At 45.7% G+C, this 87,255-nt stretch carries 80 protein-coding genes, 15 tRNA genes and 1 riboswitch; of the genes, 41 read left to right on the top strand and 54 right to left on the bottom strand.

Going from position 1 to position 87,255, the window contains the following annotated elements; translation table 11 throughout:
* Nucleotides 1–61: 61 nt before the first annotated feature.
* From EJ063_RS17550 to lolB, 18 genes are all read right to left on the bottom strand, one after another.
* Nucleotides 62–136 (bottom strand) — tRNA-Gln (locus tag EJ063_RS17550).
* 30 nt (nucleotides 137–166) lie between these two features.
* Nucleotides 167–251: transfer RNA gene (locus tag EJ063_RS17555), tRNA-Leu, on the bottom strand.
* A gap of 50 nt (nucleotides 252–301) precedes the next feature.
* A tRNA-Gln gene (locus EJ063_RS17560) sits at nucleotides 302–376 on the bottom strand.
* A gap of 30 nt (nucleotides 377–406) precedes the next feature.
* Nucleotides 407–489, bottom strand: a tRNA-Leu gene (locus tag EJ063_RS17565).
* 68 nt (nucleotides 490–557) lie between these two features.
* Nucleotides 558–634, bottom strand: a tRNA-Met gene (locus tag EJ063_RS17570).
* 2 nt (nucleotides 635–636) lie between these two features.
* Nucleotides 637–721: transfer RNA gene (locus tag EJ063_RS17575), tRNA-Leu, on the bottom strand.
* A gap of 128 nt (nucleotides 722–849) precedes the next feature.
* Nucleotides 850–924 (bottom strand) — tRNA-Gln (locus EJ063_RS17580).
* Nucleotides 925–954: 30 nt separating this feature from the next.
* Nucleotides 955–1,039 (bottom strand) — tRNA-Leu (locus tag EJ063_RS17585).
* A gap of 29 nt (nucleotides 1,040–1,068) precedes the next feature.
* Nucleotides 1,069–1,153: transfer RNA gene (locus EJ063_RS17590), tRNA-Leu, on the bottom strand.
* Between the two features lie 72 nt (nucleotides 1,154–1,225).
* A tRNA-Met gene (locus EJ063_RS17595) sits at nucleotides 1,226–1,302 on the bottom strand.
* Between the two features lie 78 nt (nucleotides 1,303–1,380).
* Nucleotides 1,381–1,455: transfer RNA gene (locus EJ063_RS17600), tRNA-Gln, on the bottom strand.
* A 29-nt stretch (nucleotides 1,456–1,484) separates the two neighbouring features.
* Nucleotides 1,485–1,569 (bottom strand) — tRNA-Leu (locus tag EJ063_RS17605).
* Nucleotides 1,570–1,607: 38 nt separating this feature from the next.
* Nucleotides 1,608–1,684, bottom strand: a tRNA-Met gene (locus tag EJ063_RS17610).
* Between the two features lie 269 nt (nucleotides 1,685–1,953).
* Nucleotides 1,954–3,045 carry a redox-regulated ATPase YchF gene (ychF, locus tag EJ063_RS17615; protein WP_126575622.1) on the bottom strand — a complete coding sequence of 364 codons (1,092 nt, stop codon included), beginning with the start codon at nucleotides 3,043–3,045 and terminating at the stop codon, nucleotides 1,954–1,956.
* A 10-nt stretch (nucleotides 3,046–3,055) separates the two neighbouring features.
* Nucleotides 3,056–3,646: an aminoacyl-tRNA hydrolase gene (gene pth / locus EJ063_RS17620; RefSeq protein ID WP_126575623.1), complete on the bottom strand. Its 591-nt coding sequence runs from the start codon at nucleotides 3,644–3,646 to the stop codon at nucleotides 3,056–3,058.
* Between the two features lie 151 nt (nucleotides 3,647–3,797).
* The gene (locus EJ063_RS17625; RefSeq protein WP_126575624.1) at nucleotides 3,798–4,742 is read right to left on the bottom strand and encodes a ribose-phosphate pyrophosphokinase; all 945 of its coding nucleotides are present in this window, start codon (nucleotides 4,740–4,742) and stop codon (nucleotides 3,798–3,800) included.
* A 28-nt stretch (nucleotides 4,743–4,770) separates the two neighbouring features.
* Nucleotides 4,771–5,643, bottom strand: a complete 873-nt coding sequence (ispE, locus tag EJ063_RS17630) for a 4-(cytidine 5'-diphospho)-2-C-methyl-D-erythritol kinase (protein ID WP_126575625.1) — start codon at nucleotides 5,641–5,643, stop codon at nucleotides 4,771–4,773.
* On the bottom strand, nucleotides 5,640–6,254 hold the full coding sequence (gene lolB / locus EJ063_RS17635) for a lipoprotein insertase outer membrane protein LolB (protein ID WP_126575626.1): 615 nt from the start codon (nucleotides 6,252–6,254) through the stop codon (nucleotides 5,640–5,642). Before lolB ends, ispE begins: the two co-directional genes overlap by 4 nt.
* Nucleotides 6,255–6,414: 160 nt before the next feature.
* Between lolB and hemA the strand changes: the two genes are divergently transcribed.
* From hemA to ybaK, 8 genes are all read left to right on the top strand, one after another.
* Complete coding sequence (gene hemA / locus EJ063_RS17640) at nucleotides 6,415–7,671, top strand: glutamyl-tRNA reductase (RefSeq protein ID WP_126575627.1); 1,257 nt, start codon at nucleotides 6,415–6,417, stop codon at nucleotides 7,669–7,671.
* Nucleotides 7,672–7,717: 46 nt separating this feature from the next.
* A complete protein-coding gene (gene prfA, locus EJ063_RS17645) occupies nucleotides 7,718–8,806 on the top strand; it encodes a peptide chain release factor 1 (protein WP_126575628.1) in 1,089 nt (362 codons plus the stop codon).
* A 4-nt stretch (nucleotides 8,807–8,810) separates the two neighbouring features.
* Nucleotides 8,811–9,671: a peptide chain release factor N(5)-glutamine methyltransferase gene (gene prmC / locus EJ063_RS17650; RefSeq protein WP_126575629.1), complete on the top strand. Its 861-nt coding sequence runs from the start codon at nucleotides 8,811–8,813 to the stop codon at nucleotides 9,669–9,671.
* A gap of 28 nt (nucleotides 9,672–9,699) precedes the next feature.
* On the top strand, nucleotides 9,700–10,083 hold the full coding sequence (locus EJ063_RS17655; RefSeq protein ID WP_126575630.1) for a SirB2 family protein: 384 nt from the start codon (nucleotides 9,700–9,702) through the stop codon (nucleotides 10,081–10,083).
* A gap of 18 nt (nucleotides 10,084–10,101) precedes the next feature.
* Complete coding sequence (locus tag EJ063_RS17660; RefSeq protein ID WP_126575631.1) at nucleotides 10,102–10,911, top strand: SirB1 family protein; 810 nt, start codon at nucleotides 10,102–10,104, stop codon at nucleotides 10,909–10,911.
* A 44-nt stretch (nucleotides 10,912–10,955) separates the two neighbouring features.
* Nucleotides 10,956–11,807: a 3-deoxy-8-phosphooctulonate synthase gene (kdsA, locus tag EJ063_RS17665; protein WP_126575632.1), complete on the top strand. Its 852-nt coding sequence runs from the start codon at nucleotides 10,956–10,958 to the stop codon at nucleotides 11,805–11,807.
* 451 nt (nucleotides 11,808–12,258) lie between these two features.
* Nucleotides 12,259–13,920: a bifunctional UDP-sugar hydrolase/5'-nucleotidase UshA gene (gene ushA, locus EJ063_RS17670; RefSeq protein ID WP_126575633.1), complete on the top strand. Its 1,662-nt coding sequence runs from the start codon at nucleotides 12,259–12,261 to the stop codon at nucleotides 13,918–13,920.
* Nucleotides 13,921–14,015: 95 nt separating this feature from the next.
* Entirely contained in the window at nucleotides 14,016–14,489 is a 474-nt protein-coding gene (gene ybaK / locus EJ063_RS17675) for a Cys-tRNA(Pro) deacylase (RefSeq protein ID WP_126575634.1), read from the top strand.
* A gap of 156 nt (nucleotides 14,490–14,645) precedes the next feature.
* Here the strand turns inward: ybaK and EJ063_RS17680 are convergent, their stop codons facing one another.
* Nucleotides 14,646–15,890, bottom strand: a complete 1,245-nt coding sequence (locus EJ063_RS17680; protein WP_126575635.1) for a uracil-xanthine permease family protein — start codon at nucleotides 15,888–15,890, stop codon at nucleotides 14,646–14,648.
* Between the two features lie 264 nt (nucleotides 15,891–16,154).
* On the opposite strand from EJ063_RS17680, the gene EJ063_RS17685 reads away from it, so the two are divergent.
* A complete protein-coding gene (locus EJ063_RS17685) occupies nucleotides 16,155–17,438 on the top strand; it encodes a DUF2066 domain-containing protein (RefSeq protein ID WP_126575636.1) in 1,284 nt (427 codons plus the stop codon).
* A gap of 101 nt (nucleotides 17,439–17,539) precedes the next feature.
* Here EJ063_RS17685 and EJ063_RS17690 read toward each other — a convergent pair whose 3' ends face one another.
* The 4 genes from EJ063_RS17690 to bepA are packed head-to-tail and all read right to left on the bottom strand — an operon-like array spanning nucleotide 17,540 to nucleotide 20,351.
* Nucleotides 17,540–17,965, bottom strand: coding sequence for a DUF2069 domain-containing protein (locus EJ063_RS17690; protein WP_126575637.1), 426 nt, complete (start codon nucleotides 17,963–17,965; stop codon nucleotides 17,540–17,542).
* Between the two features lie 3 nt (nucleotides 17,966–17,968).
* Nucleotides 17,969–18,538 (bottom strand): NAD(P)H:quinone oxidoreductase, encoded by a 570-nt coding sequence (gene wrbA, locus EJ063_RS17695; RefSeq protein ID WP_126575638.1) that lies wholly within the window; start codon nucleotides 18,536–18,538, stop codon nucleotides 17,969–17,971.
* Nucleotides 18,535–18,879, bottom strand: a complete 345-nt coding sequence (arsC, locus tag EJ063_RS17700; RefSeq protein WP_126575639.1) for an arsenate reductase (glutaredoxin) — start codon at nucleotides 18,877–18,879, stop codon at nucleotides 18,535–18,537. The genes wrbA and arsC overlap by 4 nt, the downstream gene beginning before the upstream one ends.
* A gap of 17 nt (nucleotides 18,880–18,896) precedes the next feature.
* On the bottom strand, nucleotides 18,897–20,351 hold the full coding sequence (bepA, locus tag EJ063_RS17705; RefSeq protein WP_126575640.1) for a beta-barrel assembly-enhancing protease: 1,455 nt from the start codon (nucleotides 20,349–20,351) through the stop codon (nucleotides 18,897–18,899).
* A 217-nt stretch (nucleotides 20,352–20,568) separates the two neighbouring features.
* On the opposite strand from bepA, the gene EJ063_RS17710 reads away from it, so the two are divergent.
* From EJ063_RS17710 to EJ063_RS17720, 3 genes are all read left to right on the top strand, one after another.
* Nucleotides 20,569–20,796, top strand: a complete 228-nt coding sequence (locus EJ063_RS17710) for a sulfurtransferase TusA family protein (protein WP_126575641.1) — start codon at nucleotides 20,569–20,571, stop codon at nucleotides 20,794–20,796.
* On the top strand, nucleotides 20,797–21,867 hold the full coding sequence (locus EJ063_RS17715; protein WP_126575642.1) for an AI-2E family transporter: 1,071 nt from the start codon (nucleotides 20,797–20,799) through the stop codon (nucleotides 21,865–21,867). It begins immediately after the preceding gene.
* A gap of 193 nt (nucleotides 21,868–22,060) precedes the next feature.
* On the top strand, nucleotides 22,061–23,932 hold the full coding sequence (locus EJ063_RS17720) for a methyl-accepting chemotaxis protein (RefSeq protein ID WP_126575643.1): 1,872 nt from the start codon (nucleotides 22,061–22,063) through the stop codon (nucleotides 23,930–23,932).
* 76 nt (nucleotides 23,933–24,008) lie between these two features.
* On the opposite strand, the gene bcp is transcribed toward EJ063_RS17720, so the two are convergent.
* Both bcp and EJ063_RS17730 read right to left on the bottom strand, forming a co-directional pair.
* The gene (gene bcp, locus EJ063_RS17725) at nucleotides 24,009–24,479 is read right to left on the bottom strand and encodes a thioredoxin-dependent thiol peroxidase (protein ID WP_126575644.1); all 471 of its coding nucleotides are present in this window, start codon (nucleotides 24,477–24,479) and stop codon (nucleotides 24,009–24,011) included.
* Nucleotides 24,480–24,491: 12 nt separating this feature from the next.
* Nucleotides 24,492–25,034, bottom strand: coding sequence for a glycine cleavage system transcriptional repressor (locus EJ063_RS17730; protein WP_126575645.1), 543 nt, complete (start codon nucleotides 25,032–25,034; stop codon nucleotides 24,492–24,494).
* A 297-nt stretch (nucleotides 25,035–25,331) separates the two neighbouring features.
* On the opposite strand from EJ063_RS17730, the gene dapA reads away from it, so the two are divergent.
* Nucleotides 25,332–26,210, top strand: a complete 879-nt coding sequence (dapA, locus tag EJ063_RS17735; protein ID WP_126575646.1) for a 4-hydroxy-tetrahydrodipicolinate synthase — start codon at nucleotides 25,332–25,334, stop codon at nucleotides 26,208–26,210.
* Between the two features lie 61 nt (nucleotides 26,211–26,271).
* Nucleotides 26,272–27,297, top strand: a complete 1,026-nt coding sequence (bamC, locus tag EJ063_RS17740) for an outer membrane protein assembly factor BamC (protein WP_126575647.1) — start codon at nucleotides 26,272–26,274, stop codon at nucleotides 27,295–27,297.
* Between the two features lie 114 nt (nucleotides 27,298–27,411).
* On the opposite strand, the gene EJ063_RS17745 is transcribed toward bamC, so the two are convergent.
* Entirely contained in the window at nucleotides 27,412–28,737 is a 1,326-nt protein-coding gene (locus tag EJ063_RS17745; RefSeq protein ID WP_126575648.1) for a Na+/H+ antiporter family protein, read from the bottom strand.
* Between the two features lie 31 nt (nucleotides 28,738–28,768).
* Complete coding sequence (rnt, locus tag EJ063_RS17750; protein WP_126575649.1) at nucleotides 28,769–29,425, bottom strand: ribonuclease T; 657 nt, start codon at nucleotides 29,423–29,425, stop codon at nucleotides 28,769–28,771.
* A 198-nt stretch (nucleotides 29,426–29,623) separates the two neighbouring features.
* On the opposite strand from rnt, the gene motY reads away from it, so the two are divergent.
* Nucleotides 29,624–30,505, top strand: a complete 882-nt coding sequence (motY, locus tag EJ063_RS17755) for a flagellar protein MotY (protein ID WP_126575650.1) — start codon at nucleotides 29,624–29,626, stop codon at nucleotides 30,503–30,505.
* 68 nt (nucleotides 30,506–30,573) lie between these two features.
* On the opposite strand, the gene EJ063_RS17760 is transcribed toward motY, so the two are convergent.
* From EJ063_RS17760 to EJ063_RS17805, 10 genes are all read right to left on the bottom strand, one after another.
* Entirely contained in the window at nucleotides 30,574–31,011 is a 438-nt protein-coding gene (locus EJ063_RS17760; protein ID WP_126575651.1) for a DUF2753 domain-containing protein, read from the bottom strand.
* Between the two features lie 114 nt (nucleotides 31,012–31,125).
* Complete coding sequence (gene gloA, locus EJ063_RS17765; protein WP_126575652.1) at nucleotides 31,126–31,542, bottom strand: lactoylglutathione lyase; 417 nt, start codon at nucleotides 31,540–31,542, stop codon at nucleotides 31,126–31,128.
* Nucleotides 31,543–31,553: 11 nt separating this feature from the next.
* The gene (gene nth / locus EJ063_RS17770) at nucleotides 31,554–32,195 is read right to left on the bottom strand and encodes an endonuclease III (RefSeq protein WP_126575653.1); all 642 of its coding nucleotides are present in this window, start codon (nucleotides 32,193–32,195) and stop codon (nucleotides 31,554–31,556) included.
* A gap of 43 nt (nucleotides 32,196–32,238) precedes the next feature.
* Nucleotides 32,239–32,931 carry an electron transport complex subunit E gene (locus EJ063_RS17775; RefSeq protein WP_126575654.1) on the bottom strand — a complete coding sequence of 231 codons (693 nt, stop codon included), beginning with the start codon at nucleotides 32,929–32,931 and terminating at the stop codon, nucleotides 32,239–32,241.
* On the bottom strand, nucleotides 32,924–33,559 hold the full coding sequence (gene rsxG / locus EJ063_RS17780) for an electron transport complex subunit RsxG (protein WP_126575655.1): 636 nt from the start codon (nucleotides 33,557–33,559) through the stop codon (nucleotides 32,924–32,926). Before rsxG ends, EJ063_RS17775 begins: the two co-directional genes overlap by 8 nt.
* 9 nt (nucleotides 33,560–33,568) lie before the next feature.
* Nucleotides 33,569–34,615, bottom strand: coding sequence for an electron transport complex subunit RsxD (rsxD, locus tag EJ063_RS17785; RefSeq protein WP_126575656.1), 1,047 nt, complete (start codon nucleotides 34,613–34,615; stop codon nucleotides 33,569–33,571).
* The gene (gene rsxC, locus EJ063_RS17790) at nucleotides 34,615–37,347 is read right to left on the bottom strand and encodes an electron transport complex subunit RsxC (RefSeq protein ID WP_126575657.1); all 2,733 of its coding nucleotides are present in this window, start codon (nucleotides 37,345–37,347) and stop codon (nucleotides 34,615–34,617) included. The genes rsxD and rsxC overlap by 1 nt, the downstream gene beginning before the upstream one ends.
* Before the next feature lie 8 nt (nucleotides 37,348–37,355).
* A complete protein-coding gene (gene rsxB, locus EJ063_RS17795; RefSeq protein WP_126575658.1) occupies nucleotides 37,356–37,940 on the bottom strand; it encodes an electron transport complex subunit RsxB in 585 nt (194 codons plus the stop codon).
* Nucleotides 37,940–38,521 carry an electron transport complex subunit RsxA gene (gene rsxA / locus EJ063_RS17800; RefSeq protein ID WP_126575659.1) on the bottom strand — a complete coding sequence of 194 codons (582 nt, stop codon included), beginning with the start codon at nucleotides 38,519–38,521 and terminating at the stop codon, nucleotides 37,940–37,942. Before rsxA ends, rsxB begins: the two co-directional genes overlap by 1 nt.
* 238 nt (nucleotides 38,522–38,759) lie before the next feature.
* A tRNA-Asn gene (locus EJ063_RS17805) sits at nucleotides 38,760–38,835 on the bottom strand.
* A 549-nt stretch (nucleotides 38,836–39,384) separates the two neighbouring features.
* Between EJ063_RS17805 and uvrB the strand changes: the two genes are divergently transcribed.
* From uvrB to luxU, 3 genes are all read left to right on the top strand, one after another.
* The gene (gene uvrB / locus EJ063_RS17810; RefSeq protein ID WP_126575660.1) at nucleotides 39,385–41,415 is read left to right on the top strand and encodes an excinuclease ABC subunit UvrB; all 2,031 of its coding nucleotides are present in this window, start codon (nucleotides 39,385–39,387) and stop codon (nucleotides 41,413–41,415) included.
* 272 nt (nucleotides 41,416–41,687) lie between these two features.
* Nucleotides 41,688–43,082 carry a quorum-sensing sigma-54 dependent transcriptional regulator LuxO gene (gene luxO / locus EJ063_RS17815; protein WP_126575661.1) on the top strand — a complete coding sequence of 465 codons (1,395 nt, stop codon included), beginning with the start codon at nucleotides 41,688–41,690 and terminating at the stop codon, nucleotides 43,080–43,082.
* The gene (gene luxU, locus EJ063_RS17820) at nucleotides 43,082–43,417 is read left to right on the top strand and encodes a quorum-sensing phosphorelay protein LuxU (protein WP_126575662.1); all 336 of its coding nucleotides are present in this window, start codon (nucleotides 43,082–43,084) and stop codon (nucleotides 43,415–43,417) included. Before luxO ends, luxU begins: the two co-directional genes overlap by 1 nt.
* 5 nt (nucleotides 43,418–43,422) lie before the next feature.
* Here luxU and yvcK read toward each other — a convergent pair whose 3' ends face one another.
* Nucleotides 43,423–44,310, bottom strand: a complete 888-nt coding sequence (gene yvcK, locus EJ063_RS17825) for a uridine diphosphate-N-acetylglucosamine-binding protein YvcK (protein ID WP_126575663.1) — start codon at nucleotides 44,308–44,310, stop codon at nucleotides 43,423–43,425.
* A gap of 169 nt (nucleotides 44,311–44,479) precedes the next feature.
* Nucleotides 44,480–44,619: riboswitch (molybdenum cofactor riboswitch) on the top strand.
* Between yvcK and moaA the strand changes: the two genes are divergently transcribed.
* The 5 genes from moaA (at nucleotide 44,608) to moaE (ending at nucleotide 47,380) form a co-directional block, all read left to right on the top strand.
* A complete protein-coding gene (gene moaA, locus EJ063_RS17830) occupies nucleotides 44,608–45,597 on the top strand; it encodes a GTP 3',8-cyclase MoaA (protein WP_126575664.1) in 990 nt (329 codons plus the stop codon). (Overlaps the previous riboswitch by 12 nt.)
* Before the next feature lie 75 nt (nucleotides 45,598–45,672).
* Nucleotides 45,673–46,185 carry a molybdenum cofactor biosynthesis protein B gene (gene moaB, locus EJ063_RS17835; RefSeq protein ID WP_126575665.1) on the top strand — a complete coding sequence of 171 codons (513 nt, stop codon included), beginning with the start codon at nucleotides 45,673–45,675 and terminating at the stop codon, nucleotides 46,183–46,185.
* A 15-nt stretch (nucleotides 46,186–46,200) separates the two neighbouring features.
* Nucleotides 46,201–46,680 carry a cyclic pyranopterin monophosphate synthase MoaC gene (gene moaC, locus EJ063_RS17840; protein ID WP_126575666.1) on the top strand — a complete coding sequence of 160 codons (480 nt, stop codon included), beginning with the start codon at nucleotides 46,201–46,203 and terminating at the stop codon, nucleotides 46,678–46,680.
* Nucleotides 46,677–46,922, top strand: a complete 246-nt coding sequence (gene moaD / locus EJ063_RS17845; RefSeq protein ID WP_126575667.1) for a molybdopterin synthase sulfur carrier subunit — start codon at nucleotides 46,677–46,679, stop codon at nucleotides 46,920–46,922. The genes moaC and moaD overlap by 4 nt, the downstream gene beginning before the upstream one ends.
* A 2-nt stretch (nucleotides 46,923–46,924) precedes the next feature.
* Nucleotides 46,925–47,380: a molybdopterin synthase catalytic subunit MoaE gene (moaE, locus tag EJ063_RS17850; protein WP_126575700.1), complete on the top strand. Its 456-nt coding sequence runs from the start codon at nucleotides 46,925–46,927 to the stop codon at nucleotides 47,378–47,380.
* Nucleotides 47,381–47,400: 20 nt separating this feature from the next.
* Here the strand turns inward: moaE and EJ063_RS17855 are convergent, their stop codons facing one another.
* Nucleotides 47,401–48,393: a GGDEF domain-containing protein gene (locus tag EJ063_RS17855; protein WP_167469921.1), complete on the bottom strand. Its 993-nt coding sequence runs from the start codon at nucleotides 48,391–48,393 to the stop codon at nucleotides 47,401–47,403.
* A gap of 373 nt (nucleotides 48,394–48,766) precedes the next feature.
* On the opposite strand from EJ063_RS17855, the gene EJ063_RS17860 reads away from it, so the two are divergent.
* The 4 genes from EJ063_RS17860 (at nucleotide 48,767) to udp (ending at nucleotide 54,107) form a co-directional block, all read left to right on the top strand.
* Complete coding sequence (locus EJ063_RS17860) at nucleotides 48,767–49,183, top strand: CBS domain-containing protein (protein WP_126575668.1); 417 nt, start codon at nucleotides 48,767–48,769, stop codon at nucleotides 49,181–49,183.
* Nucleotides 49,184–49,255: 72 nt separating this feature from the next.
* The gene (locus EJ063_RS17865; RefSeq protein ID WP_126575669.1) at nucleotides 49,256–50,722 is read left to right on the top strand and encodes an MATE family efflux transporter; all 1,467 of its coding nucleotides are present in this window, start codon (nucleotides 49,256–49,258) and stop codon (nucleotides 50,720–50,722) included.
* A 57-nt stretch (nucleotides 50,723–50,779) separates the two neighbouring features.
* Nucleotides 50,780–53,092 (top strand): zinc/cadmium/mercury/lead-transporting ATPase, encoded by a 2,313-nt coding sequence (locus tag EJ063_RS17870; RefSeq protein WP_126575670.1) that lies wholly within the window; start codon nucleotides 50,780–50,782, stop codon nucleotides 53,090–53,092.
* A gap of 256 nt (nucleotides 53,093–53,348) precedes the next feature.
* Nucleotides 53,349–54,107 (top strand): uridine phosphorylase, encoded by a 759-nt coding sequence (gene udp, locus EJ063_RS17875; protein WP_126575671.1) that lies wholly within the window; start codon nucleotides 53,349–53,351, stop codon nucleotides 54,105–54,107.
* Nucleotides 54,108–54,200: 93 nt separating this feature from the next.
* Here udp and EJ063_RS17880 read toward each other — a convergent pair whose 3' ends face one another.
* The 3 genes from EJ063_RS17880 to metG form a co-directional block, all read right to left on the bottom strand.
* Nucleotides 54,201–54,680: a YehS family protein gene (locus EJ063_RS17880; protein ID WP_126575672.1), complete on the bottom strand. Its 480-nt coding sequence runs from the start codon at nucleotides 54,678–54,680 to the stop codon at nucleotides 54,201–54,203.
* A gap of 158 nt (nucleotides 54,681–54,838) precedes the next feature.
* Entirely contained in the window at nucleotides 54,839–55,651 is an 813-nt protein-coding gene (locus EJ063_RS17885; RefSeq protein WP_126575673.1) for a hypothetical protein, read from the bottom strand.
* Between the two features lie 206 nt (nucleotides 55,652–55,857).
* Nucleotides 55,858–57,933, bottom strand: a complete 2,076-nt coding sequence (gene metG / locus EJ063_RS17890) for a methionine--tRNA ligase (RefSeq protein ID WP_126575674.1) — start codon at nucleotides 57,931–57,933, stop codon at nucleotides 55,858–55,860.
* 156 nt (nucleotides 57,934–58,089) lie between these two features.
* On the opposite strand from metG, the gene apbC reads away from it, so the two are divergent.
* The 3 genes from apbC to EJ063_RS17905 all read left to right on the top strand — a co-directional run bounded on the left by apbC (nucleotide 58,090) and on the right by EJ063_RS17905 (nucleotide 62,346).
* The gene (gene apbC / locus EJ063_RS17895; RefSeq protein WP_126575675.1) at nucleotides 58,090–59,163 is read left to right on the top strand and encodes an iron-sulfur cluster carrier protein ApbC; all 1,074 of its coding nucleotides are present in this window, start codon (nucleotides 58,090–58,092) and stop codon (nucleotides 59,161–59,163) included.
* A 246-nt stretch (nucleotides 59,164–59,409) separates the two neighbouring features.
* Nucleotides 59,410–60,051, top strand: a complete 642-nt coding sequence (gene udk, locus EJ063_RS17900; RefSeq protein ID WP_126575676.1) for a uridine kinase — start codon at nucleotides 59,410–59,412, stop codon at nucleotides 60,049–60,051.
* Between the two features lie 156 nt (nucleotides 60,052–60,207).
* Nucleotides 60,208–62,346, top strand: a complete 2,139-nt coding sequence (locus tag EJ063_RS17905) for an AsmA family protein (RefSeq protein WP_126575677.1) — start codon at nucleotides 60,208–60,210, stop codon at nucleotides 62,344–62,346.
* Nucleotides 62,347–62,508: 162 nt separating this feature from the next.
* Here the strand turns inward: EJ063_RS17905 and cobO are convergent, their stop codons facing one another.
* Complete coding sequence (gene cobO / locus EJ063_RS17910) at nucleotides 62,509–63,114, bottom strand: cob(I)yrinic acid a,c-diamide adenosyltransferase (RefSeq protein ID WP_126575678.1); 606 nt, start codon at nucleotides 63,112–63,114, stop codon at nucleotides 62,509–62,511.
* A gap of 109 nt (nucleotides 63,115–63,223) precedes the next feature.
* Between cobO and EJ063_RS17915 the strand changes: the two genes are divergently transcribed.
* A complete protein-coding gene (locus tag EJ063_RS17915; protein WP_126575679.1) occupies nucleotides 63,224–63,673 on the top strand; it encodes a low molecular weight protein-tyrosine-phosphatase in 450 nt (149 codons plus the stop codon).
* 12 nt (nucleotides 63,674–63,685) lie between these two features.
* On the opposite strand, the gene EJ063_RS17920 is transcribed toward EJ063_RS17915, so the two are convergent.
* The 3 genes from EJ063_RS17920 to sodB form a co-directional block, all read right to left on the bottom strand.
* Nucleotides 63,686–64,348, bottom strand: coding sequence for an SDR family oxidoreductase (locus EJ063_RS17920; protein WP_126575680.1), 663 nt, complete (start codon nucleotides 64,346–64,348; stop codon nucleotides 63,686–63,688).
* 203 nt (nucleotides 64,349–64,551) lie between these two features.
* Nucleotides 64,552–65,055: a VC2046/SO_2500 family protein gene (locus tag EJ063_RS17925; RefSeq protein ID WP_126575681.1), complete on the bottom strand. Its 504-nt coding sequence runs from the start codon at nucleotides 65,053–65,055 to the stop codon at nucleotides 64,552–64,554.
* 132 nt (nucleotides 65,056–65,187) lie between these two features.
* Nucleotides 65,188–65,772, bottom strand: a complete 585-nt coding sequence (gene sodB, locus EJ063_RS17930) for a superoxide dismutase [Fe] (RefSeq protein ID WP_126575682.1) — start codon at nucleotides 65,770–65,772, stop codon at nucleotides 65,188–65,190.
* A gap of 272 nt (nucleotides 65,773–66,044) precedes the next feature.
* Between sodB and EJ063_RS17935 the strand changes: the two genes are divergently transcribed.
* Both EJ063_RS17935 and EJ063_RS17940 read left to right on the top strand, forming a co-directional pair.
* The gene (locus tag EJ063_RS17935; protein ID WP_126575683.1) at nucleotides 66,045–66,380 is read left to right on the top strand and encodes a Grx4 family monothiol glutaredoxin; all 336 of its coding nucleotides are present in this window, start codon (nucleotides 66,045–66,047) and stop codon (nucleotides 66,378–66,380) included.
* 96 nt (nucleotides 66,381–66,476) lie between these two features.
* Complete coding sequence (locus EJ063_RS17940) at nucleotides 66,477–68,432, top strand: DNA topoisomerase III (RefSeq protein WP_126575684.1); 1,956 nt, start codon at nucleotides 66,477–66,479, stop codon at nucleotides 68,430–68,432.
* Here the strand turns inward: EJ063_RS17940 and EJ063_RS17945 are convergent.
* Together EJ063_RS17945 and EJ063_RS17950 are read right to left on the bottom strand one after the other, a co-directional pair.
* Nucleotides 68,429–69,412, bottom strand: coding sequence for a DUF3080 domain-containing protein (locus tag EJ063_RS17945; protein ID WP_126575685.1), 984 nt, complete (start codon nucleotides 69,410–69,412; stop codon nucleotides 68,429–68,431). The genes EJ063_RS17940 and EJ063_RS17945 overlap by 4 nt on opposite strands.
* 49 nt (nucleotides 69,413–69,461) lie before the next feature.
* Nucleotides 69,462–70,142 (bottom strand): SDR family oxidoreductase, encoded by a 681-nt coding sequence (locus tag EJ063_RS17950; RefSeq protein ID WP_126575686.1) that lies wholly within the window; start codon nucleotides 70,140–70,142, stop codon nucleotides 69,462–69,464.
* A 315-nt stretch (nucleotides 70,143–70,457) separates the two neighbouring features.
* Between EJ063_RS17950 and EJ063_RS17955 the strand changes: the two genes are divergently transcribed.
* Both EJ063_RS17955 and EJ063_RS17960 read left to right on the top strand, forming a co-directional pair.
* Nucleotides 70,458–71,381: a histone deacetylase family protein gene (locus EJ063_RS17955; protein WP_126575687.1), complete on the top strand. Its 924-nt coding sequence runs from the start codon at nucleotides 70,458–70,460 to the stop codon at nucleotides 71,379–71,381.
* A gap of 11 nt (nucleotides 71,382–71,392) precedes the next feature.
* The gene (locus EJ063_RS17960; protein ID WP_126575688.1) at nucleotides 71,393–71,875 is read left to right on the top strand and encodes an NUDIX domain-containing protein; all 483 of its coding nucleotides are present in this window, start codon (nucleotides 71,393–71,395) and stop codon (nucleotides 71,873–71,875) included.
* A 174-nt stretch (nucleotides 71,876–72,049) separates the two neighbouring features.
* On the opposite strand, the gene EJ063_RS17965 is transcribed toward EJ063_RS17960, so the two are convergent.
* The 3 genes from EJ063_RS17965 to EJ063_RS17975 form a co-directional block, all read right to left on the bottom strand.
* Nucleotides 72,050–72,140, bottom strand: a tRNA-Ser gene (locus EJ063_RS17965).
* Between the two features lie 217 nt (nucleotides 72,141–72,357).
* Nucleotides 72,358–74,160, bottom strand: a complete 1,803-nt coding sequence (locus EJ063_RS17970) for a DUF3413 domain-containing protein (protein WP_126575689.1) — start codon at nucleotides 74,158–74,160, stop codon at nucleotides 72,358–72,360.
* A gap of 28 nt (nucleotides 74,161–74,188) precedes the next feature.
* Nucleotides 74,189–74,413 (bottom strand): YejL family protein, encoded by a 225-nt coding sequence (locus EJ063_RS17975; protein ID WP_126575690.1) that lies wholly within the window; start codon nucleotides 74,411–74,413, stop codon nucleotides 74,189–74,191.
* 84 nt (nucleotides 74,414–74,497) lie between these two features.
* Between EJ063_RS17975 and yejK the strand changes: the two genes are divergently transcribed.
* From yejK to EJ063_RS17990, 3 genes are all read left to right on the top strand, one after another.
* Nucleotides 74,498–75,499 (top strand): nucleoid-associated protein YejK, encoded by a 1,002-nt coding sequence (gene yejK, locus EJ063_RS17980; protein WP_126575691.1) that lies wholly within the window; start codon nucleotides 74,498–74,500, stop codon nucleotides 75,497–75,499.
* A gap of 109 nt (nucleotides 75,500–75,608) precedes the next feature.
* Nucleotides 75,609–76,841: an Hpt domain-containing protein gene (locus EJ063_RS17985; protein ID WP_126575692.1), complete on the top strand. Its 1,233-nt coding sequence runs from the start codon at nucleotides 75,609–75,611 to the stop codon at nucleotides 76,839–76,841.
* Between the two features lie 74 nt (nucleotides 76,842–76,915).
* Entirely contained in the window at nucleotides 76,916–78,067 is a 1,152-nt protein-coding gene (locus EJ063_RS17990) for a chemotaxis protein (protein WP_126575693.1), read from the top strand.
* A 64-nt stretch (nucleotides 78,068–78,131) separates the two neighbouring features.
* Here the strand turns inward: EJ063_RS17990 and nhaC are convergent, their stop codons facing one another.
* A complete protein-coding gene (nhaC, locus tag EJ063_RS17995; RefSeq protein WP_126575694.1) occupies nucleotides 78,132–79,568 on the bottom strand; it encodes a Na+/H+ antiporter NhaC in 1,437 nt (478 codons plus the stop codon).
* Between the two features lie 417 nt (nucleotides 79,569–79,985).
* Between nhaC and asd the strand changes: the two genes are divergently transcribed.
* Nucleotides 79,986–81,104 (top strand): aspartate-semialdehyde dehydrogenase, encoded by a 1,119-nt coding sequence (gene asd / locus EJ063_RS18000; protein ID WP_126575695.1) that lies wholly within the window; start codon nucleotides 79,986–79,988, stop codon nucleotides 81,102–81,104.
* Between the two features lie 110 nt (nucleotides 81,105–81,214).
* The gene (locus EJ063_RS18005) at nucleotides 81,215–81,739 is read left to right on the top strand and encodes a type II secretion system protein (RefSeq protein WP_126575696.1); all 525 of its coding nucleotides are present in this window, start codon (nucleotides 81,215–81,217) and stop codon (nucleotides 81,737–81,739) included.
* A gap of 54 nt (nucleotides 81,740–81,793) precedes the next feature.
* On the opposite strand, the gene EJ063_RS18010 is transcribed toward EJ063_RS18005, so the two are convergent.
* Together EJ063_RS18010 and EJ063_RS18015 are read right to left on the bottom strand one after the other, a co-directional pair.
* Nucleotides 81,794–82,648 (bottom strand): ion transporter, encoded by an 855-nt coding sequence (locus EJ063_RS18010; protein ID WP_126575697.1) that lies wholly within the window; start codon nucleotides 82,646–82,648, stop codon nucleotides 81,794–81,796.
* Between the two features lie 50 nt (nucleotides 82,649–82,698).
* The gene (locus EJ063_RS18015; RefSeq protein ID WP_126575698.1) at nucleotides 82,699–83,337 is read right to left on the bottom strand and encodes a YchE family NAAT transporter; all 639 of its coding nucleotides are present in this window, start codon (nucleotides 83,335–83,337) and stop codon (nucleotides 82,699–82,701) included.
* Nucleotides 83,338–83,945: 608 nt separating this feature from the next.
* Here EJ063_RS18015 and adhE point away from each other — a divergent pair.
* Nucleotides 83,946–86,645 (top strand): bifunctional acetaldehyde-CoA/alcohol dehydrogenase, encoded by a 2,700-nt coding sequence (gene adhE / locus EJ063_RS18020; RefSeq protein WP_126575699.1) that lies wholly within the window; start codon nucleotides 83,946–83,948, stop codon nucleotides 86,643–86,645.
* The last annotated feature ends 610 nt before the right edge of the window (nucleotides 86,646–87,255 follow it).

Here is an 87,255-nt window from a genome sequence, read left to right on the forward strand (position 1 = left end):
GCCGAACCAGGGACAATAGATGAGGCATCAAAAGATGTWTATCCACTGAACCTWTAAATAGTGGCAGGTCTACCTGGATTCGAACCAGGGAATGGCGGCATCAAAAGCCGCTGCCTTACCGCTTGGCGATAGACCTGCAGTGCTCTAAYTAAAGAGACTTAAAGAATGGTGCGGAAGGAGAGACTTGAACTCTCACACCTTGCGGCGCCAGAACCTAAATCTGGTGCGTCTACCAATTCCGCCACTTCCGCATCAATTTGTAGTCATAGCTGATAATTGGAGAATCAACTCGACGTTGTAGTGGCAGGTCTACCTGGATTCGAACCAGGGAATGGCGGCATCAAAAGCCGCTGCCTTACCGCTTGGCGATAGACCTGCAGTGCTCTAACTAAAGAGACTTAAAGAATGGTGCGGAAGGAGAGACTTGAACTCTCACACCTTGCGGCCAGAACCTAAATCTGGTGCGTCTACCAATTCCGCCACTTCCGCATCAATTTTGTAGTCACTACCGACAATTGGATAATCGATAAGACGTTGTATGTATTCCAAGAAAGGAATGGTGGCTACGACGGGATTCGAACCTGTGACCCCATCATTATGAGTGATGTGCTCTAACCAGCTGAGCTACGTAGCCAATGGTGCGGAAGGAGAGACTTGAACTCTCACACCTTGCGGCGCCAGAACCTAAATCTGGTGCGTCTACCAATTCCGCCACTTCCGCATCAATTTGTAGTCATTACTGATAATTGGAAAATCAATAAGACGTTGTATATGGCAGGCTACTTAGAGCCGAACCAGGGACAATAGACGAGGCATCAAAAGATGTTTATCCACTGAACCTTTAAATAGTGGCAGGTCTACCTGGATTCGAACCAGGGAATGGCGGCATCAAAAGCCGCTGCCTTACCGCTTGGCGATAGACCTGCAGTGCTCTAATTAAAGAGACTTCAATAATGGTGCGGAAGGAGAGACTTGAACTCTCACACCTTGCGGCGCCAGAACCTAAATCTGGTGCGTCTACCAATTCCGCCACTTCCGCAAATTATTTTTATGTAGATTGAGTCAAGATGGTGCGGAAGGAGAGACTTGAACTCTCACACCTTGCGGCGCCAGAACCTAAATCTGGTGCGTCTACCAATTCCGCCACTTCCGCATCTTGAATCTACATGGTTACTAGTTAATTGGTAAAAACTAATAACTTTATGTCTGTTTCCTAAAAAAGGAATGGTGGCTACGACGGGATTCGAACCTGTGACCCCATCATTATGAGTGATGTGCTCTAACCAGCTGAGCTACGTAGCCACTCGTGAGCGAGACAATATAAACTGTTGCGCTCTTAGTGACAAGCCATTTTTTAATTAGGCTCAACACTATAAATAGTGGCAGGTCTACCTGGATTCGAACCAGGGAATGGCGGCATCAAAAGCCGCTGCCTTACCGCTTGGCGATAGACCTGCAGGCATAGCTAAAATAGCTATAAAACATGGTGCGGAAGGAGAGACTTGAACTCTCACACCTTGCGGCGCCAGAACCTAAATCTGGTGCGTCTACCAATTCCGCCACTTCCGCATCAATTCCTAATCACTTTCAATGAAAGTATTTAGGAATGGTGGCTACGACGGGATTCGAACCTGTGACCCCATCATTATGAGTGATGTGCTCTAACCAGCTGAGCTACGTAGCCATACCATGTTTTTGTTCTCAACAATTCGTTGTCGTCTTGTTGGGAACGGGGCGCATTATGCGTAGTTGAAATAAAACCGTCAATAGTTTTTTTGAATAAATCGAGATAAACGGACTGTTCGATTTCTTTTTAAACAAAGAGGCGTGTTAATGATCGAAAACTGATAACAAAATGACGCAACTTAATGGAGTTTAGTGAAAACTAAAACGGGACATAACAAAAAGGCCAGCATTACTGCTGACCTTTTAAGTCAAAGACTTGTATAGAAATTATACGTTGAAGCGGAAGTGAACCACGTCACCATCTTTTACGATGTAGTCTTTACCTTCTAGACGCCATTTACCTGCGTCTTTCGCACCGCTTTCACCGTTGAATTCGATGAAGTCATCGTAGCCAACAACTTCTGCACGGATGAAGCCTTTTTCAAAGTCAGTGTGGATCTTGCCTGCTGCTTGTGGCGCAGTTGCACCGACAGGAATAGTCCAAGCGCGAACTTCTTTAACACCTGCTGTGAAGTAAGTGTGCAGAGTTAGTAGTTCATAACCTGAACGGATTACACGGTTTAGGCCTGGTTCTTCGATACCCATGTCCGCAAGGAACTCTTCGCGATCTTCGTCATCTAGCTCTGAAAGCTCAGATTCGATTGCTGCACATACCGCAACAACGACGTTGTTTTCTTTTTCAGCGTACTCACGCACTGCGTCAAGGTACGGGTTGTTCTCGAAACCATCTTCATTAACGTTAGCAATGTACATGGTTGGCTTTAGCGTCAAGAAGTTTAGGTAACCAACAGCGATTAGCTCTTCTTTAGACAGTTCAACAGTGCGCGCCATGCCACCTTCAGTTAGTACTGGAAGCAGTTTTTCTAGAACGGTTAGTTCAAATTTAGCATCTTTATCGCCGCCTTTCGCTTTCTTAGCGTTACGCTGGATTGCACGCTCACAAGCATCAAGGTCAGCCATTGCTAGCTCTAGGTTGATCACTTCGATGTCTTCGATTGGTGATACTTTACCTGCTACGTGTACAATGTTTTCATTTTCAAAACAGCGCACAACGTGACCGATCGCATCAGTTTCACGGATGTTTGCTAGGAATTTGTTACCTAGACCTTCACCACGAGATGCGCCAGCAACGAGACCTGCGATGTCGACGAATTCCATCGTAGTTGGCAGTACTTTCTGTGGGTTCACGATTTTCGCCAGTGCGTCTAGACGAAGATCTGGCACAGGGACTACGCCTGTGTTTGGTTCGATAGTACAGAAAGGGAAGTTTGCTGCTTCGATGCCTGCTTTAGTAAGTGCGTTAAACAGAGTTGATTTACCTACGTTTGGTAGACCAACGATGCCACATTTAAAACCCATGATAGTAACCTTATTCAGCTTTGAACGTGTGTAGACGGTTTTGTGCTTTTGATAGACCATCCTTAATCAGGATATCTAAACAACGAACAGATTCATCTGCCGCTGCATCAAGAAGCTCTTGCTCTTTTGCCGGCGCTTTGCCTAAAACAAAACCGGCTACTTTATCTTTGTGTCCCGGATGGCCAATGCCGATTCGAAGACGATAGAAATCTTTGCAATTTCCAAGTTTGCTTATGGTATCGCGAAGGCCGTTGTGACCGCCATGGCCACCACCTTTCTTAAATTTAGCAACACCCGGTGGCAAATCTAACTCATCGTGCGCAACCATGATCTCTTCTGGCTTGATTTGGTAAAACTTTGCTAAAGCAGCAATCGCTTTACCTGAAAGATTCATGAACGTTGTTGGGATAAGCAGACGAAGATCCTGACCATTGACCATGATGCGTCCAGTCAAACCAAAAAACTTCGCTTCGTTTTTCAGTGTGATGTTGTGTACACGGGCGAGTTCTTCAACAACCCAAGCACCAGCATTATGGCGAGTTCTCGCGTATTCAGGCCCTGGATTAGCTAGACCGACAAGCAATTTAATTTGTTGACTCAAGGTTAGGATCTCTCTTGGAATCTCAAAAAGCGCAGTATGATAGCACACAAATCTCACATCGGGCGAGATGCGGTTTATTTAGCAAAACTGCAGGAATAAAAAAACACCCCAAAGTGGGGTGTTTTCTAAACTCTTGCTAAAATATGTTCGATTAGCTGAACATTGCAGAGATTGATTCTTCGTTGCTAATACGACGAATTGCTTCTGCTAGCATGCGAGATAGGCTCAGAGTGGTGACCTTGCCAGTATCTGCCATTTCTTTAGACATTGTGATCGAGTCAGTCACGATAACTTGGTCTAGTACCGAGTTACCAATGTTCTGAGCAGCATTACCTGAGAATACAGCGTGAGTTGCGTAAGCGAATACACGCTTAGCACCGCGCTCTTTTAGCGCTTCAGCTGCTTTACATAGAGTGCCACCTGTATCGATCATGTCATCAACGATCACACAGTCACGACCTTCAACATCACCGATTAGGTTCATTACTTCAGACACGTTAGCGCGTGGACGACGCTTATCAACGATAGCGATATCTACGTCACCCAGTGCTTTAGCGGTTGCACGAGCACGAACAACGCCGCCTAGGTCAGGAGAAACAACAACAGGGTTCTCTAGGCCACGGTTAGCCATGTCTTCAAGAAGAACTGGTGTACCGAAGATGTTATCAACTGGTACATCGAAGAAGCCTTGAATCTGCTCTGCGTGTAGGTCGATAGTCAGAACGCGGTCAACACCAACGTTAGAAAGGAAGTCAGCAACAACTTTTGCAGTGATTGGCACACGAGCAGAACGTACACGACGGTCTTGGCGAGCGTAACCAAAGTAAGGGATAACTGCTGTAATACGGCCCGCTGAAGCGCGGCGCATTGCGTCAATCATCACTACAAGTTCCATTAGGTTGTCGTTAGTTGGTGCACAAGTAGATTGAATGATGAAAACATCACTACCACGTACGTTTTCGTTGATTTGAACAGCGACTTCGCCATCAGAAAAACGAGAAACAGTAGCATCACCAAGAGAGATGTATAGACGATCAGCAATACGTTGGGCTAGTTCAGGTGTAGCGTTACCAGCAAATAGCTTCATATCAGGCACGGTGGAAACCTCAGGGTTGCGTCCAGTTTTAAATAGATTGTGTGTGGGCTAAGCGATACTTAGCCAGTCTCTCGTACAAAGGCGAAATGTTTTTGCCTTGTGCAACAAAAGCGGAGACTGTGTCAGGCAGCTCGGCCAGCGTTGATTCGGCGTTACTTTTGCTCGAAAATTCAGCAAAAACGCACGATCCAGTGCCAGTCAATCGCGACGGCGCGTATTGTAGCAGCCAAGAAAGTTGCTTATCAACCTCTTGGTACAGCATTCGAACAATTTTTTCGCAATCGTTTCCGTAATCGCCCTCTAGAAGTGTGGCTAGCGGGCGTTTTGGCGTGTTTCTAGTCAGCTCAGGGTGAGTGAATATGTCTACGGTAGCAATTGATACATCTGGTCTGACGACGAGATACCATTTTTCTTCTGGTTCGGCTTGGGTCAGTTCTTCACCAACGCCTTCCGCAAAGGCGGAAAAACCACGGGTAAAGACAGGAACATCCGCGCCAAGAGCTAAGCCGATTTCAGCCAGTTCCTCTTCGTTTAAGTCGGTTTCCCATAAGTGGTTCAATGCAACCAGTGTTGTAGCGGCATTCGATGAGCCCCCTCCAATGCCGCCACCCATAGGCAGAATCTTATTAAGATCGATATGAGCGCCGTACTTACATTGGGACTTTTCTTGAAGCGCAGTGGCTGCTTTCCAGATCAGGTTATCTTTTAACGGAACACCAGGAATTTCCGGAGATAGGGTAATCTCACCGCTTGTATTGGCAGTAATCGTTAAATCATCACCATGATCTAAAAACTGAAATAGGGTTTGCAGTTCATGGTAGCCATTATCTCGACGGCCCGTGATGTAAAGGAATAGGTTGAGTTTGGCGGGAGAAGGCCAGTTTGTGGTTTCAGAGATCATTCGTTGAACGTCCACTTTGAAATAACAATGTTGATGGAGATATCACCCTGGGTGAGCTTGAGTCTTTTGGGTAGCGGTAGGGGCGCTCCTAAAAGTTGGACATCTTGATAGCTTTGATAATCGAGAGTCCATGTTTGGTTATTTAGCTGTTTAGTTAAAGAAGCCAACGTGTTGGTCTGGTTCAGTTGATAGTCATCGGCAAGGGTAGGGCGGCCGAGTAGCCAGTCATTTAGCTGATCTACAGGGATGTTTAATCCAGTCAGCTGTTTAATCAGCGCAGCAGCATTTGGGGCACTGAACGATTTTCCATCATAGGTTTCAACGGTAGCGATGCTTGGAGTCGCATTTAAGTTAAGTACCGTTTGGCCCAGGAAAGTACTCATTCTTAGCTGAGTCTCTTGAGGGGAATGCTGCCATTGAAAGTTAAGGGATTGGCGTTCTTGAGGGGCGATATAACCGAGTTTACCTGCGGCCCGGTAATCTTTGATGAGTGCCAATCGCTGTTGATGACTTTGCCATTCTACGTTGGTTGTGCTCTCGATAGACGCACAGCCTTGCAAAAATAGAGCAGTAACAAGGAGTAAAAAGAATGCACGAAAAGTTTTCATCATTGCCGAAGAAGTATCCAATTTTGCCCAAAGTTCGCTGTTACTATATCACTGAAATCACGAACTCTAGAAAACATATCGGGATTCCCCTTTCATTAAACGGGGTCATCAAGTAAAATTCCGTCCTTATTTGTCCATATCTGATTCAGAGAACCATCGATACATGTCTTTGCTTGCTATAGGTATCAACCATAATACGGCCTCAGTCGAACTGCGTGAAAAAGTCGCTTTTGGCCCGGAAAAGTTACCTGAAGCATTGAAACAGCTTGGTGAAAACCCGGTTGTAAATGGCAGTGTTGTCGTCTCGACTTGTAACCGCACCGAGATTTACTGCGATGTAAAAGGTGGCAGCAAAACAAAGATTGTCGAGTGGTTATCCCAATTTCATCAAGTCAGCCCTGAAGATCTCAAACCCAGTTTATACGTCCATGAAGAGCAGGCGGCGATTCGCCATCTTATGCGCGTGTCTTGTGGTTTGGATTCATTGGTGCTCGGTGAACCTCAGATTCTAGGGCAAGTGAAGCAAGCGTATTCGGATTCCCGTGAGCATAAAGCGGTGGACTCTGCGATTGAGAAGCTGTTTCAAAAAGCGTTCTCAGTGGCAAAACGTGTTCGGACTGAAACTGATATCGGTGGAAACGCAGTCTCGGTGGCTTACGCGGCGTGTACGTTAGCGAAACATATATTTGAATCCTTAGAACAATCGACCGTTCTTTTGGTCGGTGCAGGCGAGACGATAGAGCTCGTAGCAAAACACCTAGCGGCCAATGGTTGTACTAAGATGATTGTGGCTAACCGAACCAAAGAACGAGCGTTGCCTTTAGCCGAGCAGTTTGGCGCTGAGATTATTGGTTTGCCAGAGATTCCAGAGCACCTTCCTAGAGCCGATATCGTGATCAGCTCGACGGCAAGCCCGTTACCCATTATCGGTAAAGGCATGGTGGAATCGGCGTTAAAAGCGAGACGCTTCCAACCTATGTTACTGGTCGATATTGCTGTGCCGCGTGATATCGAGTCGCAGGTTGGTGAGCTTAATGACGCTTACTTATACACGGTTGATGATCTTCAATCGATCATTGATAACAACATCGAGCAGCGTAAAGTCGAAGCGATTCAAGCCGAAGCGATTGTGACGGAAGAAAGTGCCGCGTTTATGTCTTGGATGCGCTCGCTTCAAGCCGTGGACAGTATTCGAGAGTACCGTCAGACGGCCAACGACATTCGTGAAGATCTGCTCGCCAAAAGTTTACAGTCTCTTGCCGCTGGTGCTGACGCTGAAAAAGTATTGCTAGAATTGAGTAATAAGCTGACGAATAAGCTTATTCATGCTCCTACTCGTGCGTTGCAGAGCGCCGCTGAGAAGGGTGAGCCAGCCAAGCTAGCGACCATTAGACAAAGTTTAGGTCTGGACAACTCTTAGTGATAAGAGTGACAGACTTCATCAAACCCCTGAGTTAAAGAAAACTATGAAAGCCTCTATTTTAACTAAGCTAGAAACCCTGGTTGAGCGTTACGAAGAAGTTCAACACCTACTTGGCGACCCTGATGTGATTGGTGACCAAGATAAATTCCGTGCGCTATCGAAAGAGTACTCGCAGCTTGAGGAAGTGACTAAGTGTTTCCAAGCTTTCCAACAAGCTCAGGAAGACCTCGTTGCCGCTGAAGAAATGGCAAACGAAGACGATGAAGAAATGCGCGAAATGGCGCAAGAAGAGATCAAAGAAGCAAAAGAGACGATTGAACGTCTAAACGATGAGCTTCAAATTCTTCTTCTTCCTAAAGATCCAAACGATGATCGTAACTGTTTCTTAGAAATTCGTGCGGGTGCGGGTGGTGATGAAGCGGGTATCTTCGCTGGCGACCTCTTCCGTATGTACAGCAAATTCGCAGAGAAGAAAGGCTGGCGTGTTGAAGTGATGTCTTCAAACGAATCCGAGCACGGCGGTTACAAAGAGATGATCGCTAAAGTTTCTGGTGATGGTGCGTATGGTGTGCTTAAGTTTGAATCAGGCGGTCACCGCGTACAGCGTGTTCCTGCGACGGAATCTCAAGGTCGAGTTCACACCTCAGCATGTACTGTGGCGGTAATGGCGGAAATCCCAGAAGCGGAAATTCCAGAGATCAAAGCGGCAGACCTGAAAATTGATACATTCCGTGCATCAGGCGCGGGTGGTCAGCACGTTAACACCACGGATTCTGCAATCCGTATCACTCACTTGCCGACAGGTACCGTAGTAGAGTGTCAGGACGAGCGTTCACAGCACAAGAACAAAGCGAAAGCGATGGCGGTTCTTGCTGCACGTATTATCCAAGCTGAAGAAGCGAAACGTGCGGCTGAAGAGTCAGATACGCGTCGTAACCTATTAGGTTCTGGTGACCGTAGTGACCGTATTCGTACGTACAACTACCCACAAGGTCGTGTTTCTGATCACCGCATCAACTTGACGATTTACCGCCTGAACGACGTGATGGAAGGTGAGGTTTCAAGCTTGGTTGATCCTGTTATCCAAGAGCACCAAGCTGACCAGCTAGCCGCTCTAGCAGAGAACCACTAATCCAATGTCGGCTGAAAACAGTGTTGAATACACACTAAAGCAGGCCGTACAGCAACTTCAAGAGAGCGGCAGCGATTCGCCCTCTCTTGATGCGGCGGTGCTTCTTTGCCACGCACTAGACAAGCCTCGCTCGTTTCTTCTTACCTGGCCTGACAAAATACTCGACGGCGCTCAGCTTGATCAATTTGATGCGCTGTTGCAACGTCGAATTATCGGTGAGCCGGTCGCTTATATTACCGGTGAACGCGAATTTTGGTCTCTTCCGTTAAAAGTCTCTCCTTCAACGTTGATCCCTCGCCCTGATACAGAAAGGCTGGTGGAGATCGCCTTAGATAAAGCGGTTGATATACAAGGCGATATTCTTGATTTAGGCACAGGTACTGGAGCCATTGCTCTGGCACTCGCATCTGAGTTGCCTCACCGCCAAGTCACCGGAATCGATCTCAAAGAAGACGCTCAACAACTGGCTCAATCTAATGCAACATCGCTCAACCTGAACAACACCCAATTTTTAGCTGGGAGCTGGTTTGATCCTTTAGCGAGCGGAACAAAGTTTGCTTTGATTGTTTCCAATCCGCCTTATATCGAGAAAGAAGATCCGCACTTGGTGCAAGGTGATGTGCGCTTTGAACCTTTGAGCGCGTTGGTTGCTGATGAAAAAGGTTTGGCAGATATTCGACATATCGCCACACAAGCGCGAGTTTTCCTCGAAGATAGCGGGTGGTTGATGTTCGAACATGGTTTTGAACAAGGCAAACCGGTAAGAGAATTATTACAGTCACTTGGTTACGAACAAGTGGCAACCTACAAGGACTATGGCGATAACGACCGAGTTACCATCGGTCAATACTTATCATTAAAGTAAATCACCAGTGAAGTAAGAGAGAACAACAATGTACGAAGGTTTAAAGCATTTCCATTTATTGACCATCGCTATTAGTGCGACGCTGCTATCGGTTCGATTTGCAATGATGATGGCAAACTCAAATCTGCTTGAGAAAAAGTTTTTCAAAGTGTTCCCACACATCAATGACACTTTTTTGCTGTTATCGGGTGTCGGCCTTGTGTTTATTACTGGCTTTATTCCTTTTACACCTGCCGCACCTTGGCTAACTGAAAAGCTCACCTGTGTATTGGCGTACATTGCACTGGGCTTCTTTGCTCTTAAGCTAGGTAAAAATAAGCTACTGAGAACGTTTTCATTTTTTGGCGCGCTAGGCTGGCTTGCAATGGCGGGTAAAGTCGCGGTCACTAAAGTTCCGGTGTTGTTTGGTTAATGAGGATTGATAACCCACATGCTTGAGTTATTTGATGAAGACTTTGATGCCATGGAGCTTGCCGAAGGCGCTCTGGCATTGAATAAAGCAGTCAACCCTCACACACAAGTTGACTGGGCACAAGCTGAACTCGATCGTTTGGTGAATGAAGCGGAATTGGCGCTCGCTCATGAAATTAATGAAAAGCAGAGATTTGAGGCTCTGCTTCGCTTGTTCTATTACGACTGGCAGTTCCAGGGCGATAGAGACAGCTATTTCCGTTCGGAAAATGGCTTTATTGATCAAGTCTTAGAGCATCGTAAAGGCATTCCAGTCAGCCTTGGTGCTGTGTTGTTATTCATTGCCCGTAAGCTTGGCTTCCCATTATCAGGTGTTACTTTTCCAACTCAATTTTTACTTAAGCTAGAGTGGTATGGTGAAAAGCCGATCTATATCAACCCGTTTGACGGGGAGCTGGTCTCTGAACATACCTTGCGAGCATGGTTGATTGGTCATAAAGGCCCGCTTGCTAAATTGGAGTCAAAACATCTAGAGCCGACGGATAACCCTACTGTGATAGGACGTTGGTTAGCCCTATTGAAAAGTGCTCTACTGCGTGAAGAGCGCTATACTTTGGCTCTAAAGTGCACCGATCTAGCGTTAACCTTTGTGCCAGATGACCCGTATGAAATTCGCGACCGTGGCTTTATTTACCAGCAGCTCGATTGCCATCAAATTGCACTTAGTGATTATCAGTTCTTTATCGATCAATGCCCAGATGATCCGGCGGCTGAATTGTTAAAGAATCAAGTGAACGCCATGAGTCAGACTCTGGTGACCTTACATTAAGCCCATCTCATTTGAGTTGGGTTAGACAAAATAGAGAGAAGAAAATGGAACAGAAAATTGTTCACGTTGGTGATATTCCAGTAGCGAACGACAAGCCATTCACGCTGTTTGCTGGTATGAACGTACTTGAGTCTCGCGATCTTGCAATGCAGATTTGTGAGCACTACGTAAAAGTAACGGAAAAGCTAGGTATCCCTTACGTATTCAAGGCGTCTTTCGATAAAGCGAACCGCAGCTCTGTTCATTCTTACCGTGGTCCAGGTCTTGAAGAAGGCATGAAAATCTTCCAAGAACTGAAAGACACGTTCGGCGTAAAAATCATTACTGATGTGCACACTGAAGCGCAAGCTCAGCCAGTAGCTGACGTTGTAGACGTTATTCAATTACCAGCATTCCTAGCGCGTCAAACAGACCTTGTTGAAGCAATGGCTAAGACGGGCGCTGTGATCAACGTGAAAAAACCTCAGTTCATGAGCCCAGGCCAAGTGGGCAACATCGTTGATAAATTCAGTGAATGTGGCAACGAAAATATCATTCTTTGTGAGCGCGGCTCATGCCTTGGTTACGATAACCTAGTGGTTGATATGCTTGGTTTCGGCGTGATGAAAAAAGCGTCAAACGGCAGCCCAATCATTTTCGATGTAACGCACTCTCTTCAGATGCGTGACCCATCAGGCGCGGCTTCAGGCGGCCGTCGTGAGCAAACGGTAGAGCTTGCTAAAGCAGGTCTAGCAACAGGTATTGCTGGTCTATTTATTGAAGCGCACCCGAACCCAGATCAAGCTCGTTGTGACGGACCATCGGCACTGCCTCTAGACAAACTAGAGCCGTTCCTTGCACAAATGAAAGCCCTAGATGATCTGATCAAAGGCTTCGACCAGATCGATATCAAATAAGCGTATTTAATGATCTTTAAGCCGGCATTGAGTCGGCTTTTTTTGTGCCTGAATATAATGATTTGGCTAAACGAAATGAATCGAATCGAACTTGATTTGTTATGTTATATCATAACGATAAGACATTGAAATTACGATGAATTTCTCTGTCGTTATCATAATCTGTTGAATGGTTAACCAAACTCACAAATCACTCAAAAGCACATGAAAACGTTTGCCTGTGATCATTTATTAACTCATGTGTAATTTTGATGGTTTGTTACACATTTGGTATGGGATTAAGGTGATCTATCCGACATAAATATGAAATCACCCTGTCAGGTTATTTAGGTTAATTTAAACTAGTTCAAGTTTTACTACTCTCTAACTGCGTTTTTTCTCGCGTATGTCTATTCATAGAGGGTCGTTTTAAAAGCAGTGGAAACCCCCAAAAAGTTCAAAAGGTATGACAATGAAGCAAGGCCTGATCGTAAAAAGCGCAATTAGCGCAGCAATCCTGGCAACTCTAGCTGGTTGTGCAACAGCACCTCAGCAGGAGTGGGAAGCAGATAAAACTTACAAGCTGACAGTTCTTCACACTAACGACCACCACGGTCGCTTCTGGCAGAATAAATATGGCGAGTACGGCATGGCTGCTCGTAAGACGCTAATTGACGAACTGCGTGCTGAAATCGCAGCGGAAGGTGGTAGCTCACTACTTCTTTCTGGTGGTGACATCAACACAGGTGTTCCAGAGTCAGACCTTCAAGATGCTGAACCAGATTTCAAAGGTATGAGCAAAATTGGTTACGATGCTATGGCACTAGGTAACCACGAGTTCGACAACCCTCTTGAAGTGCTAATGAAGCAGAAAGAGTGGGCAAACTTCCCAATGCTATCAGCAAACATCTATGACAAAGAGACTGGCGAGCGTATGTTCCAGGCTTACGAGATGTTTGACCTACAAGGCATCAAAGTTGCGGTTATCGGTCTAACAACAGAAGACACGCAGAAAATCGGTAACCCAGAGTTTATCGGTGGTATCGACTTCCGTGACCCGAAAGAAGAAGCAAAGAAACTGATTGCTGAACTTGAAAAGACTGAAAACCCAGACCTTATCTTCGCGGTAACTCACATGGGTCACTACGAAAATGGTCAGCGTGGTGTAAATGCGCCGGGTGATGTTGCCCTTGCTCGTTACCTAGACGAAGGCTCGCTAGATATGATCGTTGGTGGTCACTCTCAAGAGCCAGTATGTATGGAAGCGCCAAACGTTGTTAAGAAAAACTTCAAGCCTTCTGACGAATGTAAGCCTGACCTGCAAAACGGCACTTACATTGTTCAAGCACACGAATGGGGTAAATACGTAGGTCGTGCAGATTACGAATTCCGTAACGGCGAACTAGAAATGGTAAGCTACGATCTGATCCCAGTAAACTTGAAGAAGAAAGTTAAGATTGACGGTAAGAAACAACGTGTTCTTATTGAAGACGAAATCAAGCAAGATGAAGCGCTACTCGAGTTCCTACGTCCTTACCAAGAGCAAGGTCAAGCGCAACTGGACGTTAAGATCTCTGAGACTAACGGTAAGCTAGAAGGTGATCGTAACGTTGTTCGTTTCCAACAAACGAACCTAGGCCGTCTAATTGCCACGTCTCATATGGAACGCGCGCAAGCAGATTTCGCAGTAATGAACTCTGGTGGTGTTCGTGACTCTATTGAAGCGGGTGATGTCACTTACAAAGATGTACTGACAGTACAACCATTTGCAAACATCCTGACTTACACAGACATGTCTGGTAAAGAAGTTCTGGATTACCTAAACGTTGTTGCAACTAAGCCTGTTGACTCTGGTGCTTACGCTCAGTTTGCTGGTATTTCAATGACGGTAGCAAACGGTGAAGTCTCTAACGTATTCATCGGCGGTAAACAGCTTCGTCTAGACGAGACTTACCGTTTCACTGTACCAAGCTTCAACGCTGCTGGTGGTGACGGTTACCCTAAATTGTCTGGCCACCCTGGTTTCGTTAATACTGGCTTCGTAGATGCAGAAGTACTTAAAGAGTACCTAGAAGCAAACAGCCCAATTGACGTTAACAAATACGCACCATCTGGTGAGATTGTTTACAAGTAAGTTGACTCAAACTTATAAATCTCTTTAAGCTAAAGCGCGACTCTTCGGAGTGGCGCTTTTTTTATTCCCTTTGCTTAAAGAAATCAGGAGGGAGCATGACTCCTGCAATTAATCTCGCTAAGAAGAAAAAAATTTCTCATACCATTCATCAGTATGAACACGACCCGAGGGCTGACAGCTATGGCCTAGAGGCAGCGGAAGTGTTAGGTCAAGATCCGGCCAAAGTATTTAAAACGCTTTTGTTCAGCCTAAATGGTGAGCCAAAGAACCTAGCAGTAGCGATTATCCCTGTTGATCAGAAACTGAACCTCAAGCAAGCTGCTAAAGCTGCCAAGGCGAAGAAAGCAGAAATGGCGAATCCAGATATTGCGCAAAAGACGACGGGGTATGTGGTTGGTGGAATCAGTCCGCTAGGTCAAAAGAAAGCGTTGCCTACTTTTATTCACCGTAGTGCAGAAGACAAGCAAACCATCTGTGTCAGTGCGGGTAAGCGTGGTTTGGAGATTGAGCTGGCGCCACAAGATTTAGCGATGCTGACTCGTGGGCAGTTTGCGGAGCTGTGTCTGTAACATTCTCAGTCATTCCATAGAGTGACGAAGGAGCGAGTAGGGAATCTCATCCAGCGTTCAGCTCACTTAAAGGGTTCCCTGTGTTGAAAATAAAAAGGGTTGGCACAAAGCACCAACCCTCGTAATTTTTCGAAACTCGAAACTCGAAACTCGAAACTACTTTGTTTCTTCTTCCATCTGAGCGTTATCCACGACGTGGTTCTCACCCAAATCTTTTGGTAGAACAAGGTTTAGCAAGATAGCGACAATACCACATAGGCTCACACCTTGTAGGCTGAATTCGCCAACACCGAAAGCCATACCACCGATACCAAATACCAACGTGATTGCAACAATGACAAGGTTGCGTGATTTGTGAAGGTCAACGTTGTTCTTGATTAGCGTATTTAAACCAACCGTTGCAATAGAACCAAACAGAAGAATCATAATGCCGCCCATTACCGGCATAGGGATGGTTTGAAGCACGGCACCGAGCTTACCAACAAGCGCAAGTACAATGGCAGTAACGGCAGCCCAAGTCATAATGACAGGGTTAAAAGCTTTCGTGAGCATCACGGCACCAGTGACTTCTGAGTAAGTCGTATTTGGCGGCGCGCCGACCATAGACGCAGCAATCGTTGCTACACCGTCGCCAGTAATTGTGCGGTGTAGACCTGGTTTCTTGATGTAGTTCTTACCCGTCACATTAGAGATCGCGAGCATGTCACCAACGTGCTCAACAGCAGGGGCAATCGCAACCGGGATCATAAATAGAATCGCGTTGATGTTAAATTCAGGTGCGGTGAAGTTCGGCAGTGCAAACCATGCGGCTTCTTGAACGGGTGTAAAGTCGACAATACCGTAACCCAAGCTTAAGCAGTAGCCTACGACAATACCACCTAAAATCGGCGTCAGTTTCAAAAAGCCTTTCGCAAACACACTTAGGATGATTGTTGTAAGCAAAGAAGCAATCGAAATAATCATAGACGCATCAGCATCGATGACTTGTGCGCCGTCAACTTTGCCTAGAGCCATATTGACCGCAACGGGCGCAAGACCAAGACCAATCACCATAATGACAGGGCCAACTACGACAGGTGGTAGAAGTTTGTGGATGATTTCCACCCCACGAACTTTAATCAATGCGCCCATCGCCATGTAGACAAAACCCGCAGCCATGAGTCCGCCCATCGTGGCAGGAATACCCCATGTTTGAACGCCGTAAAGAATAGGTGCGATAAACGCGAAAGAAGACGCTAAGAAAATGGGAACCGTACGGCGAGTAACAAATTGGAAAAGAAGGGTACCGACACCCGCACCGAACAAAGCAACACTTGGGTCGAGCCCGGTAAGGAGAGGGACCAACACTAGCGCACCGAATGCAACGAACAGCATTTGGGCACCTTGAATGGCGTTTTTCATATTGTTATTCCTTTATATGGCAAGTTAAGGGCAAAGTGCGGTTACTTGCCCTAACAAAATAAAATTCGCAGGATTCTATCATTTAGCCAAACGTTTGCCATTCGAAGTAGATCAAATAAATAGCGAATAACCTATTCAATCTAACGATATGTTGCAGTGCTTTGGGTGAGTTTTCTGACAGGACTGTCGTCCTTTAGTTGCCCCGGTTGCGATAGTTGCTTATCATCAGCGTTTAATCGGTAAGAAATTGATCTTAGGAAGAGTATGCGTCATTTAGCTTTGTTGGTTTTAGGACTGGTTACACTGCCTGCTATGGCATTAACGAACGTTGACCTATACCGCTCGGAAATTGTGTTAGACCAAACGGCTGAAAAAGCGGATGATCAAGCACGTGTGGAAGGTATGAAAGAGGTGATTGTTCGTGCATCTGGCGACCGTAACGCAGTTACAAATGAAGTGGTCAGAAAAGCACTAAGACAAAACACTCAGTACCTTGCTCAGATCAGCTATGGTCAAGTCGGCGGCGAACAAACCTTAAAGATGGGTTTTAGCGCACCTCATATTCGTTCTCTTCTTAGTCAAGCTCAACTGCCAGTGTGGCCTGCTGCTCGCGCAAATTTATTAGTGTGGTTGGTTGAAGAGAAAGCGGACCGCAACATTGTCTGGGAGCACTCTGACTCTCAAGTTTTAAGCCTGCTAAAATCTCAAGCCACGGTCCGCGGCCTTCCGTTGACAATGCCTGTTGGTGACTTCGATGACATCACGGGTGTCGCGGTATCAGACTTGTGGGGCGGTTTTATCCAGCCAGTTGGAGAGGCAAGTCAACGTTATCCTGTCGATGCAGTGCTAGTGGTTAAGGCGCAAGGTAATAGCGTTCGCTGGACCTTATATGATCAAAAACCTGCCACTATCGGGATTACTCGCCAAGCGCCCCTTTCTGGTTCTAACAACGGTGCCGATGCTGCGACAAAGATGATCGATCAAATCAGTGATTACTACGCGAAGAAAAATGCGGTAGTGATTGCTAACGAATCTTCAGAGGCGATCAAAGTTCGTTTTACTGAGCTTGATGATGCTGTTGGTTTCTTTACCCTAGAGAATAACCTGAAAAAACTAAGCTCTGTTGCGTCATTAGATATTCTCAAAATTCAGGGTAACGAGGTGACGTTCAATGTCCACCTGTTGTCATCGCCAGAAGAGTTTAAACAAGAAGTGCTTCGGGTTGGCCCTATCGCTCAGCTTGAAAGTGTGGTCGATCAACCAGCATTACCACAACCAGAGGCGGTTTCTCCTGAAGACGCGGCGTTGGATGTCAATCAAGAAGTGGATGGTGTCGCAAATGATGTTGCTAACAACGACGAACTTACTGAGATTGCCACTGAACCAACAGCACCAGTGATTGAATCTGAAATGATCTTAGTTTACGAATGGCAAGGTCAGCCTTATGTCGCTCCAGTGGCCGAGCAAGAAGAAGCGATAGAAGTTGACGCATCAGGTGACATCGTTGAAGAAAGCGCTCCGGACGTTATTGAAGCCGCTGAACAATAGAAATAGAACGTGATAACAAGATAGAAAAAAGGGTCTGGAATTTCCAGACCCTTTTTGCATTGTACGGTTTTTCGCTAAATTGCTAATCGAAAGCGAAGTGCTTATTCAGACTCGAAGCGTGCTTTCTCTTCTTTTTCTACCTTAGACAGTCGCTTTAGTTTCAAACCTAATTCGCTGCCTCTTGCACGTGCGTAAAGGATATTGCCAAAGAAGGCGATGGTCGTGAGCACGAGTTCTACCGCGGCTAACCAACGTTCACCATCATCCACATACAAAATTGTAAACGCATGCAGGAAGTAGAGCATCAATACGAAATTCGCCCAAGCGTGGGTGTAAGGCTTGCCGGTTAAAATACCCGGTAGCGGCAACAACAAAGGAATAGCCCAAACAATCGCAAGCGTTGTGCTGCTAATGTGCGGGTGAGGCGACAACGACAGTTGCCACAAAGCAACCCAACTCAATAAAGCGAGATTGCCGAATAAAGCCATCAGACGATAGAGCTTTGTCTTAGAGTTCATCTCTTGCATGGGTTAGATTCCCTTCATTTTTAGTGCTGTCATAGCCAGTCGTTTACCCAATTGTTGAGCTAACTCGATTTCATCTTGGGTGAGCTTTCCATTTCCTGCCGCAACTGCACTGGCACCATAGGGAGTTCCTCCCGAGGTGGTTGAGTGGAGTTTGGGTTCAGAATAGGGGATACCAAGAATCATCATGCCGTGGTGCAATAGAGGTAACATCATGGTTTGCAGTGTCGTTTCTTGACCGCCATGTAAACTGGAAGACGAAGTAAAAACACACGCAGGTTTGTCGATCAAGTCACCTGACAGCCATAAAGGCGTTGTCTTATCCCAAAAATGTTTCAGGGGGGCAGCCATGTTACCAAACCACACTGGGCTTCCCATTGCTAATCCATCACATTGCTTAAGTTCTTCAAGCGTCATGATTGGATCTTGGTGATCTGCTCTCGCATCAATTTCATCGACAGTACGCAGCAGCGCTTCACAGTCGGGAATGGACTCAACGCCACGGGCAATTTGGCGAGCGATAGCTAGCGTTGACCCGTGACGGCTGTAATAAAGAACGGCTACTTGGCAACTCATAGAATTTCGAGTACTTGCTCCGGCGGACGACCATGTTTTGCTTGGCCATTATTCACAACGATTGGGCGCTCAATGAGTTTTGGGTTCTCACTCATCGCTTTGAACAGGGTTTCTTCATCAGCTGTTTTTAGCTCTAACTCTTTGTAGATCGCTTCTTTTGTACGCATCATTTGACGAACGTCGGTAAGAGCTAGCTGAGCCATTAGCGTTTTCAGTTCATCAATCGTTGGAGGCGTATCGAGGTATTTTACGATTTCAGGTTGAATGCCTTTCTCTTCAAGAAGAGCAAGTGTTTCGCGGCTTTTTGAACAGCGTGGGTTGTGGTAAATCACGACTGACATGACAGTTTCTCCATTTATTATTGTAAGGCTAAGAAGCGATCGCGCTGAACCATTAATTGGTCAATGCGGGCATCGTATCTTGCTTGTTTTAAGCTTCCCAACTCAGCCAGTTGACTTGCTTGAGTGTAGTATTGGATCGCTTTATTCCAGTTGGCTTTGAGAGCCAGAATTTCTGCGCGAGCAGCTAAGTCTTCGTCACTTGCACCCAGATGAATGTTAGCTTCTGACAGCAAGTGCCAACCATTGACATCATCTGGGTTGTCATGGGTGTAACGTTGCAACACTTTGACGGCTTCTTCATTCTTTTCTTGCTTGAGTAATGCGTTTGCGTAGTTAATGGTGATGACCGCATTGTTGGGTGCTGATTTGAGCGCTTTCTCAAGCATTGATACGGCTTTTTCAGGTTGTTTTTGCGCGATGTACAAATCAGACATGGCGTCTAGATAAAACAAGTTATCAGGGTGCTGTTGAAGCAATTTAGTCAGAATGACGCTCGCTTCATCAAGCTGGTTGTTGTCTAAGTGAACCAGTGCTTTGCCATATTGGAAGGCGGGTTGAATGCCAGGACCTGCTTTGCTTCCTTTACGTTTAAACCAATCTTGCGCAGCCGTTGCTTCAATTCCCGTATAACGAGCAACAATACGAGCTCGAGCTAGGTGATAGTTGAGTGATGGATCGACTCTTCGTGCAGGGTAGTTTTGCGCTCGTGCTCGGCTGTCGGTAATTCGATCTTCTGGTAAAGGGTGCGTCAGCAGCATCGGTGGTGGTTTGCTTGCGTAGCGGTATTCATCGGCCAAGCGGCCAAAGAATCTCGGCATTGCATTCACCTCAAAGCCGGCTTTCGCTAGTGTTGCGATACCAAAGCGATCGGCTTCTTTCTCGTTGCTACGGGTATAGTTGATTCTACCTTGCATGCTACCGGCTGTTGTGGCGGTAATCGCGGCCATCCCCGCTTCTGGAGAGGCAATCGCCAATAATAAAGCACCGGCCAGAGCGGCCATAGTTGCAGGCGAACGTCTTGCTTGCTCTTCCATACTGCGCGCCAAATGTCGCTGAGTGACGTGGGCGATTTCGTGGGCAACAACCGATGCTAATTCACTTTCACTTTGCGCATGCAAAAATAGCCCGGAATGCAGAGCGACATAACCGCCGAAGAAGGCAAAGGCGTTGATATTGCGGTCGCGGATCATAAAGAAAGTGAAGGGAGTCTTCACATCTGAAGCATTGGCAACCAAGCGATGGCCCAAGTTATCAATATAAGCATTCAGAACAGGATCGTTCACCACAGGCTGACTAGCACGCAGCATGCGCATATAGGCATCGCCATATCGAATCTCTTGGTCGATGGTCAATGTGCCGCTTGCCGTTGTTCCGATATCAGGCAGATCAAGCGTATTGGCCAAGATTGGCGCGGGTGTTCCTATTACAGCGGCAACACTCAGGCAAATTAATGAACGAGTTCGTTTGAACATAGGTGAAAAGTGTTACTCCATTAAATGTCACCGTTGGTGAGGTATATACTAACAAGATAGGTAAACGCTTGGACAGCGTAGAGTCAAGATGGTTTCGATCCTTGGGTTGATTCCTGCTGATGGTCAGAGTAGTGAGGTTGCACCGACTATTTCCACTGACGCATGCAAAAAAACACTATACAATATCTAACCGTTATAATATGCATCGAGCGAGAGAATGGAACCGAAAGTTTTGGATTTGCGCCAAGAGCGATGCCCGATGGCGCTGTTACTTGCTAAGCGTCACACTAAAGGGCTAACGTCTGGTGAACAAATCGAGATTTTTGTCTCTGATTCAAACTCCATGCACGATATCACCCGATTTCTACAAAGACATCTGTTCAGCCTAACGTGTAAAGACATGGATGGTTATTATTCTATGCAGGTGATAAAGGAACCTTTTTAAATGTTTGAAATGGTCAGTCGTTGGTATAAACGACGCTTTTCTGATCCACACGCGGTAAGCCTAGTTGCAATCTTGCTTTTTGGTTTTATTACCATCTATTTCTTTGGTGATTTGATTGCGCCTTTACTGGTGGCGATCGTGTTAGCCTATTTGCTTGAGTGGCCAGTTGTTCAGCTTTCTCGTTTTGGGATTCCTCGAACAGTAGCAGTGATGTTAGTCATCCTTGGCTTTATCGGCTTAATGATCGTGGCCATTTTCGGCTTAGTACCGACCATTTGGCAGCAAGTTGGTAACCTTATCAACGACATTCCTACCATGTATGTGGGCTTGCAGGGCTTTATCGCTGAGCTTCCTCACCGTTACCCTGAACTGGAAAACTTCCAAATTGTAGAGTCAGTGGTGACTAATGCCAAAAACCAAGTGATTGGTATGGGTGAAACGGTCGTGAAAGGCTCGCTCGCTTCTTTGGTGAGTTTAGCGACATTAGCTGTTTACTTAATTTTGGTCCCGCTTTTGGTTTTCTTCCTGCTCAAAGACAAGGTAGAGATGATCGAAATGGCGAGTGGTATTCTTCCGCGTAACCGCCGTCTTGCGAATAAAGTTTGGCATGAAATGAATGAACAGATTTCCAACTACATTCGCGGTAAAGTGATGGAAATCCTGATTGTAGGTGGGGTGAGTTACATTACCTTTGCCATTTTGGATTTGCGTTACGCCGTGCTGCTGGCGGTTGCGGTTGGTTTCTCTGTTTTGATCCCATATATCGGTGCGGCTGCGGTGACCGTGCCAGTTGCGATTGTCGGCTTGTTCCAGTGGGGACTGACCCCGCAATTTTATTGGCTGCTCATTGCCTACGGCATTATCCAAGCATTAGATGGTAATGTCTTAGTACCTGTACTCTTCTCTGAAGCGGTGAACCTTCACCCTGTGGCGATTATCGTTGCTGTCTTGGTGTTTGGTGGTTTATGGGGATTCTGGGGCGTATTTTTTGCCATTCCACTTGCGACTTTAGTTAAGGCGGTTTGGAATGCACTACCAAGTCATGATGATGAAATAGTGCCTGATTCCTAGCGCTAAAAGATGATATCGTTTTCATAAAAAGCCTCGTTGCGGCAGCTGCGAGGCTTTTTCTTTGCAGTAAAGCAAGGTTTTGGGCTTTACTTAAGTGAAGAAATGTAAGAAATTTCTTAAGGAAACGTTACGGCTGACGATAACTATATTAATAATAAAAACAACATTGCTTGCTAAACCATCGAGGGAAACTATGAGATTTAGTCAAAAAATTGTAGCAGCTTCTTCAGCGTTACTCTTAGTCACAGTAACTTTGCTGTCTATTCAACAGCTACGTACAGTAAAACAGGAAGTAGAAGCGCTGGTTGACACTAGCCTTACTGAAATGGTGAATGGTGTTAAAAACACCGTCGTTTCAGAGATGGAGAGTAAGAAAGCACTGGCTCAGTCAATGACGGAAGTGATTGAACTTGATCCTCAAAATCGACAGACAGTAAAAGAAATTCTGGAAAAACCTAAGCTAAAAAGCAGCTTTTTAGCCGTAGGTTTTGGTTATGAAGCGGATGGCTTTGTCGTTGAGAATGATGATGGCTGGGAAGCTGGCCCTGATTACGACCCTCGTGTTCGTCCTTGGTATAAAGATGCTAAGGCGCAAGGTCGCCTAGTCGTAACTGACCCTTATGTGGATGTTTCTTCAAAGAAGGTCATTATTTCGATTGGTACTCCAGTGAAAGAAAACGGCCAATTTGTGGCGGGCATGTTCTACGACATGGAACTGGGTGGCCTTGCTGACCTAGTGAACAGCGTTAACCTTCTTGATGCGGGTTACCTTTTCATTGTGACAGCAGACGGGACGACCATCGCTCACCCTAATGCAGCGAATAATGGTGAGAACCTGACCACATATCTTCCAAGTGCAAAGATACAAGAGGGAAGCCAGCGATTTGAGCTAGATGGTCAAAACCTGATGGTGCGTTTTACTAAAGTCCCTTCAGAGAATTGGTATGTGGGTGCGGTCGTGGATGAAGATATTGCGTTTGCCGCGATTTCTGACATGCGCAACAGTTCGATTATTTACGTAATCATTGGTGTGGTTCTGAGTGTTCTAGTGCTTAGCTTCCTAATTAAGGCATTAATGCGCCCACTTGCGACATTGAACGAAGCAATTCAAGATGTTGCATCAGGTCAAGGTGACTTAACCAAACGCTTAGATACCAATACTGATAAAGAGTTTGCGGAGCTTGCAGAAGGTTTCAATACCTTTACTGAGACTCTACAGACGCAAATTCAGCAATCGAAAGCGATTGGGGTAGAGATCCTACGCGGTACTGAAATGACCGTACTGGGTGCCCAGCAATCGGCGGGTGCAATGCGTAGTCAGTTGGAAGAGCTAGAGCAATTAGCGACCGCGATGAACGAAATGGCGGTGACAGCAACGGAAGTTGCAAACAACGCTCAAGGTGCAGCAGGCGCCGCGAAAGAAGCGGATGATGCAACATTGGATGGCTCGTCAGTCGTGAGCGACACCACAGCCTCTATCGACACGCTTTCTGCTCGTATTGATCAGGCGGTAGAAGAAGTTCAAGGGTTAGAGTCGGCGACGGCGAACATTGAAACGATTCTAAAAGTAATCAACGACATTGCTGACCAAACCAACTTGCTTGCATTGAACGCAGCGATTGAAGCTGCTCGTGCAGGGGAATCTGGCCGAGGCTTTGCAGTTGTAGCGGATGAAGTAAGAACGCTGGCTCAACGTACTCAAGAATCAACGACTGAAATTCGCAGTATGATTGAACAGCTTCAAGCCGGGGCAAGCTCGGTATCAGCGGCGATGAATGAAAGTAAGAGCACGGCAGTTGATGCGGTAGACAAAGCGCAAGCCGCAGATGGCGCACTGCAGCGTATCCGTGAGGCGATTCAACGCATCAGTGATATGAATATGCAAATCGCGTCAGCAGCAGAAGAACAAAGCTTGGTAGCGGAAGAGATCAACAGTAACACCGTGAAGATCAAAGACCTCTCAACGCAAGTTGCCGATGCAGCCGAAGAAGCCAATATGGCTATGCAAGTTCAAACAGAGAACGTACGTGAGCAAGATGCCATCTTGAATAAGTTCATCGTGTAGCGGTTTTCTTACGACAAACAAAAACGCCAGCGAAGTCGCTGGCGTTTTTTTATGTCTAGGTCAACAAACCCAAGTATCACTTGTTTTCGTTTAAGTAATCTAGCACGACTTCATGGTGCGTTTTTGTCTTGAACTTGTTAAACACATGCTCAATCACACCTTCTTCATTGATTAGGAAGCTGATGCGGTGCAGGCCATCGTAGATTTTACCCATAAATTTCTTTTCGCCCCAAACGCCGAACTGGTCAGCAACCGCATGGTCTTCATCAGAAAGTAGAGTAAAGTTCAGCTCATCACGTTCGATGAATTTACCAAGACGTTTCACTGGGTCAATACTCACGCCCAGTACTGCAACGTTATGAGCATCTAACTCTGCTTTGATATCACGTAAGCCCTGAGCTTGAACGGTACAACCTGGTGTCATCGCTTTAGGGTAGAAGTAGAATAGAACCTTCTTGCCTTTAAAGTCTTGTAACGAAACGGTTTCGCCATTTTGATCAAGTAGTGAGAACGCTGGAGCTGGAGCACCTGCAGTGAGCGTATTCATGGAGATTCCTTTTTATTGACTGTTTTTAATAAAATTGAGCGAGCCTTGAACGACTAAGTGTTGGCATAATATGTCAAACTCCTCTTGGAGCTGCATTAGATTGCACTCAGAGTCGACAGAAGCAGTAATTGCAATATGGAATTGATTCGCTGCTGAACCGATTTTTTCTTTATCGATAGTTTGTGCACTTAGTGAAGACAGGCCAATGTTCTTTTCAGCGAAGAACTGGGTGAATTTTTCTGTTAGACCGGGTTTATCTTCTGACTCAACAAACACTTCTAAGGTATAGGCGTTATCTATGTGAGCATGAGTAGATGTACGTTTCATGATCGTAATGAGATCATGTTCTTGACCTAAAAGTGGCAGAGTGGTTTCTACGCGAGTGATGGCTGCGTTGTTACCCGATAGGAGCATTATCAACGTAAACTCGTTACCAAATAGTGCAATACGACTGTCAACGATATTACACCCTGACTGAGTGACCAAATGGACAACTTGGTTGCACACACCAGGACGATCCGTTCCTACTGCAGTAATCACTAAATGTTGAGTCATAGTTTCACTTATCATGTTCCGTTAGTTAATGAGATAGCTTAGCACAGAAGAAGCGTATAAAAATCTATCTAGAACGCTTTTTATTGGCCTGTTCGAATGGAAAGTAATCAGACGTTGCTGGTCATTGAAATTCCTTGCTAGGCGCTGACATTGCCAAGAAATAAAGGCGTAATTTGCCAAAGTTCTAACATCTGATAAATATTCATTCAAATAGGTGATTTAAGCGGGTTTAAGCGCTTGTCTTTATCAATCGCCTTACAGTACCATGCGATTAGTATCTAAATTAGGGAGAAAGACATGTTTTCAGGAAGTATTGTAGCGTTAATTACACCGTTTAATCATGATGGCGAAGTAGATTACGTAAGCCTGAAAAAACTAGTGGAGTACCATATTGCAGCAGGAAGCGATGGCATCGTTGCAGTAGGAACCACTGGTGAATCGGCGACGCTGACTATTGAAGAGCATGTCAAGGTGGTAACGAAAGTGGTTGAGTTCGCGGAAGGACGTATCCAAGTCATTGCTGGAACGGGCGCAAATGCAACTCACGAGTCGGTGACATTCAGTCGCTTACTAAACAACTCTGGCATCGCTGGTTGCTTAAGTGTTACCCCTTACTACAACAAACCAACGCAAGAAGGTTTGTACCAACACTACAAAGCGATCGCAGAAGAGAGCGATGTGCCACAGATTCTTTACAATGTACCAGGCCGTACCGCGGTAGACCTTCTTCCTGAAACGGTCGCACGTCTGGCTCAGATTGATAATATTGTTGCATTAAAAGATGCGACAGGTGATTTAGGCAGAATTGCAATTCATCGTGAACTTTGTGGCGAAGATTTTATCTTACTAAGTGGCGATGATTCGACAGGTCTTGAATTTGTTAAGCAAGGCGGCCAAGGCGTTATCTCTGTAACGAACAATATCGCGGCGGAAGACATGGCGAAAATGTTCCGATTGGCGAAAGAGGGCAAGTTTGAAGAAGCAGAAATCATCAACCAGCGATTAATGCCTCTTCACAAAAACCTCTTCGTTGAATCTAGCCCAATTCCAGTGAAGTGGGCCGCTCATAAAATGGGCCTAATTGAGCATGGTGATTTACGTTTGCCGTTAACAGAGTTGTCTGAAAATGCGCGACCAATTGTTGCTCAAGCCATGACCGAAGCGTGTATTTACTAAATTAAACGATGGACTGCCGGGGCGAGAAATTGGCTCCGGCATTAAGGTATCAGGAGTTTCAATGAAATTGTCACATCAGCTAGTCGTCAGTTCACTAGCTGTTTTTGTTTTAAGTGCATGTTCAGGTAGTGCGACTCAACGTCGTCAAGCGAAAGACGATTTCGAATACCTTAATACACCAGCACTAAAAGAGTGGACATTAGCTGGGGATGCAACGCCACAGTTTTACACCAACTACAAAATCCCTCAAGGTGAGTTTGAAGGTGGTATTGGCCGTGAAGTCGATATTCGTCCACCACAGCAAGTGCTAGAACTTATCCCAGGTGCGCGCGCTGAGCGTCAGCAAGGTGAAACAACGCTTTGGTTACTTCGTGAAAATGAAGTCGATAAAGTGTGGCAAACTGCGCTAACTATGCTGAGCGAAAGAAACATTGCGATTCGTGAGCAGACAGCAACCCGCGTTGAAACCGAATGGGTAACTTGGACGTCTGAAGATGAAGATGTCGAAATTGGTGCTCGATACGAGATTGATCGTGTTGTTGCTGGTGGTCGCCATGGGTTTAGAATTTCTCTAATTGATTGGCGTGAAGCGGGCAAAGAGATGCCAGTGACCGCGACCAATAAAGAGCGTTACAATGCACTGATGACGAACCTAGTGACGGCTCGTTACGATCTTGATCTACGTGAAGAAGCGGCACGTAAAGCGGAAGAGTTGGTGAAACAGATCCCAATTACAATGGGTTCTGACCGTAGTGGATTCCCAGTTATCATTGCTCGCACACCTTACAATGTCCTTTGGCAGCGTCTACCAAGACTGTTACCAACAATGGGCTTTACGCTTGAAGAGCGTAACCAGTCGCAAGGTACTGTAAAGGCGAAATACGCGGCTCCTGATGACGAGTTCTGGAATGATATTGGCGTGAAGCCGATTGGCCTTAAATCTGGCACGTACACATTCCTATTTGGTGATTTAGGTAACCGTACTTCGATCAACGTAACGGATGCGTCTGGTAAGCCAGTGGAAGAGCAGCTTCTGCAAGATATGGTGCCAGTACTTGCTGCAGTTGCAGAGCGCCAGTCTAAATAAAGACAGAATGAGCGATATTCGACAAAGGTCGCTCACTCAGAGCTAATAAAAAAGCTGACTTCAAGTCAGCTTTTTTTGTGCCTGTAACTCTTGAGAAAGAGCATTAGCTATATGTTAGAGCGTCATCGCGGCAATCCAACCAAACACAATCAGTGGAATGTTATAGTGGATGAATGTCGGGACAACGGTTTCCCAAATGTGTTCGTGCTGACCGTCAGCATTAAGGCCAGATGTCGGACCTAACGTTGAATCAGAGGCTGGAGAGCCTGCATCACCGAGCGCTGCAGCCGTCCCAACTAGTGCGATGGTTGCCATTGGTGAAAAACCAAATGCTGCGGCTAGAGGAACATAGATAGTCGCCAGGATTGGAATGGTCGAGAACGAAGAACCAATGCCCATAGTCACCAGTAGACCAACAACGAGCATCAGAAGTGCAGCAAGAGGCTTATTGTCACCAATACTTGTTGAAAGCGCTTCAACCAATGATTCTACGCCACCCGTCTGCTTCATAACCGCAGCAAAACCTGCAGCAGCAATCATGATGAAGCCGATCATCGCCATCATGTGAACACCTTTTGTGAACACATCATGCGTCTCTTTCCAAGCGATTACACCGCCAAACGTGAACACCATAAAGCCCGCAAGACCACCAATGATCATTGAGCCTGTCGCAAGCTGAACGCTTAGTGCAGCCACAATACCAACCGCAGCAACAAGAATGTTCTTGTTGTCGATTTCTTTGGTTGCGTTGTCTGTCTTAGTCAGCTCAGTCTCTTTGTACTGACGAGGTTTACGATACGTAAAGAAAATCGCCGTCAATAGACCAAAAATCATACCTGCTGCAGGCAGCAGCATGGCAACAGGGACTTGGCTAGCAACCACATCTTGCAAACCGTTATCGTGCAGGTTTTTCAGCAGAATGTTGTTTAAGAAGATACCGCCAAAACCAATAGGAAGAACCATATATGGAGTCACAAGGCCAAACGTTAGCACACAGGCGATCATGCGACGGTCTAGGTTTAGTTTTGCGAATACGCCCAGTAGAGGTGGAATCAAAATTGGGATAAAGGCGATGTGAACAGGAATCACGTTCTGAGAAGACATGGTGACAAGAACAAGCGCGATTAGCACCGCGTATTTTAGGCCAGTCGATGCCGAAGCATTCTCTTTACCATGAATACGCTTAATCACACTGTTTGCCAGTAGGTCGGTGATGCCAGAGCGAGAGATCGCAACAGCAAAGGTACCTAACATTGCGTAGCTTAGCGCGATAGTTGCTCCGCCACCTAAACCACTTTCAAAAGCAGCAATCGCTTGATTAAGTTCCATACCTGAAACCACACCACCAACAATCGCACTGAATGTCAAAGCAACAACGACATTCACGCGCATCAGTGCTAAGGCAAGCATGATACATACAGAAATAACAACAGGGTTCATAATTTACTCGTGTGTTGTGTTTACGTTTTTATTATTTATCTTCGGTTTCAGGCTCAACGACAGGCCAACCACCAAGGGCTTTCCATTTGTTGACGATACCGCAGAAGAGCTCTGCCGTTTTTTGAGTATCGTATAGAGCAGAGTGGGCTTCTTTATTGTCAAATTCCATCCCTGCTGTTCGACATGCTTTGGCTAAGACAGTCTGGCCATAGGCAAGCCCGCTTAGTGCCGCAGTATCAAACGTGGCGAAAGGATGAAATGGGACTCTTTTTAGCTTGCAGCGCTCGCTTGCTTCCATGACAAAGCTATGATCAAAAGTGGCGTTATGAGCAACCATGATCGCGCGGCTACAATCTGCAGCTTTTTGTTCTTTGCGGACAAGCTTGTAGATTTCCTTTAAAGCTTCCGCTTCTGTCACGGCACCGCGAAGAGGGCTGAATGGGTCGCGAATGCCATTAAATTCGAGTGCTTCTTTTTCTAAGTTCGCACCTTCGAAGGGTTCAACATGAAAATGAATGGTTGAAGCGGGAACCAAGTCGCCGTTTTCATCCATTTTTAAGGTCACTGCGCAGATTTCGAGTAGGGCGTCCGTTTTGGCATTAAAGCCAGCCGTTTCTACGTCAATAACGACAGGAAAGTAGCCACGAAATCGTTTTTTTAGCGTCAATGCTTCGTTTTCTATAGTCATGTGTACTTCATATAATGTGACAGGGCTGGCATTATTGCAGATTCTCAGCCTAAGAAAAACCGTAAATGCTGATTGAAAAAGAAACAGTGGTGATTTGTACTATACAAATATTCTGGCGAGGTTTTTGCATTGTAGAGAGAGAGCATTTATATGCGGCAAGTGTCCAGAGACTTGCCCTGACCAAGAGAAGAAGTTTGTATGAAGAAGTTGTTTGCAACCAGTGTCGCTATGTCTTTGATAACGTTAGCACCATCCGTGTTTGCGTTAGAAAAGCAGTACGTTGCAACTCCTCAACAATCGACATGGCAAATGGTTGCCAACACACCGCTTGAGTGTCGCTTAGTTCACCCTATCCCTAATTTTGGTGATGCGGTTTTCTCGTCTCATGCGAGCAAAAAAATCAATCTTGATTTAGAACTGAAGATGAAACGCCCGATGGGGCAAACTCGTGATGTGAGCCTAATTTCTATGCCACCCGCATGGCGACCAGGAGACAGTGCCGACCGCATTACTAACATTCGTTTCTTCCAACAGTTCGATGGCTATGTTGGTGGTCAAACGGCTTGGAATATATTAAGTGAGCTAGAGAAAGGGCGTTACCCAACCTTTAGCTATCAAGAGTGGCAAAGTCGCGATCAACGTGTAGAAGTTGCGCTCTCTTCAGTCTTGTTCCAGCGTTCTTACAATGTATTTAGCGACTGTATCGCCAATTTATTGCCTTACAGCTTTGAAGATATCGCGTTTACGATTTTGCATTACGATCGCAGCAGCGTAGAGCTTAACAAACAGTCTCAGAAGCGTTTGGCTCAGATTGCAGAGTACATCAAGCATAACCAAGATATCGACCTAGTGTTGGTGTCGACCTATACCGATGCCGAAGACAGTAAGAGTGCCAGTCAGAATTTATCTGAGCGCCGTGCAGAAGTGCTGCAAGACTATTTCAAGTCTTTAGGGTTGCCTGAGAATCGTATTCGAGTTCAAGGTTATGGTAAGCGTCGACCTATTGATGACAACGCATCGCCAATTGGCAAAGATCGTAACCGCCGTGTTGTGATTTCATTGGGAAGAACGCAGGTTTAACGTCTAAGCGCGGATAGCAAAAAGGCCAGTTTGAACTGGCCTTTTGAGATCTTGGGGAATCTACCGAGTTAGTTGAGACGGAATTTAGCAATCAGGTTGCAGTTGGTGGCAGTGTCGATATCTTGCACCAACTGAGCGATTTTTGGATTCGGGTGTCGCTTCATAAACTCGATTAGGGCTTTTTTGCAGCACCCCATCGAATCGACAAAGGCATCACAGTGGGTATTAGGGCATTGAGGAACAAGTGTCAGCACTTTTTCAGAGGCGAGCTGAAGGTATTTAAGTTCATACTTCACATCACCAATTTGGCGCCAGAACATGGCCATATTGTGGCAAGAAATCACGGAGATCATTAATCGGTCTTCTACCTCGACTTCCTCTGCACTGCCGATACGTTCGCTCAATGTTAGGGCTTGCTGGTAGTGAAGAATACTGCGCAGGTGGTCACTCTCTTTCATTGCAATGTCAGCAAGTAACGTGTGTTTCTCCCATTCTGTTATTCCCATTGGTTCGTTCTCCTCATTCCGAATGGATAGAAGATTAAGTGATAATCATTATCAAGTAAAGTATAATAAAAGGGACAGCGTTTGCTGTCCCATTTTTAACTCACTAAGAGAATCTTATCCTTCCAGACCTGCAGACGCTTGTTTGTTTTGAATAAGTTCAATCATGTAACCATCAGGGTCTTTTACGAAAGCGATGTGAGTCGAACCGCCTTTTACTGGGCCTGGTTCACGCGTGACATTGCCGCCCGCAGCTTTAATGGCATCACAGGTTGTATAAATATCATCAACACCAATTGCAATATGGCCAAATGCGCTGCCTAGGTCATACTCTGTGGTACCCCAGTTGTACGTCAACTCAATAACCGAGCCTTCTGACTCATCTCCGTAGCCAAGGAAAGCTAGAGTATATTCGTACTCTTTGTTTTCGTTGGTACGAAGTAATTGCATGCCCATTACGTCAGTGTAGAACTGGATAGATTTATCTAAATCACCCACGCGTAACATGGTATGTAGAATACGTCCGTTTGACATTGTCTGCTCTCCTAATTTTCTGGATAAACTTTTTCTTTAAACTCACACAAATCTTCGATAATACAACTGCCACAACGCGGTTTACGTGCCACGCAGGTGTAGCGACCATGCAAAATCAACCAGTGGTGTACATCAAGTTTGAACTCTTTTGGTACGACTTTTAGAAGCTTTTCTTCCACTTGGTCGACGTTCTTACCCATGGCTAATTTGGTGCGGTTCGATACACGATAGATGTGAGTATCAACGGCGATGGTCGGCCAGCCAAAAGCGGTGTTCAACACCACGTTAGCGGTCTTACGACCTACACCGGGTAGTGCTTCTAACGCTTCTCGGTTTTCAGGGACTTCACCATTGTGCTGGTCTAGCAAAATCTTACAGGTTTTGATGACATTTTCGGCTTTAGAGTTAAATAAGCCAATGGTCTTTATATATTCTTTAACGCCATCGACACCCAAATCAAACAGACCTTGCGGCGTATTGGCAACCGGGTAAAGCTTATCGGTTGCCTTGTTTACACTCACGTCCGTTGCTTGAGCAGAGAGTAACACCGCAATCAGCAGCTCAAAAGGAGTACTCCAGTTCAGCTCTGTTTGTGGGTTTGGGTTGTTCTCCCTAAGACGCTCTAGGATTAATCTTCGTTTGTCTTTGTTCATTGTGAGGCTGCTTTCCAGTGCTTGTGTTAATCAATACAGATTATTATTGGTTTGTCACACGAGCGCGCTCAATGGCCTGTTTTTGTTGTTTTGGCTGACGAGCGGCGAGTTTCGTGTCGATAATATTTTTAAGTGCGATGAGTAGTCCGACACCAATAAAGGCTCCCGGTGGTAAAAGCGCAAGTAAGAAGCTGTTGTCGAAATGGAAGATCTCGATACGTAAAGCCGTAGCCCATTCACCCAGTAAGAGATCAGCTCCATCGAAGAGGGTGCCGTTACCAATGACTTCACGCATTGCGCCTAACACAACAAGCACGCTTGTCATGCCTAACCCCATCCAAAAACCATCTTGAGCAGACGGTAGGAGGTCATTCTTAGAGGCAAAAGCTTCAGCGCGACCAATGATGATACAGTTAGTCACAATCAGTGGGATGAAAATACCCAAAGATAAGTACAGGCCATAGGCGTAGGCATTCATGAGCAGCTGAACACAGGTTACCAGCGCGGCAATGATCATGACAAACACAGGAATACGAACTTCTTTAGGTACATAGTCACGGACTAAAGAAACCGTCACGTTGGAGCCAACAAGGACCAGTAGGGTAGCAATACCCAAACCAAGCGCGTTGGTTACTGTAGAAGAAACGGCAAGAAGGGGACACAAGCCAAGTAATTGGACAAGAGCAGGGTTGTTGTCCCACAGACCATTTTTTATCAGAGTCTTATGATCACTCATTATTGCCTCCACAGTTTAATGGTTGAGCCAAAATTTCTTCTCGGTGAGTATTCACATACTCCAGCGTATTTTTTACCGCTTTCACAACTGCGCGTGGTGTGATGGTAGCACCCGTAAATTGATCGAACTGACCCCCATCTTTACGTACTTTCCAGTCACCTTGGTTGTTGTCCTCAACAGACTTTCCGTTGAAGCCTAGGATCCAATCGGTAATACGAAGATCAATTTTGTCACCAAGCCCCGGTGTTTCTTGATGACTCAAGATTCGAGTGCCAGATACCTTGCCGCTACTTTCGATACCCACAATCAACTTGATGGCACCGTTGTAACCATCCGGTGCAATCGCTTCAATCGCCATCGCCGAATGTTCACCGTTAATTGAAGCAAGATAAACAGGCATCGCAGAGTCAGTACCAAGTGCTGAGTCAGTAACCAAGGTACATGCTTGATAAAGGTCATTATCATGAAGCTCATGAGGAATCACCTGATTAAGTACCGACAGCAGCTGCTTTTGTTCTTGTTGTTGAATACGGTCAGCGGTCAGGTAATTGGTCAGTGCGACAACCCCAGTCGATGCACAGGCAAAGACCGCTAATATGACACCATTTTTTCGAATAGCATTTATCATGATAAACCCTTAGTGTCCGTATGTTCTTGGTTTGGTGTAGTAGTCAATCAATGGTACGCACATGTTGCCAAGTAGGACTGCAAATGCGACACCATCAGGGAAACCACCCCAACTACGAATGATAAACACCATGGCACCAATGAATGCGCCAAAGACTAATCGACCTTTCACGGTCGTAGAGGCTGAAACCGGGTCAGTGGCGATAAAGAATGCGCCCAACATGGTTGCACCAGAAAGTAGGTGAACCATTGGTGATGCGGTTGTCCCTGGTGTCAGTAACATAAATAGGCTACTGATCACGGTTAAGCTCACCAAGAAGCTGACAGGAATGTGCCAATTGATCACGCGTACTTTAATGAGGATAAGGCCGCCGATCAGGTAAGCGAAGTTAACCCACTCCCAACCGATACCCGCTAGGCTACCGAATTGAGGTTGTGTCATCGCTTCGCTTGCAGTGCTGCCTGTCGTCAGAGCAGTTTTAAAAGCATCTAGCGGTGTTGCCATGGTGATGCCATCAATCCCGGTACGAATTTGTTGTAACGATAAGCCTTCTAGATTGAATCCAGTAAAGATGAGCGAGAATGCATCGCCACCTGTTACAGGGGTTGCTTGAAGTTCTTGCGGCGATAACCAACTTGTCATTTGTACAGGGAAGGAAATCAGAAGAACGACGTACGCAACCATCGCAGGGTTAAATAGGTTCTGACCAATACCACCATAAAGGTGTTTCGCAATCACAATCGCAAAAATCAGACCGATAGTGATTACCCACCAAGGAGACAGTGGTGGAATGGCTATCGCTAATAGCCAAGCGGTCACAAGCGCGCTGTTGTCGCGAAGGGCTGACATCGGAGGTCGCTTTCTCGCAAGCATAACGAGCGCTTCAAGGCTTAGACCTATCACAATCGCCAGTAACAATTGAATGATAGTTCCCCAACCGAAAAAGTAGGTTTGTGCAGCTAAACCGGGTAGGGCACACAGCGCTACCCACTTCATTAGGTCAGGAGTGCTTCTACGACTGTGCGCATGGGGTGAGCTGGCAATAAAGAAGGCCACTACTCTTTCTCCTCAGTTTGTTTTTGTTGTTCTTTTTCTGCTTGCTGCTGTGCCTTACGAGCTTTCGCACGCGCTATAGCTGCAGCAACCGCAGCTTTTTTCGGATCTTCATCAACAATGTCATCAGCTTGTACTGGCTCAGCTTCCGCTTTTTCAGCTTGCTGCTGTGCTTTACGAGCTTTCGCACGTGCTATAGCGGCAGCAACTGCAGCTTTCTTCGGATCTTCATTAACACTGTCGTCAGCTTGTGCCGGTTCAGCTTCTGCTTTTTCGGCTTGTTGCCCTGCCTTGCGAGCTTTCGCACGCGCAATGGCAGCTGCAACCGCAGCTTTCTTCGGATCTTCATTAGCAATGTCGTCAGATTGTTCCGGTTCAGCTTCCGCTTTTTCGGCTTGTTGCTCTGCCTTGCGAGCTTTTGCACGTGCTATAGCGGCAGCAACTGCAGCTTTCTTCGGATCTTCGCTAACACTGTCGTCAGCTTGTGCCGGTTCAGCTTCTGCTTTTTCGGCTTGTTGCTCTGCCTTGCGAGCTTTCGCACGTGCAATGGCCGCGGCAACCGCAGCTTTCTTTGGATCTTCATTAACACTGTCGTCAGTTCGTGCCGGTTCAGCTTCTGCTTTTTCGGCTTGTTGCTCTGCTTTACGAGCTTTCGCGCGTGCTATGGCTGCAGCAACTGCAGCTTTCTTAGGATCTTCATTAACAGTGTCGTCTGCTTGTTCCGGTTCAGCTTCCGCTTTTTCGGCTTGCTGCTCTGCTTTACGAGCTTTTGCACGCGCAATGGCAGCAGCTACAGCAGCTTTTTTGTCACCGGATTCAGGAGTTGCTTCGGTATTATCAGCTTCGCTGGCTTGAGCTTTTTTCGCTTTTGCGCGAGCTATTGCAGCAGCGACAGCGGCCTTTTTATCTTCTACTGGTTCAGCACTCTCTTGTGCCTGCTCCGCTTTCTTCGCTTTGGCACGGGCGATTGCAGCGGCTACCGCATCTTTTTTACTATCCGAAGCGCTTACTTCGCCCGCTTGTTCTTTAGCGGCTTTTTTCTCACGAGCTTGGCGTTTACGCTCTTCTCGCAGCTTCGCCATTTCTGAGTTATCAGGTTCTGCTTGGCCACTCGCCATCGCTGCAGCTTGTTTCGCTTTGGCCTTAGCAATAGCCGCCGCAACCGCTGGTTTCACGGCTTTTTCTTCGGTTGGTGCTGACTCAGACTTCTGCGCTTTGACTCGAGCAATCGCTGCAGCAATCGCATCATCGCCACCAGTCGATTTCATCTCTTTGCGGCGATCGTCTGCGGCTTTCTTAAAGCGATTTTCGCGAGCAGCTTTATCTCTTTCTAAACGCGCTTTCTTTTCTTCAAATCGAATCTTCGCACGTTCAGCTGCTTCGGCCTCTTCTTTACGAGTACGAATTTCTGCTTTCGCTTGGCGGTAATATTGAACCAGAGGAATTTCACTCGGGCATACAAAGGCACAGGCGCCACACTCAATACAATCTTTTATATTGAGCTCTTCACACTTATCTAACTCTTCGGCTTTGGCATGCCAAACAAGCTGTTGAGGAAGTAATGACGCTGGGCAGGCTTCTGCACATTGACCACAACGAATACAGGCCATCTCGTATTGATTTGGAGAAATTTCTTTACGAGTTGGCGCTAAAATACAGTTCGATGTTTTGGTAATTGGCACTTGAGCATGGGGAAGCGTAAAGCCCATCATTGGGCCACCCATGATTAGGCGAGGTAGCTTTTTATCTGCTTTGTAGCCAAATTCATCGAGTAGTGCTTGAACCGGAGTACCGAGTAGCGACCAAACATTACGCGGCTGTTTAAACGTATCACCTGTTAAAGTGACGACACGATCAACTAACGCTTTACCCTCACAGACGGCGTGTTTAATGGCGTATAGTGAACCCACGTTTTGAACCAAAATACCGATATCAGCAGGGATGCCACCGTTCGGCACTTCTTTATCCGTTAAGATCTTAATGAGCTGCTTTTCGCCGCCAGACGGGTATTTTGTTGGTATTACGCGAATGACGATATCTTTGTGCTCAGCGGCTTTCTGTAAAGCTTTGATCGCATCTGGTTTGTTGTCTTCGATACCAATCACGGTCAATTTTGGCTTTAAGATATGCTCGACAATCTCAATGCCTTGGATGATGTCAGCGGCGTTTTCTCGCATCAACATATCGTCAGCGGTGATGTAAGGCTCACATTCAGCGGCATTGATGATTAGGATGTCAGTACGAGCTAAGCCAGCTTGGATTTTTTTAGCGGTTGGGAAGCCTGCGCCACCCATACCTGAAACACCCGCTTGGCGGATCTTTTCAATTAACTCATCAGGTGTACGTTGGCTAAAGTCTGGCCACGCATCACACTCAACCCATGTATCTTCAAAGTCGGGCTTAATAACAATACATAGCTCGTTTAAGCCAGATGGGTGGGCTGTTGTTCTCGACTCGATGGCCGTCACTTGTCCCGAAGTTGGAGCATGAACAGGCAGCATGAAGCTCATGTCATACTTGGTCAGCGCTTGGCCTTTAAATACCTTATCGCCAACTTCTACGGTGAGGTTACCTGGCTTACCGATATGCTGTTTGATCGGAAGAATAATTTCCGCCGGGATTTGAGCACGAGCAATCGAAGTCTTTACCGATTGGACTTTGTTCTCGGCAGGGTGAACGCCACCCGGGAAAGTCCACAGTGCACCTGATTTAATTTGTTCGATTAATGACAACATACCAGTCCTTAACTCCCGATCGTCTGCTTCGATGCAGCATCGGTAATATCAACAACAGGAATGGCGTCCATTTGCCACTTCCAGTTCGCCGTAGTGGTTTCTACGGGGATCATTTCAATACAGTCTGTTGGGCAAGGTGCAACACATAAATCACAGCCAGTACACTCATCCTTAATCACTGTGTGCAGAGCTTTAGTACCACCGACGATTGCATCGACAGGACAAGCTTGAATACATTTGGTACAGCCAATACACATATCTTCATGGATAAATGCCACAGTTTTTACTGCGTCTTCTAGGTCGTGAGCTGAGTCAGTAGCTTCAACGCCCATCAAATCAGCCAATTTCTCAATGGTCGCTTGGCCACCTGGAGGACATTTGTTGATGTCATCGCCATTGGCAATGGCTTCTGCGTAAGGGCGGCAACCTGGGTAGCCACATTGGCCACATTGAGTTTGCGGAAGGATAGTGTCAATTTGATCAACGATTGGGTCTGCTTCCACTTTGAAGCGGATGGAAGCGAAGCCAAGGATCGCACCAAAAATCGCGGCCAAAACAGCAATGGCAATGATGGCGATTATTATTGAACTCATTACAACTTCACCAAACCTGTAAAGCCCATAAAGGCAAGAGACATTAATCCGGCAGTGATCATCGCAATTGATGCGCCTTTAAATGGCGTAGGAACGTCGGCCGCTCCAATACGCTCTCGCATAGAGGCAAACAAAATCAGTACTAAAGAGAAGCCAACCGCAGCACCAAAGCCATAGATGATCGATTCAATGAAATTGTGGTTCTCATTGATGTTAAGCAGCGCCACACCGAGTACGGCACAGTTGGTCGTGATCAGAGGTAAGAAAATACCCAGCAGTCGATATAAAGTCGGGCTGGTTTTGTGAACCACCATCTCAGTGAACTGCACAACAACAGCAATAACCAAAATAAAGCTCATGGTTCGTAGATATTGCAGATTGAGTGGTTCTAGGATGTAGCTTTCAACAAGGTACGCGCACACCGATGCTAAGGTCAGCACAAACGTGGTTGCTAACCCCATACCAATTGCAGTTTCCAGTTTCTTAGAAACGCCCATAAATGGACATAAGCCCAAGAACTTTACCAGTACAAAGTTGTTGACTAGGACAGTGCCCACCAACAACAAAAGATATTCGGTCATAGTTATTTATTTAAGAAATTCCGATCCCGATATTATCGTGCTTTGCAAGGCTAATAACAACCAAGGAAAGATAAGGTTTTACATTAATGCGTAATTTTTATACGTAAATTTGAGGAATTAAGTCTGTGTTTGGATAAAGAAAGTTGTCAGAGGACGAAGGGCGAATACTAACGCGTATAATCTTGGGTAATGGAAACGAAAAAAGCCCAATCAGACGATTGGGCTTTTTTCTGGAATTTGGCTCCTCCTGCTGGGCTCGAACCAGCGACCTGCGGATTAACAGTCCGTCGCTCTACCAACTGAGCTAAGGAGGAATTGCGTTTAAGCGGGGCGAATCTTATCGAAGCGCCACAGTAAGTGTCAATATCCGAACGTGAAAAAATTATGCTATTTCGATGAATTTCTTTCTTTACTTTTCTGTATCCCTTATGGAGCAAGGGCTATATTTACTTATCCACCAAAATTGTGGATAACTGTGTGTGTTAAATTTGAGTAAGTCATAATTTTGTAAAATCTGTTGAGTTTTGGCGAGGAGAGAAGCGCTTCTACTGTGAGGTAAATACTTGCTCAACAAGGTTTTGTTATAAACTTGTTTCTGTAGTGTGGTTGTTCGGTAGCTGATCCGATGTGTGGGTAAAGTAGAAAAAATGAGAAATAATGTGAATAAGCTGTGAGCTAAATAAGAGGTTTCTACAGGGTGTAGAACGAGCGGGCGGAGCATAATATCAGGTTCAAAAAGAATGATCTAGCGACTGATGATGAGTTTACGAAAAACAGCAATTAATTTCTTTGTCAGCTATTGTGTCTGTATATATATACAGACACAATAGTCGGATGACTTATACGCAAAGCAGAGATGGAATATGAGTAAAGTTTTTGATTTGGTGTCTGACTATAAACCTTCAGGGGATCAGCCAACCGCCATAAAGCAGTTGCTTGACGGGTTAGATTCAGGGCTAGCCCATCAAACCTTGTTAGGTGTAACAGGTTCGGGAAAGACCTTTACTCTCGCGAATGTTATTGCCACTGCGCAACGTCCTGCCATCCTGCTTGCACCGAATAAAACGCTAGCAGCACAGCTCTATGGCGAAATGAAGTCGTTCTTTCCAAACAATGCGGTTGAGTATTTCGTTTCTTACTACGATTACTATCAACCTGAAGCTTATGTGCCGACCACCGACACCTTTATTGAAAAAGATGCCTCGGTGAATGCACACATTGAGCAAATGCGACTGTCTGCGACAAAAGCTTTGTTAGAACGTAAAGACGCCATCATTGTCGCATCCGTCTCTGCGATCTATGGTCTGGGTGATCCAGATTCCTATCTGAAAATGATGCTACACATTCGCCGTGGCGACATTATGGATCAGCGCGATATTCTTCGCCGTCTCGCTGAACTGCAATACAGTCGTAATGATGTGGCTTTTGAGCGAGGCCAGTTCAGAGTACGTGGTGAAGTTATCGACATTTTTCCAGCAGAATCAGAGCAAGATGCTGTTCGAATCGAAATGTTCGATGATGAGATTGATTGTATTAGCATTTTTGACCCACTCACGGGCGTAGTGAAGCAACGTGACCTTGCTCGTTATACGATTTATCCAAAAACCCACTATGTGACCCCACGTGAGCGTATTCTAGATGCGATTGAAGAGATCAAAGTTGAACTTGAAGGCCGCAAAAAGTACTTGCTTGAGAACAACAAACTGCTCGAAGAGCAACGCATTTCACAACGTACCCAATTTGATATCGAAATGATGAATGAGCTTGGTTTTTGTTCCGGTATCGAAAACTACTCTCGCTATCTCAGTGGGCGCAAAGAGGGTGAGCCGCCACCGACCTTATTTGATTACCTGCCTCATGATGGTCTGCTGATCATTGATGAATCGCACGTTACTGTTCCGCAAATTGGCGCGATGTATAAGGGTGACCGTTCACGTAAAGAGACACTGGTCGAGTTTGGTTTTCGACTACCATCTGCGCTTGATAACCGTCCGATGAAGTTTGAAGAGTTTGAGTCGATCGCGCCTCAAACTATCTTTGTCTCGGCGACACCGGGTAACTATGAACTCGAAAAATCTGACACTGAAATTGCCGATCAGGTTGTTCGACCAACAGGCCTACTCGACCCTGAATTGGAAGTGCGCCCAGTGGCAACACAGGTTGATGATTTGCTGTCTGAAATTCGTATTCGTTCAGCCAAAGATGAACGTGTGTTAGTGACAACATTGACGAAACGCATGGCGGAAGATTTGACAGAATATCTCACCGAACATGATGTGAAAGTGCGTTACCTTCACTCCGATATTGATACCGTGGAACGTGTCGAAATTATTCGAGATCTACGACTGGGTGAGTTTGATGTGTTAGTGGGTATTAACTTACTTCGAGAAGGCCTTGATATGCCTGAAGTATCGCTGGTGGCGATTCTTGATGCAGACAAAGAAGGTTTCTTGCGTTCAGAGCGCTCATTGATTCAGACCATAGGTCGAGCGGCACGAAACCTCTCGGGTAAAGCCATTCTTTACGCTGACCGTGTGACTAAGTCGATGGAAAAAGCGATGGGTGAAACCAGTCGCCGTCGAGAAAAGCAGCAAGAATACAATGCGAAGATGGGGATAGAGCCGCAAGCGCTTAAACGCAATGTGAAAGACATTATGGAGCTAGGGGACATCGCTAAGGGTAAGAAACAGCGCACCAGTAAAGCGGTACCGTTGTCGAAAGTGGCCGAGTCTTCGCAAAACTATGATGTGATGACGCCGCAGCAGCTAGAGAAAGAGATCAGTAAGCTCGAAGCTCAAATGTATCAGCATGCCCAAGATTTAGAGTTTGAACTGGCAGCGCAAAAACGTGACGAGATTGATCAACTTCGCAAGCAGTTTATTACCAACAGCTAAAGGCAGAGTCCTGAACGTCAGACAAAAAAATAGCCAATAGAAACATAAATCTATTGGCTGTTATTTGTGAATACTAAGTTCACTAACAACGTCAGTTGGCTAGGTGACCCGTTAGGGTCAATGAATATATAGCAGATACTGTGCCAGTCTGACATCCCCTTTAAAATGAGTGCTCCGTCACCATTAATTAGCCAGAATTTGTAATTAAATTGCAAAATGCAAAGCGTGATGCAATGCTTTATACAAAATGCAAACACACCTATGGCTAGGCTATGCAACAAACTACGCAGAAAGCGAAGACCAAATATCTCCTAATGGTGGAGGACACCGCCTCCGTCGCGGCCTTATATCGCTCTTATCTCACTCCACTTAAAATCGATATCAATATTGTGGGTACCGGTAGAGATGCGATTGATAGCCTCAATTATCGAACGCCTGATCTCATTTTATTGGATTTACGCCTTCCAGATATGACGGGTATGGATGTTCTTCACGCCGTGAAAGAGAAGAATCCTGATGTCCCGGTCATCTTCATGACGGCACACGGCTCGATTGATACTGCTGTTGAAGCGATGCGTCATGGCGCACAAGACTTTCTGATCAAACCGTGTGAGGCTGACCGCCTGCGTGTTACCGTCAACAATGCACTGCGTAAGGCGAAGAAACTTAAAAATGATGCCGAAAACGCGGGTAGCCAAGGTTATCAAGGGTTTATCGGCAGTAGCCAAACCATGCAAGCGGTGTATCGCACCATAGATTCAGCCGCAAGCAGTAAAGCGAGCATCTTCATTACCGGTGAAAGTGGTACCGGTAAAGAGGTGTGTGCCGAAGCGATTCACGCTACCAGCCAGCGCGGTGATAAGCCATTTATTGCCATTAACTGTGCCGCGATTCCAAAGGACTTGATTGAAAGTGAATTGTTTGGCCATGTTAAAGGTGCCTTTACCGGTGCGGCGACAGATCGACAAGGCGCTGCGGAATTGGCCGATGGCGGGACCTTGTTCCTTGATGAATTGTGCGAAATGGACCTCGAGCTGCAAACTAAGCTGCTACGCTTTATTCAGACTGGTACCTTCCAGAAGGTCGGTTCGTCCAAGATGAAGAGTGTGGATGTACGTTTTGTTTGTGCAACCAACCGTGACCCATGGAAAGAGGTTGAAGCCGGTCGTTTCCGTGAAGATTTGTATTACCGCCTATACGTTATTCCTCTTCATTTGCCGCCTTTACGCGAGCGTGGCGACGACATTATTGAAATTGCGTACTCGCTGTTGGGCTTTATGTCTAAGGAAGAGGGCAAAGACTTTATTCGCTTAGCGCCAGAGGTCGTAGAGCGTTTTGCTCGTTATGAATGGCCAGGTAACGTTCGACAACTGCAGAACGTATTGCGCAATGTGGTGGTATTGAACAATGGTCGTGAAATACATCTTGAAATGTTGCCCCCGCCTCTGAACCAACCGTCAGCGAATGAGATTCGAGTAACTCTTCCGCAGAACGACAGTGTCTCAGTGCAAGATATTTTTCCATTGTGGCTAACGGAAAAAAATGCCATTGAACAAGCGATCAAAGCGTGTGATGGCAATATACCGAAAGCGGCAGGCTATTTGGATGTCAGTCCATCAACCATTTATCGAAAACTCCAAGCGTGGAACGCCAAGGAAGTACAGTAGTGGAAATTTTAAATCAAAATAAAATCAACAAACTTGCGGATGAAATTGGCCAAGACAATGTTCCTGTTTTACTCGAAATCTTTCTTGGTGAGTTAGCGATGTATCTTGATAATTTGGCTAACAAACCCGATTCAGAGCAAGAAGAGTATTTGAAAGAGATCAGTCACGCTCTTAAAAGCAGTGCAGCCAGCTTCGGTGCGGAAGCATTATGTGCTTGCTCGATGGAAATTGATGCGGAGGCGAAATCAGGTACTGCATTAAACCTAGAAGTGGAAAAGGCAAGAATGGTATCTCTGTTAGAACAGACCCAACAGAGATACCAACAATTGGTTTAGTCGGGTTATTGCCCTAGTAGGTGTTCTACCGCTTGTTGCAGTTTCGTTCGATCATGTCGCCAGTCTCGGTTCGGTGAAGCAAGCGGTAGAGTGACACAATTCCACTCTGACAACTCTGGGTGAGGCGTTTCACCGAGAACCACATCCACTTTTCTGCCACGGCAAGCACGTTCACACCATTCTAATTTTTCTTGTAAACTCATCTGTCCCGCAGGGCCAAATTCTGGCGATAAGTTCTCAACAAAAATCAACTTAGCTTTAATGTTGTTGGCGATCGCTCTACCCACTTCATGCAGCAACAATGGCGGCATGATACTGGTCAAAAAGCTGCCTGGGCCTAAGATAATCGCATCGGCTTGTTCTATGGCCATGACCCCTTCATGGGTAGCAGGAACTTCAGGCTCTAGATCTAAGCGCAATAGCTTCTCAGGCATTTCATCGACGCTGGTTTCTCCCGTTACCCAACGCCCATCAGTAGATAGTGCTTTAAGATCGGAAGGGTGTTCTGACATTGGAATAATATTCACATCAACCTTGAGCATATTACGGATCAGATTGGTTGCATCGAGAGGACGAACTGACAGGTTATCGAGTGCGGTCAGCATCAAATTACCCAAGTTGTGCCCATCGAGCTCGCCTGCACCCTTAAAGCGATATTCAAACATCATGGAACTGATCGAAGGGTCGGTGATTAACTGATTAATACAGTTGCGAGTATCTCCCCAAGCAATGCCGCCTTGGCAGTGGCGAATGCGTCCGGTAGAGCCGCCATTATCTGTGGTTGCAACAATACCAGTGGCGTTAGATCCAAACTCTTTCAGTGCGGCCAACATTCGACCTAAGCCATGTCCACCACCAACAGCAACGATCTTTTTTGTCGAGTAAATTGTCATGCTGAATTTCTATTTCTATTTATAACCAACTACAATTTAGATTATTGCATTAATAACCCCTACTCAAGAATAGGTAAAATGAGCCCTAAGCAGGATTTTTTCGGTTTAGAGGTAGAAACACACACAATTATTAAGTATTTTATAGTCTAGCTACTACCCACAATAGCGGTAGTTGCCATAACTCCGAGCTCAGTAAGCTAAGTTCAAAAAGATGAATAAGCGTGGTGAGCCAGTGACATGTTGTCACAAGGGCACAGTTGGAAATGACTCTGCCTCCCGTGTTTGGAAAGGTGTTCCGTGGCGCAACAATTCGAAGATAAATTTCATCGCAAGTTTTATTACTTGCGACTTTCCGTTACAGACGTCTGTAACTTCAAATGTACTTACTGTTTACCTGATGGTTATAAACCTTCGGGGCAGAAAAACTCGTCTTTTTTAGCTCTTCCTGAGATCAAGCGTGTCGTACGAGCGTTTGCTGATTGTGGTACGTCAAAAGTGCGTATTACCGGTGGTGAACCGAGTCTGCGTAAAGATTTTACTGACATTATTCATACCGTGGCAACGACGGACGGAATCAGTAAAGTGGCGACGACTACCAATGGCTACCGGATGGAAAAGCAGGTCGCTGATTGGAAAGAGGCAGGGCTGACTCATATCAATGTCAGTATTGATAGCCTTGATCCTCGCATGTTCCATCAAATTACCGGTGAGAATAAGTTCACTCAAGTTATGGCGGGTATCGATCGCGCTTTTGAAGTGGGCTATGAGCAAGTTAAAGTCAATGTTGTCTTGATGAAAGACTTAAATGCTCATGAATTACCAGCTTTCCTGAACTGGATTAAAGACCGCCCAATCCAATTGCGATTCATTGAGCTGATGCAAACCGGCGAAATGGATGAGCTGTTTCAACGCCATCATGTTTCGGGTGTTGCGATTCGAAATCAGCTGATCGCCAATGGTTGGCTGCTTAAAGTGCGCGCCAAGAATGATGGCCCGGCTCAGGTTTTTGTCCATCCAGATTACCAAGGCGAGATCGGCCTGATCATGCCGTATGAAAAAGACTTTTGTGAAAGCTGTAACCGCTTGCGCGTCTCTGCAACCGGTAAGCTACACCTTTGTCTGTTTGGTGATCACGGCGTAGAGCTCAGAGACTTGCTTCAACAAGACTCGCAAGAAGCCGCGTTAATCGAACGAATTCAAGGGCAGCTGCAAACTAAATCGGTCAGCCATTTCCTTCATGATGGAAATTCAGGCATGACTCCGCATTTAGCGTCTATTGGTGGCTGATCTTTCCAATCAAACTCCTTCTGACTAGGCCTGTGGCTTAGTGCGAACATTACTTTTGAAATAATAGGTGAACAAATGGGTCACGCAGAAAGCAAATTCCAACCAGCGAACATCGCGGTACTAACGGTTTCAGATACTCGTACAGAAGAGAACGATACATCAGGTGGTTACCTTGTTGAGCACGCAAAAGAAGCGGGCCACAACGTAGTTGATAAGAAAATCGTTATTGATGATATGTACAAGATTCGTGCAATCGTCTCTCAGTGGATTGCTGACGAAGAAGTACAAGCCATTATGATTACTGGTGGTACGGGCTTTACTTCTCGTGATAGCACGCCAGAAGCGCTAAAACCGCTATTTGATAAAGAAGTAGAAGGTTTTGGTGAACTGTTCCGTATGGTTTCTTATGAAGAAATCGGTACATCAACCATTCAATCTCGCGCGATTGCAGGCTTTGCTAACCATACAGTCATCTTTGCTATGCCTGGTTCAACAGGTGCGTGTCGTACGGGTTGGACGAAGATCATTAAGCAACAGCTCGATGCAAGCCACCGCCCATGTAACTTCATGCCGCATCTGTCGGTTTAACCGAGGATACGACTCATGAGCGAATTTACTCACATCAATGCTTCTGGTGAAGCAAACATGGTCGACGTTTCTGCTAAAGCTGAAACCGTGCGTGAAGCCCGTGCTGAAGCGTTCGTACATATGGCGCCTGAAACATTGCAGCTGATCGTTTCAGGTTCACATCATAAAGGCGATGTGTTTGCGACAGCGCGTATCGCCGGTATTCAAGCCGCGAAGAAAACATGGGATCTGATTCCACTGTGTCACCCGCTGTTGCTTTCAAAAGTTGAAGTGCAATTAGAAGCGATCGAGTCTGAAAACATGGTTCGCATCGAGTCTGTCTGTAAGCTTGCGGGTAAAACCGGCGTAGAGATGGAAGCTCTTACGGCGGCTTCGGTTGCGGCGTTAACCATTTACGATATGTGTAAAGCGGTTCAAAAAGACATGGTGATCGGTCAAGTTCGTCTACTAGAGAAAACAGGCGGAAAATCAGGACACTTTAAGGTGGATGCATGATTAAAGTACTGTTCTTTGCGCAAACTCGCGAGCTAGTTGGAACGGATGAGCTTCAGCTAGAGGGTGACTTCGCGACAGTCGAGGCCGTTCGTCAGCATTTGGTTCAACAAGAAGGTAAGTGGGATATCGCCCTAGAAGAAGGTAAGCTTCTTGCTGCTGTGAACCAGTCGATTGTACCGCTTGATCATTCTCTTCAATCAGGTGATGAAGTGGCGTTCTTCCCTCCAGTCACAGGTGGCTAATGATGGACACTCGAGTTTCTGTTCAGTTTGAAGACTTCTCGGTTGGCGCAGAATACGATGCGCTGGCAGAAGGGACTGCAGCGGGTGCTGTGGTAACTTTTGTTGGTAAAGTTCGTGATATGAACTTAGGCGATAACGTCACGGGATTGTCTCTAGAACACTATCCAGGCATGACAGAAAAAGCGTTAGGCGAAATCTGTAATGAAGCCGAGAAACGTTGGCCGCTACTGACCATTCGAGTGATTCACCGAGTGGGGGATTTGGACATTGGCGACCAAATCGTGTTTGTTGGTGTTTCCAGTGCTCACCGAGGCGCGGCGTTTGAGGCGTGTGAGTTTGTGATGGACTATCTAAAAACCAAAGCCCCGTTTTGGAAGAAAGAGAGGACTACGGAAGCGACGCGCTGGGTTGAATCAAGAGACTCAGACGCTAAAGCGGCAGAACGCTGGCAGAAGTAGTAATAAGTTTCATTCTGAATCTAAAGGCTCCCTAGCGATAGGGGGCTTTTTTTATTCTCACAAAACTGATGAATGGAACCTCGTTGCTGGCTCTTGGCATAAAACAAAGCTTTATCAGCAACCGCGATAAATTGTTCCGCGTTCATTTCGCTAGGCACTGTGCCGTAGTATTGCACTCCAATGGTAATTGAAAAGAACTCACCCACAGCTGATGTCTTATGAGGAATAGCAAGTTGGTGAATTTTTGACTGCAGTTCACGCGCTTTGTTAAGACTCTCTTCTTCGGATAAGTTTGGAATGAACACTAGAAATTCATCCCCGCCATAACGAAAACACAGCGTTCCTTCCAAAGCCCAATTGCGTAACGTAAAGCCTAATGCGACAAGTGCGTCATCGCCTTTGATATGGCCGTAGGTATCGTTGTATTGCTTAAAGCAATCAATATCAATCATGAGTAGAGCTGCACCGGTTGATTTCAGCTTGGTCATTTCAATCGCGTCTGGCAGCAGGGAATCGAGCGCGTAACGGTTATACACTTGGGTTAAATGATCAATATAGGTCAGCCGTTCAAGTTTTAGTTGTTGCTTGGCCAAGGTATCAAGTGCTTTTTTGTATTCAGTGATGTTACGTACTGTCCAAAGAACGTGGTCTGTCTCGGTGAGAGGAATCACTAAAGCACTAAAGTGTTGCACTTCGCTTGGTCCTTCAATGCCATCAAAACAGGGGAGTTGTTTAGGGTCTAAGCTGTATTCGATTTCTGCAGCGGTCTGGCTATCAATGACATCGACGATGACTTGGCTAAACCAAATGGCTTTATCGGCGGGTAAGACTTGATACTGATTTAGCCCAATTAAGGCCGATGGGTCATGGTGACGTTTGATGTCACGTCCTCCCCAAGTTTCGATATAAGTGCCGGACTTATCGATAAGAAAAGTCGGTTCCGGTAACGACTCGAACACCGAGTGCATTAAATCTGGATTATTGGCGATTTGAGCTGAGAAAGTTGAATTCACACCACACACTCCTATCTTTTCCAAAGCACTTACTTACAGTTTAGCTGTTGTTGAAAAAATAGAGATACTGGATGAGTGTTCGTTAAACTTAAGGCTGAATAACGCTACCAATCTCACCCGCCACCTCTATCAATCGCCGTTCCCTATACCAATAGAATAGGTTGAACGTACGTCTCAGATTTAAGTAATTCTGTGATTTCCTTTTTGCTCTATATTTCTCATTTAACCTAGGCGGGGTGGACTCTCTGGCTGTTTGTCAAAAAGTGATAGGTAATGCCTATTAGAAAAATAATCGATTTCAATTTAGTAAAATCAAGAAATTAGACAACAATTACAATATACATGCCGCGCTAGGCACGTTAAGGAGACGCAAATGGAATCATTGAAAGTAAAAGACTATATGACATTGCAAGCGGTTACCTTTAACCCAGAAATGTCGCTAAGTGCCGCATTAGATAAGGTGATGGGCTCGAAGTATTTGGGCGGCCCGGTGATTAATGAGCAGAAAGAGGTGATTGGTTTTCTATCGGGTCAGGATCTACTCGATAAGTTAGTCAAAGTCAGTTATTACTGTCAAGATACCCATATCGTAGCCGACTGTATGCACCAAGAAGTTCTTTCCGTCACATCTGAAACCTCCATCATTGAGCTTGCCGATATGATGCAAGTGGGTAAACCAAAAGTGTATCCAGTGATTGATGGAGGAAAGCTTGTCGGGATTATCACACGTCGAGATGTGCTAAGAGCGGTAGCCAAAAACCTTGATGACTGTTTCAAACATCCGGTATAGTATATTGTTACAAAATGTTAGTAAAAGGCGCATTTCGCGCCTTTTCTTATTGTAAGAATGAAGAGAAAAATAATGACAGATCAAACCGCCAAGTTCGTAGAAGGGTCAACCATGCGCCATATATTGGTGATGTCTGGTGCGGGCTCGGTGGGTCTGATGGCACTGTTTGTTGTTGACCTGATCGATATGCTGTTTATCAGCATGCTAGGCCAAGTGGAATTAGCCGCTGCTGTGGGCTTTGCAGGCACATTGGTTTTCTTCTCTACCTCTATTTCAATCGGTACTTCCATCGCGATGGGGGCATTAGTCTCCAAAGCCATTGGTGCGAAAAAACGAGAGCAAGCGAGGCAGCTCAGTACCAGCATTATGTTTACCGCTGTGGCGATCAGTGTGTTGGTTTCGGGGGTGATGTTTACCTTTATCCCAGAGCTATTAGAAGCCATCGGAGCTCAAGGCGTCGCGGCTGAACGAGCCGAAGCGTATCTGCGTATTATCTTGCCAAGTGCCCCAGTGATTGCGGTCGCGATGGCTGCAGGTGCAGGCTTACGTGCCGCAGGAGATGCCAAACGCTCAATGTGGGCAACGCTGGCTGGTGGTATCGTCAACGCCATCTTAGATCCTATCTTTATTTTTGGCTTCGATTGGAACGTTGAGGGGGCCGCATTGGCCTCTGTGTTTGCTCGATTCACAGTACTGTTCTTTTCTTTATACCCGTTGATCAAAGTGCATCAACTGGCGGCGCGTTTTGATTTTTCTGTATGGCGACAAAATCTACGCATTATTTTGGCGATTGCGGTTCCTGCCATTATTACCAATATTGCGACGCCAATTGGTAATGCGATTGTCACCTCTTCGATTGCACAGTTTGGCGAGAACTATGTTGCGGGCTTCGCGGTCATTGGTCGCTTAACGCCCGTTTGTTTTGCGGTGATTTTTGCGCTGTCAGGAGCGGTCGGTCCAATCATTGGGCAAAACTTTGGCGCGGAGCGCTTGGATCGCGTTAAAGAGACCCTCAATAACTCACTGATTGTGACCACCATTTACACGCTAGTGGTGTGTGTCGTTCTTTACTTCTCTCAGGATTTGATCATCAGTATGTTCAACCTAGAGGGGGATGCTCAAATCATTGTTGCAGCGTTTTGTACGTATGTAGCAATCAGTTTTATCTTCAATGGTGCGCAATTCGTTGCCAATACCTCTTTTAATAATTTGGGTAAGCCTTTCTATTCAACGGCACTTAATTTGGGCAAAGCAACATTAGGTACGCTGCCATTTGTGCATTTTGGTGCGCTTTGGTTTGGTGCGCTTGGCGTGCTTTATGGTCAAGCCGTGGGGACCGTGGTCTTTGGTATTATCGCGACTTTCGTATTACGCAAACACCTGTCCGATCTAACGACAAGCTCTTGTATTGAACAAGTCGAAGCTGATCCATCGATTACCAGTGTGAATAGCCAACCGTTCTGTAGCCATGATGCCGTGCTTATTGATGATGTGGCTGCGACCACAGAAGTCACTGAAGAAATCGCAGAAAAAGTTTGACCTTGGAGTAGACTCCAAGGTTTATGATTAAGGTGTACATCAAATGGAGATCGTAATATGTGCACCAAACATCAAGCTTGCCGCTCTGACAAAGTAGCGGCAAACCCATCACAATCAGGCTCTTGCTCAAGCCCTAAAATTACCAGTATTCAAATGGCAGGCGTAGAGACTGCTGATACCGGTTGCTGCAGTTCAAATAGCTGTAGTAGCACGGCTGACCCGACTGACGAAGAGAGTGAGTCCGGGGCCTCATCCGAGGCGATATTCACTTATAGCTGGAAAGTGAACGGGATGGACTGTCCATCTTGTGCAAGAAAAATTGAAACAGCGGTCAATAAAGTTTCTGGAATCGTTGAAGCGAAGGTGCTCTTTGCAACGGAAAAATTGGTCATCAAAACCAATCAAGAGAACATCGCTGAAAAAATAGAACAGACGATCATTGAAACGGGCTTTTCATTCTCAAGCTCGACTCAGGCCAACGCTTCGCTTGAACAACCCAAAGGTTGGGCTGGCGTCATGAAAGACAATGGCCAAATCATTGCGATCGCTTCCGCAATGCTTGTTGCTGCAGTCCTTAAATCAAGCTTCCCACAAGTCAGCGAGTGGCTGTTTATCCTTACCTGTTTAGCCGGCCTTTTCCCAATCGCTAAGAAAGCGTTCTCTTTGGCTAAATCTGGAACACCTTTCGCTATCGAAACCTTGATGAGTGTGGCGGCAATCGGCGCATTATACTTAGGCGAAACGGTTGAAGCCGCCATGGTTCTCTTGTTGTTCCTTATTGGTGAAAGACTGGAAGCATTTGCCGCCTCTCGCGCAAGAAGTGGGGTTCAAACCTTGATGGCGCTTGTGCCTGAAAGTGCAATCAAAGTCGTTGATGGCGATCGTATTGAAGTTTCTGCGAGCGAGTTGCAGCCAGGTGACATCATTGAAGTGTCTCCGGGCTCAAGATTACCGGCAGACGGAAAACTGCACGATGACCATGCCAGTTTTGATGAAAGCGCTTTGACGGGCGAATCCATTCCAGTAGAACGTTACACGGGTGAATCGGTTATGGCGGGAGCTGTGGTGGTGGACCGCGTGGTGCGTTTTACCATTACCTCGAAGCAAGGCGAAAACGCCATCGACCGTATTCTTCACCTGATTGAAGAAGCGGAATCACGCAAAGCGCCATTAGAACGTTTCTTAGACAAATTCAGCCGTTGGTACACACCGCTGATGATGTTGGTGTCGCTGATGGTGATCATCACGCCACCTCTGCTATTTGCTCAACCATGGGAAACCTGGGTTTATCGTGGCCTGGCTCTGCTGCTGATCGCTTGTCCTTGTGCGCTAGTCATTTCAACGCCTGCTGCCATTACATCCGGCTTAGCCGCAGCGGCACGTCGAGGTGCTTTGATCAAAGGCGGCGCCGCTTTAGAGTTGCTCGGCAGTGTTGAAACCATCGCATTTGATAAAACCGGCACATTGACCAAAGGTAAACCAGAAGTCACTGACATTGTGCCGTTAGTCAACTGGGAACAATCCGCATTACTTGCCAAAGTTGCGGCAATTGAAGTGGGTTCAAGTCATCCTCTTGCGGTTTCTTTGGTTAACAAAGCCAAGTCGGTTGGCGTTGAGATTGTCGAAGCTGAGCAGAAACAAGCCTTAGTTGGTAGTGGTGTTCGAGGTATTGTAGACGGGGTCGAATACCAAGTCGTTGCACCAAGCAAAGTGACGTTTGAGTTAGAACCAGTACTTGCTGCGCAAATTGAACTACTCGAAGACCAAGGTAAAACGGTTGTTGTGGCGATTGAATCGACTACCACGCCAATCGGTGTGATTGCCTGGCAAGATACCTTGCGTGATGACTCGGCTAAAGCGGTCCAAGCACTTAATTCACTCGGTATTCATTCCATTATGCTTACCGGTGACAACCCTCGTAGTGCTAAGGCGATCAGTGAAAAGATCGGCATTGATTATAAGGCGCAGCTACTTCCACAAGATAAAGTCACCTATGTTGAACAACTCTCGGCCAATGGCAATGTTGCGATGGTCGGGGATGGCATTAATGATGCGCCCGCTATGAAAGCGTCGAGCATTGGTATTGCGATGGGTGGTGGTACGGACGTGGCACTTGAAACCGCCGATGCCGCCATCACGCACAATCGACTGCTTGAGCTTGCGGGAATGATCGAGTTATCTCGCGCCACCTTAAACAACATTCGTCAGAACATTGCGTTGGCTCTGGGCCTAAAAGGCGTGTTCCTCGTGACCAGCTTACTCGGTATTACCGGGTTATGGGTTGCGGTGTTAGCAGACAGTGGTGCAACCGCGATTGTAACGCTCAATGCTCTACGCTTACTGAAGTTTAAACCAAAGCATTCAGTGTAATCCGAGCAGCGTGTTGAAGGAAGATCGTCCATACAGTCACTGTGTGGGCGATTTTTTATGCAATGAGTCCCCATTGTTGCGATAAAGTGTGATGCAAACCGGTTTTATGTGTAATGTGACATTTTGTTGCGATCTTAGTTGTGACAATGATCACTTCAATATCACCACTTGTTCGTTAGAGTATCCCTTGTACCCGATAAATTTATAGAGCGAGCAGAACGTGATAAGTCCTGACTTGCCAAACAAGGAGCTACCTATGTCTCAAGCTGTATTCCACCTTGGTGTTACTCAAGAAGATCTTGCTGGCGCTACTCTAGCGATTATCCCTGGTGACCCAGCGCGTGTTCAAAAAATTGCGGAAGAAATGGAAAACCCAGTATTCCTAGCAAGTCACCGCGAATACACGCTTTACCGTGCTGAGCTTGACGGCAAGCCAGTCGTTGTTTGTTCAACTGGTATCGGTGGTCCTTCGACTTCGATTGCTGTTGAAGAACTGGCGCAGCTTGGTGTTCGTACTTTCCTTCGCGTTGGTACAACGGGTGCGATTCAACCGCACGTAAACGTAGGCGACATGATCGTTTCTACCGGTTCGGTGCGTTTAGATGGTGCGAGCCTGCACTTTGCGCCAATGGAGTTCCCAGCGGTAGCAGACTTTGAAGTAGCGACAGCAATGAAAGCGGCAGTTGAGGAGTCTGGTGCGACAGTGCACATGGGTGTAACGGCTTCAAGCGATACTTTCTACCCAGGCCAAGAGCGTTACGACACTTTCTCTGGCCGTGTTGTTAAGCGCTTCCAAGGTTCTATGCAAGAATGGCAAGACATGGGCGTATTGAACTTCGAAATGGAGTCAGCAACGCTTCTAACAATGTGTGCGAGCTCTGGTCTAAAAGCGGGCTGTGTGGCAGGTGTTATCATCAACCGTACGCAGAAAGAGATCCCAGATCACTCAACGCTAAAAGAGACGGAAGCACGCTCAATCAAAGTCGTAGTAGAAGCTGCACGTAAAATGCTTTAAGGGTAGTGCGTAAGTAGGCGCTATCTAATAGAAAAAAACCTCAATCATGGGTAACCATGATTGAGGTTTTTTGTATTCGGGTTAAGGGCAATGTTACGCTACAAACTCTTCTGAATCAGGGCGGTTAGTAAATTGCACGCCGTTTAAGAAATCACACAGCAATTGATCTTCACACGCTTTGTAGTTCTTGTTGTTTGGCTTACGGAAATAAGCGCCGATTTCATATTTGCTTAGGCTAACACCAACCACTTCTAATACATCCAACACATCTTCTGCTTTCATATTTAGTGCGATACGTAGCTTCATGAAAATCATATTGTTGGTGAGTGATTGCTCTGGCTTAGGTTGTTCACCTTCTTTCTTGCCACGCTTTAGATTGATGAAACCATTTAGGAACTGAGCCAGTTCTTTATCTTTCATCTTAGTCATTGCTTTGTCTGAATCCGCTTTTAGCCAGTTATTCACTTGGTTTGCTTCAACAGTCGTGTCGGCTTGTTCAAATGCTTTGATGATTTGAGTATTTTTCAGATTCAGTGAATGCTGGATACGGCGCAAGATTTCGTTATTGGTCACAGGAGGTGCTCTTTAGTCAGGAACTGAAGTTCAGTAATTAGGGGCGACTTTATCAGAGATGCGTGTGAGGGGATAGAAATAAAAGAGGTGGTGATAGCTAATAAGCGGGACCGAAAGAGCGGCAGGAATAGAGTAGACCTACCGCTCACTAAGCTTAGTTATGCGTAGTTAACTTTTGGTAGAGGGAGGTATAAGCTTTCTGCCATATCCGACAACATCTGATCATAAACTTGAGCAATGGTGACGGAAATATCACTGGTAACTTTATAGAGCTGTTGGCACGTGATAGGCAGTTGCTCGGCAGAGGCTACCTCAGTGAGCTGAAGTATGGCTTGAGTACTGATTGGTGAGGCGACCGATAAAGGGCTAATCAAAGAAAGCTGGTTTAACTTGCGTCTGGTTTTATCCGCGTAATATTTCAGTCTGATAAATCCCTCTGGTGAGTCGCCGTCAGGAATACACAGGCGAAGCTGCGTTAGCACCTCCATGCTTTCGAGTACTTGTTGCCAGTTGAGGTGGTATTCATCATGTAGATCTTCACGTTCTGACTCAATCAGCCACGCAAGGGCAATCTCATCCATTAAGAACATGGCATGACGAATGGTTTTGCCATGAATGATCTGATTACGTGCAATGGTTCTATCTTGCCAATCACTGTGCATGGCTTTGAGCTTGAGCTGAAAGATACGAAACATAGGTTTGTTATCAAATGGGACAATGGCGACCAGCTGATTTGAGCAGTCTAATAGTTGCTTATAGAGTTGATCGAGCTGTGACTGAGCAGACTCTTTGGTCTCTGTTTGCAAGGATTGGTGGCTTACCTGTCGATGCTCTCTACTAAGTAGCAGCAGTTGACGAAGTAGAACAAGCGTGTCGAATTTTCGCTGCAGTGTGACTTGTCGGCGCTTCGAATAGTGAAAGAGCGTGGCTAAAATAGCGCACGAGATGAGAATTGAAATGACTACAAACATAACCAACTCCTTTGGGTTTGCGATTTATCTTGTTGATAAATAAGGAGTAGGCAGATTTGATGCCAAATTTCTTTTCTATGAAAATCAATGACTTAGATTAGGTGTGTTTGTTGAGGTGTTCACCCATGGTGCAGATTTTTTCCAATATGGTGAAACAAAAAAGCCCTGCTGGGTTAGAGCAGGGCTTTCAATCTAAGCAATCAAGCTTACATTACACGCATACCAGGCTGAGCACCTTCATGTGGCTCAAGAATCCATAGGTCGCTGCCACCAGGGCCTGCTGCTAGGATCATGCCTTCAGACATACCAAACTTCATCTTACGAGGTTTTAGGTTCGCTACCATTACGGTTAGCTTGCCTTCTAGCTCTTCAGGTTTGTACGCAGACTTGATGCCTGAGAATACCTGACGAGTTTCACCACCGATGTCCAGTTGGAACTTAAGCAGTTTGTTTGCTTTTGGCACTTCTTCACAAGAGATGATACGTGCGATACGCATATCGACTGCTGCGAAAGCATCAAATTCAATCTCGTCTGCGATTGGTTCTTTGTCTAGTTCAGTTTGGCTTGCTTTGTTCTTTTCAGCTTCTGCCGCTTCTTTCGCTGCAACTTCAGCTGCTGCGTCTTCTTTAGACGCTTCAATCATCGCTTCAACCTTCTTAGGATCGATGCGGTTGAATAGCGCTTTGAACTTAGTGATCTCGTGATCAGTCAGTGGCGCTGCAACACCTTCCCAAGTTAGCTCTTCGTTTAGGAACGCTTCAGTACGTGCTGCAAGTTCTGGCATTACCGGTTTTAGGTAAGTCATCAGAACGCGGAATAGGTTGATACCAACAGAACAGATGTTTTGTAGTTCTTGGTCTTTACCTTCTTCTTTCGCAACAACCCACGGTGCTTTCTCATCAACGTATTGGTTTGCTTTGTCTGCTAGTGCTGTGATTTCACGGATTGCACGGCCAAACTCACGAGTCTCAAAAAGCTCTGCGATACGATCAGCCGCAGCTGCGAACTCGTTGTATAGCTCAGGTTCAGCGAAGTTAGCAGATAGCTTGCCTTCAAAACGCTTAGTGATGAAGCCAGCGTTACGAGATGCTAGGTTAACGATTTTGTTTACTACGTCAGCGTTAACGCGCTGAGTGAAGTCTTCAAGGTTAAGGTCTAGGTCATCAATACGGCTGTTTAGTTTCGCAGCGTAGTAGTAACGCAGGCATTCTGGATCTAGGTGATCTAGGTAAGTCGCTGCTTTGATGAATGTGCCTTTCGACTTAGACATTTTCGCGCCGTTTACTGTCACGTAGCCGTGTACGAATACGTTGTTTGGCTTACGGAAACCAGAACCTTCTAGCATTGCAGGCCAGAATAGTGAGTGGAAGTAAACAATGTCTTTACCGATAAAGTGGTAAAGCTCAGTCGTGCTGTCTTTCTTCCAGTACTCATCGAAGTCTAGGCCTTCAGTCTTGTTACATAGGTTTTTGAACGAAGCCATGTAGCCAACCGGTGCGTCTAGCCATACGTAGAAGAACTTATCTTTTTCACCTGGAATTTCGAAACCAAAGTAAGGCGCATCGCGTGAGATATCCCACTGCTGTAGGCCAGACTCGAACCATTCCTGCATTTTGTTCGCAGTTTCAGACTGAAGAGAGCCAGAGCGAGTCCACTCTTGTAGCATGCTTTCAAACTGAGGTAGATCGAAGAAGAAGTGCTCAGAATCTTTCATTACTGGAGTTGCGCCAGATACTGCTGATTTAGGATCGATCAGTTCCGTTGGGCTGTACGTCTCACCACAGTTATCACAGTTGTCACCGTATTGGTCTTCTGACTTACACTTAGGACAGGTACCTTTTACGAAACGATCCGGTAGGAACATCTCTTTTTCTGGGTCAAACAGCTGAGAAATAGTGCGGCTAGAAATGAAACCGTTTTTCTTAAGCTCTAGGTAGATGTGTGAAGCCAGCTCACGGTTCTCTTCAGAGTGCGTGCTGTGGTAGTTGTCAAAGCTAATATCGAAGCCAGCGAAGTCTTTTTGGTGCTCTTCACTTACTGCAGCGATCATCTCTTCTGGCGTAATTCCCATCTGTTGTGCTTTTAGCATGATTGGCGTGCCGTGAGCATCGTCAGCACAGATGAAGTTTACAGTGTTGCCGCGTAGGCGTTGGTATCGAACCCAGATGTCAGCTTGAATGTGCTCAAGCATATGACCTAGGTGAATTGAACCGTTAGCGTACGGAAGGGCACAAGTTACCAGTAGTTTTCTCGAGTCAAGAGCGCGTGGATCGTTTGCCATACTTAATATTCGCTTTTTAAGGAGTATAGAAAAATAGAGCGTAATACTACCTTATCCCACCAGTGACTCCAAGGCTTCCAATATGGGAAACCCTAGTTTTTTCAGGGTTCAGTATCGGCTGATGGAGTGTTACGATTAGATGCATAAGGAGGACCTATGCGTCAGTTCACTTCAAAGCAAGATTTCTGTGATTGGTTGAACCAATTTGAGCACCCATCTCTTATTTCAGAATGGGCTTCTTCAGCCAATATTGTGTCTGTAAAGCCGGAAGGGTTTTCAATTGATATTCCTTTTGCTGCCAACCATTTAAAAACCGAACTTTCTGATTGGATCGCTTCTCAGCAAAAAAATGGCGATATTCAGTCTTTTGATTACACGATCACAGTCTCGCCAAAGCCTTTAGAGACGCATGTGGCTCATGAAATTAAAGGCGTTAAGAACGTCATTGCCGTGACCTCGGCTAAAGGTGGTGTGGGTAAGTCGACCACATCGGTGAACTTAGCGCTTGCGTTGGCAAAGTCTGGTTCAAAAGTGGGTCTGTTAGATGCAGACATCTACGGTCCATCGGTTCCGCTCATGATCGGTCAAATAGACGCACGACCAGAAGTTCGTGATAACAAATGGATGCAGCCGATCAGTGCGCACGGTATTCATACTCATTCGATTGGTTACTTGGTATCAAAAGATGATGCCGCTATTTGGCGTGGCCCAATGGCCGCCAAAGCGCTGTCTCAGCTACTTAATGAAACTGAGTGGCCAGATCTCGATTACTTGGTGATTGATATGCCACCAGGGACAGGCGATATTCAATTGACCTTATCTCAGCAAGTGCCGGTAACAGGTGCTGTGATCGTGACAACACCTCAAGACTTAGCCTTAGCCGATGCACGTAAAGGTGCGGCGATGTTTGGCAAAGTGGATGTGCCGGTTGTTGGTGTCGTTGAGAATATGAGCTATCACATTTGTAGCCATTGTGGAGAGAAAGAACACATCTTTGGCGCTGGTGGCGCGGAGCAAATGGCGAGCGAGTACGGATTAGATCTTCTTGCCCAAATTCCACTTCATATTCAAATGCGTGAAGATATCGACAATGGCAAGCCGACAGTCGCGGCTCGCCCTGAATCTGAACATGCGCAGCAATATATGGCATTGGCGGAAGCGGTGAGCTCTCGTTTGTATTGGCGAGGCAAGACTAAGCCTGAAAACATTATGTTTACCATGGTCGAATAGCGGACATTTCACTCAATAAGAAAGAGCGCTACTGAGCGCTCTTTTTGTTTTTATTCTGTGTAATCGATTGCGTGAGTGGCTTTTATTCTATTTGCGAATTTCTTCATAATCGCGGCTAGCAACAGGCGAGGGAACTCCCTATAATCAGGCGGTTTATCCAATTTATACTAATGCTTAGCGCTGATCTTTTGATGCACTGCTAGTATTAGCATAAAACACCAATCTAAATCATCGGGTGCAAGAATAATGTCTGATAATAATCAATGCGTCATCGTCGGTATTGCTGGCGCGTCTGCTTCTGGAAAAAGTTTAATCGCTAGCACTATCTACAACGAATTACGTGAGAAAGTGGGCGATCATCAAATTGGTGTGATTACGGAAGATTGCTACTACAACGATCAAAGCCATCTCAGCATGGAAGAGCGTGTTAAAACTAACTATGACCACCCGAGCGCGCTTGATCACGACTTACTGTGCGAGCACTTAGAAAAGCTAGTCAAAGGTGAAGCGGTAGAAGTACCAGAGTACAGCTACACTGACCACACTCGTACAGAAAATACCACGCCAATGACACCAAAGAAGGTGATCATCCTTGAAGGTATCTTACTTCTTACAGACCCTCGTCTACGTGACCTAATGCACGCGACGGTATTTATGGATACACCACTTGATATCTGTCTACTTCGCCGTGTTAAGCGTGATGTAGAAGAACGTGGTCGTACAATGGACTCTGTTCTTAAGCAATACCAAGAGACGGTTCGCCCGATGTTCATGCAATTCATCGAACCTTCTAAGCAATACGCAGACATCATTGTTCCTCGCGGTGGTAAAAACCGTATTGCAATTGATGTACTCAAAGCGCACATTGCAAAACTTCTGAAAGCTTAGTGCTAATTGCACGTATAAGACTTTATTTTTTATGAGATAAGTGGCACTTTTAGTGCCACTTTCTTTTTATGGTCTGAAAAGTCAAAATCGACCATTTATACTTGAGGTTGGTAAAGTAAGAACAACTTACCGATTCGCAAAGCAAGGATAACGCTAATGAAGAAACTGTTCCTGTTTATCGCAATTCCTCTTATTGCGATTCTTGGCCTGTTAGTGGCTCTTGTCGTATTGGTTAATCCTAACCAATTTAAACCTCTGATTGTTGAACAAGCAAAAACACACACAGGCTTAGAGCTGGTGATTGACGGCGATATTAGCTGGCAATTCTTCCCATCGATTGGCTTCGAGTTAGGCCAAACAGAGTTACGTAACCCGAAAGGCTTTGAACAACTGAATATGTTCAAAGTGGACACGGTTGGTATCGATGTCTCTGTGATGCCATTGTTCAGTCAACAACTTGAAATCGGCAACATCACTTTAGATGGTGCGGCTTTCTCGCTTGAAACATTAAAAGATGGGTCGAAGAACATTGATGCGCTGACGCAAGCTCAAACTGCTCAAGCGACGGCGACAGACTCAACTCCAGCGACCACATCAGATTCGAAGCCTGCAGAATCAACACCGACAGAACAAAGTAGTGAATCGGCTTGGAGCATCAACCTTGCAGGTGTGACGGTCTCTAACGCATCGGTTGAAATTCAAGACAAGCAAGCGGGCTCGTTCACTAAGTTATACGATGTGTCATTAAACCTTTCTGAATTTGCGGTCGATACATGGACCAAAGTGGACTTCGCAGCGAAAGGCGAAGCGAATCAGCAGAAATTTGCGGCGCAAGGTGATGCTGAATTTAAGCTAGCGAAAGGCTTTAAGGACTACGCACTGCGTAACATCAACCTAGACGCAAGCTTTAGTGATGCCGCGACTCAAATTGAAAGCGCTAAAATTGGCCTAGAAACGTTTGAGTTTGATAAAGCCAATGCACTGACTTACGCCGTTGTAGGCAATGCAGCCGGTTTGGATATCGAGATGAAAGGCGCTGCGTCACTGAATGTTGATAAAGCAATCACGAAAGTGGTGATGAACCAACTGACGCTGGATGCTACGTTTAAGGGTGATACGCTTCCTCAATCTCCGATGAAAGTAGACATGGCGTCGGATCTTTCTTTCGACTTAACCAAGAGCCACCTGAGCTTTGTGTTAGAGAAGTTGACCGCCAATGCGTTGGCTTTCGATGGTAAAGCCGATATTACCTTAGCAGACATTCCGAAAGTTCGTTTCTCTCTTCACAGCCCAAATATCGATTTGGATGAGTTCTTAGGTTTAGCTCAAGCACAAGAAAGCAAAGCTAATTCTGAGTCAGCACCTAGCAGTGAGTCTAAAACCGCCAAAACGTCACCAGCGAAACCAGCACAAGAAGTCGAACCGGATCTTTCTGCGCTTAAAACACTGGACGTAAAAGGTGATATCACCATCGATAAGTTCAAAGCTAACAATGCCAAAATGCAGAACGTAAAAACAGTGTTCACAGTTAACCGCGGTATTGCCGAGCTGAATTCGTTTACTTCTAACCTGTACCAAGGCTCGATCAGTGCAACTGCTCGCTTAGATGCACGTAAATCACCGGCAACTTATACCGCTAAAAAACGTATTAAAGGCGTTCAGGTTCAACCCTTACTGAAAGATGTGGCAGCTAACGATATGTTGGAAGGTACGGGTAACATCAGTGTGGACGTGAAAGGTAAGAGCCTAACGTCTACAGGTATCCAAAAGAACTTAGTTGGCACGATTGCGATTAACTTTGAAGACGGTGCAGTACACGGCATTAACGTTGCTCAGCTTATTCGTGAGAACTACGCCAAAATTAAAGGTGAAAAGTACGACGATAAAGAAGGCGTTCAAAAGACGGATTTCAGTGCGATGAAAGCGACCTTGAAGCTGAACAAAGGCAACGTATCGACCAATGATTTAACCATGCAATCACCGCTACTTCGTATTCGTGGTAACGGCAGTGCGAACTACATCAACCAGACGGTCGACTTTACGGTGAGCACATCGATCGTTGGTACACTTGAAGGTCAAGGTGGCAAAAATATTGATGAGCTGAAAGACGTAACGATTCCAATCAATGTGTCGGGTTCTTGGGCCAAGCCTCAGTTCAAGCTAGTGTTTGATGATGTACTCAAGCAGAAAGCGCAAAAAGAGATTGACCGCGGTGTAGAAAAACTGACGGACAAGATCAAAGATGAAGATACTAAGAAAGCCGTTGATGGACTGCTGAAAGGTTTGTTCAACTAAGCTTCTGATTCGGTCATCCTCAAGAGGGAAGGATGACCGAATTGGGGATCTCTTGAAATTACCTATTGCCTCAAGAGATTCCCTACTACGTTCGTGCCTCACTATAGGGAATGACCGATTAGTCTGCGCATCTAAATGGTCATAACCCAAGACATTGGCGTTCTACCAATCGACACCTTGCAGCGCTTTCACGCCAGACTCGAAAGCGTGCTTCACATTCTTTACTTCTGATACGGTATCAGCCATTTCAATCAGTGTGCGATGAGCGCCACGGCCAGTGATGATCACAGACTGCATCTTCGGACGATTGTTCAGCGCCTCAACCACTTCATCTAGTTCAATGTAGCCGTAACTCACCATATAAGTCAGCTCATCAAACAGCACCACATCAATCGATTCGTCAGTCAGCAGGCGCTTACACTCTTGCCAAACGCCTTGAGCGGCTTCGGTATCCGCAGTTTTGTTTTGGGTTTCCCACGTAAAGCCAGTTGCCATAACATGAAACTCGACCCCGAGCTTTTCAAGTAAGTTTCGTTCACCGTTGGCCCAAGTACCCTTAATGAACTGTGCAACGGCCGCTTTTTTATCGTGGCCAACCGCGCGAGCAACCGTACCAAAGCCTGAGGTTGATTTACCTTTACCATTACCTGTGATGATAAGTAGCAACCCTTTCTCTTCTTGAGCGGCAGCCACTTTGGCATCCACTTGCTCTTTCACTTTTTGCTGTCTGGCTTTGTGACGAGCTTCTTTATTGGTTTCTGAGGTCATGGTAAATCCTTTTTATTTAACAATACTGTGCCTATCATAGCGTATTCGCATAGGGGCAAAAACCTATGATTACTATGGGAAAGCTCGAACAACTAGGACATGGATTAAGATGAAGAAAATTCTCGTTGTCTGTATGGGTAACATTTGTCGCTCGCCAACAGGGGAAGCTGTTTTAAGAGCAAAATCTCAGGAACTCGGGGTTCCAGTGTCTGTCGATTCTGCTGGGACGATCGGGTATCACCAAGGGAATCCGCCTGACCCTCGCTCGAAAGCTGCAGGTGAAAAGCGAGGTTATTCCTTCAGAGGGATTCGTTCCCGAAAAGTGGTTGCTGATGATTTCGAACAGTTTGACCTAATCTTAGCCGCAGATGCAGACAACTTAGCCGACTTAAAAGCTCAATGCCCTAAACGCTTACACTATAAATTGAAGCTGTTTTTGGAATATGGTGATTCGGGGTATTCAGAGATACCTGATCCGTACTACGGTGGTGACAATGGATTTGAATTGGTGCTAGATTTGATTGAAGAGGCGTCAGAGCAAGTGCTTCGCTCACTCTGAGCCTTTCATTGTTTAAGCTGCCATTACTCGGCCGCTGAAGTAGTCATTAGAGACGATGTATTCGGTGTTTCTAATCAGTTCGTCTTGGACTTCTGCCCAGTGCGCCTCATCATGCTCTAACGTTGGCACAACGCCACCCACTCGAATATTGAACGGTGTCAGCTCTTTTGCCCAACTCTGGGTAAACCCTGCCACCATTGACGTTGCATTGTCTAACCCTGAAAAATCTTGATAATCGGGGTTAGAGACCACATTCACTATCACGCCATTCTTTTTTTCATTGCGCATTCTCTCCGCGGTCGCTTGCCCGAAGCTAAACATGGTCGCGGCCATCAACGACAGATTTTGACTAAACAAATCACTGCCTTTTTGATCGAAAACATTGGGCATCGCTTGTGCGGTAAGTGTATTGAGCAAAACATCTGGGGAGCGTCCAACCGTTTTATCCATAAACTCAAACAGATCTTGGATAGACGGCAGTGAATGATCGGGGATTTTAAATTGATAGACGTGAGCGGAAATTTCACGACATAGCTGAAAATTTTGTTGTAGTTGTGGGCTGATTCGGTCGCACAGGACAACGGTCGCGCCTAATGATGCGAAATGGTAAGCGAGTGTTCCACCCACTTGTGAACCTGCTGATGTCACTAAAATTACCGCACTTTTTATATCCATTGGCTTACCCCCCATAAGCAATGCTGCGCAAAAACTGTCCACATAGCATGGTTGATTAACTGTTATCGAGTTGTGAATAACATCAAATAACGTTGCTCGTTAGTATGACAAAGTGCGAAATTTTGGCCTCATTCACACTATGCAGCCGTATTGCTAACAAAGTCCGAAAAATAAGACATCAAATTTGTGATCTGAGTTGATCGTTAGGCTTGTGCTTGGATCTGGAAAGTACGCTGAGCTTTGATGAGCTGATTATAAAGATCAATAGGCATCAACTCTTTTTGTTCTTTTTCACCCATAGAGCGGCGCTGGTGGCCAGATAGATTGTGGTAAACCTCTTCAGGAAGATCATGAGTATCTTCAGGAAGATAGGTGAGAGCATCTGGTTTTAGGTAGTGGCTGAGTTTCGCACTTGGTAAACCCGACGTATGGAAAAGTGACGCTTGCTGTGCCGACATCTCATAAGAGCTTTGATCAGAGCGCAGTTGTTGAGGCAATTGTAATTCAAACCGTTGACGCAGTGCTTGCTCGGTTGTGTCGATTTCATCCACTTTTTCAACGGGTGTGTTGTCACGAACGTCATCAGAGAACATCGACAAAATCAGCGAGAAATCGGCACGACGACCTTCGTGAACAGCATGGTTAATCCCCGTGCCGAACTGAAGTTCGTTGATAATGCTCGCTTTGTCTAAAGTGTGAATTTGCATGATGTTCCTCGTTTGATGCTTTTATAACGACACAGCGGCAAAAAACTTTAGGAAAATCAGCGTAAGAAATGAAAAAAGCCAGCGAAATGCTGGCTTTTTAAACGACTAAATTTTAAATCCTTAGGGGAAGGATTATTTAGCTAGGTTTTCTGCAACGAAGTCCCAGTTAACTAGCGCCCAGAATGCGTTCATGTAGTCTGGACGTACGTTACGGAAATCGATGTAGTAAGCGTGTTCCCATAGGTCAACTGTTAGAAGTGGAGTTGTACCTTCTTCAGTTAGAGGCGTCGCTGCGTTAGAAGTGTTAACGATTTCTAGAGAACCGTCAGCTTTCTTCACTAGCCAAGTCCAAGAAGAACCAAAGTTGTTGATTGCAGAATCAGTGAACTTCGCTTTGAACTCTTCGAAAGAACCGAATGCAGCGTTGATTGCGTCTGCAACTGCGCCTGTTGGTTCACCGCCAGCGTTTGGTGCTAGACAGTGCCAGTAGAACGTGTGGTTCCAGATTTGAGCTGCGTTGTTGAATACGCCACCAGTAGAAGTTTTGATGATCTCTTCTAGTGTTTTGCCTTCGAACTCAGTACCAGGGATAAGGCCATTTAGCTTAACAACGTAAGTGTTGTGGTGCTTACCGTGGTGGAAATCTAGAGTCTCAGCTGAGATGTGTGGTTCTAGTGCGTCTTTTGCGTAAGGAAGAGCTGGTAGTTCAAATGCCATTGCTCGATTCTCCGTTTAATATGAAAGAGAGGAGACTCTTTCGATTGCTTCCAATGTATTTGTTATTCGAGATCTAGATAAAAATAGATCACGGTCATTGTGCTGACTTGCGCTCTAGTTTAGCAATTTTTCGTCTTATTAAAAGCTTAGCTCGACAATTTCTATATGAAATTTCATTATGGTCTAAAACCCCATGTAGATTAGGCTTTTTATTCTCTACCAATGGTTTAGAATATCGGGATAACTTGCAGTAACTCCATTAAGAGGAAGCAATGGAAACTATCGAAAAAATCAAACAGCAAATCGCAGAAAACACGATCCTTCTTTACATGAAAGGTTCTCCAAAACTACCTAGCTGCGGTTTCTCTTCTCAAGCATCACAAGCACTTATGGCATGTGGTGAGAAATTCGCTTACGTAGACATCCTACAAAACCCTGACATCCGTGCAGAGCTTCCAGCTTACGCTCAGTGGCCAACATTCCCTCAACTTTGGGTTGAAGGTGAGCTAATCGGTGGTTGTGACATCATCCTTGAGATGTTCCAGAAAGGCGAACTTCAGCCTCTAATCAAAGAAGCGGCTGAGCGTGCAGGTTCTGACGAAGAATAAGAATTAAAAATACTGTTTAAATTTACAGTTTTTTATTGATTTATAAGGGCCACATTCGATAATGTGGCCCTTATTGTATCTATCTGACCCTATTTTATGTCCCGTCTCTTTATTGCAGAAAAACCCAGCTTAGGCCGAGCGATTGCGGCAGCGCTTCCTGGCCCTAAAAAAAATGACCAAGGTTTTATTCGCTGCGGAAACGGCGATGTGGTGACTTGGTGTATTGGTCACTTATTAGAGCAAGTAGAGCCGGATGCGTATGATGACAGATACAAAAAGTGGAATTTAGCCGATTTACCCATTGTTCCTGAGCAGTGGCAGCTCAGGCCGAGAAAATCGGCGAGCAAACAGCTCACGGTAGTGCGAAAGCTACTCAAAGAATCTAATCAAATCATTCATGCTGGCGACCCTGATAGAGAAGGGCAGCTGCTAGTCGATGAAGTTCTAGACTATTGCAAAGTGAGTAAGACGAAAAAAGAGTCGACTCAGCGACTGCTTATCAGCGACTTAAACTTACCAGCGGTCAAACGTGCGCTTAGCCAAATGCGCAGCAATCGTGACTTTATTCCCCTTTCTGTTTCGGCATTGGCGCGTTCTCGTGCCGATTGGCTATATGGCATGAATATGTCTCGCGCCTATACCTTGCTTGGGCAAAAGGCGGGCTATCAAGGCGTTTTGTCGGTAGGTCGCGTGCAAACCCCAGTCTTAGGCCTAGTGGTTCGCCGTGATGAAGAGATCGAAAACTTTATCCCGAAAGACTATTTCACTCTTCATGCTCTCATTCCTTATCAAGATGGCTCGAATCAGTTTGATATTCGTGCGCGCTGGAAGCCAAGTGAAGCCTGTAAGCCTTATCAAGACGAAGAAGGGCGTATTTTAAATCGCAAGCTGGTGGAAAATGTTGCCAGCCGCATAGCGAATCAACCTGCGAATGTGGTTGAGTCTGAACAAAAGCAAACCAAGCAATCTGCACCCTTACCATACTCACTATCAGCGTTACAGATTGATGCGGCCAAGCGTTTTGGTATGAGTGCTCAACAAGTGCTTGATACGTGTCAGTCTCTGTATGAGAAACATAAGTTGATCACTTACCCTCGCTCGGACAGTCGTTATCTACCTAAAGAGCATTATGGGCAAGCGGGTGCCGTGTGTGAGGCTATCGCCAACAACGCTTCTGAATTGAATCAAGCGGTGAACGGCGCTGATATGAGTTTAAAATCTAAAGCGTGGAACGACAGCAAGGTTGATGCTCACCACGCTATTATCCCTACTCCTAAGAAAGCCTCTGTGAATGGTTTGTCTGGCAACGAGATGAAAATCTACCAACAGATCGCGCGCCAATATCTGATGCAATTTTACCCAGCTGCCGTCTACGCCGAAGCAAAGTTGGTGTTTGATATTGCAGGCGGAACCTTTATTGCAAAAGGGCGTCAACTTGTGTCGGCCGGTTGGAAAGCGTTAATGGGGAAAGTCGATGAAGAGGACGCAAGTGTCGACACTGTTCCACCGTTGGCCAAAGGTACGGTTTTAACTTGCCGTGAAGGAGAAATCAAAGATCGCAAGACTGAGCCGCCTAAGCATTTTACAGAAGCAACCTTATTGCAAGCAATGACGGGTATCGCTCGTTTTGTTGAAGATAAAGAGCTAAAGAAAATTCTAAAAGAGACCGATGGGTTAGGCACAGAAGCGACCCGAGCTGGTATTCTCGATACTCTGTTTAAGCGTCAGCTTCTAACTCGCCAAGGTAAATCAATCATGAGTAGCCCTGCTGGGCGAGGCTTAGTACATGCGCTGCCGTCTGAGTCGACCTATCCAGATATGACCGCCCATTGGGAGCACCAACTGCAAGGCATGGCAGAGCGAAATCAAGCGTACAGCCCATTTATGCACTCTCTGCAAACTCGTATTGACGGCCTAATGGGGCAGGTTAAGTCGGGTGAGGTTCCAGAATCATTGCGTCATTTACCGAAAGTGGAGCGACCTGCGTTTAAGCGCAAGAAAGGCGGATATCGTAAGAAAGCGTCATCGTCTAGCCGAAAGAAAGCCTCTTAACCGACTTTTCGTCCACAGCGTTTGAATAGGCGCTGCCAATACTGAATGTGTTCAAGGGTCGCTTGACGAAAGGCCGTGTGGCTTTGCTTAAGTGGGTAAACATAAGGGTGCAGCTGAGGTTGGGGCTCAAAAATGGTGAGATTCTTGGCCAGTTGCTGATAGTAACTGTCTAGGGCTGCTAAATAGGGCTGTACCTTGCCAATGTACTGCTGATCGAAAACATTATTTAGGTACTTAAAGCGAGTTATATCTCTTTGTGGCGCACAGATGACTTTATGATCGTTGCTGTTCAATTGCTCGGTGATAAATGAAAGCTGAGCCGCTGAATGATGCAAAGAATAGTAAAGATCACCCACCACAGAAATCTTATCGAGCGTTTCTTGTACCTTCACTAGATTTGACGCGCCTAAGGAAGCGCTAAATGCCTCATTCACCGTCGAGAGCGCATTGTTGACCTGTTGTACTTGCTCACTCATTCCTGTGGTTAGCCATTGGGTTCCAAATAACTGGCTTTGCATCGCATCACTGGCGTAGAGTAAATTCCATTGATGCATAGATAACTGTGCCGATTTCTGTTTTCTAATCTCATTTAATGTCGCGCTGAGCTCACTATCAATATTCGGGTTATCGATACAAGCGGCTAGGCCACTCAGCAGTGCCGCTTGGTAGTCGTAATTACTGAACTCGTCAGCCATCTTACCTAATACGGAATTTCGCTCAGCGATCAGCTGGAACAGCCCACATTGGCGCAGCTGATAGCTGTCAAGGAGTCCTAGGGTCACGGTAGGAATGGCTAATTGGAGTTCGCGCTTACGAGGCAGTTTATCGAGTGAAATCTCAGGTTCATCAAAAGACGTATCCAGAACATTAGCCACTCTCTGCGAATAGGTATCGAAGAAAGCTTCAGGAGATTCGCTGTCACAGCCCGATAATATTGGGATCAAAATGATCAGGCTGATTGCTGTTCGCACAATTCGCATTGAAATAGAGTGAGTTCCAAAAAAGGGTGATGGTTTTAATTACGTACCATTACCAAGGGAGTTCACTTCCATCATAGTTGATGAACTTGCCACTTTGCTCTTGGTTTGCATTTTGAATCACTTGGCTTAGTCCTGATACTGAAGTTTGGGTATCAATCAATGCATTCGGCCCGCCCATTTCAGTTTGAACCCAACCCGGGTGCAGAGCCAAAACCGTGAAGCCTTGAGTGGTGAGATCGTTACTCAGGCTTTTTACCACTGAATTTAATGCCGCTTTTGAAGATCGATATATATAGCCGCCACCAGAGGTGTTCTCCGTCATGCTACCGACTTTAGAAGATAGGCAAGCTATTTTCTTGAGTTGCCCTTGTTGAAGGTTAGGGAAAAACGCTTCAGCCAGTTTGAGAGGTGCGATGGCATTAATCTCTAGAACCTTTCGCCACTCTTCAGCATCGGTATGACCAAATCCGTAGCCTTTAGGTCCGTAATAGCCAGCGTTGTTGATCAATAAGTCGATGGAAGGTAATTGTTGCGCCAGTGCAGACACGGCAGAGTAGTCTGTGACATCAAGCGGGTGGCAGCTCAGTTTAGCGTCACTGATTGAGAGTAAGTCGGAGGATGACGCAGCAGAGCGGTAAGTGGCATGAACTTGCCAACCTTGATTCAGGTAGTGTTGAATTAAACTTAAGCCAATTCCTCGGTTAGCGCCCGTGATAAATACCGTGTTCATCGTCAGTTCCTTGTTCCTTAATGCATTTTTCAGTCAAGGGTAGCAAATATTGGCTTAGAAAGGGATTGAGTCTCGGTAAGCGAAACGGAAAGGGTAGTTAAAGAATCATAAGGTGAATAAGTAGCCCCGCGCTGACAAAGGCGCATACGAACAACAATAGCGCTGAAGAGGCACCGGCAATAATACCGAGGAGTAAATAGAGTCGAGGTGACATGAGAATAAACTTATTGATTGATAATTATTATCATTTAACTAATTTTCCAACTCTACGTCAAGCTGTTACCATCTATCTCCCAGTTATCATCCAACGTTGTTATGATTCCTTTAATCTACCACGCGATCTACTCACAGTTGCCTCTACCAGACGGGCACCGTTACCCGATCAATAAATATCGCTTACTCTATGAAGCGATTGAAAGACAAAGATTGAGCGATCCCCGCTGGCATAAAGGTTTAGGTTATGTCAAACCGGATGCTTTGACCTTAGAAGATGTTCGTCAGGTTCATTGCAGGAATTATGTTGAGACACTTTCATCAGGGACTCTTCCTGCACCTAAGATGCGCCGTATTGGTTTCCCCTGGAGTGAGCAACTGATTCAACGCACACTGACTTCTGCGGGTGGAACATGTGAGACGGTGAATCAAAGCATCGAATTTGGTGTGGCAATCCATTTAAGTGGCGGTTATCACCACGCGCACTATGACTTTGGCAGTGGCTTCTGTTTAATTAATGATTTGGTTTTGGCAGCCAAGCGAGCGTTAACTTTTGATGGTATCGATAAAGTGCTGATTGTTGACAGTGATGTTCATCATGGTGACGGCACCGCGACATTGTGCGCGGACGATGAAAATATCATTACGCTATCATTCCATTGCGATAAAAACTTCCCAGCACGTAAGCCTGAATCAGATTTAGATATGCCTTTGCCGAGGGAAACTGAGGACCAAGAGTTTCTCGCTTCGTTTACATCGGTGGTGGAAATGGCCGTTAACCTCCATCAGCCTGATTTGCTCATTTACGATGCGGGTGTCGATATTCACAGTGAAGATGAGCTAGGCTATCTACAGGTATCGACGCAAGGTATCTACCAGCGTGACCTATTCATGTTCGAGCTAGCGAAACAAAGACAACTGCCGATTGCATGTGTAGTCGGTGGTGGTTATCGAACTGAGCATGAAGCGTTAGTCCCAATCCACATGCAGCTGATTCGAGCAGCACTGGAAGTCTATGGTTGTTAAAAGGAGTGTTCATGGAGCATCGTATTCGTTCTGCAGGGATATTGATAAAAGATGGCGCGATGTTGCTGCTGCGTGTAAAAGACTTTAGTGGTGAATATTGGATTCCGCCCGGTGGAGGGTTGGAAGAGTGCGATAGGAGCACCAAAGCTTGTGTGGCGCGGGAATTTAAGGAAGAAGCTGGCCTACAAGTTGAGGTTGGAGAGTTGCTTTGTGTCCGTGAGTTTCTTGAAACGCAGACCAACCGCTATCATGCAGAGTTCTTTTATCTGATAGAACATTTTTTAGGGACACCTCATCTGGATAATCTAAAGGGTTTGAATGATGAGAGTTATATCCAGCAAGTGGAGTGGGTGCCTATCCCTGAACTTGCTGAGAAGAGACTCTATCCAGAAGAGCTTAAAAACAAGCTGATTGACTTGATAGAGAGCCAACGATTCTCAACCCACCTAGGCAGCTACATTCAAGGTGAGCGGGAAGACATCAATCATTTGTAGTCAGGATAAAGACGAAAAAGGCCGCTAATTGTTTAGCGGCCTTTTTACTGAATGTGGTGGAGTTCGGGGACGCCTAGTTCGGGGTTGCGTTCAACTAGGGATTTATTAAATCCCGATTAACTTTGCTGGCGCTAAAACGACGAAAGCCCGCATTAAATGCGGGCTTTCTAAATGTGGCGGAGAGATAGGGATTTGAACCCTAGATACGCTATTAACGTATGCCGGTTTTCAAGACCGGTGCTTTCAACCACTCAGCCATCTCTCCGTTGTTGAAGCGAATAATATAGAGGTTAGAAAACCTTGTAAACCCCTAATTTTACTGTTTGCTTTAATAATGAGCGCTTAAGTTGGTTTTTTAGTTCGAGTGTTGGTTTTTAACACAATTTGAGTTCGGTCATCGCGTTTTATGAGGATGAAAAACAACAAAGAGAGCCGAAGCTCTCTTTAGAAAATATGGATTGTGCTACTGGTAACAAGTTGATTTAGTTACTCTTAACGTAGAAGCGTTGCAGCTCAGTTAAGCCTTGCATCAGTACCGGTAGAGTCGGGTTTGACTCTTTGAGTCGTTGATAATCTTCATCGTAAAGCTTGTAGTTACCAAACTTATCAATCACGGTGGTGTTTTTTGTTGTGATCAGCGCCAGTTCACGCGCATCACCGGCTAAAATCCAACGGCGCTTACGTTCATCAAATAGGTTACGACCGCTACTAAAATCATAAGGGTTTGATGACACACCTAACAGATCTTGTAGCAAGGTCACTGACACATCCAGGTGGCTTGTACGGTGGTTGTATTCCCCAGCAACTTTACCCGGCCAATGAATAACCAGAGGGACTTGCAGTTGGAATCGACTGTAATTGGAGTTTGAACCCCAATTGTTGGTCTTAGTCTCATTAAACTCTGTCGCATGATTAGACGTGACAACAATCACTGTGTTCTCTGTGAGATCAAGAGCTTCAATCTGCTCAAGTAACTCTGAAATTTCGCTGTCCGCTTGAGCTACCGATTTAAGGTAACCTGCTTTAAGCTTCTCGCCTGCGGTTTGCGCTTGGTCATTGCTGTAAGCATTAAAATTATCAACGGTCGTCAATTCAACGTAGCTAAACCAAGGTTGCTTACCTTGTTCTTTTACCCATTTAGACCAAGCATCAATCGCTTGTGAATCTGAAGAGGTGCTGTCATTAAACGCAATACCGTTGAAGTTCATGCCACGGAAGACCGTTTCGCCGTATAGCGCTTCATCGAAGTTGTCACCACTAAATAGGCCAAACTGGTACTCTTTTTCAATCAGAGTATCGATAAGGATGGGTTTAGAACCTTGAGCTTGAATACTTGAAGAGTAGCTACTTGGTAAACCATAGAACAGACCAAACACGCCGTAAGAGTCATTACTTGAGCTGTAGTGATTAGTGAAATTCAAGTTGTCTTGTGCAAAGGTAAATGCAGACGGCATAGACTCGGCGTTTAAGGCATCAGAACGTAGGTTATTGACGCTCACCACAAGAATATTAAGTGGGTTTGAGCGGCGGTCGAACTCAATGGCTTCTAACGGGTACTTAACTAAATTCGTTTCGTTTTTACTTTCTTTCAAGCGTTCTAGATATTCTTCTCGGTCAAGTAGACCGTGACGTTCCATGAACGATTTTGCTGTCATTGGGTAAGACAGTGGGAAGTTAGCTCGCTGTGACGTAATCGGATTGTAGAAGTAGGCATCCGCCCAAACGTAAACCAAGTGGCTCGCGATAAAACTGACAAAGAACAAGGCAGCAATAGGGCGACCAATGTGCTTGTGCGACAGTTTACGTTGTTTACGCCATACCCATTCTGAAAGGGCAAGCTGGAGTAAAAAGATCAGTGGTAGCACAATAAACAAGTGCTGTAGGTCAGCGCTTAGGCTAGAGCTTTCATCGCTGAAGAGTACCTCCCACACAACCGGTGTGAGGTGAAGATTGATGGTTTGATACGCCTGAGTATCGATCAACAGAACGGTCAGACCGACGGTTGAAAAACAAACCGCCACTAAGCGGAACAGCTTACGTGACGGAATGAGGAACGTCAGTGGAAACAGAACCAGTAGGTATAAAGCAAATACAAGGAAACCAAAATGACCAACCCAAGAAACCGCAAGGTAGAGTTGCCCTAGTAGGGTTTCTGGCCACGGTGACTGAGTGATATAACGTGTACCGATGAGCATTGCTGCAATGATGTTGAAAAAAGCAAACCAATGCCCCCAACCCACCAAGCGCGATACGCGTTCGCCGTATGTATTTGCGTTATCAACCATGTAAGTGTTCTATTGTCCGTTATAATTTTTAGTGTTTTTTGTCTTCTACTGAAGAAACAAGCGCTTCAGCGAATTTTTCAGCAATTGCTTTGCGTTGTGAAGCAGCAATATCCTGATTTAAGACATTGGTGGCGATATTGCCAGCAATCATTAATGCAAGCTCTGGACCAGCTGAATGTTTTTCAAGCACAGCAGCAACTTCAGTCAGGATTTGTTCTACTTGTTTGTCGCTGTATTTAGATGTAATCGGCATAAAGACTCTAATGATGATAGTAAAGCGGCTTATGATAACCTACAATGCCACGCAACTGAAACCTACGCAGCGATAATTTTAATTATGAGTCTTCACCTTTCTAACGTTATCTTACACCAACTGCAAAAAAACGATTCAGAAGAACTGATTGTTAAGTTTCGTCCAGAATCTCTTTCTAATGATACATCGACAGAAAACTTAGTTGCTGAGCTTCATCGAGTATTCAACTCTAAAGCAGGTAAAGGCTTTGGATCTTTTAAGTCTGACAGCGAATTTCAAAGCTGGTTGCAAGAATTGCGTCAAGGAAAGCAGAATTTTTACGACTTCTCTCAATCGAGTGCGAATCGTCTTAAAGATGAGTTGGCAAAATACCCATTTGCTGATGAAGGCATCTTAGTTATTGCTGAGTACCAGTCGCTTGCAACGGATTACCTGTTTGTCGCAATTATCCCATCGAATCAGAGCTTGAAGGTGACAGAAGGGCTAGACATTAGTGCGACTGATTACCTCGATCTGAGCAAAATGGACATTGCTGCGCGCATCGACCTAACCAGTTACCAGACAGATAAAGAATCGAATCGTTACTTGGCGTACATCAAGGGTCGTGTTGGCCGTAAAGTGGCTGATTTCTTCTTAGATTTTCTGCAAGCAGAAGTGGGCTTAGACACTAAACAGCAAAACCAAGTGCTGATGCAAGCCGTTGAAGATTTCTGCACCGATTCTAAGCTAGAAAAAGACGAAGCGATCAGCTACAAAAAGCAAGTTGCTGACTACTGTAACGAGCAGATTAAATCAGGCGATGAAGTACAAGTACGTGAGCTGTCTGGTGAGCTGCCACCTTCTCAAGATGGCACAAGCTTTCTTGATTACACCCAAGAACAAGGTTACGAGCTAGAAGAAAGCTTCCCTGGCGATCGCACTGCGGTACGAAAACTGACGAAATATGTCGGTGCTGGTGGCGGCCTTAACGTCAGCTTTGACAGTTTATTGCTGGGTGAGCGTATTTTCTATGATCCAGAGACCGACACGCTAACGATTAAAGGCACTCCGCCAAACCTGCGTGATCAGTTAACTCGCAACAAGTAACCCCTCTTTGATATAGGACTAACAGCAACATTTTTGCAGTTAGTCCTACACTTCTTCTTTATTACGTATATGCTTGTATTCAAGGGATTTTATCGATACAGGCAGAATAATGGTAGGCAAGCCCCTCAAACTAGGGTGGTTACTGTTAGGGATATGGCTATTCTGCATCGCTTTGATTGCGATGAGTTACCGCTCAACCAGTGCAACCAACGAACAGATTCATGAACTTGGCAATAGCATTCAAGAGTTAAGAGAAACCTTAACTTATGATGCGCCATACCGTTCGAAGATGGTGGACTCTCAAGCCCTCAACTTACAACTCATTTATGCGTTGCGCCTGCAGTTGGAAGCAAATTATCAGCAAAACATGCTGCTGCCAGATATCCAACAGTTCCTTTTCACCGCCGACCGCTTCATCGAGCAGACCCAAAACTATCTAAATAGCAGCTTCGAGCTTCTGAGTTTGATTGAACAAATTCGCACTATGCGAGTGCGCTATCAAGATAACCCAGAAATTTCGATACTCTATTTAAAACTCAGTGCCAATGTATTGGAGTCGATGTTTAGCGACAGCAATACCGCGCAAACACTGGCTCGAGAGTTAGATCAGGTCTACGTTGAGTCCTCTAAGCTGTCATCTGTCGATCGTAAAGGACTTCAAGTGATCCTTGCGGAAATCTCCTCCGTGTTGGGTGGTTATGCTCAAGGGCAGTATATTGTTGATAAGTTGATCAGCCATGACGTTCATACCCAAATCACTTTTCAGCGCAGCGCGTTTAATGACCTACTTATTAAGCATGTCGTGTTAGCGGGATTCGTCAGCTTTATCACGTTACTCGCTTATATCTGGCTACTAAAAACAGCGACCGTTCGGGCCAGTTTCACTGCGAACAACAACCTATTCACTGTTCACTCTGATGAGAGTGACGGTAAACAGAGAAGCCCGTCAAATGAAGAGGAGGCGGTAACGATGTCAGATCTAAGACCAAAACAAGATGACCACCAGCCTGATATCGATTTTGATAAAATGCTCGAATCGCTCAATCAAGACAAAGAATCAGTTTGTATGTTGTTGGAAGTGTTTGTTGAAGATCATACCGGTGACGTGGAACGAATTACCCAGCTTTTGACCGACTCCCCAGAGGAAGCTGAAAGGCGAGCACACAGTTTGAAGGGAGTGGGAGGTAATTTAGGCGCAAGTAAACTAAGAGAAGCGGCAAGCCAAGTGGAAATCGCGATTAAAACCGATGTGACTCAAGTTGCTGAATTGCTTGATGAACTTAAGGTTTGCCTCGATAATGCCGTTGAAGAAGCCAGAAATTTCCTAAAAGAGAACAGTTGATCAACGTGCTGACCTCTTTCTGACTTAACTGCCTTATAATTAAGCGTTCTTTTAAAATCTACCTGAGAGGTCTTATGTTGCTGCGCCGCTTATCAGCATTGCTGCTTATCTGTTTTTTGCTCCCGTTATCCGGTTGCTCACTATTAGAGGTGAAGCTAGACAGCCAGACTACGCCGCTTACGCAGCAAGAACTCAATATGCGTTTGATGACGCGTGAGTACACCCATCAATTTTTCTCTCAGGTTGAACAAGCCGCAGATACCATTTCTGAGCAGTACGATGCTCAAGACAAAGTTCACCAATCTTATGTTCTTTTGTGGAAGATTAATGCCGAAGAGGGGCTACAACGTTCTTCTTACCAAGTCTCTCCAATGGCCGGTTTGATTGATAGCTGGGTGTTCACTGAGCAAATGAACCAGTTCTTTAATCAAGGTGCTGGCCAAGAGCTGTTTGTTTCTGATAACGCGAAAGTCGCATCGTCTCAACTAGCCAATGAAATTGAAGCGCTCGCTAAATCGTTACTCAAAGGCGGCAGTTTTAAATCTACTCAGCAGTTCGTTAATCAATTTGCCACGGAGCATCCATTCGAAGATTTGAGCTTCATTCGCACCCCTGCGTATCGGGCATGGCTAGAGGCGAACCAAATCGGCGAAGATGAAGCGGTCTCGACGCTAGGCACAATGCCAGAAGCTCTTGGGGATGTCTCGGATCGATTAAGCTTAGTGTCCGAGCAAACGCCAAAACTGATGACGTGGAAAGCGCAATTGATTGCGCTTAATTCAACGATCAGTGGTGAGCAACTTACTCAGACATTAGAGAGCTTGCAGGCAACGTCGGAGTCATTCCAAGACTTTGTTGAGAATAACCCAGAGTACATGGAAAACCTCGCGGAGCAGATGGCACTTCAACTGCAACCATTAGTGAAAGATATCGATAAGCGAACCACGCAACGTATTGAACAATTAAGTGTAGAGCGTGAAGCGTTAGAGAAGATGGTGGCAAGAGAACGAGCAGAGATTGCGTTGATCATTAGTGCGGAACGAGAGAAGTTTACTCAAGATATCGATAAAGTGTCACAAGACGTTGTTGCATTGGCCATGGATAAGTTGGTCGAGCTAATAAAAAGTACCATCGTTTATTTCGTGTTGTTTATCGTAGCAATATTCTTTGCACCACTTGGCTTAGGTTATTTACTGGGTAAAAGAAGCGCGGCGAAGAAAGCATAAAGCTCAAATCGGAACCAATAAAAAACGCCTCTACTGAGGCGTTTTTTGTATCTGTCGCTTTCGATTAGGCCGTTTGCTTAGCTATTTCTGCGTCAGGTTCAGCGTCTATCGCTGGAGCGGTAGGCTCACACTTATCAACAAACCAACCCATGTAAGAGGTGATGATGGTTACGATGATACACACGAAGCTTAACCACATGAACGGTGCGTAAGAAAGGGTTGCGACACCTAGAATGCTCGCCATGTAAATGCCGTTGTCACTCCAAGGCACCATACCTGACGTCAACGTACCACCAAACTCAGCATTACGAGATAGGTTCTTGCGCTTGTAACCTAGACGGTCGTAGTTTTTAGCGCAGATCTTAGGCGTTAGGATAAGCGATACGTACATTGCAGAGCCAAATACGTTACCCATAAACGCGGTACCAATGGTGCTGGTTGCCAGTGAACCTGCGCTTTGTACGCGACGCTCGAACAGTTTCGCTACCGTTTCCAGCACACCCACTTTATCAAGCAAACCACCAAAACCAAGGCCGAATACAATCACAGCCACTGAGCCCAGCATTGAAGACATACCACCACGGTTTAGGATTGAGTCAATAAATGCCACACCTGACTGGATTTCAAATGGTGCCCACGCTGTGTTGAATGCTTGTAGGAAGTCTACGTCTTGAATCATCACCGCCCAGATAATACCGAGCAGAGAACCGAAACTGATCACAGGGAATGAAGGCATACGCATCGCTAACAGACCAAGAACGATAACCACTGGCACAAACGAGTAAGGTGTGATGTAGAACTGCTGTTCCATCGCTTGAATTACTGACTGCACCTGAGACATGTCAACGTTACCCGCATAGTGGAAGCCAAATGCCGTAAACATGATACCGGTAATGATGTAGCTGATTAGCGCAACTGGCAGCATGCCTTTGATGTGTTCCATCACTTCTACGTTTGACATAGAAGAGGCCAAGATCACTGAGTCAGAAAGAGGAGACATCTTATCGCCAAAGTAACAGCCTGATAGCACCGCACCCGCTGTAATCGGTGCCGGAACACCTAAGCCTTGGCCGATACCCATCATCGCAATGCCTGCTGTACCCGCTGCACCCCAAGATGTACCGGTTGCTAATGCAGTCAATGAACAGATGATCATCGTAGCAAGAAGGAAAATAGAAGGGTGGATTGCTTTTAGACCATAGTAAATGATAGTTGGGACGATACCGCCAGAAATCCAAGTGCCGACAAGCGCACCCACTGCAAGAAGGATCAGTACAGCACCTAGACCGTTAGAAATACCATTTAGTGCAGCCTTTTCTAGATCTTTGTATTGGTGGCCTAAACGGATACCAAGAAACATGATGATGAACCAGCCAATATATAAAGCCAGTTGGATAGGCAAGTCTAACTGCGCAGTAAATGAAAATGCGAGCAGTAGGAATAAACCTAAAGAAACAATCACCTGCATCAAGCTTGGCAGACGAGGGGTAAGTTGCGTCATACAGAGCCTCTTATTTGTAATTTGAGGAGGAGCTAAAACTCCTTATTAGGTACGAGGTGAACTTTACAGGAGCTAGGATAATATTTCGAGAAAATGTGTTTGAGCTGTGATTTATATCTGTTGTGTTAAATATAGTTAGTTAAATATATGGTTAATGGTTAATTTTAATGGTTTGTAATGTTTTGAAATGTGATGCTTGTGTAGCACATGTTTTTTGTCATTGTTTCATTGGTGGGTAAATTTGGTTGCCTAAATAACATTTGAATAAAAAGCGGTCAAAAAGACGCTTTGGGGTGACTTTTCCAATTTGAGAAAGAAAAGTTACAGGTTTGATGCAATTTTTCCTTGAGATTTTGCTGCGAAAATTGAATATTGTCAGATATTGCTTTTTAAAATTGATTACATGGAGAGTTGAGTATGAGAGTAGGTCTAGTCGGTTGGCGTGGCATGGTAGGTTCGGTGCTGATGCAGCGCATGGTTGAAGAGAAAGATTTCGACCTGATTGAGCCTGTTTATTACAGTACATCTCAGATCGGCATTCCTGCCCCTGTTCTAGGTGGTAAGGATGCAGGTCTACTTCAAGACGCTTTTGATATTGATAGCCTAAAGCAGCTCGATGCTGTGATTACTTGTCAAGGTGGCGACTACACATCAAAAGTTTATCCAGCGCTACGTCAAGCAGGTTGGAAAGGGTACTGGATTGATGCCGCTTCGACTCTACGTATGGACGCAGATTCAATCATTACGCTAGACCCTGTTAACTTGGCTCAGATCCAGCAAGGCATCCATAGTGGCACTAACACATTTGTTGGCGGTAACTGTACAGTGAGCTTAATGCTTATGGCACTAGGCGGCCTATACGAGAAAGGTATGGTTGAATGGATGAGTGCCATGACTTACCAAGCCGCTTCTGGTGCGGGTGCTAAGAACATGCGTGAACTTATTTCACAAATGGGTGTAATCAACGACAGTGTTAGTTCTGAATTAGCGAATCCTGCAAGCTCGATTCTTGATATCGACAAAAAAGTGGCGGATACCATTCGTTCTCCTTCATTCCCAACAGATCAATTCGGTGTTCCACTAGCGGGTTCACTGATTCCATGGATCGATGTGAAGCGTGAAAACGGTCAAAGTAAAGAAGAATGGAAAGCGGGCGTTGAAGCAAACAAAATTCTTGGTCTAGATGGTCAGCCAATCCCAATCGATGGTACGTGTGTTCGAATCGGCGCAATGCGCTGTCATGCTCAAGCACTTACGATCAAGCTTAAGCAAGACGTTCCAATGGATGAGATTGAAGAGATCATCGCCACTCACAATGATTGGGTGAAAGTGATTCCTAACGAACGCGACATTACTGCGCAAGAGCTTACACCGGCCAAAGTAACCGGCACGATGTCTGTACCAGTCGGTCGTCTACGCAAAATGTCTATGGGTAACGACTTCCTAAATGCATTCACAGTGGGTGACCAACTACTATGGGGCGCTGCAGAACCACTACGCAGAACTCTGCGTATCATTCTTGCTGAAAAAGCATAAGTTGTAAGACTTTTCTTAAAAGCGCCGCTATCGGCGCTTTTTTTATATCCACTAACTTTTGGCTGACATCGTAATTTTATTCTTCACGCCTACGTCGTCGTGGAGGATATATGCGATCAAAAGGTTTTACGTTAATCGAGTTAGTGGTGGTGATAGTGATTTTGGGCATCTTGTCTGCGGTAGCTGCGCCAAAGTTTTTAAACTACAGTCATGATGCGAGAGCGGCGAGTATTCAGGGAATAAAAGCGGCAGTGGACGGGGCAGCTCAGCTTGCTTATTCAAAAGCCGCTGTTGATGGTGAAGAATCGAACCCAAGTTATCACATCGAACTAGGTTCAGAAACGGGTCATGTTGCGTTTGGTTACCCAACGGTCGAGCGCGGAGGTTTAGAGAATTTCCTGAATGCCGACGCTGAATATCATGATTTAGATGCCGAGTGGGTATGGGCTGCGCATAATCATGGCACTGTTGCTGAGCCGGATTACTGGTTAGTCACTCAATCTGCCATCTTGGGTGATTTTACCGGTACTGACTTCAACACGGCGATCGAACAAACTCAGTGTTACGTGAAGTACACGGCCGTAATGGAAGAGGGTGGGGTGTTTCAATCAGAGGCTTTCACCACTGGCTGTTAGTAGGCTTGATAGTAAGAGACAACAAAAAGGCTCCAAGACTGGAGCCTTTTTTGTTTATGGCTTGGAGTCGTTGTCTTGTCTGACGACTCGTAAATCTGGATCAGCCAGTTCACTGCCACAATGTTTACAATGCATCGCATCTGAGTCGTGACCAGAACGATTGCAGTTAGGGCATTTCACCAGCTCTTTATGTGCGTTCATTTCGTTACTCAGCTCGGCGGTAATGATCCCCGTCGGAACCGCTAATATTGAATAGCCAAGCAACATGGTTAAAGAGGCGATCGCCTTACCTAAGTGGGTTTGTGGCACCATATCACCATAGCCAACGGTGGTTATGGTCACGATAGCCCAATAGATACTCTTAGGAATGCTAGTAAAACCATTATTCGGTCCCTCAATCACGAAAATCAAAGCACCGAAAATGGTGACTAAAATGCCCACCGTGCTGAAGAAGATGAGGATCTTTCTGCGTGCCATGAGTAGAGAACGCAACAGAATATTCGAATCTTGCAAATAGCGCACAAGTTTAAGCACACGGAAAATTCGCATCACTCGGAGTAAGCGAATCACGCCCATAAATGAAGCGCCAGGGAAGATTAAAGCCAAGTAGGTCGGCAGAATCGCCAGCAGGTCGACAACACCGTAGAAGCTGGTGGCGTAGGATTTTGGCTTAGGTGAACAATAGAGCCTTAATAAGTACTCAAGGGTAAAGAGGGCGGTGAAGCTGTACTCAATGTAGCGTAATTCTTGTGACCATCGAGACATCACGTTTGGCAGCGATTCTAAGATGAGAACCAATAACGAGGCGATGATGGCAACAATCAGGGCGATGTCGAAGGCACGACCTGCTTTGGTATGAGTGCCAAAGATGATGACATATAAATGATGACGTAATGAATTGCGTGGCATGATAAAGCGACCTATGAAACAGTCGCTCTATCATACCTATATTCTAATGATCAGGCTAATCCTGGGAATAGGTTACGCAGACCGTTGGCGATAAATTCGATGCCAAGCGCACCCAGAATCAAACCCATGATACGAGTGATCACGTTGATACCGGTTTGGCCCAAGAAGCGAACAATCAATGGTGCTGATCGAAATAATAGCCATGTAGAGAGTGCGAAAAGCGCAATCGTCACAATGATACCAACCGTATCAAACGCACTTGGGTAGCGTGACCCATAAACAATGGTCGAGCTGATGGCTCCCGGGCCCGCCATTAATGGCATAGCTAAAGGCACAACACCAATCTGTTCACGGCTAACGTATTCGGTTTTCTCTTGCTTGTTCTGCTTATCTTCACCCAGCTTACCGCTCATCATCGAGAAAGCGATGCTCAGAAGTAGCAAACCACCTGCCACGCGAAACGAATCTAAAGAGATGCTGAACATATCCAATAGCATCTGACCCGCTAATAAAGAAACCACAAGAATGATCGCCACAGCAACGTTGGCGGTAACAGCGGTTTTATTCTTTTCTTCCTGTGTCATATGCCCTGTTAAAGAGACAAAGACCGGCATGATGCCTACTGGGTTTACAGCAGCCACTAAACCAAGGAAAAACTGCAAAAAAATTGCGATTTCGAACGTTTGCATTCGGTGTGCCTACACAAATAAAAAGAGGGGAAGGGTTACATGCGGAATATAGTCCAATTTCTGCTCGGTAACGAATGAAAAAAACTAAAGTTAAAACCATTTCATAACTGAGAAAATCTAATTATTGAAGGATTCGTAAACACTTATGACACACTTTGTTACGTACAATGGTGGTGAATAATTGCTCAATTGACATAAACGTTAACATTCGCACACTTTTGACATAAAGGATGACGAATTATAGAGAGAAAATGTGCTTTGCATATACTCTCAGTAGCACAAAGATTATGGATTACATGTAAGTATGTGGTCAAAAAATGAAACTTTTTTACAGTTTGTAGTCGATTTGTCGTTGGTGTGGTTCGTTTGATGTTTTTTTGAACGAAATGAAAGTGTGATTTTAATCTATATAAATCAGTCTCTTATGGCTAGTTTTGCGATTTGTGTACCACTTATTGGGTAATTCTTTTGGGGTAACTGATCTGGGTCAATTTTTTTCACAACCTGAAATAATATACTCAGCCCTGAAAGCAATTTACTAAGACGCCTGTTAGAGCAGTAAGCTTAATAAAAAGTTTTTAATATTTATCTATTTTAGGAGATTCACTATGCCTGTAACTAATTTGGCTGAACTAGATGCAATGGTAGCTCGCGTAAAAGCGGCTCAAGAAGAATTTGCAACTTTCTCTCAAGAGAAAGTAGACGCAATCTTCCGCGCAGCATCTCTAGCAGCTAACCACGCTCGTATCCCGCTAGCTCAACAAGCGGTTGCAGAGTCTGGCATGGGTATTGTTGAAGACAAAGTAATCAAAAACCACTTTGCTTCAGAGTTCATCTACAACAAATACAAAGACGAAAAGACGTGTGGCATCCTAGAAGAAGACGACAACCTAGGCACGATGACTATCGCTGAGCCTGTAGGTATCATCTGTGGTATCGTTCCAACGACTAACCCGACTTCTACAGCAATCTTCAAATCTCTAATCTCTCTTAAAACTCGTAACGGCATCATCTTCTCGCCACACCCACGTGCGAAGAACTCGACTAACGATGCAGCGAAACTTGTTCTTGACGCAGCAGTAGCAGCGGGCGCACCAAAAGACATCATCGGTTGGATTGACCAACCATCTGTAGAGCTATCTAACGCGCTTATGAAGCACGACGGTATCGCACTTATCCTTGCAACTGGTGGTCCAGGCATGGTTAAAGCAGCATACTCTTCTGGTAAGCCAGCAATCGGTGTAGGTGCAGGTAACGTTCCTGTGGTTATCGACGAAACGGCTGACATCAAACGTGCTGTTGCTTCTATCCTTATGTCTAAGACTTTCGATAACGGCGTAGTATGTGCTTCTGAGCAAGCAGCTATCGTAGTTAGCGAAGTTTATGACGAAGTAAAAGAGCGTTTTGCTTCTCATAAAGCTCACGTTCTATCTAAAGCTGACGCTGACAAAGTACGTAAAGTTCTTCTAATCGACGGTAACCTAAACGCGAAAATCGTAGGTCAACCTGCACCAGCAATCGCTGAAATGGCGGGTGTTAAAGTTCCTGCTGATACAAAAGTACTTGTAGGTGAAGGTCTTGGTAAGGTTTCTTACGATGACGAGTTCGCACACGAGAAACTGTCTCCAACTCTAGGTCTATTCCGCGCTGACAACTTCGAAGACGCTGTTGCTCAAGCGGTAACTATGGTTGAAATCGGTGGTATCGGTCACACATCTGGTCTATACACTAACCAAGATACTAACGCAGACCGCATCCGTTACTTCGGTGACAAGATGAAGACAGCTCGTATCCTAATCAACATCCCGACTACTCACGGTGGTATCGGTGACCTGTACAACTTCAACGTTGCACCTTCTCTAACTCTAGGTTGTGGTTCATGGGGTGGTAACTCTATCTCTGAGAACGTAGGTCCTAAGCACCTAATCAACAAGAAAACTGTAGCGAAGCGAGCTGAAAACATGTTGTGGCACAAACTACCTAAGTCTATCTACTTCCGTCGTGGTAGCCTTCCAATCGCAATGAGCGACCTAGAAGGTAAGAAACGCGCATTCCTAGTAACTGACCGTTTCCTATTCAACAACGGTTACGCTGATGACGTAGTTAGCCTGCTTAAAGCACAAGGCATCGAAGTTCAAACTTTCTTCGACGTAGAAGCGGATCCAACACTATCTGTTGTTGAGAAAGGCGCAGAAGCAATGAAGAGCTTCCAGCCAGACGTAATCCTAGCTCTAGGTGGTGGTTCACCAATGGATGCTGCGAAGATTATGTGGGTAATGTACGAGCACCCAGAAACTCACTTCGAAGAACTAGCAATGCGCTTTATGGACATCCGTAAACGTATCTACAAGTTCCCTAAAATGGGTAAGAAAGCTGAGCTTGTATGTATCACTACAACTTCAGGTACGGGTTCAGAAGTTACTCCATTCGCCGTTGTTACTGACGACAAGACTGGTGCTAAGTACCCACTAGCTGATTACGAAATCACGCCAAACATGGCTATCGTTGATGCTAACCTAGTAATGAACATGCCTAAGTCTCTAACAGCATTCGGTGGTTACGATGCCGTAACTCACGCACTAGAAGCTTACGTATCTGTTCTTGCTAACGAATACTCTGACGGTCAGGCTCTACAAGCACTTAAGATGCTAAAAGAGTACCTACCTTCAAGCTACGCGAACGGTGCAGCAGACCCAATCGCTCGTGAGAAAGTACACAACGCTGCGACTATCGCTGGTATCGCGTTTGCGAACGCATTCCTAGGTGTATGTCACTCTATGGCGCACAAGATTGGTGCTGAGTTCCACCTACCACACGGTCTGGCGAACGCACTACTAATCTCTAACGTGGTACGTTACAACGCGAACGACAACCCAACTAAGCAGACTGCATTCTCTCAATACGACCGTCCACAAGCACGTCGTCGTTACGCTGAGGTTGCTGACCACCTAGGCCTAAGCCAAGAAGGTGACCGTACTGCTCAGAAGATTGAACGTCTACTAGCATGGCTTGAAGAGCTGAAAGGCAACCTAGACATTCCACTGTCTATCCAAGCGGCTGGCGTTTCTGAAGCAGACTTCATCGCTAAACTAGAAGAACTTGCTGTTGAAGCGTTCGATGACCAGTGTACAGGTGCTAACCCACGTTACCCTCTAATCACTGAGCTGAAAGAAGTTCTACTAGCGTCTTTCTACGGTAAAGCGTTCGTTGAAGGTGAAACTTTCGAAGGTACTACTGTAATCAAGAAGAAAGCAGACCAAGAAGCGAAACCTGCTGCTAAAGCAAAGAAAGAAAAAGCTGAAGCATAAGTAAGATTCAGTTATGACGTAGATTTTCGCTAGCACTTAAATCTACACATCGGGAAAAGATAAAGCCCCAGTCGACGGACTGGGGCTTTTTTTTGGTTAGAACTTTTTCATTCCGCAGAGCGACAAAGGATTAGGGCGTGTCGTCATGCCATAGACCGAAGAATGAGGGAGTAGGGAATCTCCATTAGACAACGACCAACCTTAAGAGATCCCCAACTCATTCGTACCTCATTCTTGAGGATGACGAGATACTAGTGACTAGGCCTTAGCCGTTACCTGTCATTCCATAGACCGAAGAATGAGGGAGTAGGGAATCTCCATTAGACAACGACCAACYTTAAGAGATCCCCAACTCATTCGTACCTCATTCTTGAGGATGACGAAGTRCTGGTGGCTGGGTCTTAGCYGTTACCTGTCATTCCATAGAMCGACGAAGKAGGGAGTAGGGAATCCCCGTTAGACAACGACCAACCTTRAGAGATCCCCAACTCATTCGTACCTCATTCTTGAGGATGACGAAGTACTGGTGGCTGGGTCTTAGCCGTTACCTGTCATTCCATAGACCGAAGAATGAGGGAGTAGGGAATCTCCATTAGACAACGACCAACCT

It is taken from the genome of Vibrio aquaticus, from assembly GCF_003970385.1.
In the GTDB taxonomy this organism is placed as follows: domain Bacteria; phylum Pseudomonadota; class Gammaproteobacteria; order Enterobacterales; family Vibrionaceae; genus Vibrio; species Vibrio aquaticus.

Bases quoted from the DNA above. Each gene is read 5' to 3' on its own strand.
- EJ063_RS17655 (WP_126575630.1), top strand. From the start codon at position 9,700: ATGTACGAAGGTTTAAAGCATTTCCATTTATTGACCATCGCTATTAGT.
- EJ063_RS17905 (WP_126575677.1), top strand. From the start codon at position 60,208: ATGAAGAAACTGTTCCTGTTTATCGCAATTCCTCTTATTGCGATTCTT.
- EJ063_RS17960 (WP_126575688.1), top strand. From the start codon at position 71,393: ATGGAGCATCGTATTCGTTCTGCAGGGATATTGATAAAAGATGGCGCG.
- rsxC (WP_126575657.1), bottom strand. From the start codon at position 37,347: ATGTTGTCATTAATCGAACAAATTAAATCAGGTGCACTGTGGACTTTC.
- EJ063_RS17680 (WP_126575635.1), bottom strand. From the start codon at position 15,890: ATGAAAAACGCCATTCAAGGTGCCCAAATGCTGTTCGTTGCATTCGGT.
- EJ063_RS17920 (WP_126575680.1), bottom strand. From the start codon at position 64,348: ATGGATATAAAAAGTGCGGTAATTTTAGTGACATCAGCAGGTTCACAA.
- moaB (WP_126575665.1), top strand. From the start codon at position 45,673: ATGGGTCACGCAGAAAGCAAATTCCAACCAGCGAACATCGCGGTACTA.
- sodB (WP_126575682.1), bottom strand. From the start codon at position 65,772: ATGGCATTTGAACTACCAGCTCTTCCTTACGCAAAAGACGCACTAGAA.
- cobO (WP_126575678.1), bottom strand. From the start codon at position 63,114: ATGACCTCAGAAACCAATAAAGAAGCTCGTCACAAAGCCAGACAGCAA.
- EJ063_RS17775 (WP_126575654.1), bottom strand. From the start codon at position 32,931: ATGAGTGATCATAAGACTCTGATAAAAAATGGTCTGTGGGACAACAAC.
- udk (WP_126575676.1), top strand. From the start codon at position 59,410: ATGTCTGATAATAATCAATGCGTCATCGTCGGTATTGCTGGCGCGTCT.
- EJ063_RS17990 (WP_126575693.1), top strand. From the start codon at position 76,916: ATGTTGCTGCGCCGCTTATCAGCATTGCTGCTTATCTGTTTTTTGCTC.
- EJ063_RS17935 (WP_126575683.1), top strand. From the start codon at position 66,045: ATGGAAACTATCGAAAAAATCAAACAGCAAATCGCAGAAAACACGATC.
- EJ063_RS17685 (WP_126575636.1), top strand. From the start codon at position 16,155: ATGCGTCATTTAGCTTTGTTGGTTTTAGGACTGGTTACACTGCCTGCT.
- moaD (WP_126575667.1), top strand. From the start codon at position 46,677: ATGATTAAAGTACTGTTCTTTGCGCAAACTCGCGAGCTAGTTGGAACG.
- bepA (WP_126575640.1), bottom strand. From the start codon at position 20,351: ATGTTCAAACGAACTCGTTCATTAATTTGCCTGAGTGTTGCCGCTGTA.
- yvcK (WP_126575663.1), bottom strand. From the start codon at position 44,310: ATGACAATTTACTCGACAAAAAAGATCGTTGCTGTTGGTGGTGGACAT.
- asd (WP_126575695.1), top strand. From the start codon at position 79,986: ATGAGAGTAGGTCTAGTCGGTTGGCGTGGCATGGTAGGTTCGGTGCTG.
- nth (WP_126575653.1), bottom strand. From the start codon at position 32,195: ATGAACAAAGACAAACGAAGATTAATCCTAGAGCGTCTTAGGGAGAAC.
- rsxG (WP_126575655.1), bottom strand. From the start codon at position 33,559: ATGATAAATGCTATTCGAAAAAATGGTGTCATATTAGCGGTCTTTGCC.
- EJ063_RS17985 (WP_126575692.1), top strand. From the start codon at position 75,609: ATGGTAGGCAAGCCCCTCAAACTAGGGTGGTTACTGTTAGGGATATGG.
- prfA (WP_126575628.1), top strand. From the start codon at position 7,718: ATGAAAGCCTCTATTTTAACTAAGCTAGAAACCCTGGTTGAGCGTTAC.
- dapA (WP_126575646.1), top strand. From the start codon at position 25,332: ATGTTTTCAGGAAGTATTGTAGCGTTAATTACACCGTTTAATCATGAT.
- EJ063_RS18015 (WP_126575698.1), bottom strand. From the start codon at position 83,337: ATGCAAACGTTCGAAATCGCAATTTTTTTGCAGTTTTTCCTTGGTTTA.
- yejK (WP_126575691.1), top strand. From the start codon at position 74,498: ATGAGTCTTCACCTTTCTAACGTTATCTTACACCAACTGCAAAAAAAC.
- EJ063_RS17660 (WP_126575631.1), top strand. From the start codon at position 10,102: ATGCTTGAGTTATTTGATGAAGACTTTGATGCCATGGAGCTTGCCGAA.
- EJ063_RS18010 (WP_126575697.1), bottom strand. From the start codon at position 82,648: ATGCCACGCAATTCATTACGTCATCATTTATATGTCATCATCTTTGGC.
- prmC (WP_126575629.1), top strand. From the start codon at position 8,811: ATGTCGGCTGAAAACAGTGTTGAATACACACTAAAGCAGGCCGTACAG.
- ispE (WP_126575625.1), bottom strand. From the start codon at position 5,643: ATGATCTCTGAAACCACAAACTGGCCTTCTCCCGCCAAACTCAACCTA.
- rsxB (WP_126575658.1), bottom strand. From the start codon at position 37,940: ATGAGTTCAATAATAATCGCCATCATTGCCATTGCTGTTTTGGCCGCG.
- EJ063_RS17915 (WP_126575679.1), top strand. From the start codon at position 63,224: ATGAAGAAAATTCTCGTTGTCTGTATGGGTAACATTTGTCGCTCGCCA.
- moaE (WP_126575700.1), top strand. From the start codon at position 46,925: ATGGACACTCGAGTTTCTGTTCAGTTTGAAGACTTCTCGGTTGGCGCA.
- EJ063_RS17710 (WP_126575641.1), top strand. From the start codon at position 20,569: ATGGAACCGAAAGTTTTGGATTTGCGCCAAGAGCGATGCCCGATGGCG.
- EJ063_RS17715 (WP_126575642.1), top strand. From the start codon at position 20,797: ATGTTTGAAATGGTCAGTCGTTGGTATAAACGACGCTTTTCTGATCCA.
- ybaK (WP_126575634.1), top strand. From the start codon at position 14,016: ATGACTCCTGCAATTAATCTCGCTAAGAAGAAAAAAATTTCTCATACC.
- uvrB (WP_126575660.1), top strand. From the start codon at position 39,385: ATGAGTAAAGTTTTTGATTTGGTGTCTGACTATAAACCTTCAGGGGAT.
- apbC (WP_126575675.1), top strand. From the start codon at position 58,090: ATGCGTCAGTTCACTTCAAAGCAAGATTTCTGTGATTGGTTGAACCAA.
- EJ063_RS17760 (WP_126575651.1), bottom strand. From the start codon at position 31,011: ATGGGAATAACAGAATGGGAGAAACACACGTTACTTGCTGACATTGCA.
- gloA (WP_126575652.1), bottom strand. From the start codon at position 31,542: ATGTCAAACGGACGTATTCTACATACCATGTTACGCGTGGGTGATTTA.
- EJ063_RS18005 (WP_126575696.1), top strand. From the start codon at position 81,215: ATGCGATCAAAAGGTTTTACGTTAATCGAGTTAGTGGTGGTGATAGTG.
- rsxA (WP_126575659.1), bottom strand. From the start codon at position 38,521: ATGACCGAATATCTTTTGTTGTTGGTGGGCACTGTCCTAGTCAACAAC.
- EJ063_RS17870 (WP_126575670.1), top strand. From the start codon at position 50,780: ATGTGCACCAAACATCAAGCTTGCCGCTCTGACAAAGTAGCGGCAAAC.
- EJ063_RS17690 (WP_126575637.1), bottom strand. From the start codon at position 17,965: ATGCAAGAGATGAACTCTAAGACAAAGCTCTATCGTCTGATGGCTTTA.
- EJ063_RS17730 (WP_126575645.1), bottom strand. From the start codon at position 25,034: ATGACTCAACATTTAGTGATTACTGCAGTAGGAACGGATCGTCCTGGT.
- adhE (WP_126575699.1), top strand. From the start codon at position 83,946: ATGCCTGTAACTAATTTGGCTGAACTAGATGCAATGGTAGCTCGCGTA.
- rnt (WP_126575649.1), bottom strand. From the start codon at position 29,425: ATGACTATAGAAAACGAAGCATTGACGCTAAAAAAACGATTTCGTGGC.
- EJ063_RS17745 (WP_126575648.1), bottom strand. From the start codon at position 28,737: ATGAACCCTGTTGTTATTTCTGTATGTATCATGCTTGCCTTAGCACTG.
- EJ063_RS17955 (WP_126575687.1), top strand. From the start codon at position 70,458: ATGATTCCTTTAATCTACCACGCGATCTACTCACAGTTGCCTCTACCA.
- moaC (WP_126575666.1), top strand. From the start codon at position 46,201: ATGAGCGAATTTACTCACATCAATGCTTCTGGTGAAGCAAACATGGTC.
- ychF (WP_126575622.1), bottom strand. From the start codon at position 3,045: ATGGGTTTTAAATGTGGCATCGTTGGTCTACCAAACGTAGGTAAATCA.
- EJ063_RS17925 (WP_126575681.1), bottom strand. From the start codon at position 65,055: ATGCAAATTCACACTTTAGACAAAGCGAGCATTATCAACGAACTTCAG.
- EJ063_RS17860 (WP_126575668.1), top strand. From the start codon at position 48,767: ATGGAATCATTGAAAGTAAAAGACTATATGACATTGCAAGCGGTTACC.
- bcp (WP_126575644.1), bottom strand. From the start codon at position 24,479: ATGAATACGCTCACTGCAGGTGCTCCAGCTCCAGCGTTCTCACTACTT.
- EJ063_RS17975 (WP_126575690.1), bottom strand. From the start codon at position 74,413: ATGCCGATTACATCTAAATACAGCGACAAACAAGTAGAACAAATCCTG.
- motY (WP_126575650.1), top strand. From the start codon at position 29,624: ATGAAGAAGTTGTTTGCAACCAGTGTCGCTATGTCTTTGATAACGTTA.
- wrbA (WP_126575638.1), bottom strand. From the start codon at position 18,538: ATGAGTTGCCAAGTAGCCGTTCTTTATTACAGCCGTCACGGGTCAACG.
- EJ063_RS17945 (WP_126575685.1), bottom strand. From the start codon at position 69,412: ATGCGAATTGTGCGAACAGCAATCAGCCTGATCATTTTGATCCCAATA.
- nhaC (WP_126575694.1), bottom strand. From the start codon at position 79,568: ATGACGCAACTTACCCCTCGTCTGCCAAGCTTGATGCAGGTGATTGTT.
- EJ063_RS17950 (WP_126575686.1), bottom strand. From the start codon at position 70,142: ATGAACACGGTATTTATCACGGGCGCTAACCGAGGAATTGGCTTAAGT.
- arsC (WP_126575639.1), bottom strand. From the start codon at position 18,879: ATGTCAGTCGTGATTTACCACAACCCACGCTGTTCAAAAAGCCGCGAA.
- EJ063_RS17720 (WP_126575643.1), top strand. From the start codon at position 22,061: ATGAGATTTAGTCAAAAAATTGTAGCAGCTTCTTCAGCGTTACTCTTA.
- metG (WP_126575674.1), bottom strand. From the start codon at position 57,933: ATGGCAAACGATCCACGCGCTCTTGACTCGAGAAAACTACTGGTAACT.
- udp (WP_126575671.1), top strand. From the start codon at position 53,349: ATGTCTCAAGCTGTATTCCACCTTGGTGTTACTCAAGAAGATCTTGCT.
- luxO (WP_126575661.1), top strand. From the start codon at position 41,688: ATGCAACAAACTACGCAGAAAGCGAAGACCAAATATCTCCTAATGGTG.
- ushA (WP_126575633.1), top strand. From the start codon at position 12,259: ATGAAGCAAGGCCTGATCGTAAAAAGCGCAATTAGCGCAGCAATCCTG.
- kdsA (WP_126575632.1), top strand. From the start codon at position 10,956: ATGGAACAGAAAATTGTTCACGTTGGTGATATTCCAGTAGCGAACGAC.
- lolB (WP_126575626.1), bottom strand. From the start codon at position 6,254: ATGATGAAAACTTTTCGTGCATTCTTTTTACTCCTTGTTACTGCTCTA.
- EJ063_RS17865 (WP_126575669.1), top strand. From the start codon at position 49,256: ATGACAGATCAAACCGCCAAGTTCGTAGAAGGGTCAACCATGCGCCAT.
- EJ063_RS17940 (WP_126575684.1), top strand. From the start codon at position 66,477: ATGTCCCGTCTCTTTATTGCAGAAAAACCCAGCTTAGGCCGAGCGATT.
- hemA (WP_126575627.1), top strand. From the start codon at position 6,415: ATGTCTTTGCTTGCTATAGGTATCAACCATAATACGGCCTCAGTCGAA.
- EJ063_RS17970 (WP_126575689.1), bottom strand. From the start codon at position 74,160: ATGGTTGATAACGCAAATACATACGGCGAACGCGTATCGCGCTTGGTG.
- EJ063_RS17885 (WP_126575673.1), bottom strand. From the start codon at position 55,651: ATGTTTGTAGTCATTTCAATTCTCATCTCGTGCGCTATTTTAGCCACG.
- bamC (WP_126575647.1), top strand. From the start codon at position 26,272: ATGAAATTGTCACATCAGCTAGTCGTCAGTTCACTAGCTGTTTTTGTT.